Genomic DNA, 113159 nt, shown 5'->3' on the forward strand with positions numbered 1-113159 from the left:
CGTTCTTCGAAGGCCGGTTTCGCTCGGGTGTCGCCGGTGATGGGGTGGCTTGGCGCGCCGGGGCGGGCGGTCTCCCACACAACCTTCACAGCGGCGCCTCGGAACGTCACCGGCGCGGAACTTAGTCTTCCCGCGTCATGGACTTCTGTCACGCCTGCCACCGCCACCTCAACGGTGCCCTCGTCTGCCCGGGATGCGGCACCCCGGTCGAAGAGATCCGCGCTCGGGCGGAGGCGGCGCACGGCGGGCGAGGGGCCTACGGCGTCCCGGCCCGCGACCCGCACGGGGCGGTGCGCGGCGGCCCCGCCGGCGCACCGCACCACCACCCCGTCGCCGGTGCGGTCGGTGGCGGCCCGGGCGACGCGCCGATCGGCGGCCGCGGTGCCCGGCCCGGTGGTGTCACCGACGACGGTTCCGGTGGGGCGGGCGACGGTCCCGCCGCTGCGGTCGGCACCGCCGTCGCGGGCCGCGCGGGCGAAGGGCGCGGGGCCGGCGAGGGGGCGCCGCGGGAGGGGCGGGCCGCACGCCGCCGCGCGGGCGGGAGCCGCCGCGGGCGAGGGCCGTCCGCCGCGGAGGAGCCGGGGGTGGGCGCCCTGGCCGTCAGCCGTCGCGACCGCAAGGCGGCGGCCCACCGCAGGCGCCGCCGCCGCGTCGCTCTCGCCGCCGCGGGCGTCGTCCTGGCGGCGGGCGGCCTGAGCCTTGCGGAACTCGGCATCGACGCGCCCGGCGTGACGCCCTCCGAGCCGGCCGTCACCGACGGCGGCACCGCGCCGGACGGGGTGTCCACGCAGACGGGTTCCACGGAGCGGGAGTCCGCCCGTCCCCTCGACGGCGTCGCCGGTGCGGGCGCCTCCGCGTCGGCCGGCGCGTATCCGTCGCCGTCGGTCTCGCCGTCCGCGTCCGCGACGGATGCGCCGAGCCCCGGCCCGGACGAGTCGGCCGGGCCGAAGTCCTCCGCCCCGGCGCCCACGCCTTCCTCCGCGACCCCGTCCGCCGGACCGCCCGCGCCCCCGACCCCGACGGTGGACCCGACGACGTCCGCTCCGTCGCCCGATCCGAAGCCGTCGGAGACCTGCAGCCGCTTCCTGTGGTGGTGCACCTGAGGGACGGGTCCGTGCGTCGGCGCCCGGTTCGGCGCCTCGGTGGCGCGGTCGGGGTGCGGACCGGTCTCGGTTCGCGGGGCGGCGAGGGCCGTCGCGCGCTCACCGCGGCGGACGGCGACCGGCGAGCCCGCGCCGGAACGCCCTGCTCGCGCACGGCGCCGTCCGGCGCCGCGCCGACCGGCCGGGACGGCGACGGGTCAGGCGGCCGTTCCCCCGGGGGTGGACTCCGCCCCCAGCATCCGCCGCAGCAGATCGCGCAGGGACAGCTGCTCCTCCTCCGACAGGGCCGCCAGCGGTTCGCGGGCGAAGCCGAGCGAGTCGCGCAGCGCGCGGGCGAGGTGGCGGCCCTCGTCGGTGGCGACGGCCACCTTCACGCGGCGGTCGGCCGGATCCGGTCGGCGCTCCACCAGGCCGCGTGATTCGAGCCGGTCGACGATGCCGGTGACGTTGGACGGCTCGCACTTGAGCTTCTGGGCCAGCTTGCGCATCGGCAGCGGCTCCAGGGTGAGCAGGCCCAGCAGCCTGGCCTGGGCGCCGGTCAGGGAGTGCTCGGCGGCGGCCTGCTCGTACTCCTCGTGGTAGCGAGCCACGACCGAGCCGATGAGCTCGACGACCTCCAGGGTCACTGCGTCGGGGCGGCGGGTCTTGTGCGGTGTGGCCATGGACACCAGGGTACCCGTTTACTTGACAACATGAAATATTCAGGCGCATGGTTGTTTCAGGTAGTGAAGTAAATGGAAAGGTCCTGGCATGATCAACCGTGAATGGCACCTCCTCTCCCGCCCGGTCGGCTGGCCCGAGGTCGAGGACTTCGCCCTGGTGGAGGCTCCGATGCCGACGCCCGGCGAGGGGCAGGTCCTGGTCCGCAACAGGTACCTCTCCGTCGACCCGTACATGCGCGGCCGGATGAGCGCCGCCAAGTCGTACGTCGCCCCCTTCGAACTCGGCAAGGTCATGCAGGGTGGCGCCGTCGGCGAGGTCGTCGAGTCCCGCGCCGAGGGGATCGAGGTGGGTGACCACGTCCTGCACTTCCTGGGCTGGCGGGAGTACGCCGCGGTGGACTCCGCCCAGGCCGTCAAGGTCGGCTCGGCCGGTTCGGGTGACGTACCCCTGTCGGCCTACCTCGGTGTCCTCGGCATGACCGGCCTCACCGCCTACGCCGGCCTGCTGCGCACCGCCTCCTTCAAGGAGGGCGACGCCGTGTTCGTCTCCGGCGCCGCGGGTGCCGTGGGCAGCCAGGTGGGCCAGATCGCCAAGCTCAAGGGCGCCTCCCGCGTCATCGGTTCGGCGGGTTCGGACGAGAAGGTCAAGCTCCTGGTCGAGGAGTACGGCTTCGACGCCGCCTTCAACTACCGCAACGGCCCCGTCGCCGAGCAGCTGCGCGCCGCCGCCCCCGACGGCATCGACGTCTACTTCGACAACGTCGGCGGCGACCACCTGGAGGCCGCCATCGGCTCCCTCAACCGGGACGGCCGGATCGCGGTCTGCGGCATGATCTCCGTCTACAACAACACCGAGCCCGCGCCCGGCCCGAAGAACCTGGCCCGTCTGATCCAGACCCGCGGCCGCATCGAGGGCTTCCTGGTCGGCGACCACTACGACCTCCAGCCCCAGTTCGTCCAGGAGGTCGGCCCCTGGGTCGCCTCGGGCGCGCTGAAGCACCGTGAGACGGTCGTCGAGGGCGTCGAGAACACCCTGGAGGCGTTCCTGGGCGTCCTGCGCGGCGACAACATCGGGAAGATGGTCGTCAAGCTCTGAGGCGGCCCGGCGGTCCGCGGGCCTGGTGGCTCCGAGCGGTGCCGGCTCCGGGCGGCGTCGACCCCGCACGGTGACCGCCCCGAACCGGGCGAGCCCCGAGTCCCCGAGTTCCGGTGGCTCGGGGGCTCGACGGTCCTCGCGCCGTGCGACCTGTCGCCGACGGCGGCTCCCGGGTCCACCCGGACACCCTTCCCGTCGATTCCGACATGCGGTAACTTCTTTCCGAAATCTGTCGACGGCCCTGGGCGCGAGCCGCGGCGGACCGAGGAGGAAGACAACCGCATGTCGATTCAGCAGTCCGACGTCCTGTACACAGCCGTCGCCGTCGCCGAGAACGGCCGCGACGGCCGGGTCGCCACCGACGACGGCAAGCTCGACGTCGTCGTGAACCCGCCGAAGGAGATGGGCGGCAGCGGCGCGGGCACCAACCCGGAGCAGCTGTTCGCCGCCGGTTACAGCGCCTGCTTCCAGGGCGCCCTCGGCGTCGTGGCCCGCCAGGAGGGCGCGGACGTCTCCGATTCGACCGTCACCGCCAAGGTCGGCATCGGCAGGAACAGCGACGGCTTCGGCATCATCGTGGAGATCTCGGCGGACATCCCGAAGGTCGACGCCGGCACCGCGCGGTCCCTGGTCGAGAAGGCCCACCAGGTCTGCCCGTACTCCAAGGCCACCCGCGGCAACATCACCGTCGTGCTGGTCTGACGGGCGGCGCCCGCGGACGACGAGGGCCGCGCCCGGACGCCGGGCGCGGCCCTGCTCCGTCACCTCACCCGCGCAGGGCGGCGGTGTGCACGGCCCGCACCAGCCGGGCGTTCTCCGGCGCCGCCCCGCCCGGGAAGGCCACCCGGCGCCGCGTGTAGCCGTAGGCGAGGCCGCTGCGGGGGTCGGCGAAGGCCTGCGACCCGCCCGCGCCGCTGTGGCCGACGGCCCCCGCGCCCAGGAACGGGTACCACATGTCCGCGGTCGCCTGGAAACCCAGCGCGAACGACTTGTGGGTCCGCTGCACCAGGTCGTACCCCGTCGAGTGGATCTGCCCGAACTCGGCCAGCGTGTCCGGCTTCAGCAGCGGCGGCCGGCCGTCCAGCTCGCTCGTCATCGCCGCGTACATCCCGGCCAACCCGCGCGCCGAGGCCACCCCGCCCACCGACGCCGGGCCCCTGGCGCGCACCGCGCGGGAGTTGGCGAGGTCCTCCAGTGTCCCCGGGTCCGGCACATGCGTGTTGAACGCGATCGAGGCCAGCGTGTGCGGCCCGTCCGGGCGGGCGTCCAGCGCCGCCTGCTGCTCCGGCGTCGGCCTCATCGGCTGCACGGAACGGAAGCGGGGCTCCTCGGCCTCGGGCAGCCCCAGGTGGAAGTCCAGGGCGTACGGAGCCCGCACCCGGTCCTCCCAGACGTCCTGGAGTGTCCGCCCCGTCGCCCGTCTCACGACCTCGCCGGTCAGCGCGCCGACCACCAGCGCGTGGTAGCCGAAAGCCGTGCCCGGGCGCCAGAACGGCTTCTGGTCGGCGAGGCGTTCGGCGACGGCGCGGTCGTCGGCCAGCTCCTCCCGGGAGAAGCCGGCGTCGAGCCCGATCAGTCCGGCCCGGTGCGCGAGCAGGTCCCGCAGGGTCAGCGAGCCCTTGCCCTCACCGCCGAACTCCGGCCAGTAGTAGGTCACCTTGCGGTCCAGCTCCAGCGTGCCGTCCTGCACGAGCAGCGCGACCACGAGGTGCGCGGCGCCCTTGGTGGAGGAGTACACGCCGTAGAGGGAACCGGCGTCCGCGCCCACCCACAGGTCGACCACCCTGCGCCCGTGCACATGGGCGCACAACTGCCCCTCGTAGTCGGGCCGCTCCTGTGCGACGAACGCGGCGAACTGCTCGCGTGCCGCCTCGAACCCGGCCGCCACCGTGCCGTGGATCTCCTGCGTCATCCGCTCTCCCTCCTTCGCTCTCCGAGATCGGTACGGCGAGATGTACCTGTTCGACTCAACCGCAACACGGGGGTGCCGGTGTCACCGATGCCCGTGCCAATGCCCCGGATGGCGCACGGCCCGGACACCGGAGGGGCATGCTGGGGGCGGGAACGGCACGGGCACCGCACAGCACGGCGAGGACATCGTACGGGCACGGCACGGGCGCGCAGGGCGCGCGAGGCGAGGAGGGCCCATGGCAACGATCCCGTCGCTCCCCGGCAGGGACGACATGCAGCGCATGGCACGCTCCACCACCGACATCACCGGGCAACTCCTGCACACCGCCGCGAACATCACCAGGATCGCGGTCAACACGTTGGATCCGCGCGAGGGTTCCGGCACGGAGCTGCTGCGGGTCCTTCGCCGGACCACGGCCGAACTGGCCGAGGCCAGCGGCTCGCCGCAGGCACAGGAGGCCTTCTCCCGTATCGTCGACACCCTGACCCGGCTCGGCACGAGCGGCGCCCCGCTCGCCGTGCACCCGGTCAGCGAGCCCGCCCAGGCCCTGCTCACCGCGCTCGGGGACAGCCTCCTTCCGGTGCTGGACGCGGTGGAACCGGCCGTGGAGGACTTCGCGGAGGCCCTCGGCGACCTGGTCGACTCCCTCTCCCCGCTGCTGCCCGCCGGCGCCGGCCTGGCGGCGGGCGTCCTGCTCGCCCTCACCCCCGTCCTGCAGTCGGCCGCGGAGGTCCTGCACGACGTGTCCCCCGAGCTGCACCGCATCGCCGACGCGCTGACGGCCGCGGCGGCGCCGCTGATGCCCCTGCACGCCGCCCTCGCGGAACGGGCGGCGGTGGCCGGGGCCGAAGTGGTCCGCTCCGCCCTGCCCCCGATGGCCGACCTGGCGGAGGCGGCTGCCGCCTCCGCCGACGCCGTCCGGCCGGTCCTGGCCGCCGGTGAGGAACTGGTCGTGGCCGGCCTCGAACAGCTCCAGCCCCTGCTGCTCGCCGGCGCGGCCCGCACCGGTCGCGTCGCCCGCGCGGCGGCGGTCCGGGTGTCGGCGGCGATCTCGCCGGCGGCGGAGCACGGGGTCGTGGTGACGGTGACGTCCGGTTGACCCCCGGGGCCCGACGACCGTGGCAGGGGCACCACGCCCCCGGGGCCCCGCCGCCGAGGGCACCGCCACGGGGCCGGCGGGCGGACGCACCGCTGCCGCACGGCCGCCGTGGCACCTCCGGTCCCGGCCGCGCCCGTCCGCCGCTGCCGTCCCGGGACCCGACAGAGCTCCCGCGGAGACGCCGGTTCGCCTCCCGGAGGGCGCCTCCCGGCCGCCGGTTCCGCCCCTTGACGGCCGGCGGGACCGCCGCGGCCCCTGATCCGGCGCCCGGCGCCCGGCGCCAGGCCCCCGCACGGCCCTCCCACCACGGCCCCGCCGCATGCCCCAGCTGCCCCGCCGTCCCCCGCACGGCCCCGCGGTGCCCGGGCCGGGGGCCCCGGGCGCGTCGGCACGCGGCCGATAGAGTGCGCCCATGCGTGATCTCGGGGTGGGTTTCGGTCATCTCCTCAAGGGCCAGCGGTGGGTGGCCCGGCACGGCAGGCAGTTCGGGTTCGGACTCGTTCCCGGCCTGATCACCCTGGTGCTCTATGCCGCGGCCCTCGTCTCCCTCGCCCTGTGGGGTCAGGACTTCGTCACCTGGGCCACCCCCTTCGCGGACGACTGGTCCAGCCCGTGGCCGGGACTGTTCCGCGGACTCCTGACGGCCCTGCTGTTCGCGCTCGGCCTGCTCCTCGCCGTCGTCACCTTCACCGCCGTCACGCTGCTGGTGGGGCAGCCCTTCTACGAGAGCCTTTCGGAGACCGTCGACCGCGACGTGTCCCCGGACGGCACCGCACCCGAGTCGGAGCTGCCGCTCTGGCGCGACCTGTGGATCTCCGGCCGGGACAGCCTGCGGATCGTGGTCCGCGCGGGTCTGTGGGGTGTGCTCCTGTTCGCCCTCGGCTTCCTGCCCGTCGTCGGGCAGACCGCCGTCCCGGTGCTGGGCTTCTTCGTCACCGGTTTCTTCCTCACCGAGGAACTGACCGCCGTCGCCCTCCAGCGCCGCGGCGTCCAGCTGCGCGAGCGTCTGGTGCTGCTGCGCTCCCGCAAGCTCCTGGTGTGGGGCTTCGGCACGCCCCTCGGCCTGGCGTTCCTCGTCCCCTTCGTCGCCGTGTTCCTGATGCCCGGCGCGGTCGCCGGAGCGACGCTGCTGGCGCGGGAGCTGCTGGGCGAGGAGATCCGCGACGGCGACGGCCGCACCGACCCCGAGGGCGCCCCGGACGCCCCGCGGGACGAGCACGCCCATCGATGACGCGGCCGGAGGCCGGCCGGGGCGGCCCCGACCGTTTCCACGGCCCGGATGTACGCCCCCTGCCCCTGCCCCTGCCCCTGACCTGTCCGCGGGCCGACCGGCGCGAACGCGGAGCCCGCTCAGGCGGGCAGCGTCGCGGCCGACTCCCGCAACGCCGCGACGAACGCCCGCGCCACGGGTGTGAGCGACCGGCCGCGTGCCGCCGCCGCGTACACCGCGCGGGCCGGCGCCCCCGCGTCGCGCACCCGCAGCAGCGCCACGTCCGTCCGTACGGACGCGGCGGCGAGCGCCGGGACCAGCGCCACGCCGAGCCCCGCGGCGACGTAGCCCTGCTTGGCGGTCCACTCGGCCACCACATGCGCGATCCGCGGCCGGAATCCGGCACGGAGCGCGGCGTCGAGGAGGGTGCCCTCCGGGCGGCGGCTGCCGGAGACCCACTCGGCGTCCGCGAACCGCGCCAGTTCCACCGGCCCCGTCGTACCGGTCAGGGGATGGCCGGCGGGGACGGCGACGTACAGCGGTTCGTCGAGGAGATGGTGCAGCTCGTAGGGGTCCAGCCGGGCACCGCCCGTCGTGGAGACGACCGCCAGGTCCAGCCGCCCCACGGCCAGCCGGTCCAGCAGCTCGGGCGAGAGACCCTCCTCGCGGTGGACGCGGACACGGGAGTGGCGGGCGCGGAAGGCGGCCAGGGCCTGCGGTACGAGGGCGGCGTCGGCGGTGGCGAAGGCGCCGAAGCGCAGCCGCCCGCCGGACGCCTCACGCAGGTCCGCCAGTTCGCGGGCGGCGGTGTGCAGTGAGCCGGTGACGGCCTCGGCGTGCGGGAGGAGCACCCGCCCGGCGTCGGTGAGCCGTACGCCGCGCGGCAGCCGGTCGAAGAGAGGGGAGCCGCCCAGCGCCGACTCCAGGGAGGAGATCTGCCGGGAGACCGCGGACTGGGTCCAGCCCAGCACGCGCGCCGCCACCGTGAACGACCCGTGCCGGGCGACCTCCAGGAAGACCCGCAGCCAGACCGTGGACAGGCCGGGTACGCCCGCCTGCCCGTCATCATGCTCATCACGCATGGCAGCCATGCTGGACATTCGCTTGTCGCGGGGCAAGGGGCGGCCTAGCGTCGTGACCGGGGAGGAGACGCGGCGCCGCCGACCCCGCCGGGAGGAACCCGGCGAGTGCGGTCGGCGTGAGTGAACGTGCGCCCGCCGCAGTGGTGTCGGACCGGCCCCGTACGGTCGTCCGGCCCTCGCCCGCCACATCGCCCATGCCGACATCGGCCTGCCCGCCGCCCGGATCCGTACCGCCCGAGGAGCACGCTATGAAGATCACCCTCGACAGTCCCGCCCGCGCCCCCCAGCCGCTGAGCCCCTACTACTCCCAGGTCGCCCGGGTCGAACAGGCCGACGGCAGCGCCCTGTTGTTCGTCTCCGGACAAACAGCCGAGGGCGCCACGCTCGCCGAGCAGAGCCGCGGTGTCTTCGAGGCGCTGGAGGCGCTGCTCGGGGCCCACGGCGCTGGCCTGGGCGACGTGATCAACATCCGCACCTACCTCACCGACATCTCGGGACTCGCCGAATACGCCGCCGTTCGGGGGGAGTTCCTCACCGGTACTCCGCCCACGAGCTTGACCGTCGAGGTGCCGCGGCTGTTCCGGTCGGAGGCACAGATCGAGATCGAGGTGGTCGCGGCACCGGCCGGCGGGTGATACTGCGGATCATGAAGGCAGTCAGAGCAGTCAACCTGGGGGTCCTGTTCCTCGTCGAGCTCGGCGCCGTCGCAGCCGCCGCCTACTGGGGTGTGACCCTCGACGTCCCCGCCGGGCTCGCCTGGCTGCTCGGGCTCGCCGCCCCTGCCGCACTGATCGTGCTGTGGGGGTTGTTCGGCTCGCCCAAGGCGCCGTACCGCACCCGGGGAGCGGCCCGCACCGGCTTCGAGGTGCTGTGGTTCGGGGCGGGCGCGGTCGCGCTGGCCGCCGCCGGAGCCGTCGGCTGGGCGGTCGCCTTCGCCCTCGTCTGCCTCGCGACCAAGACGCTGGCGGCCGCCTGGCGCCAGTGACCTCCGCCCGCCGTCCCACCCTGCTCGGTCGACCGGAAACGCGGCTGACCGCAAAGCGGCTGACCGGAAGACGCGGCTGACCGCGAACGCGGTTGCTCGGCCGCTCAGCAACCCCGCTGGTCGACGTGCTCGCCCAGCAGCAGCAGGAAGTCCCGGAACGCTGCCGGCATGTCCACCGACTCCGGGTCCAGCAGCCACTGGTACTGGAGCCCGTCCATCACCGCCACCAGCAGCGGAGCCGTGCGCTCGGGGGACAGCCCGTTGGGCAGCCGGTCGCCGTACGCGGAACGCAGGACGCCCGCCATGGTGTCCCGCACCCTGCGGTAGCGATCGGTGAAGTACTCGCGGGCCGGGTGTCCCTCCGTGACACTCTCGCCGAGCAGCGCCGAGAACGTCTGGATGATGGCGGGCCGCATCGCGTTGTACTCGACGAGGGAGGTCAGCAGGTCGACCCGCCACCGGCTGTCCGGCACCGCGTCCCACTGGTCGCGCTCCTTGAGCACGGCGACCAGCAGCGCCTCCTTGGTCGGGAAGTGGTGCAGCAGCCCCTGCTGGGTCAGTCCCACCCGTTCGGCCACCGCGGCCAGGCTCGCACCCCGGTAGCCGCGCTCGGCGATCACCTCCAGGGCGGCCCGGACGATCTCCGCGCGTCGCTCCGCGCTCCTGACCCGTGCGCTCATGCGGTCACCGTACGCCATACGACCCCTCGTCATATAACGGGAAGATGACAAAACCTACCGAGTCACAGGCGACGGGTGCACGATGGGGGACCGCACGGACGTCACCGAGGAGGCACCGCCATGCCGGAGACCCGGCCCACCCCTGCCGACGGGGACCGCGAGGCAGCCGTCGCATCCGCCCTGGGCGCGCTCGACCTGGACACCAAGACCCGGCTCCTGGCCGGGCAGGACGTCTGGTCCCTGCCCGCCCTGCCGGAGATCGGCCTGCGGTCCCTCGTGATGTCCGACGGCCCGATCGGCGTCCGGGGCGCGCGCTGGTCCGCCGACGACCCCTCCATCGCCCTGCCCTCCCCGACCGCGCTCGCCGCGACCTGGGATCCCGCGCTCGCCCACCGCGCCGGTGTCCTGCTCGCCCAGGAGGCCCGGCGCAAGGGCGTCCACGTGCTCCTCGCCCCCACCGTCAACCTCCACCGCTCCCCGCTCGGCGGACGTCACTTCGAGGCCTACAGCGAGGACCCGTACCTGACCGGTGCCATCGGCGCCGGCTACGTGCGGGGTGTGCAGTCCGGCGGCATCGGCGCCACCATGAAGCACTTCGTCGCCAACGACGCCGAGACCGACCGATTCACGGTCGACAACCGGGTGGGCGAACGTGCGCTGCGCGAGATCTACCTGGCTCCCTTCGAGGCCATCGTCGAGCACGCCCGCCCGTGGGGTGTCATGACCGCCTACAACACCGTCAACGGCACGACCATGACCGAGCACCACCATCTGGTGAACGAGGTGCTGCGCGGAGAATGGGGCTTCGACGGCTGCAACGTCTCCGACTGGACGGCCGCCCGCTCCACCGTCGGTGCCGTCGAGGGCGGCCTCGACATCGCCATGCCGGGGCCGCGGACCGTCTACGGTGAGGCGCTCGCCCGGGCCGTCCGGGACGGCCTCGTCCAGGAGAGCACCGTCGACGAGGCCGTGCGCAACGTCCTGCGGCTCGCCGCCCGCGTCGGCGTCCTGGAAGGCGCCGCACCGGCCGTCGCCGAGCCGCCCGCACTCGTCGACGGCCCCGCGCTCGCCCGCGAGATCGCCCGCCGCTCCTTCGTCCTGCTGCGCAACGAAAGCGGCGCCCTCCCGCTCAGGCCCGGCACGGTCGCGCTGATCGGAGCCGCCGCCCGTGACGCCCGCGTCCTCGGCGGCGGCTCCGCCACCGTCTTCCCCTCCCGTGTCGTCTCCCCGCTCGACGGCCTCACCGCGGCCCTGCCCGAGGGCAGCCTCAGCTACTGCGTCGGCGCCGACCCCGCCCCCGAACTCGCCGTCGCCCAGTACGGTTTCGAGCTGCGCGCGGTCTGCCGGGACGCCGGCGGCGACGTCGTCGGTGCCCGCTCCGCCCCGAGCGGGCAGATCCAGTGGACGGGCACCGACCTGCCCGAGGGCGTCACCGGCGCCGCCCTCCACACCGTCGAGCTGACCGGCACCTTCACGCCCCGCGCGACCGGTTTGCACACCTTCGGCATCAAGGGCGCCGGAGCCTTCACCCTGACCGTCGCCGGCACGACGCACTACGACGGTGTCCAGCTCCCCGCCGACGACGGCGACCCCTTCGAGGCGTTCTTCGGTGCCCCGGTCGCCCGCGCCCGGGTCGAACTGGCCGCCGGCGAACCGGTCGAGGTCTCCCTCGCCCACGTCCACGACCTCCCGGCGGAGGTCCCCATCGAGGTCGTCGCCTTCGCCCTCGCCCACCAGGAACCGCAGCGCGACGCTGACGAGTTGATCGCCGAGGCGGTCGAGGCCGCCCGCGCCGCCGACACCGCCGTCGTCGTGGTCGCCACCACCGAGCGTGTCGAGTCCGAGGGATTCGACCGCACCGACCTGCGCCTGCCCGGCCGTCAGGACGACCTGGTGCGCGCGGTCGCCGTCGCCAACCCCCGAACCGTCGTGGTCGTCAACTCCGGCTCCCCGGTCGAACTGCCCTGGCGGGACGACGCCGCCGCCGTGCTGCTCACCTGGTTCCCCGGCCAGGAGGCCGGCGCGGCCCTCGCCGACGTCCTGACCGGGGCCTGCGAACCGGGCGGCCGGCTCCCCACCACCTGGGGCTCACTGGCCGACGCCCCCGTCACCCGGGTCGCCCCGGCGGACGGCCGGCTCCACTACGACGAAGGCGTCTTCATCGGCTACCGCGCCTGGGAGCGGCAGGGCCGCACCCCGTCCTACCCCTTCGGCCACGGACTCGGCTACACCGACTGGACGTACGAGTCCGTCGAGGCGCGGGGCACCACGGTGAGGATCCGCCTGCGCAACTCCGGCACGCGCACCGGACGCGAGGTCGTGCAGGTGTACCTCGCGCCCACCGCGCCCGACGACACCCGTCCGGTACGCCGGCTGGCCGGGTTCGCGGGCGTCGAGGCGGCGCCGGGAGAGAGCGCCGAGGTCGTCGTGGAACTCCCGCGCCGCGCCTTCGAGATCTGGGACGAGACGGCCGGCGCCTGGACGTTTGTGAAGGGTTCGTACGAGATCCAGGTGGGGCGCTCGATCGCCGACCGCAGGCTCACCGCGGCCGTTAACGTCTGATCCGGGACAGGTTCCCCCCTCGGGCAGCCCCGGTCCGGAACCTGACCTCCGGACCGGGGCTCGTGAGCGCACGCCCGCTCTCCGCTGCCGCGACCGGAGAAGGGCACCGACCTCCGACGGCGGAGCGTCCGGAGCCCGGGGGCCGTGCCAGGCCTCAGCGCGCCCCGAACCGGTAGACCGTCTCCGAACGGTACGTCCCGCCCGGCCGGAGCACCGTGCTCGGGAAACCGGGCCGGTTCGGGGAGTCGGGGAAGTGCTGCGTCTCCAGCGCGACGCCCTGCCCCGGCGCGAACGGCTCGCCCAAGTGGTCGGCGGTGTACAGCTGGAGACCCGGCTCGGTCGTCGCCACCGTCAGCACCCGCCCGGAGACGGGGTCGTGCAGTTCGGCCACCTCGACGGGGGCCGCGGTGACGCCCTTGTCCAGCACGAAGTTGTGGTCGTAGCCGGAGTCCGCACGGCGGGTCGTACGGAAGTCGAAGCGGGTGCCGGACACGTCCGCGAGTTCCCCCGTGGGGATCAGGTCCGGGCCGACCGGCGTGTAGCGGGAGGCCGCCAGACGCAACTCGTGCCCGGTGGCGGCGCGGCCGGAGCCGGACAGGTCGAAATAGCTGTGGTTCGTCAGATTCACCACGGTCGGCGCATCCGTGACCGCCTCGTACGCGACGTGCAGCGCACCTTCCTCGTCCAGGGTGTACGTGGCCGTGACCTCCAGGCGGCCCGGGAAGCCCTCCTCGCCGTGCGGGGAGATCCGGGTCAGGCGCAGGCCGTGGCCCACCGGCTCGACGTCCCACACGCGCTTGTCGAAGCCTCCCACGCCTCCGTGCAGCGAGTGGGCGCCCTCGTTGGGAGTGAGCGCGTACGTCCGCCCGTCCAGGGTGAAGCGGGCGCCCGCGATCCGGTTGGCGTACCGGCCGACCAGCGCGCCGAGATACGGCTCGGGACGGGCCAGGTAGCCGGCGAGGCCGGGGAATCCCAGCACGACCTCCCCGGCACGCCCCTCCCGGTCCGGGACCTGGACCGACTGCACGATCCCGCCGTACGACAGGACCCGCACACGGACGCCCGCGCGCTCCAGCGTCCAGCGGTGCACCGGACTTCCGTCGGAAAGCGTGCCGAACAGTTCGCTCATGCGGAAAACACTAGGTCACGGGCTTCTCGGCGGTGACGGTGCGGTAGGCGATCTCCGCCAGCCGGGCCTGCCCCTCCCTGCTGGGATGGAACCAGTCCCAGTGGCTCAACTGGTCCGCGCCGAAACGGTAGTCGTGGACGGCGCCGCCGTCGTAGCGGCAGTGGCGGTCCTCGGCGCACACCTCCTTCAGCACCTCGTTGTACGCCTCCACCCGTTCGTGCACCGCGTTGCGCCGCTGGTCGGCCGCTGTGTCCAGGGCGTCCGCGTCGCCCAGCATGGACGGGCAGATGCCGAGCTTCCACACCTGCTTGCCCAGCGGGTCGGTACGGCCCAGCGACCACAGCCGCTTCAGGTCCGGCACACTCGCGACGTACACCTGCGCCTCGGGCGCCCGGGCCCGCAGGGTGCGCAGTGCCTCCTCGAACTGGCTGCGGAAGTCCGCCACGGACGTCATCCGCGACGTCGTCCGCCGGCACGCGTCGTTGGCGCCCGCCAGCACCGTCACCAACTCCGGCTTCCGGGCCGCCGCCTGCGCCATCTGATCCGGCAGATCCGCCATCCGGGCACCCGTCACCGCGTAGTTCCAGCTGTGGCTGGCCGCCCGCGCTCGACCCAGCAGCCGCACGGCGAGGGAGTCGACGGCCGTGCTGCTGCCGGTCGCCCAGGACACCTCCGGGCAGTCCGACAGCACCGAGCAGGCGTCGAAGCCGCGTGTGATGGAGTCGCCGACGGCCGCGAGCGAGTCCGGGCTGCGGTTCCAGGACGGCGTCGGCGAAGGCGTGGCTCTCCTCTGCCCGCCGGAGGCGCCCGGAGAGTCGCCACCGATCCCGTCGCACCCGGCGGCACCCAGCACGACGGCCGCCACGACGGCCGCCACGGCACGCCCGCGCTGGCTTCGCTTCCGCATCCCCGGCTGATCCCCTCGGTCCCGACGGCAGAGCTTCCCCCAGCATGACAACGCCCGGGCGTTCCCGGTCGGTGCCGTGCAACGGCTCACACCCGTACAAGCGTCCCCCCGGGTGAATGGCGGGTGTTTCCGGGCCCCGGGACCGACGGTACGTCACACTCCTTGCGCCGCCGCACGGTAGCCTCGCCCTCAACGTGGCAGCCCTGCCGCCGCCGCTGTGCCCGCCCTGCAAGACGACCCGCCTGCCCGGAGGTCCCGGTGACGACACGTGGAGTTCTGTACGTGCACTCCGCGCCGCGCGCGCTGTGCCCGCACGTCGAGTGGGCCGTCGCCGGGGTGCTCGGCACGCGCGTCAACCTCGACTGGATCCGGCAGCCCGCCGCGCCCGGCACCTGGCGCTCGGAGTTCTCCTGGCAGGGCGAGCCCGGCACGGCGTCCAAACTGGCCTCCGCGCTGCGCGGCTGGCACCTGCTGCGCTTCGAGGTCACTGCCGAGCCGTGCGCCACCGCCGAGGGCGAGCGCTACAGCTGCACCCCCGACCTCGGGATCTTCCACGCCGTCACCGGCATCCACGGCGACATTCTCATCCCGGAGGACCGGCTGCGTGCGGCCCTGCTGCGCAGCCGGCGCGGGGAGACCGACCTGGAGGCCGAGATCTCCAAGCTGCTCGGCAAGCCCTGGGACGACGAACTGGAGCCCTTCCGGTACGCCGGGGAGGGCGCGCCCGTGCGCTGGTTGCACCAGGTGGTCTGACTCCCGCCGGGGCGAGGCGCGGGGCACCCGCGTGACCACCCCGCAGGCGGCACCGGCACCTGCGCGCCGCGGACGGCTGTTCCGCCTGCCCGCCGCCTGCCCGGGCGGGCGGCGCCCTCACCTCCCCACGCGGTGTCCCGCACCCCTCGCAGCCCCCGCCCCTCCTCCACGGGCCCCGCGCCGTACACCGCCGAGGCCCGTACACGCCGCACCGCGTGCGCAGGCCCGACACACCGAACGGCGCCGCGCACGACACGCCGAAGGCCCGGTCTCCTCTCGGAGGCCGGGCCTTCGCGCACGCTGCGGAGCGTCAGACCGTCCGGAACGCGAGCACCACGTTGTGGCCGCCGAACCCGAAGGAGTCGTTGAGCGCGGCGATGCGGCCCTCGACGGGCAGCTTCCGCGCCTCGCCCCGGACGATGTCCGCGTTGACCTCGGGGTCGAGGTTGTCGACGTTGATGGTCGGCGGAGCCACCCGGTGGTACAGGGCCAGCACCGAGGCGACCGTCTCCACGCCGCCCGCGCCACCCAGCAGGTGACCGGTCATCGACTTGGTCGCGGAGATCGCCATGTGGTCGACGTCGTCGCCGAAGGCCTTCCGCAGCGCCTTGATCTCACCGATGTCGCCCTGCGGGGTCGACGTCGCGTGCGCGTTGACGTGCACGACCTCGGCCGGGTCCAGGTCGGTGGCCTCGAGCAGGTTCTGCAGGGCCGCCGCGATGCCCGTGCCCGAGGGCTCGGGCTGGGTGATGTGGTGGGCGTCGGCGGAGATGCCCTGGCCGACGGCCTCCACGTAGATGCGGGCGCCGCGGGCCCGGGCGTGCTCCTCCGACTCCAGGACGATCACGCCGGCGCCCTCGCCGAGGACGAAGCCGTTGCGGTCGACGTCGAAGGGGCGTGAGGCGCCCTGCGGGTCGTCGTTGCTCTTGGACATCGCCATCATGTTGCCGAACGCGGCGATGGGCAGCGGGTGGATCGCCGCCTCGGTGCCGCCGGCGACGACGACGTCGGCGCGGCCGGTGCGGATCATCTCGATCGCGTAGCCGATGGCCTCGGCGCCGGATGCGCACGCCGAGACGGGGGTGTGCACGCCGGCCTGGGCACCCAGCTCGATACCGACGTTGGCCGCCGGGGAGTTGGGCATCAGCATCGGCACGGTGTGCGGGGAGACCCGGCGGACACCCTTGTCGCGCAGGATGTCGTACTGGTCGAGGAGGGTGGTCACGCCGCCGATACCGGAGGCGACGACCGCGCCGAGGCGGTGCGGGTCGACCTGCGGGTCCTCGCCGGCCCTGGCGGTGAAACCGGCGTCCTTCCAGGCCTCCTGAGCCGCGATCAGCGCGAACTGCGCCGAGCGGTCCAGCTTGCGGGCCTGCGGGCGAGGAATGATCTCACTCGGGTCGACGGCGATCTGCGCGGCGATGCGGACCGGCAGCTCGGCCGCCCACTCCTGTTCGAGCGGGCCGACGCCGGAACGACCGGCGACCAGGCCTTCCCAGGTCGAGGCTGCGTCGCCACCCAGCGGTGTGGTTGCGCCGATACCGGTGACGACCACGGTGCGATTGGTCGGGCTCACGGGAAATCTTTCTCCAACGGATCAGAGGATCGAGCGGCGCCACCGCCGGGTGGCGGGGCCGGGGCTACCCGGCCGGAGCAGTGACTCAGGCCTGGTGCTTGAGGATGTAGTCGGTCGCGTCACCGACGGTCTTGAGGTTCTTGACGTCGTCGTCCGGGATCTTGACGTCGAAGCGCTCTTCGGCGGCGACGACGACCTCGACCATGGACAGCGAGTCGACGTCCAGGTCGTCGGTGAAGGACTTGTCCAGCTGGACGTCCTCAACCGGGATCCCGGCGATCTCGTTCACGATCTCGGCGAGACCGGCGACGATCTCTTCCTGAGTGGCGGCCATGTCGGCGCTCCTTCGTTGGTGTTCCTAGAGGGTGTGGCGCCCGCCGCCGCGGCGGCGGGAGGGCGTTGCCCGTATCGGACCGAATGATCCGGCACGGGGTGCCTAGGGGAGGGTAACGACCGTCGCGGCGTACACGAGACCCGCCCCGAATCCGATGACGAGTGCGGTGTCGCCGCTCTTCGCCTCGCCGGTCGCCAGGAGCCGCTCCATCGCGAGCGGAATCGAGGCGGCCGAGGTGTTGCCGGTGGTGCGTACGTCGCGGGCGACCGTGACGGACTCCGGCAGCTTGAGAGTCTTCACCATCGAGTCGATGATCCGCTCGTTGGCCTGGTGCGGAATGAAGACGTCGAGCTCGCTCGCGCTGATCCCGGCCGCGTCCAGCGCCTGCTGGGCGACCTTCGCCATCTCGAACACGGCCCAGCGGAAGACCGCCTGGCCCTCCTGGGTGATGGCGGGGAAGCGCTCGATCGCGCCGTCGCGGAAGTCCGTCCACGGCACGGTCTGCTTGATGGTCTCCGACTTGTCGCCCTCGGAACCCCACACGGTCGGGCCGATGGCCGGCTCCGGGGAGGGACCGATCACGACCGCGCCGGCGCCGTCACCGAACAGGAAGGCCGTCGCGCGGTCCTCCAGGTCGGTCAGGTCGCTCAGCCGCTCCACGCCGATGACCAGGACGTACTCCGCCGACCCCTCGACGATCATGCCCTTGGCGAGGGTGACGCCGTAGCCGAAGCCGGCGCAGCCCGCCGAGATGTCGAAGGCCGCGGCCCTGTCCGTGCCCAGCTTGTCGGCGATCTCGGTGGCGACCGCCGGGGTCTGCTTGAAGTGCGTGACCGTCGAGACGATCACGGCGCCGATCTGCTCGGCGGAGATCCCGGCGTCGGCGATCGCCTTGCCGGACGCCTCGACCGACATCGCGGCGACGGTCTCGTCCTCGCCGGCCCAGTGCCGGGTCTGGATGCCGGAGCGCGAACGGATCCACTCGTCGGACGAGTCGATCTTCTCCAGGATCACCTCGTTCGGCACCACCCGGGTGGGGCGGTAGCCGCCCACACCGAGGATGCGCGCGTACGGGGCGCCCTTACTGGCCTTGATCTTCGCCATGTTCGAATCGGCTCCTTGGGGCTCTCAGGCGTGCTCTGCGATGAGCTCGCGGGCCGCGTCGAGGTCGTCGGGTGTCTTCAGGGCCAGCGTCTTGACGCCGGGCAGGGCACGCTTGGCGATCCCGGTGAGGGTGCCGCCCGGGCACACCTCGACCAGGGCGGTGACGCCGAGCTCCTGGAAGGTCTCCATGCACAGGTCCCAGCGGACCGGGTTGGCGACCTGGCCGACCAGGCGGGCGACGACCTCGTCGCCCGTGGCGACGGTCCGGCCGTCCTTGTTCGAGACGTAGGCGACGGCGGGGTCGGCCGGTGCGAACTCCTCGGCCGCCTTCGCCAGCTTGTCGACCGCGGGCGCCATGTGGTGGGTGTGGAAGGCGCCGGCCACCTTCAGCGCGACCACCCGGCGCACGCCCTCGGGCTTGTCCGCCTCCAGCGCGGCCAGCTGCTCCAGGGTGCCCGCCGCGACGATCTGGCCCGCGCCGTTGACGTTCGCCGGGGTCAGGCCCAGCTTCTCCAGGTGCGGGACGGTCGTGTCCGGGTCGCCGCCGAGCAGCGCCGACATGCCGGTCGCGGTGATCGCGGCGGCCTCGGCCATCGCCAGGCCCCGCTTGCGGACCAGGGTCAGCGCGGTGGTGTCGTCGAGGACGCCCGCGAAGGCGGCGGCGGTGAACTCGCCGACGCTGTGTCCGGCGACGGCGCCCGGGGTGATGTCACCGAGTGCCGCGGCCGACAGGAGCCCGGCGGCGACCAGCAGCGGCTGCGCGACGGCGGTGTCGCGGATCTCCTCGGCGTCGGCCTGCGTGCCGTAGTGGGCAAGGTCCAGCCCGATGGCGTCCGACCACGCGGCGACGCGGTCGGCGGCACCGGGGAGGTCGAGCCAAGGGGTCAGGAAGCCGGGCGTCTGAGCGCCCTGGCCGGGAGCGACGAGTACGAGCACTCTCACACTCTCTCTTGGGTACGGGCACGGCCGCCCGTGGGGACAAGGACGAAGAACACGAGGGGGTTTTGTGGGCCCCCGACAAAGACTAGGTCTGGGGATCTCCATCCACCAGACGCCCGAGGATCAGCGCGATGCGCAGGGTGAACGCGGAGCGTACATCGGACGGCGACCATCCGGTGACGTCGGTCACACGTCTGAGCCGGTAGCGGACGGTGTTGGGGTGGACGAACAGCATCCGGGCCGCCCCCTCCAGGCTGCTCGCCTGCTCCAGGTAGACGCTGAGGGTCTCCAGCAGCGCCGAACCGGCCTCCTCCAGCGGTCTGTAGATCTCCTCCACCAACTGCTCGCGTGCGCTCGGATCCCCGGCGATGGCGCGCTCCGGCAGGAGATCGTCCGCCAGAACCGGCCGCGGGGCGTCCTGCCACGCCGAGCACGCCTTCAGCCCCGCCGCGGCGGCCTGCGCGGACCGCGTCGCGGCCAGCAGGTCGGGCACCACGGGCCCGGCGACGACCGGCCCGGCCGCGTACGGCCCGATCAGGGACCGGGCCACGGCGAGCGGATTGTCGCTGCCGCCCGCGATGACGACGAGCCGGCTGCCGAGCACCCCGGTGAGGACCTGGAGCTTGGCGTGCCGGGCGGCCCGCCGGATCGCCTCGACGGTCAGCTCGCTGTCCCCGTCCGGAGCGGTGCCCAGCACCACGCACACGTGCTCGGGCGTGTTCCAGCCGAGCGCGGCGGCCCGGCTGACGGCGCCCTCGTCGGCCTCCCCGGACAGCACCGCGTTGACCACCAGCGACTCCAGCCGCGCGTCCCAGGCACCGCGTGCCTCGGCGGCCTGCGCGTAGACCTGGGCGGTGGCGAAGGCGATCTCGCGGGCGTACACCAGCAGCGCCTCGCGCAGCACGCTCTCGTCGCCGGGCGCGGCGACCTCGTCGATCGCCGACTCCATGACCTCGATGGTGGTGCGCACCATCTCCACGGTCTGCCGGAGCGTGATCGCGCGGGTCAGCTCGCGCGGCGCGGTGCCGAAGACGTCGGTGGAGATCGCCTGCGGGGCGTCCGGGTGCCGGAACCACTCGGTGAAGGCCGCGATACCGGCCTGTGCCACCAGCCCGATCCAGGAGCGGTTCTCCGGGGGCATGGCCCGGTACCACGGCAGCGTCTCGTCCATCCGCGCGATCGCCTGCGCGGCGAGGCTTCCGGAGGACCTCTCCAGCCGTTTCAGCGTCGCGGCGTGCGGGTGGACGGCGTGCGCTGCGGCGCCGGTCTGGCGTGTTTCGGGTTCGGGCACGGGACAAGACTAGTTTGGATGGTTCGGCGGCCTTTGCTGGGTCGGCCGCCTCGCCGGTGCGCCGGCCCCGGGACACCCCGGCCGGCGCCGCGCGGACGGCCCGGGGCCACGGGCCCCGACCGGCGGGGAGCCCGTAGGGTGGGGGCCGTGACGGTGGACGTGCGGCGCGCCGAGGAGCGCTATCCGGGCGGGGATCCGGCGGCCGGGATCGAGACGCGGCACGCCTTCTCCTTCGGCCCGCACTACGACCCCGACAATCTCGGCTTCGGCGCGCTGATCGCCTGCAACGAGGAGCGCCTGGCGCCCGGTGCCGGGTTCGACGAGCACCCGCACAGTCACACCGAGATCGTCACCTGGGTGGTCGAGGGCGAGCTGACCCACCGCGACTCCACCGGCCGCGCGAGCACGGTGCGGGCCGGGGACGTGCAGCGGCTGAGCGCGGCGTCGGGTGTGCGGCACGTGGAGCGCAACGACGGCGGCGCGCCCCTGGTCTTCGTGCAGATGTGGCTGGCGCCCGCGGAACCGGGCGGAGATCCGTTCCACGAGGTGGTGCACGGCATCGCCGACTCCACCCCCTACGACGTACCGGAGGCGGGTGCCGTGCTGCACGTGCGCCGGCCGGCCGCGGGGGAGCGGGTGGCGGTGCCGGACGCGGCGTACGTCTACGTCCACGTGGTGCGCGGCGCGGTGCTGCTCGCGCAACGGGAGCTGGGGCCGGGCGACGCGGCGCGGATCACCGACGCCCGGGACGCGGAGCTGGTCGCGGGCGCGGGCGGTGCGGAGGTGCTGCTGTGGGAGATGGCGGCCGGGCCCGGCGGGAGGCCGGCTTCCCGACGCGGGTGACGTGCCCGGACCGGCCCGGCGTGTCGCGCCCTCGGCAGGCCGGGCGACCGCGGTGCGGCGGCGCCCCCGAAGGCGCGCGGGGAACCGCGCGCCCGGCCACGAGGGGGCTGTGGTCGAAAGACGTCCTGCCGCTGCACTTCCGGCGGAGGCTCAGCGGTGGAGCTCCGCCAGCACCGCTTCCGTGAACACCGGCCACGCCTCGATCGCCCACGGCCCGAAGGGGCGGTCGGTCAGTGCCACGCAGGCCGCGCCCGCGTCGGGGTCGATCCACAGGAAGGTGCCCGCCTGGCCGAAGTGCCCGAAGGTGCGGGGCGAGGACGAGGCACCCGTCCAGTGCGGTGCCTTGGAGTCCCGGATCTCGAAGCCGAGCCCCCAGTCGTTGGGGTTCTGGTGGCCGTAGCCCGGCAGGACCCCCTTCGTCCCGGGGTACTGCACGGTCATCGCCTCGGCCACGGTCCGCGGGTCCAGCAGCCGGGGCGCCTGCACCTCCGCGGCGAACCGCAGCAGGTCCTCGGCCGTCGACACCCCGTCCTTGGCGGGGGAGCCGTCCAGGGACGTGTGCACCATCCCCAGCGGCTCCAGCACCGCCTGCCGCAGGTACTCGGCGAAGGGGATGTCGGTGGCCTTGGTGACGTGGTCGCCGAGCTGCTCGAACCCGGCGTTGGAGTACAGCCGCCGCTCGCCGGGGGCGGACATCACCCGGTGTTCGTCGAAGGCGAGCCCGGAGGTGTGCGCCAGCAGATGGCGCACCGTCGCCCCGGGGGGCCCGGCCGGCTCGTCCAGGTCGATCGCACCCTCCTCGTACGCCACGAGGACGGCGTAGGCCGCGAGCGGCTTGGTGACCGAGGCCAGGGCGAACCGCTGTCCGACGGGACCGCGCACGCCCCGGACCGTCCCGTCGGCCCCTACGACACCCGCCGCGGCGGAGGTAACCGGCCAGTTCTCGATCGACGCGAGGCTCTTGAGCGACATGGTTCGAGCCTAAGCGCTCCCGGCGCTGGGCCTCCCCGAGGGGCCCGCGGACGATCGGGTACGGCAGGTGTCCGCCCGCCGAATTCCGATCGAACCCGCTTGCTTCGAGTGCGCTCCAAGGCCATAGCGTGGAGGTCATGACGGTGACGCAGCCCACGGCCACGGCCCCGCAGCAGACCGAGGAGACAGCCACCGGGAGCGACGTCTGCGCCGCTCCGCCGCCGGGCCACCCCCGGCCCGACGGCCAGGACCGCTACACGATCAGCGAGGTCGCCGCCTTCACGGGACTGACGGCGCACACCCTGCGCTGGTACGAGCGGATCGGCCTGATGGACCACATCGACCGCTCGCACACCGGCCAGCGCCGCTACACCAACCGCGATCTGGACTGGCTCGACCTCGTCGGCAAGCTACGGCTCACCGGCATGCCCGTCGCGGACATGGTGCGCTACGCGCAGCTGGTGCGCGAGGGCGACACGACCTACGCCGAGCGGCGGGAACTGCTGGAGGCGACCCGGCGGGACGTCGTGGCCCGGATCGCCGAACTCCGGGACACCCTGGCGGTGCTCGACCGGAAGATCGGCTTCTACACGGACGCCGACCGCTCCCGCACGGCGGAGGGGACGGGCTGACGGCACCGCGCCCCGGGCGTGCGAGTGCTCCTCAGAGCTCGGCCAGCAGCTCGGCCTTCTTCGCCAGGAACTCCTCGTCCGTCACCAGGCCCGCCCGGTGCAGTTCCCCGAGATGGCGGATCCGCTCCGCGATCTCGGCCGGGTCCCGCCGCGGCGCGGTCACCGCGGGTACCGGCCCGCACGCGCGCACGGCCGCCAGCACGGCCGCGGCGAACGGCAGCGACTCGTGCACCGGCCCGTACCCCAGCCCGAAGACGACGGCGGCCGGGTCCTGGTCCGGCTGCGCCGGTCGCGCGGACTGCTCGGTGGTGTCGCGCGGCCGCAGCCGCAGGTGCCCCTCGAAGGCCTCGGGCGAACGCCATTCCACCCCGCTGAGCCCGGTCACCGGGAAACTCTGGTCGCCCGCCTTCCACTTCGCCGAGGAGGCGCCCGTCCAGGACCAGCGGAAGCGGACGGTCGTGCCGTCGAAGGACGCCTTCCCGTCGTACGCCTTGAACGACTGCGGTGCCTCGGGCGGGTCCACCAGGAACCTCTCCGCCGGACCGGCCTCGCCCAGCCGGCCGCGCAACTCGTCGGCGTAGTACTCGGCGAGGGTCTCCCGCTCGGCGGGCAGGACCAGCCGGTAGGGGTCGCAGCCCTCCTTCAGCTGGCCGTCGGCCGCCTCCATCAGCGGGTCGGCCCCCGGCCGCGGACGGGCATGCAGCACGACGGTGCCGCGCCTGCCCGCAGCGAGCGTCACCGCTTCGAGGGCGGCCAGCGGCACCCGCCGCTCGCCCAGCGCCTGGAACAGTCTGGGTGTTCGAATCCCCCGTTCGTAGCGGATGAGCACGGAGTCGGACTCGAACTCCCAGGCGGCATGAAATCCGGCCAGTACGTCACCCATGCGGCTCATCGTATGCGGCACCCCCTTCCGAGTCGCCACCCCGTGCAGGCCGCAGTTCCTGCTGTCTCTACGCGCGTTCGGCCGTCGAGGTGCCGGTCAGATCCGCTCGGCACCTGTCATCGTCGTGTGCGCACCGCACCGCGTCGTAGGCGCCCACCCCGATGTCGGCCAGGTTGCGCAGGCTGTCCGTGCCCGGTTCGAAGTAGCCGCTGTGCCCCTCGGCGTCCCGCGCCGACAGCACCCGCGCGCCGAACGCCGCCGACACCGGGTCCTCGCCGTGGCCGAGCCCGCCGAACTCCAGATGCGGCACGTCCTGCACCCAGTCGGTGGCGTCCCGCATCGCCCACACGCGAGCGTCGGTGCCCAGGTGGGCGGCCGTCGCGGCCCGCATGCCGGGGCTGGCGGCCACCGCTATGTCGGCGACCCGGGCGGGCATGCCCCGGGCGGCGACCCCGCAGAGCACCGACCCGTAGCTGTGGCAGAACATCGACAGCGGCGCGCTGCCGGGCAGCGCGCGCAGCAGGGCGTTGAGCCGGACGGCGCCGTCCTCGGCGCGCTTCGCGGTGGCCGAGTCGATGCCGAGCCCGGCCGGTGCGGTGTAGTCGGCCCAGGCGATCACGGCCGTGCGCGCCACCGGGTTCGCCGCGTGCTCGGCGGCGTACAGCGACTCGGCCATGCCGACCGGTGCCGAGTAACGGCGGTTGGTGCGCTGGAAGGTGAGCAGGTCGGTGTCGACGCCGGGGACGATCACCGAGATCCGCTCGGCCGCGTCGAGGTCGCCGAAGACCTCGGCGACGCGGCCGGAGCCCTCCGGGTCGAAGGCGAGGATCTGGCGGCCGGAGTCGCGCAGCGACTCGAAGCGGTGCATCCGGCGGCCCGCCTCGCGCTGCCCGGTCGGGGTGAGCCGGGAGTCGTGCGTCCGTACGCGCTCCGCGTCCCGCGCCCGGCCCAGCGCGATCCGGTTGGCGCGGTAGCGCAGTTCGACGGGGGCGCCGTTCATGTTGCCCACCGCGAGGGGGTAGTGCCGGGCGAGTCCGCTGCGCTCCTCGGTGGTGAGCGAGGCGAAGAAGCGTGCCAGGCGGGACGGGCCGGAGTGCGGGTCCGGCAGCGGCCGTCCGTGCATGCTGCCGTGCTGCCAGGCGGTGAGCGAGGCCTTGAGCGCGGAGGGTTCCCGGTGGTGGCGCACGGCCGTCCACCCGGAGGTCGCCAGCATCACGAACACCACGGCCAGCGCGAGCAGAGCGCGCCCGACGCCGAGTTGCGGGGAGGTGTCGAAGGAAGTCACTGGGAGGACACACTAGGAGAACGGGAGGGTCTCGCGTTAACCGAGTGACAGGTATCACGTTTCGGTCTGCGCGGTCGCCGTGCGGGACGACCTCAGGGGGCGCGCCAGTCGCCGGCGAGCGCCGGTCCCACCTGATCGAGGTACCGGGCGGTGAGCTCGCGGATCGCCTCCAGGCTGAAGTCCTCGCCCGTGCTCCACTGCCGCTCGGTCACCCGGATCACCCCGGCGAAGACGGCGACCACCAGCCGGGGACGGGGGTCGGTGTCCACGTCGACCCCCTCGCGCTCGGCGAGGATGCGCGCGATCTTCTCCTCCACCTCCATCGAGCGCCGCAGGTGCGCCGCGAGCAGCACGGGCGTGGACTCGATCAGCTGGTACATGCGCAGGTACAGCTCGACGGGCACGACGGCAGAGACCGCTTCGTGCAGCCGGTCCCACCCGTCCACGACGGCCTGCCGCAGCGCCTCCATCGGCGCCTCGTGCGCCGGGCGCGCCCGCACGCCCTCCACGAAGGCCGCCTCGGTCATGTGCTGCACGACGAAGGCGACCTCCTCCTTGCTGGCGAAGTAGCGGAAGAAGGTGCGCTGGGAGACATCGACGGCGGCGGCGACGTCGTCGACGGTCGTCGCCTCGTAGCCGCGGGTGGTGAACAGCTCCAGGGCGGCGTGCAGCAGTGCGTCCCGGGTTCGCTGCTTCTTGCGTTCGCGCAGTGTTTCCATGTGTGTCAGTTACTGACTTGAGAATTGCTTTGTCAATTGTCAGCCACTGTCACTAATCTCGAACACATGACTAGTCAGACCACCGTCGGCACGACGGGCCCGGGCGGCAAGGCGCCCTCGGCCTCCTCGGAGCAGCCGCCGGCCTCCGGCCTGCGCGGGCACCCCTGGTTCACCCTCATCACGGTCGCTGTCGGGGTCATGATGGTGGCCCTCGACGGCACCATCGTCGCCATCGCCAACCCCGCCATCGCCAAGGACCTCGGGGCGAGCTGGGCCCAGGTGCAGTGGATCACCAACGCCTACTTCCTCGCCCTCGCCGTCTCCCTGATCACCGCGGGCAAGCTCGGTGACCGCTTCGGCCACCGCCAGACCTTCCTCGTCGGCGTGGTCGGCTTCGCCGCCTCCTCCGGCGCCATAGGCCTGTCCCACAGCATCGGGGCGGTCATCACCTTCCGCGTCTTCCAGGGCCTGTTCGGCGCGCTGCTGATGCCGGCCGCGCTCGGGCTGCTGCGGGCCACCTTCCCCGCCGAGAAGCTCAACATGGCCATCGGCATCTGGGGCATGGTCATCGGCGCCTCCACCGCCGGCGGTCCGATCCTCGGCGGCGTCCTGGTCGAGCACGTCAACTGGCAGTCGGTGTTCTTCATCAACGTGCCGGTCGGTGTCCTCGCCCTGCTCCTCGGCGTCGTCATCCTGCTCGACCACCGCGCCGAGAACGCTCCGCGCTCCTTCGACCTGCTCGGCATCGCCCTGCTCTCGGCGGCGATGTTCTGCCTGGTCTGGGCGCTGATCAAGGCTCCCGACTGGGGCTGGGGGGCCGGCCGGACCTGGCTGTTCGTCGCGGCCTCGGTGGTGGGCTTCGGCCTGTTCGCCCTGTGGGAGACGAAGGTCGCGGAACCCCTCGTCCCGCTGACCCTCTTCCGCTCGGTCCCGCTCTCGGCGGGCGTCGTCCTGATGGTGCTCATGGCCATCGCCTTCATGGGCGGCCTGTTCTTCGTGACGTTCTACCTGCAGAACGTGCACGGCATGAGCCCGATCGACGCCGGCCTGCACCTGCTGCCGCTCACCGGCATGATGATCGTCGGTTCCCCGCTCGCGGGTGCGCTGATCACCAAGCTGGGCCCGCGTATCCCGCTCGCGAGCGGCATGGCCGCCACCGCGATCGCCATGTACGGCATGTCCACGCTGGAGACGGACACCGGCAGCGGCGTGATGTCGCTCTGGTTCGCCCTGCTGGGCCTCGGCCTCGCGCCGGTCATGGTCGGGGCCACGGAGGTCATCGTCGGCAACGCGCCCATGGAGCTCTCCGGTGTCGCCGGCGGCCTGCAGCAGGCCGCGATGCAGATCGGCGGCAGTCTCGGCACGGCCGTGCTGGGCGCCGTGATGGCCTCCAAGGTCGACAGCGACCTGCCGGGCAACTGGGCCGGCGCGGGTCTGCCCACGCTCACCCCGACCCAGCTGGACCAGGCCGCCCAGTTCGTGCAGCAGGGCGCCGCTCCGGTGGCCCCGGGCACGCCACCGGAGATCGCCGCGAAGATCGCGGACGTGGCGCACGGCACGTTCATCTCCGGCATGAGCCTGGCGTCGCTGGTCGCCGCGGGCGTGGCGGCCGTCGCGGTGCTGGTCGCCTTCCTGACGAAGCGGGGCGAGAACGCGGAGGCGGGCTCGGGCGCGGCGCACATCTGACGAGCGGTCCGCGTCACGCACGGCTGACGCGCCGTCAACGCAATTCCCCCATCAGGGTGACAACGCTCAAGATCCCTCCCCTCCGGAACGGCGCGCGCGTCACAGTGGGTCAAGTCCTCCGGTACGGAATGTTCCTCGGGCACATTCCGTACAGCGCGTTCCGTACGGCAGGTTCCGTGCGGCTCGTGGCCCTGCGGCCGCCGTGCGTCGCGGAGGGCGCCCGGGCCTCGGCGCGCTGCCGGAGGGGGACAGCGCGCCGAGGCCCCCGGGCCGTGTCACGGGTGGGCGCGATCCGCGCCCACCGGGCACCCGCCGTCGGGTACCGGTCGCAGGACCGGGGGAGCCGGCGGCGGCCTGCGGGCGGGGAGCGCGCGGGCGCCCCTCAGAGGACCCGGTCCTCCCCGGCCGGCTCCGGCACGGCCACCGCACCGGACAGTGCCGCGACCTCGGCCCGCAGGGCCCGCACCTCCTCCGTCAGCGCCTCGATCGCCTGTGTCTGGCGCCGCTCCTCCACGTCGTCCTTCTCGAACCGCGCGATGAACCACGCCGCGATGTTCGCCGTCACCACACCCAGCAGGGCGATCCCGGACAGCATCAGCCCCACGGCCAGCACCCGCCCCAGCCCGGTCGTCGGCGCGTGATCCCCGTAGCCGACGGTCGTCATCGTCGTGAACGACCACCACACGGCGTCACCCAGTGTCCGGATGTTCCCGTTCGGCGAGTCCCGCTCCACCGACAGCACGGCCAGCGACCCGAACATCAGCAGGCCGACGACCGATCCGGCGACATACGTGGTCAGCCGGATCTGCGAGGCCATCCGTGCCCGCCGCCCCACCAGCATCAGCGTCGCCACCAGCCTCAGCAGCCGCAGCGGCTGGAGGAGAGGCAGCACCACCGCGCACAGGTCCATCCAGTGCGTCCGCACGAACGCCCCTCGCCGCCGGGTCAGCGACAGCCGCACCACGTAGTCCGCGGCGAACGCCCCCCACACCACCCACTCCGTCGCCGTGCAGGCGACGGTCAGCAACCTGCTCGCCGCGCTGTCCACGATCGGCACGGCGTACGCCAGGGCGAACAGCACGGCCAGCACCAGCAGCGGCCGCTGGGTGCGCGTCTCCCAGCGGGCCTGTGCCGAAAGTTCCTTCATGCCCGCATCGTAAAGAACGGGTAAGGGCGGTGGGCCCGCGAGCCCACCGCCCTCACCCCGGCGCATCGCCGCGCACGTGGCGCGCGGTCAGGGCGTCACGCCCGGATCCGCACACGCCGGGCCCGCTCCAGCGGGCCGCGGCCGTGCCCCGCAGGGGTGCGCGATCCGCCGCGGCAGGCCACCACCGCGTCGCTGCGGACGGCCCGCGGCCCGGCGCGGTGTCCCCCGCTCCGGACTCAGGCGTCGCCGCCCGCCGCGCCCGGGTCCGCCGCCGTCACGTCGAGGAGCTGGTAGCGGTCGACGGCCTGCTTCAGCACCGACCGGTCCACCTTGCCCTCCCGGGCCAGTTCGGTGAGGACGGCGACCACGATCGACTGGGCGTCGATGTGGAAGAAGCGCCGGGCCGCGCCCCGGGTGTCCGCGAAGCCGAACCCGTCGGCGCCCAGGGACTGGTAGGTGCCGGGCACCCACCGGGCGATCTGGTCGGGAACCGATCGCATCCAGTCGGACACGGCCACGAACGGGCCCTGCGCCCCCGAGAGCTTCTGCGTCACGTACGGCACCCGCTGCTCCTCCTCGGGGTGCAGCAGGTTGTGCCGCTCCACCTCGACGGCCTCGCGGCGCAGCTCGTTCCAGGAGGTCGCCGACCAGACGGCGGCGCGCACGTCCCACTCCTCGGCGAGCATCCGCTGCGCCTCGACCGCCCACGGCACCGCGACACCGGAGGCGATGATCTGCGCCGGGATCGAGCCGCCCGGCCCCTCGCCGAGCCGGTGGACGCCCTTGAGGATGCCCTCGACGTCCACGTCCTCCGGCTCGGCCGGATGCTGGATGGGCTCGTTGTAGACCGTGAGGTAGTAGAAGACGTCCTCGCCGTGCGGGTGCTCGTCGTCGCCGCCGTACATCCGGCGCAGGCCGTCCTGCACGATGTGCGCGATCTCGTAGGCGTACGCGGGGTCGTAGGCGACGCACGCCGGGTTGGTCGACGCCAGCAGCTGCGAGTGGCCGTCGGCGTGCTGGAGGCCCTCGCCGGTCAGCGTCGTACGGCCGGCGGTCGCGCCCAGGATGAAACCGCGCGCCAGCTGGTCGGCCATCTGCCAGAACTGGTCGCCGGTGCGCTGGAAACCGAACATCGAGTAGAAGACGTAGACCGGGATCAGCGGCTCGCCGTGCGTGGCGTAGGCCGACCCGGCGGCGATCAGCGACGCCGTGCAGCCCGCCTCGGAGATGCCGTCGTGCAGCATCTGGCCGGTCGGCGACTCCTTGTAGGCGAGCAGCAGCTCGCGGTCCACCGCCTCGTACTGCTGGCCGAGCGGATTGTAGATCTTCGCACTCGGGAAGAACGAGTCCATGCCGAACGTGCGGTACTCGTCCGGCGCGATCAGCACGAACCTCCTGCCGATCTCCTTGTCCCGCATGAGGTCCTTCAGGAGCCGGACGAAGGCCATCGTGGTGGCGATGGACTGCTGACCCGACCCCTTCTTCACCGTCGCGTACGTCTTGTCGTCGGGCAGTGCGAGCGGCCGGGAGCGCACGACGCGGGTCGGGACGTAGCCGCCCAGGCCCATGCGCCGGTCGTGCATGTACTGCATCTCCTCGGTGTCCCGGCCCGGGTGGTAGTACGGCGGCGGGCCGCTCTCCAGCTCCTTGTCCGAGATCGGCAGGTGCAGCCGGTCGCGGAAGTGCTTCAGGTCGTCGACCGTCAGCTTCTTCATCTGGTGCGTGGCGTTGCGGCCCTCGAAGTTCGGGCCGAGCGTCCAGCCCTTGACCGTCTTGGCCAGGATGACCGTCGGCTGCCCCTCGTGCTCCTTGGCCGCCTTGAACGCGGCGTAGATCTTGCGGTGGTCGTGACCGCCGCGGCCCAGGTGCAGGATCTGGTCGTCGGTCATGTTCTCGACCATCGCGCGCAGCCGGTGGTCGTCGCCGAAGAAGTGCTCGCGGATGTAGCCGCCGGACTCGGTCGCGTACGTCTGGAACTGCCCGTCCGGCGTCGTGTTCATCCGGTTGACCAGGATGCCGTCCCGGTCCTGGGCGAGCAGCGGGTCCCAGGTGCGGTCCCAGATCAGCTTGATCACGTTCCAGCCGGCGCCGCGGAAGACCGACTCCAGCTCCTGGATGATCTTGCCGTTGCCGCGCACCGGGCCGTCGAGCCGCTGCAGGTTGCAGTTGACGACGAAGGTCAGGTTGTCCAGACCCTCGCGCGCGGCGATGGTCAGCTGGCCCAGCGACTCCGGCTCGTCCATCTCGCCGTCGCCGAGGAAGGCCCACACGTGCGAGCCGGAGGTGTCGGCGATCCCGCGCGCGTGCATGTACCGGTTCATCCGCGCCTGGTAGATCGCGCCGATCGGGCCCAGGCCCATCGACACCGTCGGGAACTCCCAGAAGTCCGGCATCGACCGCGGGTGCGGGTACGACGACAGCCCGTCGGGGGCCTTCGAGTGCTCCTGGCGGAAGCCGTCCAGGTGCTGCTCGGAGAGCCGGTCCAGCAGGTACGCGCGCGCGTAGATGCCCGGGGAGGCGTGGCCCTGGAAGAAGACCTGGTCGCCGCCGCGGCCGTCGTCCTTGCCCCGGAAGAAGTGGTTGAAACCCACGTCGTAGAGCGAGGCGGAGGAGGCGAACGTCGCGATGTGGCCGCCGACGCCGATGCCCGGACGCTGGGCGCGGGAGACCATCACCGCGGCGTTCCAGCGGGTCGCGTTGAGGATCCGGCGCTCGATCTCCTCGTTGCCCGGGAAGAACGGCTCGCTCTTCGTCGCGATCGTGTTGACGTAGTCCGTGCTGCGCATCTCGGGCACGGCCACGCGCCGGGCCCGGGCCCGCTCGATCAGCCGCAGCATCAGGTAGCGGGCACGCTCCCGGCCGCGCTCGTCGATGGCGGCGTCGAGTGAGTCGAGCCACTCCTGGGTTTCCTCGGGATCGAAGTCAGGAACCTGACTCGGAAGGCCGCCAATGATGATCGGGGTGCGATCGGGTCCGGAAGCCACGCTGTTCCTTACCTGTCGGAGGGCGAATGTGGGCAGGGGCGGTCGCAGAGGGCTTTGCCGCTGCTCCCCATCGTGTACCTCGGGGCCGCAATCGTCATCTCTACCGCCAGGTATCCGCGGAAGGTTCCCTGTCCCGCAAACGGGGCAGAAAGGTGTGGTGTACGTCACTATGTCCGGGGGTGGCATGGCTGAGGTTGCGGCGACACGGCCGGGATCGTCACCGTTTCGGCGGTCTGAACCGCCGGGTACTTGCGCGATCCGTCCCGCCCGTGTGGACTACGCCCAATGCTTCGCGCACGCGCGTGGCTGAGAATCCCCCGAGCTCCCGAGCGGGCAGGGGGTGCACCCGACCGAAAACATGATCAGGAGGCAACCCGTGAGCGCGACCGCGGACCACGCGGAGGAGCGGACGAACCCTGCCGGCAGGCTGGGGTTCCAGCCCGGGCAGGTGGTCCAGGAGATCGGCTACGACGACGACGTCGACCAGGAGCTCCGCCAGACCATCGAGGAAGCCGTCGAGGGCGACCTGATGGACGAGGACTACGACGACGTGGCCGACGCCGTGGTGCTGTGGTTCCGTGACGACGACGGTGACCTGACGGATGCGCTGGTGGATGCCACCACGTACATCGAAGAGGGCGGCGCGATCCTGCTCCTCACGCCGAAGACCGGCCGTTCGGGGTACGTGGAGCCGAGTGACATCTCGGAAGCCGCGACGACCGCCGGGCTGACCGCGTCCAAGAGCGTCAGTGTCGGCAAGGACTGGAGCGGCAGCAGGCTGGCGACCCCCAAGGCGGCCAAGTCCAAGCGCTGACGCTCCGCCCCGGGCGGGCGCGACCGGCGGGGGCCCCGCCCCTCGGACGGCGTCCGGACGGGCCGGCCCGCGCCGGCCCGTCCGCCGGTGCCGCTCGCCGCTGCGTAGGCTGTTCCCCGGTTTCCCACCCGAACAGCCCACGAAGGGACATCCACCACGATGGCCATCCAGGTCGGCGACAAGGCCCCCGAATTCGAGCTCAAGGACAACCACGGCGCGACCGTCAGGCTGTCCGACTTCCGCGGCAGCAAGAACGTCGTCCTGCTCTTCTATCCTTTCGCCTTCACCGGCGTCTGCACCGGCGAGCTGTGCGAGGTGCGGGACCACCTCCCGCAGTTCTCCGACCGCGACACGCAGGTCCTCGCCGTCTCCAACGACTCCATCCACACCCTGCGCGTCTTCGCCGAGCAGGAGGGGCTGGACTACCCGTTGCTCAGCGACTTCTGGCCGCACGGTGAGGTCTCCCGCGCCTACGGTGTCTTCGCCGAGGACAAGGGCTGCGCCGTGCGCGGCACCTTCGTGATCGACAAGGAGGGCGTGGTCCGCTGGACCGTTGTCAACGAGCTGCCCGACGCCCGGGACCTGAACGAGTACGTCAAGGCACTCGACACCCTGTGATTCTTCGGCCCCGGGGCCTGCGGGGTCCGGGAACCCGTCACTAGGATCGTTTCGTTGATCCGATGTCACAGCACGACGGGGCTCCCCGCCCCAGGACACCAATGGAGGACTCGTGGGAGTCAGCCTCAGCAAGGGCGGCAACGTATCGCTGACGAAGGAGGCCCCCGGCCTGACCGCGGTCAACGTCGGTCTGGGGTGGGACGTGCGCACCACGACCGGCACGGACTTCGACCTCGACGCCAGCGCGCTGCTGTTGAACACCACCGGCAAGGTCGCCACCGACCAGCACTTCGTCTTCTTCAACAACCTCAAGAGCCCGGACGGCTCGGTCGAGCACACCGGTGACAACCTCACCGGTGAGGGCGAGGGCGACGACGAGTTGATCAAGGTCAACCTCGCGGGCGTCCCGGCCGACATCGACAAGATCGTCTTCCCGGTCTCGATCTACGACGCCGAGAACCGCCAGCAGTCCTTCGGCCAGGTGCGCAACGCGTTCATCCGCGTGGTCAACCAGGCCAACCAGCAGGAGATCGCCCGCTACGACCTGAGCGAGGACGCCTCCACCGAGACCGCCATGGTCTTCGGCGAGCTGTACCGGCACGGCGCGGAGTGGAAGTTCCGCGCCATCGGCCAGGGCTACGCCTCGGGCCTGCGCGGCATCGCGCAGGACTTCGGCGTGAACGTCTGAGCCACGCCGCAGCGTCTCACCGTCCGGCGCCGCACGGTCCGCGTGCGGCGCCGGACGCGCAGGGCCAGCACCAGAACACCGTTTCGGGGAGGGACAGCAGTATGGGTGTCACGCTCGCCAAGGGAGGAAACGTCTCCCTGTCCAAGGCCGCGCCGAATCTCACCCAGGTGATGATCGGGCTCGGCTGGGACGCACGCTCCACCACCGGGGCCGCGTTCGACCTCGACGCCAGCGCGCTGCTCCTCGGCAGCGGCAACCGCGTCCTGGGCGACGAGTGGTTCGTCTTCTACAACCAGCTCAAGAGCCCCGACGGCTCGGTGGAGCACACGGGTGACAACCTCACCGGCGAGGGCGAGGGCGACGACGAGTCGATCCTCATCGACCTGGCCAAGGTGCCGCCCCAGTGCGAGAAGATCGTCTTCCCGGTCTCGATCCACATGGCCGACGAGCGTGGCCAGACCTTCGGGCAGGTCAGCAATGCCTTCATCCGCGTGGTCAACCAGGCCGACGGCCAGGAGCTCGCGCGCTACGACCTCAGCGAGGACGCCTCCGGTGAGACGGCCATGATCTTCGGCGAGGTCTACCGCTACCAGGGCGAGTGGAAGTTCCGTGCGGTGGGGCAGGGATACGCGTCCGGGCTGCGGGGCATCGCCCTGGACTTCGGGGTAAACGTCTCGTAAAGGGCGCCTCCGCCGCCGCCCCGCACTGATCGCCCGTGTCGCACCGGCAACGGGCCGCCGGACCGGCCTCCCGGTCCGGCGAGCCTCACCGTAGACTCTCCTCGCAACGTCAACATCGAGTAAAGCCGAGTGCGGCGCGGGGGAGACCCTCCCCCAGACTCCGTCTGGGAGGGACCCCCGACACAGGATTGGGTAGCCAGTGCTTCTGAAAACCTTCGGCTGGTCGTTCGCGGTCACCGCGCTCGGCCTGGTCGCAGCGGTCTTCTACGGGGGGTGGGAAGCCTTCGGCATCGTGGCGATCCTCTCCGTCCTCGAGATCTCGCTGTCGTTCGACAACGCGGTCGTCAACGCCGGAATCCTGAAGAAGATGAATGCCTTCTGGCAGAAGATCTTCCTCACGGTGGGCGTCCTCATCGCGGTCTTCGGCATGCGACTGGTCTTCCCCGTCGTCATCGTCGCGATCAGCGCCAAGATGGGCCCCGTCGAGGCCGTCGACCTAGCGCTCAACAACAAGGACCGCTACCAGGAACTGGTCACCGACGCGCACCCGGCGATCGCGGCCTTCGGCGGCATGTTCTTGCTCATGATCTTCCTCGACTTCATCTTCGAGGACCGGGACATCCAGTGGCTGCGCTGGATCGAGCGGCCCCTGGCCAAGCTCGGCAAGGTCGACATGCTGTCGGTCTGCATCGCGCTGATCGTCCTGCTGATCACCTCCTTCACCTTCGCCACCCAGGCCCACCAGCACGGCGGCGCACACGTCGACAAGGCCCAGACGGTACTCATCGCCGGCATCGCCGGCCTGATCACCTACATGGTCGTCGGCGGGCTCTCCGGCTACTTCGAGGACAGACTGGAGGAGGACGAGGAACGGGAGCACGAGGAGGAGGAAGAGGCCGCCCGCACCGGCAGACCACGCTCCGCGGTCAAGCTGGCCGGCCAGGCCGCGTTCTTCATGTTCCTCTACCTGGAGGTCCTGGACGCGTCCTTCTCCTTCGACGGGGTCATCGGCGCCTTCGCCATCACCAACGACATCGTCCTGATGGCGCTCGGCCTCGGTATCGGCGCGATGTACGTCCGGTCGCTCACGGTCTACCTGGTCCGCCAGGGCACCCTCGACGACTACGTCTACCTGGAGCACGGCGCCCACTACGCCATCGGCGCCCTGGCGGCCATCCTCATGGTCACCATCCAGTACGAGATCAACGAGGTCATCACCGGACTCGTCGGCGTGGTCCTGATCGCCTGGTCCTTCTGGTCCTCCGTCCGCCGCAACCGCGCGCTGGAGGCCGAGGAGGGAAAAGCGGAGGGCTCGGACGAGAAGGCTGAGGTCTCGTCCGGGGTGTGACCGCAGCCCGGCTGAGGGAACGCTTCGTTGCGGGGCGGCCATGAGGGACGGACGTGTCCTTCCGGTCGCCCCGCCGGTCTTTTCGACAACTGCACCTGGGGGCGGGAATGGGCATCTTCGACGGGCTGCTGGGCGGGCGCGCAGCCGACTTCGACTCCGGCAGCGCGGCCACCAACGCCATCGAGCTCACCAAACGGCACCGCACGGTCTCCCTCACCAAGCAGGGTGCCGCCACGGGCAACCTGCGCATCAACCTGACCTGGCGGATGCGCACCTCCGACATGGGCGGCATGCAGCGCGAGAGCCTGCTGCGCCACCCCTTCAAGGCGCTCAAGCCGCCGGAGGTCGTCGGCCACAGCCAGAGCATGGTCAACGTCGACCTGGACCTGGGCTGCCTGTACGAGCTGGCCGACGGCACCAAGGGCGTCGTGCAGCCGCTGGGCAACCTCCTCGGCGACGTCAACGCGCCGCCCTACGTCAAGCTCAGCGGCGACGACCGGTTCGGCTCCGCGTCCGGCGAGACGATCTACGTCAACCTCGACCACCGCGAGAAGATCAAACGGCTGCTCGTCTTCGTGTACATCTACGACCAGACACCGGCCTTCGACCGCACGCACGCCATCGTCACCCTCTACCCCAGCAACGGGCCCCGCATCGAGATCGGCTTGGACGAGCGTCACCCGCAGGCTCGCTCCTGCGCCGTCGTACTGATCGAGAACGTCAAGGACGAGCTGATCGTGCGCCGCGAGGTGACGTTCGTCTACGGCTTCCAGGCCGAACTGGACCGGCTCTACGGGTGGGGTCTGCAGTGGGGCCGGGGCTACAAGAACCAGACCGCTAGCGCCCCATGAACTGCGGCCCCTGCGGCGGCAGCCGGAACTCCGCGTCCGGCCCCTGGGCTGCCGCCGCCGGCGGGTACCCGTACCCGGACGCGCCGCCCACCGCCGGCTGCGGATAGCCGTAGGCGGGCTGGGGAGCCGGATGGCCGTGCACGGGCTGCACCGGCGCCGTCGGCACCGCGGAGGACGGCGCGACGTCCGCCGCAGCCTGCGGATAGCCGTAGGCCGGCAGGCCCGCCTGCGCCGGCACCCCGGCGGGCTCCTCCGGCGGCAGCGGCCGGGAGGTCTCCGGCGCCGACGGCTCGCCCACCGCCTCGGGCCCCTCCTCCGCCTCCGACTCGTCCACCGAGATCCCGAAGTCGGTCGCCAGCCCCTTCAGCCCGTTGGAGTAGCCCTCGCCCAGCGCGCGGAACTTCCAGCCCTCGCCGCGCCGGTACAGCTCCCCGCAGATCAGCGCCGTCTCGCGGCCCGTCTCCGGCCTGATGTCGAAGTACGCCAGCGGCTCGTCACCGGCGGCGCCGGCGTCGTACAGCAGGATGCACAGCTCCCGGACCCGTTCGAAGGCGACTCCGTCCGCCGAGGCGACCAACAGGATCCGGCCGACCTCGGACTCGACACCCGCGAGATCCGCCTGGACGGTGTCGGTGAGCCCCTCCGCCAGCCGCTTCTTGCCCAGCCGCCACACCTTCCCCGACGGATGCCGGGGCTGGTTGTAGAAGACGAAGTCCTCGTCGGAGCGCACACGACCGTCGGGGCCCAGAAGCAGCGCGGAGGCGTCCACATCCGGAACCTCCTGCTCTGCCGCCCAGCGCAGCACGGCGCGCACCGTGCCCGCTTCCAGCGGGACGTTCGACCCTTTCAGCATCGCGTGCGTCATGCGGTCATCCTGCCCTCTCGGTCCTGGTCACGACAACGCGGGGGTACGGTGCGGGCACAGCTCCGGCACAGCCCGTGCCCGGCCGCGTAACCGGAAATTCATGCCCACCGGGAACTCAGGACACAGCTCCCTACGTACTATTACCGGCCACCCATCGACACGTCATCGGCCGGTCCTCCGGCCCCGCTCAGCACCACGGGGGAGAGTTTCATGCGTCATTTCGGGCACATCGCCCCTGAGGTGCGCCGCCGCCTCTTCCACCAGGAGCCCTGCTCCTTCACGGCCGACTCCCCGACCCGGCTGCTCTCCGCCGCCCTCGGCGCCACGCTGTACAGCCCGGCCACCCGGCCCCGGCTCGCCGACGACATCGTCAGGCAGGCCGCGAACGGCGTCGTCTCGATGGTGCTGTGCCTGGAGGACTCCATCGACGACGCGGACGTCGTGCACGGCGAGGAGAACCTCGTCCGCCAGTTCGCCGACCTCGACGGCGCCGGCACCGCACTGCCACTGCTCTTCATCCGCGTCCGCACGCCCGAGCAGATCCCCGACCTCGTCGACCGCCTGGGCGCCGGGGTCCGGCACCTGTCCGGATTCGTGCTGCCGAAGTTCACCGAGGAGCGCGGCATCCCCTTCCTGGAGGCCCTCGCCACCGCCGAGGCCGCCTGCGGACGGCGCCTGTTCGCCATGCCGGTCCTGGAGTCGCCGGAGCTGCTGTACCGCGAGTCCCGCTTCGACACCCTGGAGGGTGTCTTCCGCGCCGTCGACAAGTACCGCGACCGGGTCCTCGCGCTCCGCCTCGGCGTCACCGACTTCTGCTCCTCCTACGGCCTGCGCAGAGCCCCCGACATGACGGCCTACGACGTCCAGATCGTCGCCTCCGTCATCGCCGACGTCGTCAACATGCTGGGCCGCGCCGACGGCACCGGCTTCACCGTGACCGGCCCGGTGTGGGAGTACTTCCGCGTCCCCGAGCGCCTGTTCAAGCCGATGCTGCGCACCAGCCCCTTCCTGGAGGGGCAGGCCGTCGAGCTCCGCGAGGCACTGATCGAGCACGCCATGGACGGACTGCTGCGGGAGATCTCCCTCGACCATGCCAACGGCCTGCTCGGCAAGACCTGCATCCACCCCTCGCACGTCCCCGCGGTGCACGCGCTGTCCGTCGTCAGCCACGAGGAGTACAGCGACGCCGCCGACATCCTGCACCCCGAGCGCGGCGGCGGGGGAGTGCTCAGGTCGCAGTACACGAACAAGATGAACGAGGTGAAGCCGCACCGCGCCTGGGCGGAGCGGACCATGCTGCGTGCGGAGGTCTTCGGTGTCGCGCACGAGGACATCAGTTTCGTGGACCTGCTCGCCGCCGGGATACCCGACTGAACACGACAAGGGATCATGAACAAAGCAGAGAACAACGGGGTCTGGTCCGGCAGCTGGGTCGCCGAGCGGCTCGGGGTCGAGCTCGTCGGCGACGCCCGGCTGACCGGACTGCTGGGCCTCGCACTGCGCCGCAACCCCAAGCGGGCCCATCTGCTCGTGTCGAACGTCCTCGGCAAGCACGTCCCGCAGTCCCCCTCCGTCGTCTACGGCCACGGCCTCGCCCTCGGCCGCCGGGTGCGTGACCTGCTCGGCGCGGACGAATCGGACCGCGCCGTCGTCCTCGGCTACGCGGAGACCGCCACCGGCCTCGGCCACGCCGTCGCCGACGGCCTCGCCACCGCCCCCTACCTGCACTCCACCCGCCGTCCCGTCCCCGGTGTCGATCCGGCCGGCGGCTTCGAGGAGTCCCACTCGCACGCCACCTCCCACCTGCTGCTGCCCGAGGACGCGGCCCTGCTCGCCGGCGACGGACCGCTCGTCCTCGTCGACGACGAGTTCTCCACCGGCAACACGGTCCTCAACACCGTCCGCGACCTGCACGCCCGCTACCCGCGCGGCCGGTACGTGGTCGTCGCCCTCGTCGACATGCGCTCGGCCGCCGACGCGGCCCGCCTGGAGGACTTCGCCCGGGAGCTCGGCGCCCGCGTCGACCTGGTGGCGGCGGCCTCGGGCACCGTACGACTGCCGGAGGGGGTGCTGGAGCAGGGACGACGGCTGGTCGCCGCCCACGAGAGCGGCCCCGCGGGGCCGCAGGCCTTCGACGGCCCCGAGGACCCGCACCCGGCCGGCGGGGACGCGTCGGGGCGGCCCCGCGGCCACGTGGCACGGGTGGACCTGCACTGGCCGCACGGCCTGCCCGACGGAGGCCGGCACGGCTTCACCCCGCGCCACCGGGCACGCCTGGAGAGCGCGCTGCCCGCGATGGCCGCGCGCCTGGCCGAGGCGCTGCCGAAGGGCGCACGCCGGGTCCACGTCCTCGGCTGCGAGGAGCTGATGTACGCGCCGCTCAGGCTCGCGCGCGAGCTGGAGCAGATCACCTGCACCGAGGTCCGCTACTCCACCACCACCCGCTCACCCGTCCTCGCCGTCGACGACCCCGGCTACGCGATCCGCAGCCGCCTGGTCTTCCCCGCCCACGACACCCCCGCCGACGGCCCCGGAGACCGCTACGCCTACAACGTGGCCGGCGCCGGCTTCGACGCGGTGGTCGCCGTCGTCGACTCCGCCGCGGACACCCCGCACCTGCACGCCCCCGGCGGCCTCCTCGACCGGCTCGCCGCCCACATCCCGCACGTCGTGCTCGCGGTCGTGCCGTCGTACGTCCCGGGGCCGCCGCGCCCCGCCGCACCTTCCGGAACAGGAACCACCATGCTGCCCGAGCCCCTGCGCGGCCCCGCCTTCTCCTCGTACGCGCCCGAGGAGGTCGGCTGGCTGCTCCAGGACCTCTCGGACGTGACGCTGGAGGCGCCGACCGAGGAGCGCGAGGAGGCCATCCAGAGCGGCGGCGCCCACTACGCCGAGTCGCTGCCGGTGGAGTACCAGCCGAGCGAGCAGTACCAGGAGCTGTTCCGCACCGCCCTGGAGGCCTCCGCGAGCCGCCTCGCCCACGCCGTCGGCGTCGTCACCGACACCGTCGTCGCCGAACGCTCCCCCCGGCCGGTCCTGGTCTCCCTGGCCCGCGCCGGCACCCCCGTCGGCGTCCTGATGCGCCGGTGGGCACGGCACCGCCACGGCCTCGACCTGCCGCACTACGCCGTCTCCATCGTGCGCGGCAGGGGCATCGACGCCAACGCGCTGCGCTGGCTGGCCGCCCACCACGACCCCGCCGACGTCGTCTTCGTCGACGGCTGGACCGGCAAGGGCGCCATCACCCGCGAACTCGCCGACGCCCTTGCCGAGTTCGCGGCCGGCGACGGCACCACCGGCTTCGATCCGGAGATCGCGGTCCTCGCCGACCCGGGCTCCTGCGTGCGCACCTACGGCACCCGGGAGGACTTCCTCATCCCCTCCGCCTGCCTCAACTCCACCGTCTCCGGCCTGATCTCCCGCACCGTGCTCCGCACCGACCTGGTCGGCCCGCACGACTTCCACGGCGCCAAGTTCTACCGCGAACTCGCCGACGCCGACGTCTCCGCGGCCTTCCTCGACGCCGTCTGCGCCCGCTTCCCCGAGGTCGCCGACAGCGTGGACGCCGCGGTCAAGGAACTCCGGGCCGGTGACCGCACCCCCACCTGGGAGGGCTGGGCCGCCGTCGAGCGGATCAGCGAGGAGTACGGCATCCACGACGTCAACCTCATCAAGCCCGGAGTCGGTGAGACCACCCGCGTCCTGCTGCGCCGCGTGCCATGGAAGATCCTGGCCCGTGCCGGGGCGGGCGCCGACCTGGACCACGTCCGGCTGCTCGCCGAGCAGCGCGGCGTCCCCGTCGAGGAGGTCGCCGGCCTGCCGTACACCTGCGTCGGCCTGATCCACCCCCGGTTCACGCGCGGCGCGACCGGTGCGGACGGCAGGGCGGTGAACGTCTGATGCCGGTGCTGGTGGCGAGCGACCTCGACCGTACGCTGATCTACTCCGCGGCGGCCCTGGCCCTGACCATGCCGGACGCGCGGGCCCCGCGGCTGCTGTGCGTCGAGGTCCACGAGAGCAGACCGCTGTCGTTCATGACGGAGACGTCGGCACAGCTGCTGACGGATCTCATCGACACCGCGGTGTTCGTCCCGACCACGACCCGTACCCGCAAGCAGTACCTGCGCATCAACCTGCCGGGCCCGGCGCCCACGTACGCGATCTGCGCCAACGGCGGCCATCTGCTGGTCGACGGGGTCTCGGACGGCGACTGGCACGCGACGGTCACCGCCCGGCTGGCCGCCGAGTGCGCGCCGCTGGCCGAGGTGCGGCACCACCTGACGACCACGGCCGACCCGGCGTGGGTGCGCAAGCACCGCGTCGCCGAGGACCTCTTCGCCTACCTGGTCGTCGAGCGCGAACTGCTGCCCGAGGAATGGGTGAAGGAACTCGGCGCCTGGGCGGAGCCCCGCGGCTGGACCGTGTCCCTCCAGGGCCGCAAGATCTACGCCGTACCGAAGCCGCTGACGAAGAGCGCCGCCGTGCGCGAGGTCGCCCGCCGCACGGGCGCCGACCTGACACTGGCGGCCGGCGACTCCCTCCTCGACGCCGACCTGCTCCTGGCCGCCGACCGGGGCTGGCGCCCCGGCCACGGCGAACTCGCCGACGCGGGCTGGACGGCACCGCGGATCACCACCCTGCCGGAGCGGGGCGTACTGGCGGGGGAGCGCATCCTCAGGGAGTTCCTGAGGGCCTCCCGCCCGCAGGGGTAGACCGCCCCCGGGCCGGGGGGCGGGCGGCAGGCGCCCGGCCCCCGCGGGCCGTCCCGGCGTCAGCCGCAGCAGCCGCCTCCGCAGCAGCCGCCCCCGCCGCCGGTCCCGGGCGCCGGGGCGGCGGACGCGGCCGCCGTGCCGCCGACGGCCACCGTCGACAGCAGCTTCACCGTGTCGTCGTGCCCGGCGGGGCAGCTCGCGGGGGCGGAGGACTCCGCCATCGGACGGCTCATCTCGAAGGTGTCGCCGCAGGTACGGCAGCGGTACTCATAGCGAGGCATGCGCACAGGTTAACCGGGTGCGGCCCGCGCGCGGCAGCTCAGTGGGCGGCGCCCGTGCCCCGGTCCTGGCGGATCTGCCCGACCACCCGCGCCACCGTCTCCCTCACCGCCTCCGTCTCGGTGAGGAAGTGCCAGTAGTCGGGATGCCGCCCGCTCTCCAGTGTGGCGACGGCACGGTCCAGCCGGGCCACCGACTCGTCCAGTGGACGCGCATGCCGCGGATCCGGCGTCGTCCGCCCCGCCATGGCCAGCCGCTGTGCGTCCCGGATCGCGAACCGGGTCCGCTCGATCTCCTGCTGCGGATCCCGCTGCACCGCGTTGAGCCTGTTCAGCCGGTCTCCGGCGGCGGACACGGCCTCGTCGGTGGTGTTCAGCAGGGCCCGCACCGTGGACAGCAGCGCCGTCGCGTCCGGCCACCGCTGCTCCTCGCGGGCGGCCCGCGCCTCCGCCAGCTTCCGCTCGGCCTGCCGCACATTCTCCGCGGCCAGCTCGGGCACCCGCTGCAGATCCTGCCAGCACGCGGCCGCGAACCGCCGCCGCAGCTCGCTGAGGACGGGCTCGACCTGCCCGGCGCGGGTCGTCAGCGCCTGCGCGCGGGTGCGCAGCGACACCAGCCGGTGGTCGATCTCGGCGGCCTGCTCCGGCAGCCGCCCGGCCTCCACCCGGATGGCCTCGGCCTCCCGCGCCACCCGTTCGGCCCGCTCCAGCGTCGGTGTGACGCCGTGCTGCCCCGCGCCCTGGTTGAGCCGGGTCAGCTCGGGCGACAGCGCGGCGAGCCGGGCCGCGAGGTCGTCGGCCCGCAGCCCCGACTGCCGTGCGGCGTCGAGGGCGTCGGACGCGGCGAGCAGCCCCTGCCGGGCCCGCTCCACGGCGGGGGCCACGCGGGCGAGCTGCGTCTCGGCCTTCCCGAGCAGCGGGCCGAGCCCGCCGGCGAAACGGTCCAGCTCCCCCTTGACCCGCTCCAGTTCGTCCTTGGCCCGGGTCAGGTCGGTCCGCGCCCGGGCGGCGGCCGAGGCTTCCAGGTCGTCCCGGTCGAGGTCGTGCGCGTCCACGGCGGAGATGTACTGGTGGCTGACCTCGTCGATACGCCGCCCGAGCGCCTCGAAATCGGCGACGGCGCGGCGGGCGGGGGGCGAGTTGTCGACGGCGGTGATCGTCTCCACCGAGATCCGCAGATCCCGCTGGGCGGTGTCCAGCTCGTAGAAGGCGGCCGCCGCGGCGTCCTTCGCGGCCTGCGCCTCCGCCCGCTGGCTCTCCGCGCGTCCGCCGAACCAGCGCCGGGTGCCGCCGCCCGCGAACGCGGCGGGAAGCGCGAGGGCGGCCACGAGCGGCAGCCCCATCAGGACGAGCGCGTCCCGCGCGGCGCGCGCGTACGGCATCGACGGCGACGAGTACGGCTGCGATGGTGTCGCCGTCACATCCCTCTCCCGTGCAGTGTTCGGCCCGGCCAGGTGTCATTCTCCCACCGGTTGAAGACGAACACACGGGCCGTTCAGTTCGCCGTGCGCACGGTGATTCCGCCGTCGCCGGTGCGCACGGACACCCGGTGCGGGCTGGAGTCGTCCCGCGGCACGGACACCCGCACGCGGCCGTCGCCGCTCGACGCGGACACCCGGTAGGTGGCGCGGGGCACGGAGAGCGTCACCGACCCGTCCCCGCTGACGGCCTCCACCCGGTCCGGTACGGCACTCAGCTCCACCCGTACCGAACCGTCCCCGGTGTGCGTGCTGACGTCCCGCGAGGCGACCTCGGCGTGCACCGATCCGTCGCCGGTGCGCAGCGTCAGCGGACCACTGGTGTCGGTGACGTGCACGGAACCGTCGCCGGTGCGGATGCTGAGCGCGTCCCGGAACCCGCGCGCCCGCACGCTGCCGTCCCCGTCCTCCACGGTGACGGCGACGCCGCGGGGCACCTCGATCCGGTGCCGGGCGGCGCAGTCGGCGACGAACCCGGAGCAGTGCACCCGCAGCACCAGCCGGTCGTCCTTCAGGGACCAGGACACCTTCGGCCCCGACCCGACCAGCACCGACCCCGCGAACCAGCGGGTCACGCGCACCTGCCCCGCCGCGTTCCCGCCCGCGGCGACGATCTCCAGCGCCGAGTCGTCGGAGTCGACGGTGAGGGTGCTGCCCTGCAGGGCGAAGGTCCGGTGGTCGGGGTCCTTGTCGTCGCCGGGGGAGGCCCCGCAGCCGGTGGCCCCTGCGGCGAGCACGGCGGCCAGGGCGGCGACGGCGACGGCGCGGGCGGAAAAGGAACGGGCCATGACGATGATCTCCCCCTGGGCTGCGCACTCCTGCGGTGGTGCGTCTCCCCTCGACGTTAGGGACCGCGGCACGGTCCCGGGATCCGACGGACCACCTGATCCGCCCGGGGGTTATCCCCCCTGCCGTCTGCCGTCCGGGGTTTGCGGAGGACCGCCCCCGGCAATGTAGGCTGTCGACTCGTTCTCGGGTGCGTAGCTCAGGGGTAGAGCGCCTGCCTTACAAGCAGGATGTCGGCGGTTCGAAACCGTCCGCGCCCACCCAGGACAGAGGCCCCCCGCGTTTTCCGCGGGGGGCCTCCGCAGATCATTCGGGGAATGCTCGGGAGCCGACTCCCGGCCGCCCTCACCTCGCCTCCGCGGCGCGGCAACTCCCCGTTCCCGGAACCCGGCCTCCTGCGTGAACCGGGCGACGCCCTTCACGGAGTACGCGCGGCCGAGGAGCGTGCCGTCGGTACAAGAGCGCCGACCGCCGTGGCGCGAGGCGGTGGGAACCTGGAGCCGGCTCCGCGAACGGACCTGCTGAGGGCGTTCGTGCCTCCGGTCGCCGGGCGGGCCTGACGTCTCCCTCTCGCCTTCGGCCGTCAGGGGTGTCTTCGCCGTGCCCGGATGCCCTGCCCGCGGGATGTGGAACCGAACACCCATGAGCAACATCAGCAGCACCCGTACCCTCGCCCGCCGTGCGGGCCTCGCCGCGGTCGCCGTGACCGCCGCCGCCCTGCTCGCCGCCTGCGGCAGCGGGCAGGAGGAGCGTGTCGCGGCGGCTCCCTCCGCGTCGGCCGCGCCCGCCGAGGCGGCGCACAACGCCCAGGACGTCGCCTTCGCGCAGGGCATGATCCCGCACCACCGCCAGGCGCTGCGGATGGCCGAGCTCGCCGCCGGGCGGGCCTCCTCCGCGCAGGTCCAGGACCTCGCGTCGCGCATCCGCGCGGGCCAGGACCCGGAGATCACGACCATGAGCGGCTGGTTGACCGTGTGGGGCGAGGACGTGCCGCAGGGCGCCTCGGCCATGCCGGGCATGCCCGGCATGATGGGCGGTCAGGACATGGCGAAGCTGGAGAAGGCTTCCGGCGAGGACTTCGACACCCAGTTCCTGAGCCTGATGATCGAGCACCACAAGGGTGCGGTGGACATGGCCAGGTCCGAGCAGGACCAGGGCCGTTACGGGCCCGCCAAGGTGCTGGCCGGAGCCGTCGTCAGCGCGCAGAACGCCGAGATCAAGGAGATGACGGGGCTCCTGGGCCGCCGTTCGTAGGCCGCTGGTCCGTGTCGTCGTCGCCGGGCGGGGTCCCGTGTGCGTGCTTGAGGCGCATGCGGGCTTCCACCCGGCTGTCGGCGGCGACCTCCGACCAGAAGCGGTGGGTGCTGACGAAGACCGCGAGTTCGTGTTCGCGGCGCCGGAGCTTCTCGACCTCGGCCTGCTCGTCCGGCGTCCAGCCGGGGGAGGCGGGACGTTCCACCTTGCGCCAGCCGTCGGTGTCGCTGAAGCCGTCCAGCGGCTCCACCGACCAGGGGAGCCGCTTCAGCAGGGCCGACAGCTCGGCCCGGACCTGATGCAGCTCCTCCTGGCCGGCCCGGAGATCACTGGGGAAGTCGTAGGTCGCAGCCACGCGCCAATGCTACGCCTGTTCGATTTTGCAAGGCGAGTCCGTTCCTCCGGTTCATGCGAACGAGTGAGCGAGCCGGGTCGTCCCCCTCTCCGGCGGCTCCCTGTGGCGGGTCCGCTCCGGAACGCCGGGACAGGGGTCGGCGCCGCCGCGAAGAACCGCGGTACGGCGCGAGCGGCGGGTACTGCGGCAGCCCGGCGGTACAGCGGGGCGGGGCGGCGTCGGCCACCGGACGCCTGCACCTCTCGGACGGGCGGCCCCGGCGCGCGCCACAGGCGCGGCCCGCTCCGGCGGCATGCGGGGGATGCCGCCGGAACGCGGGGATGCCGGAACGCGGCCAGGGCGCCTCGGTTCGCGCCGCCGCACGCCACCCCACGGCGCGTCGCCCCGGCGCACCCCGCGGCGCCCCAGGTCGCCGACGCCCCCCGCTGCGCCGTCCGGCGGGAGCGGTCGCGGTCGGCGCCCTCAGCCGGGGAGCCGTGCGGGACGTCCCCGGCCGAGGGGCGTGCGGGATGTCAGCGGGTGAGGTCCCGCACCAGCCGTGCGGTCACCGGCACGGCCACCCCGTGCCGCTGCGCCGCGCGGAGCAACGCCCCGCCGATCGCGTCGAGTTCCAGCGGGCGGCCCGCCTCGGCGTCGCGCTGCATGGAGGACTTCGTCCCCGGCGGGAAGGCGTCGTAGCGGGCGAGGGCCCCGGCCGGGTCCGCGGGTCCGCCGCAGGCGCCGCTGACCGCCGCGGTCTCCTCCACCAGGGCGGTCAGCTCGTCGCGGTACCGGGTGCGGATGTCGCCGATCGGGACGCCGTGGCGGGTGGTGAGCAGGGCGAACGGTGCGAGGAACGACATCTTCGCCCACAGGGCCGCCGTCTCGTCGTCGAGCACACGGGTCGTCGGGCCCGCCTCCGACAGGGCCCGAGCGAGCCTCTCCAGCCGGTCGCGCGGCACGGTGTCGCCGGCCAGGTCGATCTCGGCGAACGGGCTGCCGTGGTCGATGACGCCGGGCGCGACGCGGGTCGACTCCGCCCGGATGACGGCCGGGGCGACCCGGTCGGCCGGGTAGCGGGTGCGCAGTACGTCCGGGTGCTCGACGCCGTTCAGGAACGGTACGACGAGGGCGTCGCCGAGTGCCGCGGCGGGCAGGCGGTCGAGGGCGGTGTCGAGGGTGGTGTGCTTGACGGTGACGAGGGCGGCGTCGACCGGTTCGCGCAGTGTGGTGGCGGCCTGCGTGCGTACCGTGAAGTCGCCGAACCGGCCGCTGCGGACGCGGATTCCGTGCGCGTCCAGGGCCGCCGCGGTCTCGTCTCCGGCCAGGCAGACCACGCGGTGGCCGGCACGGGCGAGGAGGGCGGCGAGCAGGCCGCCGATGCCTCCGGGGCCGAGGACGGCGATGGTGAGTTTGTCGTGCGCCATGCTGGGTGGCTCCTTGTTCGTCGGTCGGCCCCGTGGTCGGTGGCCGCCTCGGCAGTGATCATCGCAGGTGTTCGGTCGGCTGGGGAGGGCGGCTGTCGGTGGTGCGCGCGAGACTGGGGGCATGTGCCGGAGCATCAAGACTCTTCGTCCGCCTGCGTTGCCCGAGGAGGCGACGGAGGAGGAGATTCGGGCAGCGGCCCTGCAGTACGTGCGGAAGGTGTCCGGTTTCCGGGCGCCGGCCGCCCACAACCGGGAGGTGTTCGAACGGGCGGTGGACGCGATCGCCGAGGCCACGGCGGAGTTGCTGGACGGGCTGGAGATACGGGGCGCCGGCGTCCGGTCGTGACGGGAACCCGGCGGGTCGTTCGTGTCGCCGGACCCGCCGGACCCGCCGGACCCGCCGGACCCGCCGGACCCGCCGGACCCGCCGGGCCGCGCGGCCGGCGTGCACGGGCGACGGTCCCGGTCCGGCGGATTGCCGTCACAGGGATACGTCGCAGGGATCCGTCACCAGCCCGGTCCGGTCGCCCCGGTCCGGGGTCGGCCCACTCGGCGGTGTGCACGGGGGCGACGCCCGCCGCTGTTCGGCAGGGCGGTGAAATGGCGCGGGGAAGCTCGCGCGGCCGTCCGCGTCGGTGCGCCCCGGACGGCGGACGGCCCGGCCCGGCGGGTCCGGGGGAGTGCTCAGCCCGCGACCGCGGGCCTGCGGCGCATCAGGTACGTCGCGCCCGCCCCGGCCGCGAAGAGCGCGCCCAGGGACACCGCCGTCGCCAGCCATCTGGTCCCCAGCCATTGGGCGCCGAAGTAGCCGAGGGCGGTGCTGTAGGCGGCCCAGGACAGGCCCGCCAGAGCGGACCAGGGGAGGAAGTCGCGGGCCCGGCGGCGGGCCGCGCCCGCGGTCAGGGAGACGACGGAGCGGCCGGCAGGGGCGAACCGGGCCAGGACGACCAGCGCGCCGCCGCCTCTGGTCAGTGCCGTGCCGAGACGTTCCTGTGCGGCGCGCAGCCGGCGGGAGCGGGCGAGGGCGCGGTCCAGGCGGGGGCCGCCGCGCCAGGCGAGGCGGTAGACCGCGAGGTCGCCCAGCACCGACGCGGTCGCGGCGGACAGGATCAGGAACAGGGCGGAGGGGACCTGGTCCCGGGCCGCATCCGTGCCCGCCGCCGCCCCGGTGCCTGCTGCCGCGGCGGTCGCCGCCGCGATGACGAGGACGCCGCTCGGCAGGATCGGTACGAAGACGTCCAGCAGCACCGAGGCGGCCACCACCGCGTAGATCCATGGACTGCCGGTCAGTGCGCCGACCTGTCCGAGACTCTCCAGCACCGCTGACTCCCCGTATCCCCCGTGGGCCGTACCGAGCCGCGGTGTCGCGGGGAGCGGCAGGAGCGGCCTGTGACAGCCACCCAGGGTACGCGGGAGGTGGGGCGGAGGGGCCCCGGGGGCTGGTGGGATCCGGAGAAGCCGTCGGGCGGCCCCGCCGGAGCGGTCGCCCGCGGTGCCCTGGAGGGGGTGGGCGGCCGTGCATCGGGCCCTCGCGCGGGCCGGGCGGCGGGGCATGGGGTTCCGGCATGGGGCGGGCGGCAGGGCATGGGGTTCCGGCTCGGAGCCGGGCGGCCGTCCGCGGGGCTCGACGCCCGGCGGAGCGTCAGACGGCCACCGGCGTCCGCTCCGAGGCCGGATCCGCGGCCCGTCCGGCGCGCCGGGCCGGCAGGCGGTCCAGGCCGAAGGCTCCCGAGCCGGTGAACATCAGCAGGAAGAAGGCCCAGCAGAACAGAGCGGAGGCCTCGCCTCCGTTCTGGAGCGGCCACAGCGCCGTCGGCTGGTGCACGTCGAAGTAGGCGTACGCCATGGAGCCCGAGGCGAGCAGTGCCGCCGCGCGGGTGCCCAGGCCGAGCAGCACCAGGCCGCCGCCGAGCAGCTGGATCACGGCGGCGTACCAGCCCGGCCAGGCGCCGGCCGTGATCGTGCCTCCGTCGGTGCCCGCGGCGCCGCCGAGGACGCCGAAGAGCGAGGCGGCGCCGTGGCAGGCGAAGAGCAGTCCGACGACGATGCGGAAGAGGGCGAGGACATAGGGGAGGGCGCGGTCGAGGCGTCCGGTCATGCGGGGGTGACTCCTTCGGTTCTGATCGCTACCGAATGAGTGCTCAGGTTAGGCATGCCTTACTGTTACTTGCAACTTCAAGCTCCATCACCGAGGGTGGACTCCGCCACCGTGCGCAGCGTGCCGTTCGGCTGCGCCTGTTCCAGCGTCAGCACGGCCGAACGCCCGCGCAGCGTCAGCGTCATCAGCTGGTTGCCGAACCAGGGGCCGCCGGTCCTGCGCCAGTTCACCGGCGGACGCGGGCCGCCGCCGTGCCGCGCGAGCCGGCGACCCAGCGCCCGCGCCGCCGCGCTCCACCCGAAGCGGAAGCCCAGCCGCATCGCCGCGGGGGCCGCGTTGTGCACGGGTGAGCAGGTCAGCTGCACCACGCGGGCGTCGGGGGCCCGGCCGTCCGGCCAGGCCGGCTCGGCCGTGTACGCGTGGTGCACGTCCCCCGACAGCACGCACACCGTCGCCGGGGCGTCCGGCCCCGAACCGGCCTCGGCGAGCAGTTCCGCCAGCGCCGCGAAGGACGCCGGGAACGCCGCCCAGTGCTCCAGATCGGCCCGCCGCCGCAGCCGCTCCCCGAAGCGCGCCCAGCGGGCCCCCTTCCCGCCCAGGCACAGCGCCGCGCTCCAGGTCTCGACGTCGTGCACGAGGTGCGGCAGCAGCCACGGCAGCGAGGTGCCGACCAGCAGGTGATCGCAGGAGTCCGGCCGGTCCAGCGCCTGCTCGCGCAGCCATGCCGCCTCGCCGGGGGTGAGCATCGCGCGCCGTTGCTCCTCCAGCACCCGCGCCGCCCGTGTGTCCACCATGAGCAGCCGGAGGCGGCCGATGTCGCGCCGGTGGCTCCAGCGCGCCGTGGACGGGTCGGCGTCCGCGGCGGCGGCGAAGGCGCGCAGGGTCTCGGTGGCGTCGGGGGTGCCGCGCACGGCGGCGAAGAGCGGGTCGGCGTCCAGCTCGGCCGGGGAGAGGTTGCCGAGGTGCTGGTGCACCCAGTACGACATCAGCCCGCTCAGCAGCCGCTCCCGCCACCAGTCGGTGGCCCGCATGTCCGCGAGCCAGGCGGCGGAGGTGTTCCAGTCGTCGATGACGTCGTGGTCATCGAAGATCATCACGGACGGCACGGTGGACAGCAGCCAGCGCACCTCCGGGTCGAGCCAGGACTCGTGGTAGAGCCAGGTGTACTCCTCGTAGTCCGCGACCTCGCCGCCCGGCGGGTCGGACGGGTCGCGGCGGGCGGCCAGCCGCCGGCGGATCGCCGGGGAGGTCTCGTCGGCGTACACCTGGTCGCCCAGCAGCACCAGGAGGTCGGGGTGTTCGCCCTCGGGCGCGGCGGCGAGCCGCGAGGCCAGCGCGCCCAGTGCGTCGGGCCCGGCCGGGTCCTTCTCGGTCGCCGGCCGGGCGGCCCAGCGGCAGGAACCGAAGGAGACGCGGAGCGGACCGTCCCCGCCCGGCGTCCGGATGACGGAGGGCGGGAAGCGGGAGTCCGGTGGCGGCCAGACCCGGGCGCCGTCGAGGAGGACCTCGTACGCCGTCGCCGTGCCGGCCGTCAGGCCGGTCACGGTCACCAGTGCGTAGTGGTGGCCCGCCACCTGGAAGGTGCGGGCCGTGCCGCCGGCGCCGCCGGCGCCGCGCACCTCGGCGGTGCAGGGACGGCTCGTCTCGACCCACACGGTCGCGGACGAGCCGTCGGTGTACCTCAGCAGTGGTCCCAGGCGCAGTCCGGCCATGCGATCCCCTCCTCCGTCGCCCGTACGGTACGGAACGATGACGGAGGAAGGGGAGATCCCGGACGTCCGCGGCCCGTCAGCAGTTCGCGAGGTGGTTCTGCAGGGCCGTCTTCTCGGCGGAGTCGACCGACAGGTCGTAGGAGTACTTCACCTGCACCCAGGCGCGCGCGTAGGTGCAGCGGTAGGCGGTGCGCGACGGCATCCACTGGGCCGGGTCCTTGTCGCCCTTTGCCTGGTTGACGTTGTCGGTCACGGCGATGAGCTGGGGCCGGGTCAGGTCGTTGGCGAAGGCCTTCCGCTGCGCCGTGGTCCACCCGTCGGCGCCGGAGTCCCAGGCCTCGGCGAGCGGGACCAGGTGGTCGATGTCGAGGTCGGAGGCGGCGGTCCAGGTGGCGCCGTCGTAGGGGGAGTACCAGCGGCCGCTGGTGGGGTAGCAGGAGGAGTTGGTCACGACGTTCGCGCCGTCGCGCGCGAGGACCGTCTCGCGGGTGTTGCAGCTGCCGCTGATGGTGATCCAGTGCGGGAACAGGTCGCGGTCGTAGCCCGTGCGGTCCTCGGCGGCCACGGTGAGTCGGGCGAGATAGGTGCGGGCGGTGGAGGCGCTGATCGGGGTCGGGAGGGCGGCGGAGGCGCTCGGGGAGTTGAAGAGGGCGGCGGAGGCGATGAGCCCGGTGAGGGCGGCGAGTATGCCCGACCGTCGACGCGCGTAGAACTTCGGCATGTGCGAACTCCCTTGGGCAGTGGGGGTGTTGGAGCACGAGCGAGGGGAATGCTCGCGGCGCCGTATTGCGGGGAGATGTGCGCCGGGTGAGAAAGTAATGTCGCGTTCATGACATGACAAGGTTGAGGCTCGAACTTTTTGTCGCGTACGATGGGCGGCGTTGAAGGGGAGTAGCTCTTCGCCGGACCGTCGACACACTGCTCAGCTCGCGCTGAGCCGGCGCCCGGGGGCGGAATCGCGGATTCCGTCAGCGAGACCTTCGGCCAGCAGTGCACGCCCGCGCCCCTCGGTGCGGGCGCCCGAGTGTGCTGCCGTGCCGAGGCGTCCGCGCGTGGTGTGCAGCACTCTCGGTGGGGCGGCCCCGACCGATCGAGGAACCTTGGTCAGCATCACCGTCTCGGCGCTCGTCTTCGGCGTCGTCTTCCTTGCCGAACTGCCCGACAAGACCGCGCTCGCCGGCCTCGTGCTCGGCACCCGCTACCGGGCCTCCTATGTCTTCGCCGGCGTCGCCGCCGCGTTCGCGCTGCACGTCACGCTGGCGGTGGCCGCCGGCAGTGTGCTGACGTTGCTGCCGCGGCAGGTCGTGCACGCGCTCACCGGCGTGCTGTTCCTGGGTGGGGCCGTGGTGCTCCTGAGGGGGAAGGGCGAGGGTGACGAGGAGATCCGCAGGCCGGAGAACCAGACCTTCGCCAAGGTCGCCGGGGCCGGCTTCATGCTCATCCTCGTCGCCGAGTTCGGCGACCTCACGCAGATCATGACGGCCAACCTCGCGGCGCGCTACGACGATCCGCTCTCCGTCGGCCTCGGTGCGGTGCTGGCCCTGTGGGCGGTGGCCGGCCTGGGCATCGTCGGTGGGAAGGCGCTGATGAGGCGGGTCCCGCTGCCGCTGATCACCAGGATCGCGGCGCTGCTGATGCTGGGCCTCGGCGCGTGGAGCCTGTGGGAGGCGGTCGCGGGGTGAGGGTGCTCCCGGTGCCGTCGAGCCGAACGGTGGGTGAACGATCCGCGGCGGCGGTGGCGGGATGCCGGAATTGTTTTGTACCGTAGGGGAACAAAGTGGTCCCCGTTCGTTCTCCCTGACCGGCGGGCGGGGCCGCCTTGTCCCCGCGGGGCCCGGCCGGCCCGACCCGCTGATCCCCGTCACGAGATTCCCGGAGCTGCCGATGACGGCCACCGCCGCGTCCACCGTTCTCACCGCCCGTGCCCTGTTGCTCGACATGGACGGCACGCTGGTCGACTCCGACGCCGTCGTGGAGCGCATCTGGCGCCGTTGGGCGGAGCGGAACGGACTCGACGGCGACGAGGTGCTCAAGGTCGTCCACGGACGGCAGGGGTACGCCACCATGGCGGTGCTGCTGCCCCATCGGCCCATGCAGCAGAACCTCGCCGAGAACGCACGCATGCTGGCCGAGGAGACCGCCGACATGGACGGCGTCGTGCCGGTGCCGGGGGCACCGGAGTTCCTGGCCTCGCTGACCTCCTCGGTGGTGCCGCACGCGCTGGTGACCTCCGCCGACGTGGCGCTGTCGACGGCGCGCATGGCCGCGGCGGGGCTGCCGCTGCCGGACGTGCGGGTGACCGCCGAGTCCGTCGGGGCCAGCAAGCCGGACCCCGAGGGCTTCCTGAAGGGGGCGGCGGAGCTGGGGGCCGCCGCGGAGGACTGCGTGGTGTTCGAGGACTCCGGAGCGGGGATCGCCGCGGGACGGGCCGCCGGGATGCGCGTCGTGGGCGTGGGGCCGCGGGCACGGGCCTACCGGCCCGACGCGTGGGTGGCGGACCTGACCCACGTGCGCGTCGAGGCCGACACGGACGGCGCCGCCCTGCGGCTGCACGTGGCCTGACCAGGCGCCCGGCACGGGCCCACGGACGGAGCCCCGGACGGGACGCGCCGGGCGCCCGCGGACCGGGTTCCGCGACCGGCCGGCCGAAGCACCGGCGTCCGCACCGCGCGACGCCCCGCGGATCACCGCGTCCTCGCCCGCGCGGCGATGCGCCGCCGCGTCAGGGCTCCCGCGTCTCCGCCTCCAGCATCGACCGCGTCTCCGGCCCGTACACGCCCAGGGGGTCCGAGCGGATCCCACGGGCCCGCTGGTAGCGGCCCACGGCGTCCTCCACCTTGCCGTTGAAGCGGCCGTTGACGTCGCCCCCGTACAGGCGGAGCTCACGCAGGCGCAGTTGCAGCTCGGTGACCTCCGGGCCCTTGTCGCCGCGACGCAGCACCGGGGCCTCGGTCGACGGCCCCAGGGCTGGAGCGGGCTCGCTCGCCGTCGCGGTCGACGTCGACGCCGTCACCGCCGGGTCCGGACTGGACGGCGCCGACCGGGACGGGGCCGGTGACCCGTTCGACTCCGACGCCGACTCCGACGGGGACGCCGAGGGCGACGCGCTGGACGAGGACGGCGACGGGGACGCCGAGGAGGCACTCGCCGACGCGGTCGATGCCGTCGGCGACGCCGGCTCCTGCGCCGCGCTCGTCGTGGTGTCCGGCACGGCCGCCCGCACGTCCTTCGACGCGGCGTCGTCCCGGGACGGCGACTCGTACGAGAACAGCCCGCTCGCCAGGCCCGCCACCGCCACGACCCCCGCGACCGCCCCGCTCACGCCCAGCACGACGCCGCGGCGGCGCGCACGGTCCTTCCGGCCGCGCCGGCCCCGGGTCCGCCCGTCGAGGCCGTACAGGTCCGCACCGCGGCCGGGAGCCGCTCCCGCTCCCTCGAACAGGCTCAGGTCCGTCGCGTTCGGCGGGCTCACCGGCGGCGCAAGCGGGGCCGGGAGCACGGCAGTCGCGTCCGGGACATCCGCGGCGGCAGTCGGACCCGGCTGCCGCGGAGACGGGGACGGGGGCACGGCGCGCAGAGCCATCGTCTCCTCGACGGCTCCGGCCGGCCCGGCGGCATCGGGGGTTCGGGCGGGCGCCGTCGTTCCGGCCGCCTCGGCCGCCGTTCCCGCGGGTGCGGCACCGGAGGCGTCCAGGGCGCCCGGCGGCTGGGGGGCCGGCGTCCGCGGGGACGGCGCCACCGCGCGCAGTGCCATCGTCTCGTCGACCGCGTCTGCGGACCCGGCCGCCGCGCGCGCACCCGCGCCGCCGGCGGCCCCGGCGCCGGGCGTGTCGCCCTGCGGGCGCCGCGCGTGCCGCCCGCTCCCGGTGGGTCGCGCGGCGGGTGCGTTCGCGGTGTCCTCCAGTTCCACGTAGGGCCGGATGCGCAGCGGGTCGAAGTCCTCCACCGCGGCCTGCTCCGCCGACCGGGCGTCGCGCAGAGCGTCGGACGCCCGCTGCCCGCAGGCGCACGAGGGGGTGTTGTCCGCCCCCCTCGGCGCGCCGCATTCCGGGCACTGACGTGCCTGTGGCCCGGTCCCGCGTTCGTCCACGTGTTCGCCCCTCCCCATCCGAATTCCAGAGATTATGCCGATCTCCTTCACGCCGGATGGCCCAACCCCCGTAAGACCGGGCCGTCGAGAGGACTCAACAGGCCATAAACGGTCACACCCCTCACGATGGAAGTCGCAGTGGACGGTTCACACACGGTTTCCGACCCCGGGAGGTCGTCATGACGGTGGCGGGTCACGCCGACACGGCCGACCGGCGGCGGGAGCAGGTCACCGGAAACGTGCTGGTCTCCATCGGCGCCCTGCTCCTGGGCATGCTGCTGGCCGCTCTCGACCAGACCATCGTGTCGACGGCGCTGCCGACCATCGTCAGCGACCTCGGCGGCCTCGACCATCTCTCCTGGGTGGTCACCGCGTACATGCTCGCCTCGACCGCGGCGACGCCGCTGTGGGGCAAGCTCGGTGACCAGTACGGCCGCAAGAGGCTGTTCCAGATCGCCATCGTCATCTTCCTGGCGGGTTCCGCGCTGTGCGGAATGGCGCAGAACATGCCCCAGCTCATCGCCTTCCGCGCCGTGCAGGGCCTGGGCGGGGGCGGGTTGATGGTGCTGTCGATGGCGATCGTCGGCGACCTCGTCCCACCCCGCGAACGCGGCCGGTACCAGGGCCTGTTCGGTGCCGTGTTCGGCGCGACCAGTGTGCTCGGGCCGCTGCTCGGCGGGCTGTTCACCCAGCACCTGAGCTGGCGCTGGGTCTTCTACGTCAACCTGCCCGTCGGCGTCGTCGCCCTCGCCGTCATCGCCGCCGTCCTGCACATCCCGCGCAAGGCCAGCCGGCACGTCATCGACTACCTCGGCACCTTCCTCATCGCCTCGGTCGCCACCTGCCTGGTGCTGGTCGCCTCGCTCGGCGGCACCACCTGGAGCTGGGGCTCCCCGCAGATCGTCGGACTCGCCGTCCTGGGCGTCGTGCTGGCCGTCGCCCTCACGGCCGTGGAGCGGCGGGCCGCCGAACCCGTCCTGCCGCTCTCGCTGTTCCGCATCCGCACCTTCACCCTCGCCGCGGCCATCAGCTTCATCATCGGCTTCGCCATGTTCGGCGCGATGACCTACCTGCCCACCTTCCTGCAGATCGTGCAGGGCGTGTCGCCGACCATGTCCGGCGTCCACATGCTGCCGATGGTGTTCGGGCTGCTGCTGTCGTCGACGCTGTCCGGGCAGATCGTCAGCCGTACCGGCCGCTGGAAGGTGTTCCCCGTCACCGGCACGGCCGTCACCACGCTGGGCCTGCTCCTGCTGCACCAGTTGGACGAGAACAGTTCGACCGCGGAGATGAGCGGCTACTTCTTCGTCTTCGGGCTCGGCCTCGGCCTGGTGATGCAGGTCCTCGTCCTGATCGTGCAGAACGCCGTCTCCTACGAGGACCTCGGCGTCGCCACCTCGGGAGCGACCTTCTTCCGCTCCATCGGCGCCTCCTTCGGCGTCGCCGTCTTCGGCACGATCTTCGCGAACCGTCTCGGCGACCAGCTCACCGACGCCTTCCGCGGCGTCACCCTGCCGCCCGGCACCTCGGTGGACGCGCTGGAGGCCGACCCGCGCGGCATCGCCGCCCTGCCGCCCGACCTGCGCCCGCCGGCCCTGCACGCCTACGCCACCTCCATCACCGACGTCTTCCTGTACGCCGCGCCGGTCGCCGCCGCGGGCTTCGTCCTCGCCTGGTTCCTCAAGGAGGACCGGTTGCGCGCCTCGGTCACCGCCCCCGACGTCACCGAGACCCTCGCCAGCAACCCGGTCGAGCGCTCCTCGTACGACGAGGTGTGCCGGGCGCTGTCCGTGCTCGGCACCCGCGAGGGCCGCCGTGAGATCTACCGGACCATCACCGAGCGGGCCGGCTACGACCTGCTGCCCGGGGCGAGCTGGCTGCTGCTGCGGATCAACAGGTACGGCGCAGTCGAACCCGCCCCGCTCGCCGAGCGCGGCCCCGTGCCGCTGCACATCGTCCTGGAGGCCGCCCGCCAACTGGAGGAGCGCCGGCTCGCCCGCCGGTACGGCGTCGAGCTGGTCCTCACCGACACCGGCCGCGAGGTGGCCGCACGGCTGGCGCGGGCCCGTGAGGCCTCCCTCGCCGAGCTGCTGGGCGACTGGTGGGGGCCGGACCGGCCGACCGACCTGGCGCAGCTGGTACGGGAGCTCAACGAGGAGCTGTGCGGCTCGGAGCGGGAACGGCCGGGGGAACCGCGGCCGGCGACGCCGTTCGGCTGAGGGACCTGCCGTACCAGTGCTCGGCGTACACGTCGTCGTTGTGCGGCTCGGTCTCGGCGTAGCCGAGGCGCGCGTACAGGGCCCGCGCCTCGACCAGATCACCGCGGGTGTCCAGGACCATCCGCCTCGCGCCGAGTTCCCGTGCGGCCTGCTCGGCGGCGCCCACCAGCAGCGCCGCGCCGCCCCTGCCGCGCATCGCCGGCAGCAGGAACACCCGCTTCAGCTCGGCCGTCGCCGCGTCCAGCAGCCGTACGCCCGCGGTGCCGGCGGGCTCGCCGTCGCACCGCGCCACCAGCAACCGGCCGCGCGGCGCGGCGAGGTCCGCGCCGCGCTCGGCGGCGATCTCGCGTTCCAGCTCCGCGGGGTCGGTGCGGCGCCCCTCGTGCAGCAGGTACCAGCGGTCGCTGACCTCCGTGTAGTACGCCCGCCAGAGCGCGGCTGCGGCGGGGGAGTCGGGGGCTTCCGGAGCTACGGTCCAAGCGGGCACGGTCCATTGTCGGGGGAAGCCCGGCCCGGGACGCAAACGCTTTGGCGGCATGTGTCCGCACCGCGGGGCCGGGACCGCGGCCTCCGGGCCGCCCCGCCGCGCCTCCCACCCCGGGCCTGTTCGCCCGGCGTTCGGCGGGCAACCCCACGAGGACTCCGAGCGGCTGGAGCAGCGGCTCGCCCACGCGGTCTCCCGGTTCGTCGACGGCCCCCGCGACGCCGTGGCGGACGCCGACCAGGTGCTGGAGGACATCGCCGCCCGCTGCACGGAGGCGTTGACCCGACGGCGGCGCACCCTGCGCACGTCCTGGCAGACCGCGGACGCCGGCGACGGCGGGCCCGCCGCGGGCACCGGCACCGCCGCCCCCGCGGACACCGAGCAACTCCGGCTCGCTCTGCGGGACTACCGCGAGCCGGCGCAACGCCTGCTGCATCTGTGAGCGCGGCCGGCCCTCACCGCTCCCGGCGCTCCCGCCACCGCCGCGCGACCTCCTCGACGTCGTACGGCTTCATCCCGAGCGGGGGCCCGGGCGGCGGCTTGTACATCATGTCGCGGATCTTCACGTTCACGTCCGTGACGATCTTCCGGGCGATCCGCTCGGAGGGCGCCGCGATCGCCGCGACGAGCGCGTCCTCGGCCTCCTTGCGCAGCGCCAGCGCCGGTGGCAGGACCGAGATGCCCTCACGGGCCAGCTTCCGCTTGATCCACCACTGCTCGTCGTAGGCCGCCTCGACATCGCGCGGAAGCGGTTTGCCGGCGCCCGGCAGGTTCTCGAACTCGCCGCGTGCCTCGGCGTCGCGGATCTGCTTGTCCGTCCAGGAGTCGAAGCTCACCCCCGGTGGCTTTCGCTCGCTCATGGGGCCATTGTGCCGGACGCGGCCCGACCTGGCGTCCTATCATGCCGCCGGGAGCCGATCCGGCCACCGGGCGAAGGGCGTCGGACGACGTCGCGCCAGGTCACCTCACGAAGGAGCGCACGTGCTCGAACTCACCATGGCCACTGTCTCCGGGGCGGACGCGGGTGCCACGGCCGGCATGCTCATGGCCGACGCGCCGAGCGAACCCGGCGCCGTGCTGCGTGTGGGCCGGGACGCGTCCGCGTGCCGCCTCGTGACGCCGGAGGACTGGCTGTTCGTCTCGCGCGTCCACCTGGAGTTCGTGTGCGGGCCCGACGGGGGCTGGCGGCTGACGTGGCTGCGCGGGTCCCAGTCCGACCCGTCCTCCGAAGTCCGGCTGGTGGTCGGCGAGTACGCCCAGCCCCTCACCTACGGCGGCAGCGTGGGCCTGCCGCGCGGCGCCGCGGGCGAGGTCGTCGTCGTGGACCGCACCGGCCCGCGCAGCGTCAACGTGGGTTTCTACCACGAGGCCTGACGGACGGCTCGCGGCCCGGACGAGGGCACCCCGCACGCTCCGCCCCGCGCCCGGCACGGTGGCGCCCCGGCCCCGTTCGGGCGCGGGTGGTGCCCGGCCTCAGGCCAGGACCCGGGCCAGCGCGAAACCGTCGTACCCCTTGCTGCCGACCGTCTGGATCGCCGTCCCCGACAGCCTCGGGTGGGCGGCGATCAGCTCGATGGCCGCGCGGGTTCCCTGCACGTCGGGCGCGGTGCTGCCGCTGTCGGCGACCCGGCCTTCGCGGACCACGTTGTCGACGACGATGACACTGCCGGCCCGCGTGAGGCGCAGCGCCCACTCCAGGTAGTGGGCGTTGTTCGCCTTGTCCGCGTCGATGAAGACCAGGTCGAAGGGGGGCGGGTTCTCGTCGGCGAGTTTGGGCAGCGACTCCAGGGCCGGGCCGATCCGCACCTCGACGATTCCGTCGAGACCCGCACGGGCGATGTTGCGGGTGGCGATCTCGGCGTGCCTGGCGCTGTACTCCAGGGAGACCAGGCGCCCGTCGGCGGGCAGGGCGCGGCCCAGCCAGATGGTGCTGTAGCCGCCGAGCGTGCCGATCTCCAGGATGGCGTGCGCGCCCTGGATCTGGGCGAGGAGCTGCAGCAGCTTGCCCTGCGGCGCGGTGACGTTGACGTGCGGCAGTTCGGCGGCCTCGCTGTCCCGCAGGGCCGCCTGCAGCACCTCGTCGTCCGGCGCGAGGTGGCTGGAGAAGTAGAAGTCGACGTCGTCCCACAGCTGTGAACCGCTCATGCGCACTGCCCGCCCTTCGTCCTCGACCGATGCCCGCCCCAGGATTTCAGAGAACCGGGGGCGGCTGGGGGAGGGCGGGGCGGGCGAGGCGTGCGGGGCCTGTGTGGCGTCACACGCGCCCCCGGCCGCTCGCCACCGAATCCGCCGACCCGCCGCCCCGTGCACTCCCCGCGCCGCATCGGGCCCTCCCGACCGTCACGGACGGTATGCTGCTCGCTGCACAGTGCACGCATGCCGGGAGGTGCGGGCCCGTTCCGGCACGGGCGGGCGTCGTCGCCCGCCACCGTCCCGGTTCCGCCTCCGCGCCGTCCCGGTCCCGCGCGGAGGCGACCGGGCCGCCGTCGGACTATCGTCGTGCGGGCGAAAGGAACGCGGCCGCCAGGTGAAGCGGCGGTTGCGTGCGTCTCTGTCCGTGGGCGGTGCGCGCCTCGTAAGGTGCGCGAAGGCGATCCCTCGTGCCGGACGCGGGGGACGGATGGGGCGGGAGGACGACGAGCTTGGCGCGAGCGGAGCGGAGCGGGCGACCGGCAAAGGCGTTCGGAGCGACGGCCGTGAACGCGGCCGGGGCGCGGCTGCACGCACTGCGGCTGACCCTGTGGCTGGTCGCGGCCGTGCTCGCCGCCCGTCAGGTGGCCGTCGTCCTCAACAGCCCGCGCGGTGAACGCCTGATCGACCTGGAGACCTGGGTCGGCCCGGCGGGCGTCCTGCACGTCAGCGGCTCGCTCTACGACTCCACCCGGTTCACCGGCACCCCCTTCGGCGGGCTCGTCCTCAAGCCCCTCACCCGGGCGGCCGAACAGGCGCTCGGCTGGGGCTGGACCTTCGGCACCCTGCTCCTGGTCGTCGCCCTCGGCCTGGTCGCCGCCCGGGCCCTGCCCCAGCCGGTCGGCAGACGCACCTCGCAGCTCGCCGCCCCCGTCGCGGTCAGTCTGCTGGTGCTGTCGCTGCCGGTGCGCAACGCCCTGTGGCTCGGCCAGACCAGCATCATCCCGGTGCTGCTCGTCCTGGCCGGCTGCTTCGTCGTCCGCGGGGAGCGGGCCGGCGGGCTGTGCGTGGGCCTCGCCGCCGCGCTCCAGCCGACGGTGCTGCTGTTCGCGCCGCTGCTGTGGCTCACCGGCCGCCGCACCGCGGCCCGGTCGGCCGGCGCCGCCTTCGCCACCTGCACCCTGCTGGCGTGGGTCGCCATGCCGGACGACTCCCACACCTACTGGGTCCACCACATGGCCGGCGTCGGCCTCGGCGGCGAGGCGGACGCCCTCGCCAACCAGTCCCTGCACGGCGCCCTGCTCCGCGCCGGCCTCAACGGCCCCGCGGAGATCGCCCTCTTCCTGCTCACGGGCGCGGTCGTCGCCGTCCTCGGTGTGCGCCGCGGTGTGCGGTACGCGCGTGACGGCCAGCTGCTCCTCGCGGTCGCGGTCACCGGCTGCGCGGTCGTCGCGATCTCTCCGACGGCCTGGCAGCACCAACTGCTGTGGGTGCTGCTCGCGGTCGTCGGCCGGGTCGGCAGACGGGCCTCCGACCGGTACGTCTGGCCGGTCGCCGTGCTGCTGGTGATGACGCTTCCGGCGAGGATGCTGCTGCCGAACAAGCCGCTGTTCGAGCCGCTCATCGACAACCTGGTGCTGCTGACCGCTCTCGCCGCGGCCACCGCCGTCCCCTTCCTGCTGCGCAGCTCCCCCTTCTTCCTGAACCCGGTACCCACCGAGTACGCCGCACCCGTGTCCGCCCGTCGGCCGCGCCGGTCCGCGGTGCCGGTCCTGCGCCGTGTGCTCACCCGACCGAACCTGCTGTTCGAGCTGCTGCTGATCCGCATCACGTACTCCGTGTACGCCAAGATCCGCCTCGCCGCGGCCGGGGACTCGGGCAGCGGCGGCCGGGCCCGCGCCGAGGACCACGGCCACCTGATCCTCGGCCTCGAACGCTTCCTGCACCTGGACGTCGAACGCGGCGCCAACCGCTTCGTCGCCGGAACGGGCTGGCTGGAGGACTTCCTCAGCTTCTACTACGAGTCCTTCCACTTCGGGGTGCCGCTGACCATCCTCGCGGTGCTGTACTGGCGGCGCCCCGTCGACTACCGCTGGGCCCGCTCGGCGATCGGCTTCGCCACCGTGCTCGCCCTCGTCGGGTTCTGGCTCTTCCCGCTCGCCCCGCCCCGCCTGATGCCCGGCCTCGGCATCGTCGACACGGTCAACGGCCCGCAGGACTTCTCCAAGCCCGACTACGGCACCCTCACCGAGCTGACCAACCAGTACGCGGCGATGCCGTCGCTGCACTTCGGCTGGTCCCTGTGGTGCGGGCTGGTGATCGTGATCCTCGCCCCGAGGTGGTGGATGAAGGCGCTCGGCCTGCTGCACCCCTTCTTCACCGTGTCCGCGATCATCGGCACCGGCAACCACTGGGTGCTCGACGCGGTGGGCGGTGCCGTCGTGGTCGGCGCCGGATTCGGGCTGACGTACCTGCTCCAGGGGCCGCGGGCGAGGGCGGCCGGGCCGGTGGCCGCGGCCGTCGGGCCCGCGCGCCGCGAGCTGGTCCGCGACGGAGCTCCGGGCTGATCCCGGGACGTCTCCCGCGCGTCCACGACCGGCCGTGCGGGCGTGCTCCGGCCCTTGCGGGCGGCCCCCGTCCGCAGTCGAACGGCGGCCGGCGGGGCGGGGACCCTGCGGCGGAGCCCGGAAGCCCCCGGGTGTGTACGGCCCGCTCCTCGCACCCCGCGGTGCGCCGGTGCCGCGGCAGGTGACGTTCGCCCGTCGAGGTGCGGCGTCCGTGCGTGCTGCTCTCGGTGCGCCGGCCAAAAGCCCTCGTACGGGATGTACCCGGGCTTCTCCTCCGGTGCAGCGAGAGTGCGTGCCGGGCATCGCGACGGGGCGAACGTCGCCTGGTGCGGTACGAGCTAGTCCTCCTGCCCCGACACCGTCACCGCAAGTGCCGCCACGAGGAGCGCGGCGACCAGGAGCGGGAGCCCCGGCCCCCGATGGAGGGCGAGCCAGGCGCCGGCGGAGGCGCCCGTGAACAGGGCGACCACCAGGGCGGCCCGGCGCCGGATCCTCCCGCCCGACCCGCTGCCCAGCGGGGACTCGGCCGCCAGCCCGGTCAGGGTCATGGTCACCACGGTCGTGGTCGCCAGGCCCGGTACCGCCAGCTTGCGCACGGTCGCGTTGCGCAGGCCCATCGCGAAGGCGGTCAGGCCGATCAGCGCGTACGTGACCCCGCCGGTGGCGGGGACGGCCAGGGCCACGACCGCCGCCGTCCCGACCGGTGCCGCCTCGGCGGCCAGGGCGGCCCGGGCCCGGGTCCGGCGCGGCCGGCCGCCCATTCGCTTCAGCATTCGGCCGCCGGACACCGCGCCCACCAGGAAGCAGGCGAGCGAGGTCGTGGTGTGCGGCACGGAGAACTCCTGCGCTCCGGCGGCGGCGAAGCCCAGGACGATCACGTTGCCGGTCATGTTGGCGGTGAAGACGTGGTGGAGTTCCAGGAAGCTGACCGCGTCGATCATCCCGCTGACCAGTGCCAGCACGATCAGGACGGCGACCAGGGGGACGCCCCTTGCGCCGGGGCCGCGGGTGCCGGACTGGGTGATCACCGACCCAGTGGACCATGCCCGGGCCGGGAAACGCCGAAGGCGGCGGCCCTGGCTGCGCGGGGCCGCCGCCTTTCAGGTGGCGCGGGGTGCGGCTCAGTACCAGCCGTTCGCCTGCCAGAAGTTCCAGGCGCCGACCGGGCTGCCGTAGCGGGCGTCCATGTAGTTCAGGCCCCACTTGATCTGGGTGGCGGGGTTGGTCTTCCAGTCGGAGCCGGCGGAGGCCATCTTGGAGCCGGGCAGGGCCTGGACCAGGCCGTAGGCGCCGGACGAGGAGTTGGTGGCGTGGACGTTCCAGCCGCTCTCGTGCTGGACGATCTCGGAGAAGGCGTTGTACTGCGCGGCGTCCGGGATCATCTTGCGCGCGATCGCCTTGGCCTGGGAGGCCGAGTCCGCGGAGGCCGTCGCGGCGTGGGCGGGGGCCGCGGTCAGGGCCAGGCCGGCGGTGGCGGCGGCCACGGCGGCGGTGGTGAGGGCCTTCTTCGGGGCGGCGATGTTGCGAAGGATGCGGGAGACGGACACGAAGAACCTTTTGGTCGGGGGCGGTGGTGTCGCGTACGGGTCGTGGGGCACCGTGGGGCGCGGGTCCGACATGCCTCGGCGCCGAGGCCCCGGGGGGCTCGGCGGCGCCGTGCGACGTCATCCAGAGAAACAGCCCCGAAGCACGTCCGCAATGACCGCTCTTACTAGTTGTGGTCGCATCCGGGTGGAACGGCGGCCGTGTGAGCCGGCTCTCATCGTGCAGGTCAGAGGCCATGATGGCGGGGGCATGACATCGATGTTCGGCTACGAGGCCGCCTCGTACGTGACCTGGGTCATGTGGGGTGGTTCACCGCGGGAACCGCCCCGAGTCACGGTCGGCGCACGGCGCCTCACCCAGCGGTCCCCGTCCCGGGCCCCTCGAACGTGACCGGCGTCTCGAAAGCCGCCCGCCGCGTCGCCCGGCGCAGCGCCCGCAGCACCGCGGGGCCCAGAGCGACGGTGAGCACGACCGTGACGACCGCCCGCCCCAGGTCCCATCCCATGGACGTGGCCAGGCAGTAGGCGACGAACCGGGCGAGGTTCTGCGGCACCGCCGCGTGGGCGTCGAAGGCGATCCCCGACGCCAGGCTGTCCATGAAGGGCCAGCCCGCCATGTTCATCACCGTGCCGTAGGCGAAGGCGGCCAGGAAGCCGTAGCACGCCAGCATCGCCACCTCACCGCGGCCGCGCAGCCGATCCGGGCCCGGCAGCAGGCCCGCTCCCAGGGTGAACCAGCCCATCGCCAGCATCTGGAACGGCATCCAGGGCCCCACCCCGCCGGTGAGCAGGGCGGACGCGAACATCGTCACCGAGCCCAGCACGAACCCGAAGCCCGGCCCGAGAACCCGCCCGCTGAGCACCATCAGGAAGAACATCGGCTCCAGGCCCGCCGTACCCGCGCCGATCGGGCGCAGCGCCGCGCCCGACGCGGCCAGCACGCCCACCATCGCCACCGCCTTCGGGCCCAGCCCCGACTCCGAGATCGTCGCCGCGACGACGGCGACCAGCAGCACCAGCAGCCCCGCGAAGAGCCACGGCGCGTCCTGCGCGTGCGCGTTCACCTGCGAGGCGGGCGGGGCGAGGAACGGCCAGCCGAAGCCCGCCACCCCCACCGCGCTCACCAGGGCGAGCGCCGCCACGGAACGCGGGCCCAGCCGGATCGCCCGAGCACGGCGGGCCGGGTGAGCCGGGGGCTTCGGGGTCCCTGCGGTCACCTCAGTGCCTCCTTCACCTGCGCCACCGTGAGCCACCGCTGCGGTGCCAGGACCTTCGTCACCTGAGGGGCGAAGGACGGGGACGACACCACCACCTCGGCCGTCGGGCCGTCCGCGATCACCTCGCCCTCGGCGAGCAGGACGACCCGGTGGGCCAGCTCGGCCGCCAGCTCCACATCGTGGGTGGCGAGCACGATCGCGTGGCCGTCCGCGGCGAGCGCGCGCAGGTGGGCGATCAGGCGGGACTTCGCCGCGTAGTCCAGACCACGGGTCGGCTCGTCCAGCAGGATCAGGGGCGGCCGGGCGGTGAGTACCACCGCCAGGGCCAGGGCCAGACGCTGGCCCTCCGACAGATCACGGGGGTGGGTGCCGTCCACCACGCCCGGCAGCAGCTCGCCCACCAGGGCCCGGCACGTGCCGCGCGCCGCCTCGGCGTCCCGGTCGGCGGCCGCGCACTCGGCCGCCACCGTGTCGGCGTAGAGCAGGTCGCGCGGCTCCTGCGGCACCAGGCCCACCCGGCGCACCAGCTCCCGCGGCGGCGTGCGGTGCGGCACCGCGCCGCCGATCCGCACCGATCCGGACGACGGCTGCACCAGGCCCACCAGCGAGCCGAGCAGCGTGGACTTGCCCGCGCCGTTGCGGCCCATCAGGGCGACGGTCTCACCGGGCCCGACCGTCAGGTCGACCCGGCGCAGTGCCTGCACCCGGCCGCGGCGTACGGCGAGCCCCCGCACCTCGGCCACCTGCGCCGCCGCGGCCGGCAGCGGCGGGGCGGCGGGTCCGCTGCCGCGCCGGAACAGCGGCCGGCGCCCCGCCCGCCGCGGGGCGGCGGACGCGGGCAGCGGCGGGGAGGGGGAGGAGAGGGCCGTCGGCAACGAGGCGGAGGACGGCGCCGCTGCCGGGGTGCCCCGCCCGGAACGGTTGCCGTCCCGGCCGTCCAGGCACTCGCGCAGACGGCCCGCCCGGCGCCGGGCGTCGCGCACCGTCAGCGGCAGCGGGGACCAGCCGGCCAGCCGTCCGAGGCCGACGACCGGCGGGTACACCGGCGACACGGCCATCACCTCGGCCGGGGTGCCGACCACCACAGCCGCGCCCGGACCGGGCAGCAGGGCGACCCGGTCGGCGTACTGCACCACCCGCTCCAGCCGGTGCTCCGCCATCAGCACCGTCGTGCCCAGGTCGTGGACGAGCCGCTGGATCACGGCGAGGACCTCCTCCGCCGCCGCCGGGTCGAGCGCGGACGTCGGCTCGTCGAGGACGAGCACCCGCGGGTGCGGGGTGAGCACGGAGCCGATGGCGACCCGCTGCTGCTGCCCGCCGGAGAGGCCGGCCAGCGGCCGTCCGCGCAGACCGGCCAGACCCAGCAGGTCCAGCGTCTCCTCCACCCGGCGCCGCATCACCTCCGGCGGCAGGCCCAGCGACTCCATGCCGTAGGCGAGTTCGTCCTCGACGGTGTCGGTGACGAAGTGGGACAGCGGGTCCTGGCCCACCGTGCCCACGACGTCGGCGAGTTCACGCGGTTTGTGGGTGCGGGTGTCGCGCCCGGCGACCGTGACCCGGCCGGACAGGGTGCCGCCCGTGAAGTGCGGGACCAGGCCGCCGACCGCGCCGAGCACCGTCGACTTGCCGACGCCGGACGGGCCGACGAGCAGCACGAGTTCGCCCTCCGGGATTTCCAGGTCCACACCGCGCACGGCGGGCCCGGCGGCACCTTCGTACGTGACCGACACCTTCTCGAAACGGATCACGACGGCTCCTCGGGGGCGTCCGGCTCGCGGGGTGCGACGAAAGCGGGCAGCAGCCCGACGAGGACCGCCGCCGCGGGCCACAGGGGAAGGACCGGCGCGGTGAGCGGCACCACGCCGGGATGCAGGGCCGCCGGATCGGCGGACGCGGCGAGGGTCAGCAGCGCTGCGACGCCGGCACCCGAGGCGGCGACCAGGCAGGCGCGCCCGTTCCAGCGGTCCGGGCGGTAGCGGGTGCGCGGGGTCCGCCGCCCGCCGAGCCACAGGCCCGTCAGTGCGGCGGCGAGCCCGGCCAGCAGCACCGGCAGGCCGTACACCTCGCCCTCCGCGGTGAGCAGGCCGTACGTGCCCGCGCACACGCCGAGCAGCCCGCCGAGGGTGAGCGCGGCCGTCGTGCGGCGGATCCCGGCGGGCACGTCCGCGGTACGGCCGTACCCGCGCGCGTCCATCGCCGCCGCCAGCGCGACGGAACGCTCCAGCGCGCCCTCCAGAACCGGCAGCCCGACCTGCAGCAGCCCCCGCACCCCCCGGTCCGGGCGGCCCCGCAGCCGGCGCGCGGCGCGCAGCCGCTGCACGTCGGCGACGAGGTTCGGGGCGAAGGTGAGGGCGACGACGACCGCCACGCCCATCTCGTACAGGGCACCGGGCAGCGACTTCAGCAGCCGGGTCGGGCTCGCGAGGGCGTTCGCGGCACCCACGCACACCAGCAGCGCGGCGAGTTTCAGACCGTCGTAGAACGCGAAGAGAAGGCCTTCGGCGGTCACCCGGCCGCCCAGCCGGATGCCCTGCGCCCAGTGCGGCAGCGGCACTTCGGGAAGCGTGGCGATCACGTGTGCGCCCGGCACGGGCGAGCCGAGGACCACGGCGAACACCAGCCGGACGACGAGGACGGCGAGGGCCAGCTTCAGGAAGGCGGAGTAGGAGCGCGACCACGGGGCGTCGGGCCGGCAGGTCGTCACGACGTACGCCGAGACCGCGAGGAGGAGGCCGAGCAGCAGGGGGTTGGTCGTCCGCGTCGCGGCCGTACCGAGCCCGAGCGCCCACAACCACCAGGCGCCCGGGTGCACCCCGGCGTCACGCATTCCGGCGCCGCTGCGCCTGCCACACCGCCGCGCCCGCGAGCACGACGACGACCGCCCCGCCGGCGACCAGCCCCAGTGACGGGCCCCCGTCCGAGGAGTCCTCGCCGGCCTGTGCCGTGCCCTCGGCCGCCCCCGGGCTCTTCGAGGCGGCCGTGCCGCCGCCCGAGACCTGTTCCCCGCAGCCGCGCCGCGGATATCCGGAGATGGCACACAGCAGGGCGTTGCTGTCGTAGCGCAGCGGCCCCGCGACGGCGGCCAGCGCCTCGGCGGTCGTGGCGTCGGGCGCGATGCGGGCGCAGGCCGTGCGCGCGGCGGGCGGGGTCTCCCCGGACGGCGCGTCGGCCGCCGTGCCGAAGTCGAGGACGAGCGCGACCCGCTTGGCGCCCTCCCGGGCCGGGGTCGCCGCGCAGATGGCGGCGAAGTCCGCCGTGCCGCCGGGCTGCGCGGCGTCGGAGGAGTCCTCGCTGACGGCGAAGCGGAAGCCCTGGACGGCGCCGTCGGCGGGGCGTGCGGTGGACGGACCCTGCGTGGCGTACGTCCACCGGCCGCCGTCCCGCTCCCAGAACGACCAGTAGCGGTAGCCGGCGGCCTGCGCCTGCGCCGCGCTTCCCAGCAGCAGGAGCGCGGTCACCACGAGCGCGGCGGCGCGCCGGATCACTGCTGCCGCCTCTTGGCGCGTCCGCTCAGCAGGAAGCCGATGCCGATGCCGGCGACCAGGCAGACGCCGACGAACCACCAGACGCCGAAGGGGGAGCCGCTGTCGTCGGCGTCCTTGGTGTCCTTCGCGTCCGTGGCGTTCTTGGTGTCGCCGGCGGCCTCGGCCGCCTTCGGGGCCGGGCCCGTCGCGTTGAGGGCGCTCACCAGGTCCCGGCCGCCGAAGGCGCGCGGGTCGGTGCCGGTGGCGTGGGCGGCGAGGATCAGCTGGGCGTAGGCGGCCGGGCCGCTCTGCTCGGCCCAGGACGCGGCGTTCTTCTCCAGCCACTGGAGCGGCTGTCGGGCCTGCGCGGCGCCGCCCTGCGCGGCGAGGGCGACCACCGCGTCGGCGGTGTTGCCGTAGTCGGGCTGGTCGTCGGCGCCGGGGAGGGCCGAGGTGAGGTGACCGTCCTTCTGCACGGCGTGCGCGAGGTAGGCGGCGCCGTTGGCGGCGGCCTGCACCGGGGTGAGGTCGCCGGAGGCGGAGCAGGTCGGGGTCGCGGCCTGCCCGGCCTCGGCCACCAGCCCCTTGCCCAGGATGCCGAGGACCGCCGCGGCGGTCGCGTCGGCGTTGGCGGCGAGCTTGCCGTCCTTGTCGGGCTGGTAGGCGAAGGCGCCGCCGTCGGAGCACGGCAGGGCCAGCTTCACCAGCGCGTCGTAGGGCGACTTGCCGTCCTTCAGGGTGCCGGCGGGCTTCTGGCCGGCCGCGGCGAGCGCGCCGACGACGACGGAGGTGGAGTTGGCGTCGCTGGCGCCGCCGGGGGTGTAGCCCCAGCCGCCGTCCTTGTTCTGTACGGACTTCAGCCAGGCGACCGCCTTCCCGGTCTGCGCGTCGTGGCCGCCGATCGCGGCGAGGGCCTGGACGGCGGCGGCCGTGCTGTTGGTGTCGACCATCAGCTCGGCGTCACAGGCCGCGGCGGGGTCGGGGCGGAAGGCGGCGAACGCACCGTCGGCGCACTGCTGACCGGTCAGCCAGTCCACGGCCTTGTCGGCGGGCTGCACTCCCACGGTGTGCTGCGCGAGGAGAGCCAGCGACTGGCGCCACACGCCGTCGTAGGTCGGGTCGGTGCTGCCGTACAGCCCTGAGGGCAGTGCCGCGGAAGGCGACGGCGACGGGGACGCGGCGACGGCGGGCGCGGCGGCGGCACCGAGAACGGCGATACCGGCCAGGGCCGCGGCACTGCGGCGTATGTTCATGATCGGCGGCTGCCTCTCCCTGTTGACGCAGAGGAGGGCAGCACGGGACGGACGACCCGGGCGGCTCTGCTCCGCAGACCTCGACGGTGCCGTGCGGCGGCGGGCTGCCGCGCACGTGAGCCGGTCACGCACGCACAGGGAGATCCGGCTCGCCACGGCGACGCGGCTCACGGTTGCGGGTCAGCGCCGGAATTGCACCGGCTTTCCCCTGTACAGGTGTGATGACGACGCGGCCACTGTACCGGCCCCCGGAACAGCGGCCGAGGGGAGCCCGGACCGAGCGGGACGAGCCTCCGCCCGGTGGCCTGCGCCGGTGGCGGCCGGCCGCCGCGCCCCGGTCGCGTCGCCGGCGGGCGCGCCCGGGCGGGCCGGACGCCCGGCGGGGCATCACGGACGGACGCCCGCCTTTGGGGGGGCCGTGCCGCGACGGGCGTGGTCGGGGCGTCCCGCCGGTGGGAGGGCCGGGACGTCGGGCGGTGGGCGGTGATGGATGATACGGGGCGTCAGAGGGGTGTCGAGGGACGGCCGTTCGGGCACGGTGGCGGGCGGGGCGGACGTCTGTGAGACTCCGCTCGACACTGATGATCTTCCGTTGAGGGGCGAGGGGTATGCGTGGGGTGGGGACGGCCGCGGTCGCGATCGTGGCACTGACGGTGCTGGCGGGATGCGGTGGCACGGGCGGGGGATCCGGAGCACCCGGCACGCCGTCGCCCGAGGTGACGGCGTCCGCGTCGCCGGCGGCGTCGAGGGCCACGGTGCCGGGCAACGCCGCCGTCCGCAGGGACATCCGGGCGGCGCTGGCGGCCGGGGGGATCACGGGGGTCCGGTTCCCGGCGGTCCGACCCGAGTTGCTGCGTGCCCACCCTTGCCAGGTGGTGGCCCAGGTCGACACCCACGTGTTGCCGGACCGCAAGGCCGTGGCCCAGGCCGTGGCTGTCCTGGAGCAGCGCGGCTGGGAGGCGGACGGGCCGTTCGACGGCGAGGACGGACTGGGCTACGGCTATTCGCTCAGCAAGGAGCACTGGATTCTGTCCCTCGCGGCCGCATCGCTGACGGAGGAGCAGCTGGCCGCCATGTTGAGCGCCGATCGGAAGCAGTCGGCCCGGAAGTTCACGGGGCTCCTGCTCTACGGGGGCACCATGGCCTGCGACACGGCTACCCCGTCCCCCTGACCTCGTCGGCCGGGGGCGGCTCGATCAGCCGGCAGACCGTGTCGATGTCCGCTTTCACCTGCGCGATCGACGCCCGCCCCGACAGCCATGTGATCAGGGCGGAGAGCCAGGTGTGCTCGATGACGCGGACCACGGAGAGCTGCTCGGGGGTCGGGCGCTGAAGGCCCATCGCGTCCAGGATGATCGCGGTGGTCTGCCGCGAGACCTGGTCGACCTCGGCGGAGACGCTGCGGTCGGCGAAGGTCAGGGCGCGGACCATGGCGTCGGCCAGGTGCGGCTCCCTCTGGAGGGCGCGGAAGGCCCGCATCAGTGTCTCGGCGACCCGCTCCGCGGCCGAGTCACCGGTCGGCGGACGGCGGCGCAGCGTGCCGTGCAGGTGCTCCAGCTGGTCCTGCATGGTGGCGACCAGGAGATGGATCTTGGAGGGGAAGTAGCGGTAGAGCGTGCCGAGCGCCACCTGCGAGGCCTCCGCGACCTCACGCATCTGCACCGCGTCGAACCCGCCCCGGCCGGCCAGTTGCGCGCTCGCCTGCAGGATGCGGCGGCGCCGGGCCTCCTGCCGCTCGGTGAGGGGCGGGGTGGCAGGGCGCCCGGTGGCGCCGCGCTTGGCTTCCGCAGGCATGGGTCCCGTTCCGTGACAGTCGGTGAGGAGGCGGTGGGGCAGGGGTGACCGGAGAGATCATGGCAGGCTCCGGCCGTGGCGTGAATCACCTGATCCACTGGTCACACGACGGCTACCTGCCGGTAGATTCGGAGCCTCCTCGACGATCAAGTCTGTAACTTGTTCTAGGTTAGCGTCCCGGCGTAATCTCGCGGGACCATGCAGGGAGAGAGGGGCTCCGGAGTGACCGCTGAGGCCAGTCGGACGGGGTCCCCCGCGGATCGCGCCGCGGACGGCGAGCGACCGCTCGACATCGCGCTCCTGACCTACAAAGGGAACCCGTTCTGCGGCGGCCAGGGCGTCTACGTACGCCACCTGTCCCGCGAGCTGGCCCGCCTCGGCCACCGCGTCGAGGTGATCGGCTCCCAGCCGTACCCCGTCCTCGACGAGGACGACGACCACGCCGGCCGCCTGCGGCTCACCGAGCTGCCGAGTCTGGACCTCTACCGCCAGCCGGACCCCTTCCGCACCCCCGGGCGCGAGGAGTACCGGGACTGGATCGACGGCCTGGAGGTCGCCACCATGTGGACCGGCGGCTTTCCCGAGCCGCTGACGTTCTCGCTGCGGGCCCGCCGTCTTCTGCGCGCGCGGCGCGGCGAGTTCGACGTCGTCCACGACAACCAGACCCTCGGCTACGGACTGCTCGGCGACGTCGGCGCGCCGCTGGTGACGACCGTCCACCACCCCATCACCGTCGACCGGCAGCTGGAACTGGACGCCGCCGGGACCTGGGGGCGCCGCTGGTCGGTGCGCCGCTGGTACGCCTTCACCCGCATGCAGAAGCGCGTCGCCCGCCGCCTGCCGTCCGTCCTCACCGTCTCCGGGACCTCCCGTCAGGAGATCGTCGACCATCTCGGCGTACGGCCCGACCGCATCCACGTCGTCCACATCGGTGCCGACACCGACCTGTTCGCGCCCGACCCCTCCGTACCGGTCGTGCCCGGCCGGATCGTGACCACGTCCAGCGCGGACGTGCCCCTCAAGGGCCTGGTGTTCCTCGTCGAGGCGCTGGCGAAGGTCCGCACCGAGCAGCCCGCCGCCCACCTCGTCGTCGTCGGCAAGCGGCCCACGCAGGGCCCGGTGGCCCAGGCGATCGAACGCTACGGCCTCGAAGGCGCTGTCGAGTTCGTCAAGGGCATCTCCGACCCCGAACTCGTCGACCTGGTGCGGTCCGCCGAGGTCGCCTGCGTGCCGTCGCTCTACGAGGGCTTCTCACTTCCGGCCGCGGAGGCCATGGCCACCGGCACGCCCCTGGTGGCCACCACCGGCGGAGCGATCCCCGAGGTGGCCGGCCGGGACGGCGAGACCTGCCTGGCGGTCCCGCCCGGCGACCCGGGCGCGCTCGCCGCCGCCCTGACCCGGCTGTTGTCGGACGCCGCACTGCGGGCCCGCCTGGGCGCGGCCGGGCGCGAGCGGGTGCTGCGGCACTTCACCTGGGCCCGGGCCGCCGAGGGAACCGTGGCCCGCTACCGCGAGGCCGTCGACCGGGCCGCCGGGCGCCCCGCGGCACCGGGAGCCGCAGCCCCCGACCCCTCCCCAAGTGACACCGGCGTCTACTCCGAAAGCAGGGCCACGTGCTGACCGTCGACTTCACCCGGTTCCCGCTCGCCCCGGGCGACCGCGTCCTGGACCTCGGCTGCGGAGCCGGAAGGCACGCCTTCGAGTGCTACCGGCGCGGCGCGCAGGTCGTGGCGCTGGACCGCAACGGTGAGGAGATCCGCGAGGTCGCCAAGTGGTTCGCGGCGATGGAGGAGGCCGGCGAGGCACCGGCGGGCGCCACCGCGACCGCCATGGAGGGCGACGCCCTCGCCCTGCCCTTCCCCGACGCGTCCTTCGACGTCGTCATCATCTCCGAGGTGATGGAGCACATCCCCGACGACAAGGGCGTCCTCGCCGAGATGGTCCGGGTGCTCAAGCCCGGCGGCCGGATCGCCGTGACCGTCCCGCGCTACGGCCCGGAGAAGGTCTGCTGGGCGCTGTCCGACGCCTACCACGAGGTCGAGGGCGGCCACATCCGCATCTACAAGGCGGACCACCTGCTGGGGAAGATGCGGGAGGCGGGGCTGAGGCCGTACGGCAGCCACCACGCGCACGCCCTGCACTCGCCGTACTGGTGGCTGAAGTGCGCGTTCGGCGTCGACAACGACAAGGCGCTGCCGGTGCGCGCCTACCACAAGCTGCTGGTCTGGGACATCATGAAGAAGCCGCTGGCCACCCGCGTCGCCGAGCAGGCACTGAACCCCCTGATCGGCAAGAGCTTCGTGGCCTACGCGACCAAGCCGCACCTGCCCCGGGCGGCCGCCAAGTGACCACTCCCCGGACGGAGCACCTGGTCCTGCCCGGGGTCCTCACCGCCGAGCAGGCCGCCGCGACCGTCGCCGGCATCCTCCGCGTGCAGCGCGAGGACGGCGCGATCCCCTGGTTCCGCGGCCACCACCTGGACCCCTGGGACCACGTCGAGGCCGCGATGGCCCTGGACACCGCGGGCGAACACGCCGCGGCCGAGCGGGCGTACGACTGGCTGGCACGCCACCAGAACGACGACGGCTCCTGGTACGCGGCGTACGCGGACGGGGCCCACGACGACGTCACCGACCGCGGCCGGGAGACCAACTTCGTCGCCTACATAGCCGTGGGCGTGTGGCACCACCACCTGGCCACCGGCGACGACGGCTTCCTCGACCGCATGTGGCCCAGCGTCTGCGCGGCCGTCGAGTTCGTGCTGCGGCTCCAGCAGCCCGGAGGCCAGATCGGCTGGCGCCGCGACGACGACGGCACCCCGGCCACGGACGCCCTGCTCACCGGCAGTTCCTCGATCCACCATGCGCTGCGCTGCGCGCTCGCGATCGCCGCGCAGCGCGAAGAGCCGCAGCCGGACTGGGAGCTGGCGGCGGGCGCGCTGCGGCACGCGATCCGGCGGCACCCGGAGCGCTTCCTCGACAAGGACCGCTACTCGATGGACTGGTACTACCCGGTCCTCGGCGGCGCCCTGACCGGCGCGGAGGCGGCGGCCCGCGTGGAGGCGGGCTGGGACCGCTTCGTCGTGCCCGGCCTCGGCGTGCGCTGCGTCGTCCCCAACCCGTGGGTGACGGGCGGTGAGTCGGCCGAACTCGCCCTGGCCCTGTGGGCGATGGGCGAGTCCGACCGCGCGCTGGAGGTGCTGCAGTCGATCCAGCACCTGCGCGACGACGCCTCCGGCCTGTACTGGACGGGCTACGTCTTCGACGACGACGCCGTCTGGCCGCGTGAGCTGACCACCTGGACCGCCGGTTCCCTCCTCCTCGCGGTCGCCGCCCTCGGCGGTCACGAGGCGACCTGCGCGGTCTTCGGGGGCGAGCACCTGCCGCGGGGCCTGGACCCCGACTGCTGCGGCTGAGCCCGCCGGCCCGCCGCCGGTGTCAGTGCCGGTGCACCCGGTGGGCGAGGGCGTGGCCGACGAACAGGTACACCACGGCGGCCAGGCCGTATTCGGCGACCACGCGGGCCCAGGCCGCGTCGAAGGTGAACAGGTCGTAGGACCAGCCGGCCAGCCAGCGGGCGGCGTCGTGCACGAACCGGACGAAGTCGTTCGCCCGGTTGGCGTCCAGCAGGTACATCAGGATCCACAGGCCCAGGACGAGGGCCATGATGTCGGCGACGACCGCGATGACCGTGCCGGCTGAAGTTCGTACCGTTGCGACATCGAGGGGAGGTGGAAGTCGGGTCGCCGCCCGGCCGCGGACGAAACCCGCGACGGTGCGGCCCACCGGCCGGTACCGGTCCCCGGTGACGCTGCGGCCCCCGGGACACGTGCGGCCGCGCGGGAACTCCCGCGCCGCTGCCGCCGATCCGCCCGTGCCGTCCTGCCGCGGCGTGCGCCCCCGCCGTTCGCCCGGTGCCGCCCCCGCCCACCGGCACCCCGCACCGGCACCGGCATCACCGCAGGCGCAGGGGTTCCGGCCGCGCTCCGTGCCGCCGCCCCGCCCCGGCTGCTGCCGACGTCCCGTGGGTCCGACCGCGGGCCGCGCCCACGGCAACGGCCCCTCGCCCGCAGGGGCGAGGGGCCGTTGCCGTGGCGTGGAGCGTGGTTCAGCCGCGCTGGATGCCGGAGGTGTCCTGCAGGACACCGCGGCGGCCGTCCTGGGTCTGGGCGATCAGGTTCGGGCCGCGCTGCTCGACCGCCAGGTACCAGGTGCCGGGCGCCAGTTCGGCGATCGGCGTGGGCGAGCCGTCCTCCGCGAACAGCGGACGAGCCACCGGGACCGCGAACCAGAACGGGGAGAAGTCCCCGGCCGGCTGCGGTGCCTGTCCCTGCGGCTGCGGTGCCTGGGGCTGCTGTGCCTGCGGCTGACCCGGCTGCCCGGCGTACGGCTGCTGCGGCCCGCCCGGCTGCGGCTGGCCGCCGAAGGACGCCTGCGGGGCACCCGGGTAGCCGTAACCGGCGGGCGGCTGGGCGCCGTAGGGCTGCGGGGCCGCAGGCTGAGGAGCTGCGATCAGCGGGGCCTGGAGCGCGGGCACGAGCGGCGTGGCCACGGCCGCGGCGGCCAGGATCAGCGTGGCGATGAACGCGAGGATCAGGCCGGTTCCGGCGTCGGGGCCGCTGCTGCCGTTGCCTGCGTTGTCCGCCCCGCCGGCCGGGTCGAAGACGTTGCCCAGCGCGCTCCACGCGGCGAACACCGCGAAGGCGACACCGAACTGGCCGAGGTCCAGGCCGACGACCTTCAGCGGCTGCGGACGGGTGCGCGTGAGGACGATCAGGGCGGCGCCGATGATTCCGGCCAGGACGACGCCGAGCACCACCGGACCGCTGCCCCACAGGCTCGGCAGGTCGTAGCTGTCGGGGATCCCGTCGATCGAGTAGAGATCGAAGAACGACGCGATGAACAGCAATACCGCTGCTCCGATCACCACGCCGTCGCCTCGAGTGAGGGAGCGGATATTCACTTCAGGTCCTTCGTAGGTCGTCTCGTCGGAAGAGGCGTCGCAGTCACCCTGTCGCCGTCAGGCCCCGGTGTGAAGCGCGGGGGTGACCTCTCATCGTGAGGACGACATTATCGTCCGTCCGACGAGGCTGTCCGCCGGGATCCGTGTGCTGATCCCTACCCGCGCAGGAAACCCACGATTCCCTCGGAGATCCCCTGCGCCGCCTTCTGCCGCCAGGCGCCGCTGGTGAGCAGCGCCGCGTCCTTGCCGTCGCGCATGTTGCCGCACTCGATGAACACCTTGGGAACCGTTGACAGATTGAGACCGCCCAGGTCGTTCCGCGTCACGAGCCCGGTGCCGTCACCGACGTAGTTGGACGGCGCGCTGCCGGTGACCCGTACGAAGTTCCCGGCGATGCGTTCGCCGAGCTCGCGGGACGGAGCCACGACGGGGCGGGTGTCGGCGGCGCCCGCGTGCACGCTCGCGGGCAGGATGACGTGGAAGCCGCGGTTGCCGGAGGCGGATCCGTCCGCGTGGACGGAGACGACGGCGTCGGCGTGCGCGGCGTTGCCGATGCGGGCCCGCTCGTCGATGCACGGTCCGAAGGGCCGGTCCCCGTCCTGGGTCAGCTTCACCGTGGCACCCTGCCGTTGCAGCAGATCGCGCAGCCGGTGGGCGACGTCGAGGGTGAAAGCGGCCTCGGTGTAACCGGAGTTGGTGGACGTGCCGGTGGTGTCGCACTCCTTGAGGCCGGTACCGATGTCCACCTTGCGGTTGATGTCGGCGGAATGCCGGAAGTTGCCGGGGTTGTGGCCGGGGTCGATGACGACGACCTTGCCCGCGAGCGGTCCCGTCGCGGTGCCGGGGGAGGTGGCGGTGGTGGAGGGCGTGGCGGCCGGCTTCTTGCCGTCGTCCGTGCCGGAGGCCGCCGGTGCCGCACTCGCGGGCATCTCTGCGGCCGCGTCGGTCGAGGGGCTCGTGCCGGCCGCGCCGCCCGGCCCTGTCGTGCTGCCGGAGCCACCGGGGGAGCCCACCGCCTCGTAGACCACCCAGCCCAGCAGGGCGCCCGGCACGAGCGCGGCGAGGGCCACGATCGTCGGGGTGCGTCGGGAGCGGTGGGGCGGCGGCGGATCGAATTCCGGACCTACGTAGGACACGACAGTCACCTTAGCGGCAGGTCAGCGCTCCGGCAGGGCAGTCCGGCACGGGTCGTTCCGTCCGAACGGCACACCGACCTCGCCCGATCACGGGTCGTATGACCGGAATATCGGCAACTCCCCGTTTCATCCCCTCGTTGATCAGGAGCAGAGGAGCACCACCATGGGGATCGTCGCGTGAATCCTGACCACCGCGGCTGTCACCGGAGCGGCCGTGTTCGGCACGTCGGCGGCCAGGGCCGCACCGTCCGTGCCCTGCGGGCCGGGCGACGCCTGCGCCGTCGGCCTGGTGGCGTACTCGCCCGGCGTCGCCTCGGGCCACCTCGTCCAGATCCCGATCGACCTCGACCTCAACGCCTGCGGCAACACCGCGGACGTCCCCGCCCTGCTCGACCCCGCGGCCGGCACCCGCTGCGTCAGCCGCTGACCCGGCGGGCCCGCACCGTCAGACCCCCGCCCCGGTGCGCCGCAGCACCCGCAGCGACCCCGCCGCCGACACCTCGGTGAAGGCGCCGGACGCCAGCGCCCGCAGGTAGATCCGGTAGGGCGCCTGGCCGGTGAACTCGTCGGCCGGGTCGGGGAAGACGTCGTGGATGACGAGCAGGCCCCCCTCGGCGAGATGCGGGGCCCAGCCCTCGTAGTCGGCGGTGGCGTGCTCGTCGGTGTGGCCGCCGTCGACGAAGACGAGCCCGAGCGGCGTGCCCCAGATCCCCGCCACCTGCGGTGAGCGACCGACGACCGCGACCACGTGCTCCTCCAGGCCCGCCCGGTACAAGGTCCGGCGGAAGGCGGGCAGCGTGTCCATCAGACCGACCTCGGGGTCGACCGTCTCCGGGTCGTGGTAGTCCCAGCCCGGCTGCTGCTCCTCACTGCCGCGATGGTGGTCGACGGTCACCGCCGTGACTCCGCTCGCGCGGGCCGCGTCGGCCAGCAGGACCGTGGAACGGCCGCAGTACGTGCCGACCTCCAGCAGCGGCAGCCCGAGCCGTCCGGCGGTCAGGGCCGCGCCGTGGAGGGCCAGCCCCTCGTCGAGGGGCATGAAGCCCTTCGCCTCCTCGAAGGCGGCGAGGACGTCGGGCGCGGGTGCCGCGGTCATGGGCGGGCCTTTCCGGTCGTGCGGGCGTCTCGGCACCCCATCGTGTCGCACCCCCGGCCGACCGGGCGACCGGGGGGACGGTGAGGCCCCCCACGTCGTCGGCCGTGTCGGCCGGCACCATGCCGATGACGGCGCTCGACACGGAGGTGCCGACGGACCGCATCAGGGTGTCGAGCCCGTTGGCCGCGCCCGTCTCCGACGCGGGGACCGCGCCGACGATCAGCGCGGGCAGCGAGGAGTGGGCGAGGCCGATGCCGGCGCCGGAGAACGGCCGTGTGTGCCGCGACCCGCACGGTCGGCGGCGGAGAGGTCCTCCATCACTTCTCCGCGCTGGTGAGGGTCCGCCCGCGATGGCGGCTGAGAAAATCGCTGTCCGATTGTCGGAACGCAGTGATAGGGATTCCGGGTGACACCGACACCCGAGTTCCCCGTTCTGCTGCGACTGATCGACGAGCGGTCGACTGCCTTCCGCGCCGCGGTCGCCTCCGCGCCCAGTCTCGACGTACAGGTGCCGACCTGCCCCGAGTGGACGCTGTTCGATCTGGCGCAGCACATCGGCGAGGGGCGCCGCGACTGGGCCGCCACCGTCGCCGCAGGGCCTGCTCCGGCCAAGTCCGCAGCGGAGGGTGCCCCGGCTGCGCCTCGGGAGCGCGAGGCCCTGCTGGCCTGGTTGGCGGAGTCCACGGAGCAACTGCTGGACGCATTGCGGAGGGCCGGCCCGGATCGCGGTTGCTGGACGTGGTGGGGGACGTCGCAGTCGCCGCAGACCTCCGGCGCCGTGGCTCGGCACCAGCTCCAGCAGATGGCGGTGCACACGTACGACGCCCAGATCACCGTAGGTGCCCCGCAGCCGCTGCCGGACGAGGTGGCGCTCGACGGTGTCGACGAGTTCCTGTCCACCTGCGTCGCAACGACAAGTGCCTGGCCGCACAAGCCCGCTGCCGTCGACCTCCACGCCTCCGAGGGCCGCTCCTGGCGCCTCTCGCTCTCCGCCGACGGCGCACGGACCGTCCGCCTCCCCGGGCCCGGCACCCTGCTGGCCACCGCTCCCGGCCAGGACCATGACGCGGCCGCCGCCTTCTTCTCCGCTCGGGGCACGGCCAGCGAGCTGGTCCTCATCCTGTACGACCGGATCCCGATCGACTCCCTGGAGCTCGACGGCGACCGGCGTCTCTTCGAGCAGCTCAGCGCCTGGGACCCGGATGAGTAGGACGTGACGACGCGCCACCTCGTACGCCCCCGGGGCATGCCTCCCGCCAACGGCTACAGCCACGCCGTGGTGGCCTCGGGGCCGCGGGGGAGCAGACCGTCACGGCTGCGAAGCGGCTGACCAGGGCGGCGGCTCACAAGCTGACGGTGCGCCTGGTCGGCACCTGACGCGGCCCCCTCCCGAGGCGACGAAGCCTTCCTCGGTGGCCATGAGGGTCCCGCGGGGCTGCGACGGCACCGGGATCTCCTGGTCGTCCTGCACGACGAAAGGGGCTCCCCGGGGCTCCGTCTCCCTCGCGTAGCAGCTGTTCGGAACGGTCGGCGGGGCCTGCCGTGCTCCCTTGGGCCGGAAGTCTTCGAGTCCCGGGACGGTGGGGACGGCAGGCAAGGCGGTCAGGTCCGGGGTGACGCACGGACGGTGCCTGCGTCACCCGGATCATGCTGCCCGGCATCCTGATGATGCTCGGGGCGGGCCTGGCGGCCACCCCGCTCGCCGTCCTCGCCACCTCCGGGGCGGCCCCCCGGGAGGCCGGCCTGGTCTCCGGCCTCGTCAACACCTCCCGCACGATGGGGGGCTCCCTGGGCCTCGCGGTCAGGTCGACGACCGCGGCGACGCGTACGGCGGGCAGAGGGGCGCCCGAGGCACTGACCGAGGGCTACGCGCCGGCGTTCCGCGTCTCCGCGGCCGTGCTGGTGGGCGGCGCGCTGCTGGTGCTGCTGTGGCTGCCGCGCCCGGCGCGGACGGCTGTCTCCTCCGGTACGGAGGAGAAAATCACCGGGTGAGGCAACGGTCCGGGCGGTCCATGGACTCCTCTGTACATCTAGGAGGTGCCCATGGGGGATCGGAAGCAGGCCGGGGACGAGGAGTTCCGGGCCTTCGTGGTGGGCCGCTGGCCGCGGCTGATGCGTACGGCATTTCTCCTCGCGGGGGAGCAGCACGCCGCCGAGGACCTGGTCCAGTCGACGCTGGAGCGGGTCTACGTCGCCTGGCGCAAGGTCGCGGCGGCCGACGACCCGGAGGCCTACGTACGGCGCGTGATGATCAACGCGCATGCCCGCAGACACCGCAGACGCCTGCGGGAGTTCCTCGCACCCCGGGACGACTCGGGCATCGTGCGCGAGGTGGCGGACACCGGTGACCGCATCTCCCAGGCCGAGGACCGGGGCGTGCTGCTGAAGGCGCTCGCGCAACTGCCCCCGCGCCAGCGGCAGGCGGTGGTGCTGCGCTACTGGGAGGACCTGACCGAGACTCAGGCGGCCGAGGCGATGGGCTGCTCCGTGGGCGCGGTGAAGAGCAACGCGGCGAAGGGGATCGCGAAGCTCCGCGCCATACCGGAACTGTCGGGCACCGTGATGGTCGGAGGGCGGAAGTGATGGGTGCGGGCCGGGAGTTCGACCACGGTATGACGGACAGGGGCATCGCTCTCCTGCTGGCCGACGCGGCGGAGGGCGTCGAGATCGGCGCAGCCCCCACGCAGGCGGTGATCCGCGGCGGTCGCCGGCGCAGGGCCCGCCGGTGGGCGGTCGCGGCAGCCACGGCCCTGGTCGTGGTGGGGTCCAGCGGGGCCCTGGCGGTGACCGCGCTGCCGGGCGGGGGCGGGCAGCGGGTGGCACCGGCGACGCAGGTACCGGCGAGCCGGACACCGGGCGTGGCCGAACCGGTCGCGCGCCATCTGCTCGCCGTCGGCGTCGACCAGGGCAGGACCTGGCAGGTCGACATCGACGTGTGGCCCGCGCCGCGGGACGCCACCGAGGCCCGCGCCCTGCTGGCCGCGATGGCGGCGTACGGGGAGTACCCCGCCGACGCCGACGAGCCCTCCGCCCTGGTGGGCAGAAGCGCGTACTTCGTCCGTCACGGCATCGGGGAGGCCGAAGCCGACGGCACCCTCACGACCGAGGCCACCACGACCGGGGCGGACCGCATGACGGGCACCGACATCGAGACCGTGGCGGTCCCCCTGGACCCGACCACCCAGGGGCCCCAGCGCCTGGTGATCGGCCATGTGGCCACGACTGCACGGCAGGTGACCTGCACCTGGAAGGACGGGACCACGACCGAGGTCCCCAGGGCCACCGGCAGCGACGTCGACTCCGACGACCAGGTGATCCGCACCGTCGAGGGCTCCCCCTACGCATGGTTCGTATGCCTGGCCCCGCAGGGCACGGCCTTCGAGTCGGCCCGGGTCACGCAGTAGCCGGAGCGAGCCCGATCGCCGACCGGCGGCCCTGGTCGTGGGCCGCAGGGCCGCGGGGCCCGACCCACGGCCCGGAAGGTGTCCCTCGGCGTGACGCGGGGGCCCTGCACGGCACCCCGGACCATGCCTTGTCCGCGGTCACGACATCCTGGCCTGACGTATCGGCAGGACTTTCCCAGGCGTCCCGCGCTCGGCTATACAGGGGCGCCGGATCGGAACGCGTTCCGGCTCCGCCCCCTACCGGCTCCCGCGGCGTCCGACGGCGCCGGCCGGACACCTCGGGGCGGAGGCCCCCGATTTCGCAAGGAGCCCCGTGCCCGTCGACGCAGCCAAGGCGCTCGCCGCCGCCCCCCGCTCCACCGCGATCTCGTGGACCGCCAAGGACGTCCAGCTCTACCACCTCGGCATCGGCGCCGGCCGCCCCGCCACCGACCCCGGAGAACTGCGCTACACCCTGGAGACCCGGCTGCACGTACTGCCGAGCTTCGCCACCGTCGCCGGTGCCGGTTCACCCGGCGTGATCCGCGCACTGTCCGTGCCCGGCATCGACGTCGACCTCGCGCACGTCCTGCACGCCGGGCAGTCGCTCACCCTGCACCGGCCCGTCCCCGCCCAGGGCACCGCGACGGCCGTCTCCCGCATCACCGCCGTCCACGACAAAGGCGGCGCGGCCGTTCTCACCCTGCGCACCGACGTCGCCGACGCCGAAGGCCCGCTGTGGACCGACGACGCGCGGATCCACGTGCGGGGCGAAGGAGGCTGGGGCGGCGACCGCGGGCCCTCCGCCCGCCCGGACGCCCCCAGGGGTGCGCCCGACCGGATCGTGGAGCGGGCCGTCGCCGACGACCAAGCCCTGCTCTACCGGCTCTCCGGCGACCTCAACCCGCTGCACGCCGACCCCGGGTTCGCCGCACGGGCCGGATTCGACCGGCCGGTCCTCCACGGGCTGTGCACCTACGGCATCACACTCAAGGCGGTCGTCGACACGCTGCTCGGAGGCGGCGTCACGCGGGTGCGGAGCTACCGCACCCGGTTCGCCGGGATCGTGTATCCGGGCGAGACCCTGCGGATCCGCATGTGGCGGGGCGACGGCCGGGTGCGGGTGACCGTGGTCGCCGTGGAGCGCGGCGAGGCGCCCGTCCTCGACGGCACGACCGTCGAGCACACCTGAGCCCCCGGGCATCCGGGGGATGGCGCGTCCCGAGAGTTCCGCGAGCCGAGGGGCGCGTCCCGGCGAAGGCGCCCCGGGCCGGGCCGTCGGGGCCCTGCGGGCGCTGGCGCGGCCTCCGGCGCGGAGGCCCGCCCGCACCGCCGGACAGCACAGCGGCCCCGCCCGTCACGGGCAGGGCCGCTGTGATGACGTACCGTCAGGCCGCCGCGGTGCCGGCATGCTGCTCCGCCGGCTTGCGGTGCCGGCCGCGCGGAGTTGCCTCCGTTTCCTGCGTGGAGACCGGACCTCGGTGCCTGCCGTGCCCTTCGGCCGCCTCACGGACCTCGGTGTCCTGCGGCTGGGTCGTGCTGGCGCTGCTCATCGGATGAACTCACCCCGTCAACATGATCTTTCTTACAGCCGGGCGAGTGTAACCGGCACACCTCGGGCTGAATCCAGCCGCACACGCCAACCGGCACTACTTCGTTACAAGCCGCCCGAGCGGCGCCTCCTGAAGGGGTACCGGGCGGGGCGCCGCGGGCTCGGCCGCCCCGTCCGGTACCGCCGCCGGCACCGCCCCCGGTTCCCTGGGCCCGGCCACCGGAGCCGGCACCTCCACCCGCGCCACCCCGCACGGCTCCGCCGGTGTGGCGCACGGCAACAGCAGCACCCCCTGCGGTGTCCACCGGCCCGCACCCGCCAACCAGCCTGGGGGTGCGGGGAGTTGGTGCATCTGGCGCTCGGCCGGCCGCCAGACGCCCACCCAGCTGCCCAGCGGCCCGTCCAGTCGGAGCGCCACCGCACAGCCCTCCGGCGTCAGCACCTGCGCGGGCTGGATCGCGAACGGCGTCACCGTGCAGCCGGACAGCCGCAGACACTCCGGGAACCGCACCGGCAGCGTGCTGCCCACCACACCCCAGCCCAGCCGCGGTTCGCCCGGTGAGGGGGCGTCCGAGGTGATCAGCAGCAACCCGCTGTCGGGGTCGGCCAGCAGCACCCGGTCGTCGCTGGCCTCCGCGATCTGCAGCAGCGGGGACACCTCGCCGCCGCGCTCCAGGTCCACCACGACCGCCTTGGTGCGGCCCTCCGACTCCCGGTCCAGGGCCAGCATCCGCCCGGCGCGGTCCAGCCACACCCCGCCCGAGCAGCGCCCCGGGATCTCCGCCACCCGCTCCGGCCCGAAGGCGCCGCCCGCGACCAGCCACACCGTGCTGGAACCGCGACCCGACGCCAACGCGTAAGCCCGTTCGCCGCACGGCGCCGGGGGCAGCAGCCGCAGCCGGGCTCCTTCGGGGCACTCCACGGCCCCGAGCGGCAGTTCGCCGGTGCCGGGGCCGGTCGGGTACAGGAGGAAGAAGGAGTGCCGGCCGGCGGCCGACCGCCGGATCAGCACCCGCCCGTCGCCCAGCGGGTGCACCTCCGTGCCGCGCTCCTCGGGCTGGTGGGCCGGCAGCGGCACCGCGTAGGGCGCGGGGCCGTCCAGGGTCCAGCGCTCCGGGAACAGGGCCTCGCCCTGTCCGGCGAGGCGGGCCGCGTAGCCGCCGTCCACCGTGATCACGCACCCGGCGGGGGGTGGGAAACTGTCCTCGTCCGCCGCGGCCGGTTCGATCGCACAGGCCGTCATCGTTCGGTCACCTCCGGCGACGAAGCTAGTTTTCGTACGCGCGGATGTGGCGTCGCTGCGCGGGCCCTTCACACATAAGGGTGGCGCAGAAGCGATTCTGCTGAGGGGATCACGACGCACGTGCTGACCGCGGCCGGGGACGGCCGTCGCGTCGGCGACGGCTGTACAGCGGGGCAGATCAGCCAGGTAGCCTTGCACCCGTGCCCCGTCTGTCTGAAGTCATCGCCGCGCTGGAGAACCTGTGGCCCGCCGAACGGGCCGAGTCCTGGGACGCGGTCGGCACCGTCGTGGGCGAGCCCGACCAGGAGGTCGCTCGGGTCCTGTTCGCGGTCGACCCCGTGCAGGAGATCGTCGACGAGGCGGTGAAGCTCGACGCCGACCTGCTGGTCACCCACCACCCGCTCTATCTGCGTGGTACGACGACCGTGGCGGCGTCCACCTTCAAGGGCCGGGTCGTGCACGACCTGATCAAGCACGACATCGCCCTGCACGTCGCCCACACCAACGCCGACACCGCCGACCCGGGCGTCTCCGACGCCCTCGCCGGTGCCCTCGACCTGCGGGTCACCGGGCCGCTCGTGCCGGACCCGGCCGACCCCGAGGGCCGCCGCGGCCTCGGCCGCGTCTGCGCGGTGGACCCCCCGCTGCCGTTGAGCGAGTTCGCCGCCCGTGCCGCCGAGCGGCTGCCCGCCACCGCGCAGGGCCTTCGGGTCGCCGGCGACCCGGACGCGATCATCAGCACCGTCGCGGTCAGCGGCGGCTCCGGCGACAGCCTCTTCGACCATGTCCGCGCGGCCGGCGTCGACGCCTTCCTCACGGCGGACCTGCGCCACCACCCCGCGTCCGAGTTCATGGCGGCCACGGCCTTCACGACGCCCGACGCCCGCCGTCCTCCCGCGCTGCTCGACGCGGCGCACTGGGCCACCGAGTGGCCCTGGTGCGAGCTGGCCGCCGCCCAGCTCGACGAGATCTCCGACCGCCACGGCTGGGACCTGCGCGTCCACGTCTCGAGGACGGTCACCGACCCCTGGACCAGCCACTCCCCTTCACCTGGAGCCCCCAACTGAACGCCGCGCCCGCCGACCAGATCCGACTCCTCGACGTCCAGGCCCTCGACGTCCGTCTGCAGCAGCTCGCCCACAAGCGGAAGTCGCTGCCCGAGCACGCCGAGATCGACTCGCTGACCCGGGACCTCACCCAGCTGCGCGACCTTCTCGTCGCCGCCCAGACCGAGGAGAGCGACACCGCCCGCGAGCAGACCAAGGCCGAGCAGGACGTGGACCAGGTGCGTCAGCGGGCCGCCCGCGACCAGCAGCGCCTGGACTCCGGCGCGGTCTCCTCGCCCAAGGACCTGTCCAACCTCCAGCACGAGATCGCCTCCCTCGCCAAGCGGCAGGCCGACCTGGAGGACGTCGTCCTGGAGGTGATGGAGCGCCGCGAGTCCGCGCAGGCGCGGGTGGCCGAGCTGACCGAGCGTGTCGCCTCCGTGCAGGCGAAGATCGACGACGCAACCGGGCGCCGCGACGCCGCCTTCGAGGAGATCGACGGCGAGGCCGCCTCGGTCACCAAGGAGCGCGAGGTCGTCGCCGGGTCCGTCCCCGCGGACCTGATGAAGCTCTACGACAAGCTGCGTGAGCAGCAGGGCGGCATCGGCGCGGCCAAGCTGCAGGCGCGCACCTGCCAGGGCTGCCGGCAGGAGCTGGCGATCACCGAGCTGAACGAGATCCGCACGGCGGCCCCCGACACGGTGGTGCGCTGCGAGAACTGCCGCCGCATCCTGGTGCGTACGGCCGAGTCCGGTCTGTAGGGGTCTGCGGGGTTCACGCGGTGCGGGAGTTCATCGTCGAGGCCGACGGCGGCTCGCGGGGCAACCCGGGGCCCGCGGGCCACGGCTCCGTGGTCCGGGACGCGGCGACGGGGGAGACCCTGGTCGAGCACGCCGAGTACATCGGCGTCGCCACCAACAACGTCGCCGAGTACCGCGGGCTGGTCGCCGGGCTGCGCGCCGCGTACAGCCTGGATCCGGAGGCCTCGGTGCACGTCCGGATGGACTCCAAGCTCGTCGTCGAGCAGATGTCGGGCCGCTGGAGGATCAAGCACCCCGACATGAAGCCGCTCGCGGCGGAGGCGGCGCGGGTCTTCCCGCCCGGCCGGGTCGACTACGAGTGGATCCCGCGGGAGCAGAACAAGCACGCCGACCGACTCGCCAACGAGGCCATGGACGCGGGCCGGCGCGGGGAGCAGTGGGACCCCTCCACATCCCGTGCGGCCCTGGCCGCGCCGGCCGACCGGCCCTCCGAGCCGACCGCCCCGCCCGGCGACGCGGCGGCCGGCGCGGCGCGTGCACGAGCCGCCCTGGCGCAGGGGCGGACGGGCCGGGCCGCGCAGCCGGAGGGCCCCGGCGGCACGGCGCAGGCCGACCTGCGTGCCGCACGGTCCGTCGCTGCGGGCGCGGGTCTCGCGGACGCCGCCCGGGCGGCGGCCCCGGGGGAGACGGCGCCGGGCGAGACGGCCACGGACACGGCCGCCACGGACACGACCGTCACGGGCACGACTCCCGCCGAGACGACTCCCGCTCTCCTGCCGGCCGAGGGCACGACGGTCCCTGCCCCGTCGTCCGGTGCCTCGTCGTCCGGCGCGCCCGCCACTGCCGAGGCCGCCCCGGTCCCCGACACCTCCCCGCGCGGCTGGAGCGCGGCCCCCGACCTCGGCGCCCCCGCCACGTTCGTCCTGCTCCGGCACGGCGAGACCCCGCTGACCCCCCAGAAGCGGTTCTCCGGCAGCGGCGGCACCGACCCCTCCCTGTCCGACGTGGGCCGGGAGCAGGCCGATCGGGTCGCCGCGGCACTCGCCCGGCGCGGCACGATCGAGCACATCGTCACCTCCCCGCTGGCCCGCACCCGGGAGACCGCCGGGATCGTCGCCGCCCGCCTCGGCCTGGAGACGGTGGTCGACGACGGGCTGCGGGAGACGGACTTCGGCGCCTGGGAGGGGCTGACGTTCGCGGAGGTGCGCGAGCGCCACCCCGAGGACCTGAACGCCTGGCTTGCCTCGGCGGACGCCGCACCCACCGGCGGCGGCGAGAGCTTCGCCGCGACCGCCACGCGCGTCGCCGCCGCCCGCGACCGGCTCGTCGCCGCGTACGCCGGGCGCACCGTGCTGCTGGTCACCCACGTCACCCCGATCAAGACCCTGGTGCGGCTCGCCCTCGGCGCGCCCCCCGAGTCCCTGTTCCGCATGGAGCTGTCGGCGGCCTCGCTGTCCGCGGTGGCCTACTACGCCGACGGCAACGCCAGCGTCCGGCTGCTCAACGACACCGCCCACCTGCGCTGAGCCCGGCTGCCTCCCGGGCCAGCCGCTCCACCCGGGCCCAGTCCCGCCCGGCCACCGCGTCGGCGGGAACCATCCAACTGCCGCCCACGCAGCCGACGTTGGGCAGCGCCAGATAGTCCGGGGCGGAGGCGGCGGTGATGCCGCCGGTCGGGCAGAACCGGGCCTGCGGCAGCGGACCGGCCAGCGAGCGCAGATACGCTGTGCCGCCCGCCGCGTGCGCCGGGAAGAACTTCATCTCCCGCACCCCGCGTTCCAGCAGCGCCACGACCTCCGACGCCGTCGACACCCCCGGCAGGAACGGCACCCCGGACACCCGCATCGCCTCCAGCAGGACGTCCGTCCAGCCCGGGCTGACCAGGAAGCGGGCCCCGGCCGCGACCGAGTCGGCCACCTGCCCCGGGGTGAGGACCGTGCCGGCGCCGACCACGGCGCCCGGCACCGCTTCGGCGACGGCCCGGATCGCCGCCGTCGCGGGCGGCGTCCGCAACGCCACCTCGATCGCCGGAAGCCCCCCGGCGACCAGCGCCCGCGCCAGTGGAACGGCGTCACCGGCGTCCCGGAGGACGACGACGGGCACCACGGGGGCGAGGTCCAGCACGGAAGAGGGCGCCGGGGTGGGCCGGGCGGCGGGCGGAGGCGCGGGCATGGCGTCATCCTGCCGACGGCGTGCAGGCTGCGCAAAGGATGTTGCGCATGCTGCAACGCTCGTGCCCGGCCCTGCCATGGGCTCAGTGGATCTCCTCCACGAGCACGTCCAGCGACCACGGCCTCCCCGCCCGGCCCGGTGGCTGCGTCTCCACCGCGTACCCGAGGTCGCGCAGCGCCGTCACCAGCTCGGAGGGCCCCTGCGGCACGGCCCCGTCGGTCAGCAGGCTGCGCACGATCCGCCCCTTCGTCGCCTTGTTGAAGTGGCTGACCACCTTCCGGGTCGGCGCGTGCAGCACCCGCACGCTCGCCGTCCGCCCCGCGACCTCGCCCTTCGGCCGCCAGGCCGCCGCGTACGCCGACGAACGCAGGTCCAGCACCAGCCCGCCCCCGGCCGCCTCGGGCAGCACCCCGGCCATCGGCGCCCGCCAGTGCCCCGCCAGCGCGCCGAGCCCGGGCAGTTTCACGCCCATCGAGCACCGGTAGGAGGGGATGCGGTCCGTGACCCGGACGGCACCCCACAGCCCCGAGAAGACCAGCAGCGACCCGGCGGCGCGCCGCTGTGCGGCCGGATCCAGCGAGGCCAGCCCGAGGGCGTCGTAGAGCACGCCGGTGTAGATCTCCCCGGCGGGACGCGCCCCGGCCGTCCGCAGCCCGGCGTTCTTGGCGACCTCACCGCGCAGGCCCTCGCTCAGCCCCAGCACCTCACGTGCTTTGCCCTCGTCCGCCGAGCACAGCTCGACCAGTTCGGCCAGCACCGTCTGGCGCGCGTCGTGCAGCCCCGGCAGCGACAGCGAGCCGAGGTCCAGCGGTGCGCCGCGGTCGGCGGAGGCCTTGCCTTCGGAGGGCGGGAGCAGGACGAGCACGGGATCTCCTTCGGTAGCGCTCCGAGAAGACTACGGGGCACGTCCTCCCACCCCGGCCGTGGTCACGTCCTCCGCCTCCGGCAGTGGTCACCTCCCGCGGACCCGGCATCCCACGCCCACCGCCCGCAGGGCCCGCCCGCCCTGCCGGCCCCGCCCGCGTCCTCTCGCACCCACCGCCGCCCGAGTACCACCACGAGAGCTCCGGCGCCGAATGCGCGGAACCGCACGGTCTCGCCGGACACCGCCGCCTTCGACGCGGTGCGGCGACGCGGTATGGAAGCGGGAGGAGAAGACGTTGCACCCCTGAGAAGGGGGTGCGCGGCGATGAACGAAGGCAGACCGGCGCCGAGCGACGGGGGCGAGCAGACGCCGGCCGGACGCGAGCAGGCCCGATGGACCAGGGCCCGCCTGGGGCGCTGCGGGCCTCCGCTCGACCTGCTGACCGCCCGCTTCGACCGGCACGTCTACGCCCCGCACGCTCACGACGAGTACACCGTCGGCGTCTGCGTCGGCGGCTCGGAGGTGATCGCCTATCGCGGTGGGCGCCTGCACGCGGGTCCCGGCTCCATCGTCGTCCTGTCACCGGGCGAGATGCACACCGGTGGCCCCGCCACGCCCACCGACGGCTACGCCTACCGCGCCCTGTACGCGGCGCCGGGCCTCGTCGGGGACGGCGTCCTCGGCGAGCTGCCGCACTTCCGCGAAGCCGTCCTCGACGATCCCGAGCTGGCCGCGGCCCTCCTCGCCGCGCACGCCGACATCGCGCGCTGTCCCGACCCGCTGGAGGCGGAGTCCCGCCTGCCCTGGCTGCTCACGGCCCTCGCCCGCCGACACTCCACCGCCCGCCCGGCGGGCGACACCGTCGCGGGCGCCGACCGCATCGCCCGGCAGATCCGCGACCGCCTCGCCGACGACCTCACCGCCCCGCCCTCCCTGGCCGGCCTCGCCGCCGAACTCGGCCTCTCCCGCTACCAGCTCCTGCGCGCCTTCCGGACGACGGTCGGCATACCCCCGTACGCCTGGCTCGCCCAGCACCGGGTCACCCGCGCCCGCGCCCTGCTGGAGACCGGGCTGCGCCCGGCCGAGGTGGCGGGCCTCGTGGGGTTCGCCGACCAGGCCCATCTGACCCGGTGGTTCAGGCGGGTGCTCGGGGTGACCCCGGCGGCGTACCGCAACAGCGTTCAAGACGGCCGCTGAACGGGTGGCCGAAACTCACCGCATGACTGCACGTGGCTGGTTCCTGTTCTCCCTGATGGGAGTGATCTGGGGCATCCCCTATCTGATGATCAAGGTGGCGGTGGACGCGGTGTCCCCGTCGACGGTGGTGTTCGTCCGCTGCGCGATCGGCGCCGTGCTGCTCCTCCCCTTCGCACTCAGGCAGGGCGGCCTGCCGCGGACCCTGCGCGCGTACTGGCGCCCCATGCTGGCCTTCGCGTGCATCGAGATCATCGGCCCCTGGTTCACCCTGACCGACGCCGAACGCCACCTGTCCAGCTCGACGGCGGGCCTGCTGATCGCGGGAGTCCCCATCGTCGGAGTCGTCCTGGCCCGCTTCTTCGGCGCCACCGAACACCTGGGCGCACGCCGGGCGGCCGGCCTGGCCCTGGGTCTCGCCGGCGTCGCGGTCCTCACGATCCCGCACCTGACCGGCGGCGACGCCCGCTCCCTCGGCGAGGTCATGCTGACGGTCCTGGGCTACGCCACGGCTCCGCTGATCGCCGCACGTCACCTGAGGGACGTGCCGTCCCTGCACCTCACGGCCCCCTGCCTGGCGCTGGCCGCCCTGGTCTACGCCCCCGCCGCGGCGGCCACCTGGCCGGCCCACACCCCCTCGGTGTCCGTGCTGGCCGCGCTGGCCGGCCTCGGTGTGATCTGCACGGCGGTGGCGTTCGTCGCCTTCCTGGAGCTGATCAAGGAGGCGGGGCCCACCCGGGCCACGGTGATCACGTATGTCAACCCCGCGGTGGCGGTGGCCGCGGGCGCCCTCTTCCTCGGCGAGGACCTGACGGCGTCGATCGCCGTCGCGTTCGCGCTGATCCTGGCGGGCTCGGTCCTGGCCACGGCCGCGGGTCCGCGCGGCACCTCCCGCCGGGTACCATGGTCGGCACGGCAGACGAGCCGGGCGGACGGCCGCGTGGAGTCCCCCTAGGGGACTTCCCGAGGAACGTCCGGGCTCCACAGGGCAGGGTGGTGGCTAACGGCCACCCGGGGTGACCCGCGGGACAGTGCCACAGAAAGCAGACCGCCGGGGATCTCGGTCCTCGGTAAGGGTGAAACGGTGGTGTAAGAGACCACCAGTGCCCAGGGCGACCTGGGCAGCTCGGTAAACCCCACCCGGAGCAAGGTCAAGAGGGGCCGCCTCTCCGCAAGGAGGGTGTCCCTGCGCGGACGTTCGAGGGCTGCCCGCCCGAGTCCGCGGGTAGACCGCACGAGGCCGGCGGCAACGCCGGCCCTAGATGGATGGCCGTCACCCCGGTCTCCGCGAGGACCCGGGGAACAGAACCCGGCGTACAGCCCGACTCGTCTGCCGCTCTGGGCCCATGATCAGCGAACATGTTGGTCATGGCCTCTTATCGCCCGGCTGAGGGCTTGGGCAGACCTCGTTCCGCACTGGTTCGAACCGGGTCTCACGGCCGAGTGCGTAGCCGTGAGAGTGGCCACGGCATTGCGGGGCCTGAGTTTGACGAGGACAGCGCACCCAGTGGGGGGTCGGTCAGGGGAGGCGTCCGGCAGGACGTCTGTCTGAAGCTGTCCCTCCATCTGTTCAGGCTCTTCGAGCTGCTGGCCATACCGAGCCGCAGCGCCCGCCGCCGCTTCGTCGCGCAGGAGGAGCGCAAGCACCGCGCTGGCGTTGACCTGGGTGGCCGGGTCTCGTACGACGGGATGAGGTCATTCATGGTTGGAGAGATGGGCTGGCCATTGCCAGCGCCCGGGGAGGAGCCGGGCCTGTTGCTCGTGCACCCTCACTGTCGATATCGCGCAGTACCGCGGTGACGCAGCCGGCTATGCGACCTGGGCGTCCATGCTGCTTCGGCCGAACCCCAAGTAGCCCTGTGCGGCACGGAATTTGCCCCGTGAGCGTTTACCGGAGGTCGGAACGCAATTGACTCGCCTTCGTCCAGCCGGTCGACGTGGGCCGATGTCCGGTGACGATTCGTCCGGGATGGACTGTGGCCTTGTGCAGCTTGGGGCTCTGCATCCGGCGGGCCCGCCGCCCGGGAAATGCCCTACCCGCGACGCCGGCCCCAACGGGCACGTGGGCACGTCGTGGAAGGTTCCACATGCCGGAAACTTCGAGGTGGGGTGAGGCGTCTGTGCCCGGGGCCTCTTCCCCGTTCCTCGGGAGGGCGACGGACCCGGTTGCCCAGCCGGTGGCTACCGCGCCCGGGACCGGGTCGCCACGGGGTTCGGCGCGACAACACCGAGCAGTCGGCACAGCATGGAAGGGGAGGTCCTCGGCCGCATGACGGCGCGGAAGTGAGGAACCATGGTGAAACATTCCCTTTCCGCACGGTACCCACGCCTGCCCGATCACGTCTCGGGAGTGCCATGAGTGGCGATGAAGAGCGGCTGCTGGCCAGCCGCTATCTCCTCCTCGATCAGCTCGGCCACGGCGGGATGGGCACCGTGTGGCGGGCACGGGACCAGGTGCTGGGCCGTGAGGTGGCGGTGAAGGAGTTGACGGTCAGCGGCCTGCCGCGCGAAGAGCTTGAGGTCTTGAACGCCCGCATGGAGCAGGAGGCACGGGCCGCGGCGCGGGTCAAACACCCGGGGGTCGTCACCGTGTTCGATGTGCTGGAAGAGGACGGTCGACCGTGGATCGTGATGGAGCTGGTCGACGGCCAGTCACTCGCCGACGTCATCGCCACGGAGGGGACACTGCTGCCACGAGACGCCGCCCGACTAGGAACACAGTTGCTGTCGGCGCTGGCCCGAGCGCACCAGCTGGGGGTCCTGCACCGGGACGTCAAACCCGCCAATGTGCTGCTTGAACGCGGCGGACGGGTGGTCCTCACCGATTTCGGCATCGCTGTCATGGGGGGCTCAAGCGGTCTGACCCGCACCGGCGACGTCATCGGTTCGCCGGACTACCTCGCCCCAGAGCGCGCGATGGGCCACCGGCCGGGCCCGGAGTCCGATCTGTGGTCCCTCGGCGTGACGCTGTACGCCGCGGTGGAGGGGCAGTCACCGTTCCGCCGCACCACGACGATGAGCACCTTGCATGCGGTGGTCGCCGAGGAACTGCCGGAACCCCGGCACGCGGGCCCGCTCGCCCCTGTCATAGAAGCCCTGCTTCGTAAGGACCCGAACGAGCGGGCGACGGCTGAGCAGGCTCAGCGGATGCTGGGCGATGTGGCGGCTGGGCTGCCGGTGAGCGCTCCCGCGCCCGAAGCGGCGGAGCACCCGCCCACGGAGGTGGCGCCACCGACGGACAGCGCCGACAAGGAGCGCCTCACCCGGGGACCGACCCAGACGACACCGCCCGCACCGGTGCCGTCACACGGGAGGGGCAACCGAGCCGAACTCGGCTCGGCGGCAAACGAGGAGCATCGGGCGACCACCCCGCCGACCGTACCGGTGCCCCCCGCCGGCCCCCATGCCCATCCGGGTGGAGCGGGCGACGGTCGGCCCAGGCGGCGCAAGTCGCTGCTGATCGCCGGAGGGGCGCTGGCAGTGGCACTGGTGGGTGGCAGCGCCGCAGCTGTGGTGATGACCATCGACTCCCGAGACACCCCGCAGTCCGCACCCGCTACCTCGCAGAGCACGGTCACTTCGCAGTCCACTGTCACCCGGACGGCTACGCAGAGTCCTCCCAGCAAGCCCGCCGAGCCCCCGCCACCGACGCAGTCCAGCCCCGCATCGACATCAGCCTCTCGGACCACCGCCGTCGCCACTCCTGCCCAGCAGGTCGTCGAGGACTACTTCGCCGCCATCAATGCCGGGGACTACGCGCGCGCATGGGACCTTGGAGGGAAGAACCTGGGCGGGTCCTACGATTCCTTCGTCAAGGGCTTCTCCGACACCGTCTCCGACAAGGTCACCATCGAGTCCGTCTCCGGGGACACCGTGACCATGCGGCTCGACGCGTTGCAGACGGACGGAACGCATCTGTTGTTCGCCGGCACGTACACCGTTCGCGATGGCGCCATCGTCGCGGCCGACGTTCAAGAGCAATGACACGTCGCTGAGCGCATCGCAGAAGGCTGAGTTCGTTCCCTTCTGACAGACATCCCAGGCGTGGAGCAGGGTGGAAGAGCAAGGAGCCGCCGACACAGCCGTCGAGTGGGCCGTCCTGCATGTTTACGCAGGTGTGAGCGTCGTGGTCGTTCTCCCCGGCGTACAGCTCGACTCGTCTGCCGCCCCTTCGGGGCAGGCTCCGGACCGAGCCCCCCGCCTGGCCGGGAGCTTCCCGACGAACCTTCCCGGTCGCAGCACCAGGTCGCCGTGGCCGATGTCCGCCACCACATCGAGGTCGACCACCATCCGGCTCGGCAGGCACAGAGAAGATGCGGTTCGTTGGCTCAGGGGGGACTCGATGCGGCCCTCAACTCGTCACACCAGCGGGCCAGGGCCGATGACCCGGACTACCTTGCCTCCTGCCTGATCAACAGGTTCGACACCGGCCGGCACGGCGGCGCCCTGACGATCCGGCTCCGCTGGAGCAACCAGTCGGCCACCCTTGCGACGCTCGCCCCGCTCGCCCCGCTCGGCCGGAACGCCAACGGCGTCGAGGGCCAGGCGGCACCGCTCGGCAGCGGCTGGCCCGGCGTCATCCGCTACGACGGACCCGCACAGGTCGTGGTCGCGCTCGAGTGTCAGAACGCCAAGGAGACAAGGCCCTGCTGGCATACGGCGACCTCATCCGCCGGCCCGAGGACGCCAAGGAGACCGCCCCCGTCCTCACCGGACTCGGCCGAGTGACCACCGAGACCGCTCAGAAATCGGTTCGCTGTTCCTGCACCTCACCGACACGTTCGTTCACATGCACGGCTATCGGCCCGGCCCCTCTGAGGTGCGTTCCTGGGAGCGCAGCATTCCTGTCCTGGCCGCCGCGCTCAACGACGCCGGCCTGGGCGATGTGGAGGTCATGCTGGAGTACGCGCTCCCGCTGAACAGCAAGCGCGCCGACGTCGTCCTCGCCGGAGTGCACCCGGTCACGGGAGAGCCGTCCTACGTCGTGGTGGAGCTGAAGCAGTGGAGCCAGGCGCTGCCCCACGACGACGACCCGACCCTGTGCCATGTCGACGCCTATGCCCAGCCGGTCCTCAACCCCGTGGAGCAGGTGCGCCGCTACTGCGAGTACCTCGTCAACTTCAACGGCGCGGTGGCCGAGCACAGGCACCGAGTGGCCGGAGTGGCGTTTCTGCACAACGCCACCGAGTTCGGCGTGACCGGGCTGCGGGAGATCGAGCGTGACGGTCACGGACTGCTCTTCACCGCGGAACGCCGGGGCGCCTTCCTCGACCACCTTCGTACCAGGCTGAGCGACAAGCTCCCAGGAGCCCGGGCGGCCGACGAACTCGACGCGGGCGCCACCGTGCCGTCGAAACAGCTCATGTCCGTGGCCGCTGAAGACGTGCGCGAGCGCGCACAGTTCGTCCTCCTCGACGAGCAGCAGGTCGCCTATCGCATGGTGCTCAACGCCGTGGAGAAGGCGAAGCACGCCGATCGCAAGGAAGTCGTCATCGTCACGGGCGGCCCCGGCACGGGGAAGAGCGTGATCGCTCTCCGACTGCTCGGCGAGCTCTACCGGCGCGGGGTTCCGGCACTGCACGCCACCGGCTCGCAGTCGTTCACCAAGACGATGAGAAGGTCGCCGGAGCGCGCAAGCGCGAAGTCCAGGATCTGTTCAAGTACTTCAACAGCTTCATGACCGCCGAGAAGAACAGCCTGGGTGCCCTGATCTGCGACGAGGCACATCGCATTCGGGAGACCTCGGCCAACCGCTACACGCGTGCCGAGTACCGTACCGGCAGGGCACAGATCGATGAACTCATCGACGTCGCCCATGTGCCGGTCTTCTTCCTCGACGAGCACCAGGTCGTCCGCCCCGGCGAGATGGGCACCGTTGCCGAGATCGAGGCGGCAGCGGCGAAGCGGGACATCCCCTGCCATGTCGTCCCGCTGGACAGCCAGTTCCGCTGCGGTGGGAGCGACGCCTACCCGCGCTGGGTGGTCCGCCTCCTCGGCCTGGAGCCGGGCGGCCCGCCGTGACGGCCGCCGCGAACAGGTCGGCGCGCGGCATCATCGAGCACAACAAAGGCGAGGCGATATCCGCCTTCGACGACCCGTTCTGGCGCCGCTACTACCACGACGGTGACGGCTGGTTCCAGGACATGACCGATGGCGCCCGCGACATGGCCAAGGCGCTCGACCAGTACGCCGACGTCGTCCACAAGGCCGTCAAGCATCTGGAACACGAGCTGGAGATCGTCGGCGCCACCATCGTGGCCGGCACAGCCCTCGCGGTCTTCACGCTCGGCATCTCCGAAGGCGCCGCGGCAGCCGCCACCGCCTCGATCCTGGAGCTGTCCGCCACGCTCGGCGTGACCGTGTCCACCGAGATCGCCACCATCGCCGGCACCACCCTGGCCACGGCCGCCATCGGTGGACTTGAGTCGATCACCGTCGACCTCGCCGTCACCCAGCCCGTCGCCATGGCCACCGGCGAGAGCAAGGGCCTCAGCCTCGACGAGGTGAGCGACGCGGCCCGCTACGGCATGGAGTTCGGCGGTGCCTTCGGAGCAGGTGGGAGCACAGCCCGAATCGTCGCCGAGAACGGCGGAGTGGAGAGCCTGTTCAACGGCTTCCGGCTGAACGGCGCGGCCCTCGACGAGATGGGCAAGTCCCGTGTGTGGAAGCTGATCCAGTCCCCCGACTCGAAGATTCCCGCCGCACCGGCGCGGGCCGGCGACTACGCGTTGGTCTCGGGCGACCCGGTCTACTTCGGCAAGACCACCACCACGGTGGGCTACGACGAACGCACCCTGAGCAACCTGCAACGGGTCGCCCGTGTCCCCGGCGTACACGACGTGGTCGTCCACGGCACGGACGAGGGGGTTTTCGTCCCCGGCCGCATCAACGCCGCGGGGAAGACCCTGACGGACTTCGAAGTGCACCCCAACCACATCGCGGACGCGATCCGCAGCAATCCCCACTACCACGGTGAACCGGTGCGCCTCATCTCCTGCTACTCCGGCGCCGACGCGAGACCGCCCGAGCTGCCCCTCGCGCAGTCCGTCGCCAACGAGCTCGGCGTGCCCGTGACGGCACCCACGAGCAAGGTGGGAACGTCCCCCCAGCTCGGCCTCAACCAGACCCCCACCATCGGCAACAATGGCTACTGGCGCACCTACCTGCCCATGGCCCACTAGGGCAGGCTCACAGGAGTGGAAATGATCAAGCGAGCGGGCTTCTATCGGGAGATCGGCGGCCGGGCCACCACGGCAGACGGTTCGCCGTCGCTGCGAGATGCCGTACAGGACAGTGGGCCCTGGGACGAGGACCGTATCCTCGCCTACCTGGGATCGGCCCTGGAGATCTACACCACGATGGGCGCCGAGCGCGACGTCCTCACGGGCGAGGAGTGGATCGCCGGCTCCGGATCCCTGATGACAGACGGCACCTGGCTCTGGCCCGTCGATCTCACGCACTACGTACGTCGTCACCACGCTGCACTGCCGCAGGAGTTCCTGGACCACATCCGCACCAACAACTACACGGTGCCTGTCGTGCCCGACGAACAGGCCAGGCACATTTTCCAGGAGGAGTTCCCGGACCACGCCCCCGCTGCGGCCCCGTCCAAGACTGCGGGCTTCTTCACCTGGTACGTGCCGAAGCTGGACAGCGCGCGTGCCCGTCAGCTCCTCACACATCTGGAGAACGCCGGGCTCTCCGCCGTACATCCGCTGACCCGTGCTCTCTTCGGGGTCTGTGAGACGCCGGTCGGAAACCGTGAGCCGCTGACGGGTGACGGCGCAGCCCTGGCCGCCGCCTTGGCCGACGATCGATACGCGAAGGCCGAATTCACCTGCTGGAAGGGCTACGACCAGTCCCTGACCGGCATCGTGCGACGCACGGACGAGACGACGCAGAGCATCACGCTGCGCCTCACCGACGTCCCCGTGTCCGACCGCGAGGAGGCGGTCGCGGCACTGGTGCGCACGCTCGATCAGGATGCGGCCGACTGTCGCGGGTTCGTCATCGACCGAGCCGGCGTTTCGGCCTCCCAGGACTGGGACCGCATCCTCGTCGGCGACGGAGGGCACTTCACCGTGTGGCCCGACACCGTCGGCATCCTCCGGGACCGCGTGGGCAGCCACCCGGAGCTGGCCGGCAGCAAGCCGACCGCCTACGGCCCGCTCGACGTCTTCCACCGGGCGTGAACCTTCGCCTGCCCTACCGGCCCCGGCACCGGTCCGACGGTCCTGATCGGGGTTCCGGCCGTTCAGGGTGGGGACGCTGTCGGTTGATCGATCGTTACCAGGGCGGTATACAGCGCAAGGGACAGCGGGCGCCCGTCCGGCGGACGGGCGTTCCCGGCACGGAAGGCGGCCTGTCGTCGCCGTCCGGAGGCGGTGAGCAGGGCAGACAGTGAGAGGGGGCGGGCCGTGTCCGGCCTCCGGCCAGTCGACGCGTTCCCCCGGACGATCGGCTCGGCCGACAACGACGGCAAGACCCCGGTCGGCCAACTCCCCAGGCCCGCAGGCGAGGTGGAGCTCGACTACGTGGGCTCCCCGGACAACGCCGCCAAACGCATCGCGGCCCTGCACCGGGGAGAGAAACGGCTCGTCTTCTGCGACTCGCGGGCCCGGGTCGAACAACTGGGCGCCGCGCTCAGGGCCCGCGAGGTGACCGTCTTCCTGTCCCACGCCTCCCTCTCCGTCGACGAACGCACCCGCTCCGAGCAAGCCTTCGCCGAGGCCCGCGACTGCGTCATCGTCTCCACCTCCACCCTCGAACTCGGCATCGACGTCGGTGACCTGGACCGCGTCATCCAGATCGACTCACCGGCCTCCGTCGCCTCGTTCCTGCAACGCATCGGCCGCACGGGCCGACGCTCCGGCACCGTGCGCAACTGCCTGTTCCTCACGACCCGCAAGGACACACTGCTGCAGGCCGCCGGACTCCTGCTGCTGTGGTCGCGCGGCTGGGTCGAAACCGGTCCTCCCGCCGCCCGAGCCGCGCCACCTCGTCGCCCAGCAACTCCTTGTCGTCACCCTCCAACAGCACAAGCTCGGCGACCAGTTGTGGGACCGGCTGTGGAACCGACTCGCCCCCTTCGACCGGTCCGCCGCCCCCATCCTGCGCCACCTCACCGAGGAGGGCTTCCTCGACAACGACGGCGGTCTGCTGTTCGTGGGGCCCGAGGCGGAACGCCGCTTCGGCAGACGGCACTTCATCGAGCTCACCGCGTCCTTCACGGCGCCGCCCCAGTTCACCGTGCTGTCCGGACGCACGGAGATCGGCCGCACCGACCCCAGCGTGCTCACCGAGGAACGGCCCGGGCCCCGGCGCCTGCTGCTCGGCGTACGCAGCTGGCAGGTCACCTACATCGACTGGCTGCGCAAACGGGTCTTCGTCGAACCCGCGGACGGCGGCGGCATCGCCAAGTGGATGAACGGCGGCATCGCCGGACTGTCCCACGCCCCCACGCGCGCCATGCGCGAGGTGCTGCTCGGTGCGGACCCTCCCGTGTCGCTACCGCGTCAACGCCACTCTCGGGGCAACCCTGTAGTCGGTCACGGACCCTCTGCAGCGCCCCACCGACTGCTGGCTGCGCCTGCGCGAAGACCTCACCCCGGCCGACTGGCGTGCGGCTCGCGAGAGTGTCGGCGAGAATCTGGTCCTCCCCGATGTGGACCACCGGGCCGTACGCGGCCTGAAGTTCTCCGCTGCCCTCCCGGAACGGCTCGCGGCCGCCACGGTCGCGGCACGGCTGGCCGACTTCGAGGGCGCCCGCGTGGTGCTCGGCGAACCGGCGCGCTTCCAGCGCGATGGCCGGAACGGATGAGCGGCCAAGGCTGCTTCACCCACGCACGCTTGCTCGCCACGCCAGCCGCAACCGCCGGAGCCACGGTCGCAACCCCCACCCCGGTCCCCTGCCAGGGCGGCCGTGGGAGCCGCGACCTCAGTTCTCACACCCCTGGATGTCGTCGTCGCACCCGTCCACGTCGTCGGCGGCAACCGTGTCGAGCCGCCACAGGACGAGGCCGTCGGCGTTCTGAGCCGTCGGGGCGATCCCGGCGGTGAAGCGGCCGCCGGCGGGGATGTCGAACCGGTCCGCCTCGCGGTCGCCGCACGTCACCTCCCACTCGCTGTTCGCAGTGCCCCGGGAGAGGGTCAGTGTCACCGTACGGTCGGTGGGTGCCTGGCAGGCGATGCCGAAGGTGTACGGCGCGGTTCCCTTCACCTCGAAGGTCTTGGCCAGGCCCTGCGTCAGGTTCTCCATTCCCTCGTCGACGCGTGAGGCGCCGTCGGGCTCGACTGCGTTGAGAGCGCGCGTGGCGCGCTGCATCGCCTCCTCCTGGTCCTCCTTTCCCTCCCAGGAGGCAGTCGACCCGGGCATGGGGGAAGCCGTAGGGCCCGAGGGGTCGTTGCGCCCGGGGGCGGGCGGCGTTCCCTCGATGTCCCGCTGCTCCGCGCAAGCGCCTGCCAGGGCCGTGACCGAGGCGACGACGGCCAGAGCGAGACCTGGGCGCATACGCATGGGGGGCTCCAGTCTGTCGGGTGGCGCCGCATCTGAGGCTGATCCTCTGGAGTGGACGCCCCGACCAAGGCTCGTGGTGGACCGGGGAGGTGCGTCCGGCTGGGTCGCACATTCACGTACGTGGAGGAGTTCAGGAAGGACGCGGTTGCACTCCGGCATGCCGCGGGCGGCGAGGGGTTCGGGCGGAAGCGAGGGAGTCGGTGGCGCTCGGCGGCGTCACCGCCGCCGTCGTCCCCGATGTGGCGGGCACGGTGACGCTCGTTGTTCGTGACGCGGCTCGTCGAAACGGGGTGACGCTCGGCCCGGTCGGCCCGCTCACCGGCTGCTCGACGGCCGGACCGAAAAGCTCCGCCTGCGCGTGAAGTGCGTCGGTAGGGTGGGGCGTTGTGGATACGGGGGCGGGAAGCGCGATGGTGGCCGTTCCGCCGGGGCGGGTGATGCTGTCGGACCGGCGGACGCGGAGGACCTGGCCGGTCGAGGTCGGGCCGTTCCTGATGTCGGCGCTGCCCGTCACGCAGGCGTGGTACGCCCGGGTCACCGGTGGGCGGCCGAGCGCTTCCCGGGGCGACCGGCTGCCCGTCGAGAGCGTGTCGTGGTGGGACGCGGTCCGGTTCTGCAACGCGTTGTCCCGGCAGGAGGGGCTGACGCCCGTGTATCTCCTCGCCGACGCCGACGCCGACGCCGACGCCGATACCGGCCCCCTCTCCGTGGCCGCCTCCGACGCCGGGACCGTCGTAGGGGACGCCTCCGCGGACGGCTACCGGTTGCCGACCGAGGCCGAGTGGGAGCACGCCTGCCGGGCGGGTACCACGGGGCCGCGGTACGGGCCCCTCGACGAGGTCGCCTGGTACCAGGGCAACACGGAGGGACGCATCCGCCCCGCAGGCGGCAAGGAGCCCAACGCGTGGGGCCTGTACGACATGCTGGGCAACACGTGGGACTGGTGCTGGGACCTCTACGACGCCGAGGTGTACGGCACCTACCGGGTGCTCCGCGGCGGTGGATGGGCCGACGAGCACTGGAGTTGCCGGGCGTCGGTGCGGCGGCGCAGTCACCCGACCCTGCGGATCGACGACGTGGGGTTCCGCGTCGCGCGGTCCGCACCGCCCCCCGGCCCCTGACGGCCGCCTCGGCCCCGTACCCCGGAGCGTGGGGGCGTCCGAACCGGCGGAACGGCCTGAGCGCATCCGCGCCCAAGGGCGCGTCGGGGCGTTGCCCTCCCGGTCACGCAAGAGCCGCCACGGCCGCGGCGGGACCCCGCGGCGCCCGCGGCAACAGCCAAGGCCCCTTGATCGGCCGGGGGCTCCCACGACAATGGCCGTGGCGGCCCCCACACGGGCACCCGGCCGGTAGCCACTATGGCGCCCACGGTGGGAGTCAGGGGCGGCACTCGCGACAACGGCCCGGGAGGGGAGTACCCGGCGGGGGCGGCCGAGTCGGGGCCGCGGTGGGGGCCGGGGCGGCACCCGGAGCGGCCGAGGGCGGCGGTCTGTCGGCGCCCACGGTGGGAGTCAGGGCGGCACCCGCGACAACAACCCGGGGGGTGCCGACGGCGGCGGCCGAGAGGGCACTCGCGGCGGCGCCCCCAGGGACGGTCAGAGGGCTCAGGAAGGCAGTCCGTTGGCACCCGAGGCAGCAGCCGGGGTGCACAGCCAGGGTGGCCCCCGACGACGGCCGCGGCGGCGGTCCGGGCGACCCCGGCGGCGGTCCCGTGCCGCCTCCGCGGCTTTTCCCCCGGCATGTGCCCCCCACGTCGGCGTCGCCATTCACACCTGCCGCGAAACCCCTCTCCGTTCATCTCGAAGTGTGGAAGAGGACGCTCAACTTTTCTTTCCACCAAGCTGGTTGACGGTCGGTCACCTGTTCGTCCAGTGATACGATCACCGGACTTGCGGAGCGGGCGGACGCATGCGTTCCGGCGATCGATTCCTGCCGCTGCCGCCAGTCGTCTGAAGAGAGTCTTATGACGGAATACATACAGAACCCGGTGCTCTGGGCTCTTCTCGTCGTCGTTGTTGCCGCCGTCGCCGTCATCGTCCGCCAGCGCAGGGCGGGGCAGGGCCTGAGGCAGGAGATCGACGGGCTCAGGAGCCACTACTCCGATCTGGAGAACCATTACACGCAGTCCGTCACAGCGGCCCAGGAACAGGCCGAGGAAGCCACCAGGACCGTGCTGAAGTCCGCGATGCGGACGCTCCAGGGTCTGGCCGCCGAGCAGCAGCTCGTCGTGTCGCGGCTGCAGAGCAAGTACGGTGACTCGGCGATCCTCCAGGACCTGCTGGAGATCGACCACACCAACTCGCAGTTCGGGCGCCGGGCCCAGTCCATCGCCGTGCTCTGCGACGGGTGGCTCGGGCGGCACCGCGACGTCGCGTCCGTGTACGACGTGGTGCGCAGTGCTCAGGGACGCATCCGGCACTTCCGGCGGGTGGAGATCCTCTCCCAGGTCGACTTCGGCATCACCAGCCGTGCCGTGGAACCCGTCGCGCTCGCCCTCGCCGAGCTGCTCGACAACGCCACCAGCTATTCGAGCCCGGACACCGTTGTCGAGATCAACATCCGGACCGTTCCCAAGGGCATCTGCATCGTCGTCGACGACGCCGGTGTCGGCATGAACGACGAGGAGCGGGCCCGCGCCGAGAAGCTGCTGTCCAGCGACCGCGTCTCCGGCGTCTCCGGTCTCGGCAACCCGCCGCAGTTCGGCTTCGCGGTGATCGGCGTACTGGCCGAGCGGTTCGGCTTCGAGGCGTCCGTGGACTCCAGCTCTCCGTACGGGGGCGTGCGTGCGGTCGTCCTGCTGCCGCACGAGCTGCTCACCTCCATGCCGGAGCAGAAGTCGCCGGCCGCGGCGCCCACCGCCTCCGTCCCCCATGTGGGCGGGCCCGAACCCGCACTCGGCGGGGCCACCACCTCCGACGGGCTGCCGCGCCGCCGCCGCAAGCGGCCGATGGCCATCGTGCCCGGAAGCGCCTCCTCCACCCGCAGCTCCTCCCGTTCCGGCGCCGAGTCAGCGGCGATCATGGGCGCCTTCCAGCGGGGCACGCAGTCCGGGCGGTCGGCGCGCGGCGATGCCGCGGACCAGACGAGCAGCACACCTGGTGCAAGCAGTGAAGGACATGAGGTCTCGTGAACGACGATCTGTCATGGATGCTCGACAGCGCCCTGGAGATTCCCGGGGCCCTGCACGCGGTCCTGATCTCCGCGGACGGGCTGCTGATGGCCCGGACGAAGGACTTCCACAAGGACAACGCCGACCGGGTCGCCGCCGCGATGAGCGGGGTGCAGTCCCTCAGCCGCTCCCTCGGCTTCTTCTGCGAGGACCCGCGGCAGGCCTGGCGGCAGACCCTGGTGGAGTTCGACGGCGGCTGGGTGTTCCTGATCTCCGCCGGTGACGGCGCCTACCTCGGCGTCTCCGCCAGTCCCGACGTCGACATGCAGGACATCACCTTCCGGATGCAGCAGCTCGTCAGCCAGCTCGGCAAGGCGCTGACCACGCCGCCGCGCGAGAACCTCGGCGCGCACTCATGACCGGGGCGGGGGAATGGGAGGCCGAGGCCGCCGAGTTAGTACGCCCGTACGTCATCACCAAAGGGCGCGGCCTGCCCGACGAGGCGGACCTGTCCCTGATCACACTGGTCACGGCGGCGGCCGAGAACGGGCAGCGGCTGACCCGGCTGTCCCCCGAGGAACAGCGGCTGCTGGACATCTGCTCCGCCGGCTACCTCTCGGTCGCCGAGATCGCGGGGCACACCCGGCTCCCGCTGGGCGTGGTGAAGATCCTCCTCGCCGCACTCACCGAGGGCGGCCACCTCGTCACCCGCCCACCCGTCGCCCGCGCCGTCCTCGCCGACCGGGAGATCCTGGAGGAGGTACTGAATGGTCTCCGCGCCAAATTCGGTTGAGCCGCAGGTCGCCGGCGACCCGCACACCCGGGACGCCGCGCGGGCGCCCCTGGGCGAGCAGGCCTACGTCCGCGCCGGCGCCACCCAGACCGCCGTCAAGATCCTGGTCGTCGGTCACTTCGCGGTCGGCAAGACCACGTTCATCGGCTCGATCTCCGAGATCGAGCCGCTGTCCACCGAAGAGACCATGACCCGGGCCGCCGAGGACATCGACGACCTCAAGGGCGTCCAGGGCAAGACCACCACCACGGTCGCCATGGACTTCGGCCGCCTCACCATCAGCGACCGCGTCGTGCTCTACCTGTTCGGCACGCCCGGGCAGCAGCGGTTCGTGCAGATGTGGGAGGACATGGCCCGCGGCGCGCTCGGCGCCCTGGTGCTGGTCGACCCCGAGCGGCTGTCGGACTCCTTCGCCGTCATCGACCTGATCGAGCACTACGGCCTCGACTACGCCATCGCCGTCAACCACTTCGACGGCGTCCCGCCACGCAACGAGGCGGCGCTGCGCGAGGCGCTGGACCTGCTGGACGACACCCCGGTCGTCACCTGCGACGCCCGCGACGAGCATTCGTCGGCCGACGCGCTGACCACCCTCGTCCGCTACCTGCTGGAACGCGCCCGGTAGGGCGCTTTCCGGCGGATCCGCGCGGGAGGAGGGGCGGCGTCCGGTGCGTGCTCCCGACATGCGGTGCGCAGGGCCGTGCGGCGACGCCGCCCGGCTCCTCCCGCCGTGCGGCGAGCACGCCCGCCGGGCGCCGCGACGCCGCGGAGACGCGGCGGGAGCGTCCCGGTGCCCGGTCCGGCACCGCCCGCGCCCCCGCAAGCACCTCCACCACCCGCGCCCCGGCCGGCGGCCCCGCCCGCGGCCCGAGGGCGCCCCGCACTCCCGGCGGGCCGGACCCCCCGCACTCCCGGCGCACCGGGCACCCCACAGACCCACGGCCCGTCAGGGCTCCTCCCCTGAGAACTGAGAGCAGACATGGACGCTCACACCCCCGCCCCGGTTCCCCCGCCGGGGTGCCCGGCCCACGGCCGGGTGCCGCTGTACGGGCCGGAGTTCGCGGCCGACCCGCAGGCCTACTACGCCTATCTGCGCCGCTACGGCCCCACCGCGCCCGTGGAGCTCGCTCCCGGCGTGGAGGCGACGCTCGTCACCGACTACCAGACCGCGCTGCAGCTCCTGCACGACTCCGGCTCGTTCCGCAAGGACGCCCGCCGCTGGCGCGACTTCAACGAGGGCCGCATCCCCGCGGACAGCCCGGTCGGCCCCCTGCTGGCGTACCGGCCCAACTGCATGTTCGCCGACGGCGCCGAGCACCTGCGGCTGCGCCAGGCGATCACGGACAGCATGGCCCGCGTCGACACGCGCCGGGTCAGCCGCACCACCGCGCAGGTCTCCGACTACCTGATCGAGCAGTTCGGTGGGCGCGGTTCCGCCGACCTGCTCGGCGACTACGCCAAGCAGCTGCCGCTGTTCGTGTTCAACGAACTCTTCGGCTGCCCCGCCGACATCGGCGACCGCGTGCTGTTCGGCATCACCAACATGTTCGACGGCGTCAACGCCGAGCGGGCCATGGAGGTGATGTTCACCGCCATCGGCGAGCTCGTGGCGCTGAAGCGGTCCCGGCCCGGCGAGGACGTCACGTCCTGGCTGATGCAGCATCAGGCACGTCTCACCGACGAGGAGATGCTGCACCAGATGGCGTTGCTGATGATCGCCGGCAACGAGCCGCTGCGGAACCTGATCGGCAACACCCTGCACCGCCTGCTCACCCACGACGCGTACGCCCACAGCGGCGGCCTCATCGACGAGGCGCTCGACGACACGCTGTGGGAGAACCCGCCCATGCAGAACCTCGCCCCGCACTACCCGGCCGCCGACATGGAGTTCGCCGGGCAGAAGGTGCAGGCGGGAGATCTGATGCTGGTCGGCTTCGCCGCCGCCAACACCGGCCCGGCGCTGACCGAGGCCCGGCAGTCCGGCAGCAACCGGGCCCACCTGGCCTGGAGCGCGGGCCCGCACGCCTGCCCGTCCAAGGAGCCCGCCCGGCAGATCACCGTCACCGCCGTGGAGAACCTGCTCAACCGGCTCCCGGACGTCGAGCTCGCCGTCCCCGAGGACAGCCTGACCTGGCGCCCCGGCCCCTTCAACCGCGGCCTGACCACCCTGCCCGCCCGGTTCACGCCGGTGGAGTCCCGCCACCCGGCGCCGCAGGCGACCCGCCCCGAGACGCCCGCGCACCCCGGCCCGGCGCCGGCGGGCGGCCGCAGGGCGGAACGCGGGGGCCTGTGGAGCCAGTTCCTCACCTGGCTCAGCAAGTGATGTCCACCGTCCCGAGGTGATTCACACAACATCCCCCAACTCGGTCTGATCGCATGACACTTCAACCACAGGGGTAGTGAGGAGCGCGGTATTCCGTGTTGCTTACGAGGCAAAGGAGGTGTCGTGGACCAGATATCCACGGACGCCGCTTCCAGGTCCCACCCCACCGCATCGGACCCCCCGATACCCGCCCCTCCCGGCGGGTATCTTCTTGAGCGCCCGGGTACGCTCGGCGCGCTCACCGCCGGACAGCTCCGGCGGCTGTGCGCGGTCGCCGGGCTCGCCCCGGCCGACGGCGACTCCTACGGGCGCACCCTCGTCGACGCGCTGGGCCCGGTGGCCGACCGGCCGCTGGACCTGCCGCCGGTCACCCCGACCTTCCTGTCCGACGACCACACACCCGTGGAGTACTCCCTCTCCTTCACCCCCGGCACGGCTCCCACCCTGCGCGTGCTGCTGGAACCGGGCTGCGGCGCAGGCAGCCTGGCTCGCAGCGGCCGCGCGGGGCTGGCGGCGGTGCGGGAGATGGCCCGGCGCTGGAACTTCTCCACCGCCCCCCTCGACAGGCTCCAGGACCTGTTCCTGCCGTCGTCGGCCGAGGGGCCGCTCGCCCTGTGGTGCGCGCTGGAGCTGCGGCCCGGCGGGGTGCCGAAGGTGAAGGTGTACCTCAACCCGGCGGCCCGCGGGGCGGACCGCGCCGGCGAGACGGTGCGGGAGGCGCTGCGCCGGCTCGGCCACGAACGGGCGTTCGGCGCCCTGCCCGAGGCCGACCGGCACCTGTTCCTCGCCCTGGACCTCGGGGACTGGGAGGAACCCCGGCTCAAGATCTACCTCGCCCATCGGGGCCTGTCCGCCGCTGGTGCGGCCGGGCTGAGCCGGATGGACCCCGGTCCCGGCCCCGCGGAGATCCGTACGTTCTTCGAGCTGGCCACCGGTACCGACGGCGCCCGGCACGACGTGCGCCCGGGGCAGTCGTGCCACGCGTTCACGGAGACCGCGACCGGCCTGCCGAGCGGCTTCACGCTCTACATCCCCGTCCGGGACCACGCCCGCGACGACGCCGAGGCCTGCCGGCGGGCGGTGGCCGTCCTGGAGCGGTACGGCATCGACCCCGCACCCCTGCTGAACGCGCTGCCCGCCGTCACCGACCGGCGGCTGGAGGACGGTGTGGGCCTCGTCGCCTACCTCGGCCTGGCCCACCAGCACGGCCACCCGCCAAGGGTGACCGTGTACGTCTCGGCGGAGGCCTACGCGGTCCGCCCGCCGTCGACCGCGCAGCCCGCGCTGCCCGAGCCCGTGCGCTGACGCCCCGTCATCGCACGGCGAGGCTCCCGGCGGCGTGGCGGCCGCCGGGAGCCTCGCCGGGATCACGCGTCCTGCAGTTCCCTCAGGTAGGCGCCGACGTCGACCTGGACGGAGAAGCCCTCCGTACTGCCGTAGCGCTCCCTGATCGCCCCCAGGTAGGTGTCGATCTCCTTGCGCATGACCTCCGCGGACGGCAGCCCGGCCGTCCCGTCGACGAGCCGGGCCACCCAGCGCGCCTGGGCCTCGACGAGGCGGGTGATGGAGCCGTGCGGGCGGATCAGGCCGAGGAAGTACAGGCCGGGCCGGGCCGGGGCGGCGATACGGCGGTACAGCTCGACCGGACCGCCCTCGGCCACCGGACTGCCGGCGGGCAGGAAGGGGAAGGCCATGCGGAAGCCGGTGCAGTACACCACCGCGTCCGCCTCGACGGAGGTGCCGTCGGTGAAGACGACCCGGCCGCCGTCGAAGGAGTCGATCGCGGGCCTCGGGGTCACCGCTCCGTGCCGTATCCGGCTGAGGATCTCGTCGGAGATGGTCACCGCCGAGGAGAAGAGGGGATGGTCGGGCTCGGGCAGGCCGTAGTCGGACAGCCGGCCACGGGCCACCCGCAGGGCCTGCTCGACGAACTGGCGCTGCTCGGGGAAGGACAGGGCGGTGAACCACGGCGCGTCCGCGATCAGGTCCACGGACATGCCGAAGAGCTGCTTGGGGATGATGTGCAGCCCGCGGCGTACCGACAGCCACGTCCGTGCGGCGTGCCGGGACAGGTCCGCGGCGATGTCCACCGCTGACGCGCCGAGCCCCACGACGACCACGCGCTGACCGGCGAAGTCGCCGCCGTCCTGGTAGTCCATCGAGTGCAGGATCGTTCCGGCGAAGGTGTCGGCCCCCGGGGGCAGCGGATCCGGCATCGCCGCCTCGCTGTGGTGCCCGGACGCGACGACGACGTGCGCGAAGCCGCGCACCCGTTCGGCTCCCGAGGCGTCCCGGCTGACGACCGTCCACGTCCCGTCGGCCTCCTGCCGCACCGAGAGCACCTCGGTGCGCAGTTCCACGCAGGGCAGCAGCCCCGCCCACTCGGCGAACGACCGCAGATACGCGGCCACATCGCTGTGCCGGGGGTAGAGGGGCAACGATTCCGGCATGGGGAAGTCCGCGTATCCGGTCAGCTGCCGGGCGCTGTTGAGATGCAGTGCCCGGTAGGCCGGGCCACGCTCACCGGCCCCCGGCTGTCGCCAGATGCCGCCGACGTCGGGCGCCTTCTCCAGACAGACGACGTCGACGCCCCTCGCCCTGAGCGCGTGTGCGGCCGCCAGTCCCGACAGGCCCGCACCGATCACGCACACGCTCACGCGTCCCCCCAGATTTCGCACACCATTCGATTTCGCACGCGCTTTGACTGCCCATCGCTCCCAACTCTCACACCGGCAACACTCGTTGCTCACTGAGGCGTAGGCCACTTCGAGCGGGGCTGCCGCCCTCACGGTGCCTGGGGCGCCCGCATCCACGTGCCTCGGGCGCCGTCACGGGGCGTCGGGTGCCTCGGGTGCCGCCGGGGGCAGCGAGCGGCGCGCCACCGCCTCCGGACGCCGGGTGAAGACCGCGCGGGCGTCGGGGGTGAGGGTGCGCAGTGCTACTAGGGCCGTGACGGCCACGTCGCACAGCTCGGACTCCACGTCGCTCCAGGTGTGCGTGGTGCCCTTGCGCGGGTTCTGGCCGGTCGCGCCGATCACGGCCTGCGCCACCTCGCCGACCTCCTCCGACAGTTTCAGGATGCGCAGGAGCAGGCCGTCCCGGCCGCCGTGCGGCTGTCCGGCCTCCAGCCAGGCCCACAGGTCGTCGATGGTGTCCCAGAGGGCGGCGGGGCCGTTGGCCGCGGGGGCGCTGTCGTTCTCGCTCATGCCCAGGAGCCTGCCAGGTGTGCCCGCCCTCCGGGCAGCGGGCGCCGGGGGAGCGACGAGTCGTCGGCGCGAGACGGCCGGCCCTCGGGTCCGGGGCCCGGCGCGCCGCCCTGCCCCGGAACGCGCCGTGCCCCTCACTCCCCACCGTGCGGCCGCGCCGCCTCACTCCCGGTCGCGGGGCGACCGACCCTCCGGGCCCTCCGCCGGAAGTGCCGCGGTACGACGTCCTGCGACGGCGGCGCCGTCGCGGCCCTTCGCTCGGTTCCCCGCGTCCCTTCGGGGCGCTGTCTCACCGCAGGGGACTTCGTCCGACCCGCTCCGGGCTCCGGCGCCTGGGGCCCGAACGTCCCGGTCCCGCCGGCGGCGACCGCCTCAGTTCGCCCGGACGGGTCGGGCGAACTCCTCCTCGAACAGCGCCTCCTGCTCCCCCTGCTCCCGCCGCCGCAGCCGCCGGATGCGCGTTCCCACGATCACGGCGGTCGCCAGACCGGTCGCGCCGAAGGCGAAGGGGGCCATCCAGCCCCGGTCGGCCGTGTGGCCCAGGGCGTGGTCCAGGGAGAGCCGGCCGGGACCGGTGACGGCGAGGCCCGCGGCGGTCAGGCCCAGGGAGGCGGCGTACTCGTACCCGCCCTCCTGGTTGAAGAAGCCGTTCGGGGTGTGCACCGAGGCCGCGCCCGCCATCGCGCCGGCCGCCGCGGCGCCGGCCGCCGGGGTGGCCAGGCCCAGTGCCAGCAGCGCGCCGCCGCCCGCCTCCGCCAGGCCGGCCGCCGTCGCGCTGACCTTGCCCGGGCTGTAGCCCACGGACTCCATGAACCGCCCGGTGCCCTCGATGCCGTGCCCGCCGAACCAGCCGAACAGCTTCTGCGCGCCGTGCGCGGCCAGTACCCCGCCGGTGCCCAGTCGGAGCAGCAGCAGGCCCAGGTCGCGTCGGTGGAAGAAGGTCATGGTTCCCAGTCCTCTCGCGGATCCCCCTCCGTGCGTCCACCGTCGCACCTGCGGCGTCCGGCCACCCCGCCCGGGGGACCGTTCGGGTGGCGGGGCCGCGGGGCCCGGTGGCAGGGCCGCCGCACCGGTGCGAGGGTGACCGGCATGGCGATTTTGACCTCCAGACTCAGCGACCCGGCCGTCCGCGCGTTCGTCGGTGCCGTCAACGCCCGCGACCGCGAGGGCTTCCTGGCGCTGCTCACCCCCGACGCGACCATGTCCGACGACGGTTCGGACCGCGACCTCACCGACTGGATCGACCGGGAGATCTTCTCCACCCACGGTCATCTGGAGGTCGACAACGAGTCCGACGGGGGCCGTGCTCTGACGGCCCGCTACAGCAACGACACCTGGGGGGAGATGCGCACCCGCTGGCGCTTCACCGTGGCGGACGACGGCAGGATCTCCCGCTTCGAGACGGGGCAGGCCTGAGCGCTCCGCCAAGAGTGCCGCGGTGTGACGTCGCCGACCGCGGCCCCGTCGCGGCGGGTCGCGCGGTTCCCACGCCCTCTCGGGGTGCCGCGATCCGCGGTGGACA

Annotated in this window: 105 protein-coding genes, 1 tRNA gene, 1 other RNA gene and 6 pseudogenes; 61 read left to right on the forward strand and 52 right to left on the reverse strand. The window is 73.3% G+C overall.

Annotation, left to right across the window (positions count from 1 at the left end; translation table 11 throughout):
• Positions 1 to 137: 137 nt before the first annotated feature.
• Positions 138 to 1103, forward strand: a complete 966-nt coding sequence (locus JS756_RS11755; RefSeq protein WP_205382987.1) for an SCO2400 family protein — start codon at positions 138 to 140, stop codon at positions 1101 to 1103.
• A gap of 197 nt (positions 1104 to 1300) precedes the next feature.
• Here JS756_RS11755 and JS756_RS11760 read toward each other — a convergent pair whose 3' ends face one another.
• Positions 1301 to 1765 carry a MarR family winged helix-turn-helix transcriptional regulator gene (locus JS756_RS11760; RefSeq protein ID WP_205382988.1) on the reverse strand — a complete coding sequence of 155 codons (465 nt, stop codon included), beginning with the start codon at positions 1763 to 1765 and terminating at the stop codon, positions 1301 to 1303.
• Positions 1766 to 1853: 88 nt separating this feature from the next.
• Here JS756_RS11760 and JS756_RS11765 point away from each other — a divergent pair, with 88 nt between their 5' ends.
• Together JS756_RS11765 and JS756_RS11770 are read left to right on the forward strand one after the other, a co-directional pair.
• Entirely contained in the window at positions 1854 to 2861 is a 1008-nt protein-coding gene (locus JS756_RS11765) for an NADP-dependent oxidoreductase (RefSeq protein ID WP_205382989.1), read from the forward strand.
• A 282-nt stretch (positions 2862 to 3143) separates the two neighbouring features.
• Entirely contained in the window at positions 3144 to 3563 is a 420-nt protein-coding gene (locus JS756_RS11770; protein ID WP_205382990.1) for an organic hydroperoxide resistance protein, read from the forward strand.
• Between the two features lie 64 nt (positions 3564 to 3627).
• Here JS756_RS11770 and JS756_RS11775 read toward each other — a convergent pair whose 3' ends face one another.
• Entirely contained in the window at positions 3628 to 4773 is a 1146-nt protein-coding gene (locus JS756_RS11775) for a serine hydrolase domain-containing protein (protein ID WP_205382991.1), read from the reverse strand.
• A 235-nt stretch (positions 4774 to 5008) separates the two neighbouring features.
• Between JS756_RS11775 and JS756_RS11780 the strand changes: the two genes are divergently transcribed.
• The gene (locus tag JS756_RS11780; protein ID WP_205382992.1) at positions 5009 to 5872 is read left to right on the forward strand and encodes a hypothetical protein; all 864 of its coding nucleotides are present in this window, start codon (positions 5009 to 5011) and stop codon (positions 5870 to 5872) included.
• A gap of 412 nt (positions 5873 to 6284) precedes the next feature.
• Positions 6285 to 7103, forward strand: coding sequence for an EI24 domain-containing protein (locus tag JS756_RS11785; RefSeq protein WP_205382993.1), 819 nt, complete (start codon positions 6285 to 6287; stop codon positions 7101 to 7103).
• 119 nt (positions 7104 to 7222) lie between these two features.
• On the opposite strand, the gene JS756_RS11790 is transcribed toward JS756_RS11785, so the two are convergent.
• Positions 7223 to 8173 carry a LysR family transcriptional regulator gene (locus JS756_RS11790; RefSeq protein ID WP_438817302.1) on the reverse strand — a complete coding sequence of 317 codons (951 nt, stop codon included), beginning with the start codon at positions 8171 to 8173 and terminating at the stop codon, positions 7223 to 7225.
• 239 nt (positions 8174 to 8412) lie between these two features.
• Here JS756_RS11790 and JS756_RS11795 point away from each other — a divergent pair, with 239 nt between their 5' ends.
• The gene (locus tag JS756_RS11795) at positions 8413 to 8799 is read left to right on the forward strand and encodes a RidA family protein (RefSeq protein ID WP_205382995.1); all 387 of its coding nucleotides are present in this window, start codon (positions 8413 to 8415) and stop codon (positions 8797 to 8799) included.
• Positions 8800 to 8810: 11 nt separating this feature from the next.
• The gene (locus JS756_RS11800) at positions 8811 to 9149 is read left to right on the forward strand and encodes a YrdB family protein (RefSeq protein ID WP_205382996.1); all 339 of its coding nucleotides are present in this window, start codon (positions 8811 to 8813) and stop codon (positions 9147 to 9149) included.
• A 104-nt stretch (positions 9150 to 9253) separates the two neighbouring features.
• Here JS756_RS11800 and JS756_RS11805 read toward each other — a convergent pair whose 3' ends face one another.
• On the reverse strand, positions 9254 to 9847 hold the full coding sequence (locus JS756_RS11805) for a TetR/AcrR family transcriptional regulator (RefSeq protein WP_205382997.1): 594 nt from the start codon (positions 9845 to 9847) through the stop codon (positions 9254 to 9256).
• A 102-nt stretch (positions 9848 to 9949) separates the two neighbouring features.
• Between JS756_RS11805 and JS756_RS11810 the strand changes: the two genes are divergently transcribed.
• Positions 9950 to 12391, forward strand: coding sequence for a beta-glucosidase family protein (locus tag JS756_RS11810; protein ID WP_205382998.1), 2442 nt, complete (start codon positions 9950 to 9952; stop codon positions 12389 to 12391).
• A gap of 154 nt (positions 12392 to 12545) precedes the next feature.
• Here JS756_RS11810 and JS756_RS11815 read toward each other — a convergent pair whose 3' ends face one another.
• Both JS756_RS11815 and JS756_RS11820 read right to left on the reverse strand, forming a co-directional pair.
• Positions 12546 to 13520, reverse strand: a complete 975-nt coding sequence (locus JS756_RS11815; protein WP_205382999.1) for an aldose epimerase family protein — start codon at positions 13518 to 13520, stop codon at positions 12546 to 12548.
• 10 nt (positions 13521 to 13530) lie between these two features.
• The gene (locus tag JS756_RS11820) at positions 13531 to 14427 is read right to left on the reverse strand and encodes an SGNH/GDSL hydrolase family protein (RefSeq protein ID WP_205383000.1); all 897 of its coding nucleotides are present in this window, start codon (positions 14425 to 14427) and stop codon (positions 13531 to 13533) included.
• A 258-nt stretch (positions 14428 to 14685) separates the two neighbouring features.
• On the opposite strand from JS756_RS11820, the gene JS756_RS11825 reads away from it, so the two are divergent.
• A complete protein-coding gene (locus JS756_RS11825; protein WP_205383001.1) occupies positions 14686 to 15180 on the forward strand; it encodes a DUF3145 domain-containing protein in 495 nt (164 codons plus the stop codon).
• Between the two features lie 310 nt (positions 15181 to 15490).
• Here JS756_RS11825 and fabF read toward each other — a convergent pair whose 3' ends face one another.
• The 5 genes from fabF to fasR form a co-directional block, all read right to left on the reverse strand.
• Positions 15491 to 16756, reverse strand: coding sequence for a beta-ketoacyl-ACP synthase II (fabF, locus tag JS756_RS11830; protein ID WP_205383002.1), 1266 nt, complete (start codon positions 16754 to 16756; stop codon positions 15491 to 15493).
• Positions 16757 to 16841: 85 nt separating this feature from the next.
• Positions 16842 to 17090, reverse strand: coding sequence for an acyl carrier protein (locus tag JS756_RS11835; RefSeq protein ID WP_004931691.1), 249 nt, complete (start codon positions 17088 to 17090; stop codon positions 16842 to 16844).
• A gap of 102 nt (positions 17091 to 17192) precedes the next feature.
• Positions 17193 to 18194 (reverse strand): ketoacyl-ACP synthase III, encoded by a 1002-nt coding sequence (locus tag JS756_RS11840; RefSeq protein ID WP_205383003.1) that lies wholly within the window; start codon positions 18192 to 18194, stop codon positions 17193 to 17195.
• 24 nt (positions 18195 to 18218) lie between these two features.
• Complete coding sequence (locus tag JS756_RS11845; protein ID WP_205383004.1) at positions 18219 to 19130, reverse strand: ACP S-malonyltransferase; 912 nt, start codon at positions 19128 to 19130, stop codon at positions 18219 to 18221.
• Positions 19131 to 19218: 88 nt separating this feature from the next.
• Positions 19219 to 20424: a fatty acid biosynthesis transcriptional regulator FasR gene (fasR, locus tag JS756_RS11850; protein ID WP_205383005.1), complete on the reverse strand. Its 1206-nt coding sequence runs from the start codon at positions 20422 to 20424 to the stop codon at positions 19219 to 19221.
• A gap of 153 nt (positions 20425 to 20577) precedes the next feature.
• Here fasR and JS756_RS11855 point away from each other — a divergent pair, with 153 nt between their 5' ends.
• A complete protein-coding gene (locus JS756_RS11855) occupies positions 20578 to 21267 on the forward strand; it encodes a pirin family protein (protein ID WP_307790541.1) in 690 nt (229 codons plus the stop codon).
• A gap of 150 nt (positions 21268 to 21417) precedes the next feature.
• Here the strand turns inward: JS756_RS11855 and JS756_RS11860 are convergent, their stop codons facing one another.
• Complete coding sequence (locus JS756_RS11860; protein WP_205383007.1) at positions 21418 to 22239, reverse strand: serine hydrolase domain-containing protein; 822 nt, start codon at positions 22237 to 22239, stop codon at positions 21418 to 21420.
• Between the two features lie 137 nt (positions 22240 to 22376).
• On the opposite strand from JS756_RS11860, the gene JS756_RS11865 reads away from it, so the two are divergent.
• Entirely contained in the window at positions 22377 to 22871 is a 495-nt protein-coding gene (locus tag JS756_RS11865; protein WP_205383008.1) for a MerR family transcriptional regulator, read from the forward strand.
• 31 nt (positions 22872 to 22902) lie between these two features.
• Here the strand turns inward: JS756_RS11865 and JS756_RS11870 are convergent, their stop codons facing one another.
• The 3 genes from JS756_RS11870 to JS756_RS11880 form a co-directional block, all read right to left on the reverse strand.
• Positions 22903 to 23754: a DUF4429 domain-containing protein gene (locus tag JS756_RS11870; RefSeq protein ID WP_205383009.1), complete on the reverse strand. Its 852-nt coding sequence runs from the start codon at positions 23752 to 23754 to the stop codon at positions 22903 to 22905.
• 67 nt (positions 23755 to 23821) lie between these two features.
• Entirely contained in the window at positions 23822 to 25039 is a 1218-nt protein-coding gene (locus tag JS756_RS11875; RefSeq protein ID WP_205383010.1) for an alpha/beta hydrolase, read from the reverse strand.
• A 92-nt stretch (positions 25040 to 25131) separates the two neighbouring features.
• Positions 25132 to 25758 (reverse strand): TetR family transcriptional regulator, encoded by a 627-nt coding sequence (locus JS756_RS11880; RefSeq protein ID WP_205383011.1) that lies wholly within the window; start codon positions 25756 to 25758, stop codon positions 25132 to 25134.
• Positions 25759 to 25824: 66 nt separating this feature from the next.
• Here JS756_RS11880 and JS756_RS11885 point away from each other — a divergent pair, with 66 nt between their 5' ends.
• Positions 25825 to 27444, forward strand: a complete 1620-nt coding sequence (locus tag JS756_RS11885) for an MFS transporter (RefSeq protein ID WP_205383012.1) — start codon at positions 25825 to 25827, stop codon at positions 27442 to 27444.
• A 382-nt stretch (positions 27445 to 27826) separates the two neighbouring features.
• On the opposite strand, the gene JS756_RS11890 is transcribed toward JS756_RS11885, so the two are convergent.
• Both JS756_RS11890 and aceE read right to left on the reverse strand, forming a co-directional pair.
• Positions 27827 to 28591: a potassium channel family protein gene (locus JS756_RS11890; RefSeq protein WP_205383013.1), complete on the reverse strand. Its 765-nt coding sequence runs from the start codon at positions 28589 to 28591 to the stop codon at positions 27827 to 27829.
• A gap of 236 nt (positions 28592 to 28827) precedes the next feature.
• The gene (gene aceE, locus JS756_RS11895) at positions 28828 to 31575 is read right to left on the reverse strand and encodes a pyruvate dehydrogenase (acetyl-transferring), homodimeric type (protein ID WP_205383014.1); all 2748 of its coding nucleotides are present in this window, start codon (positions 31573 to 31575) and stop codon (positions 28828 to 28830) included.
• Positions 31576 to 31951: 376 nt separating this feature from the next.
• Between aceE and JS756_RS11900 the strand changes: the two genes are divergently transcribed.
• The 6 genes from JS756_RS11900 (at position 31952) to JS756_RS11925 (ending at position 36574) form a co-directional block, all read left to right on the forward strand.
• Entirely contained in the window at positions 31952 to 32389 is a 438-nt protein-coding gene (locus tag JS756_RS11900) for a DUF3052 domain-containing protein (RefSeq protein ID WP_205383015.1), read from the forward strand.
• A 159-nt stretch (positions 32390 to 32548) separates the two neighbouring features.
• Positions 32549 to 33007 (forward strand): peroxiredoxin, encoded by a 459-nt coding sequence (locus tag JS756_RS11905; RefSeq protein WP_205383016.1) that lies wholly within the window; start codon positions 32549 to 32551, stop codon positions 33005 to 33007.
• A gap of 112 nt (positions 33008 to 33119) precedes the next feature.
• Positions 33120 to 33695 (forward strand): TerD family protein, encoded by a 576-nt coding sequence (locus JS756_RS11910; protein WP_205383017.1) that lies wholly within the window; start codon positions 33120 to 33122, stop codon positions 33693 to 33695.
• 101 nt (positions 33696 to 33796) lie between these two features.
• Positions 33797 to 34375, forward strand: a complete 579-nt coding sequence (locus JS756_RS11915) for a TerD family protein (protein WP_205383018.1) — start codon at positions 33797 to 33799, stop codon at positions 34373 to 34375.
• A gap of 199 nt (positions 34376 to 34574) precedes the next feature.
• The gene (locus JS756_RS11920; protein WP_205383019.1) at positions 34575 to 35723 is read left to right on the forward strand and encodes a DUF475 domain-containing protein; all 1149 of its coding nucleotides are present in this window, start codon (positions 34575 to 34577) and stop codon (positions 35721 to 35723) included.
• A gap of 107 nt (positions 35724 to 35830) precedes the next feature.
• Positions 35831 to 36574 (forward strand): TerD family protein, encoded by a 744-nt coding sequence (locus JS756_RS11925; protein ID WP_205383020.1) that lies wholly within the window; start codon positions 35831 to 35833, stop codon positions 36572 to 36574.
• On the opposite strand, the gene JS756_RS11930 is transcribed toward JS756_RS11925, so the two are convergent.
• A complete protein-coding gene (locus JS756_RS11930; RefSeq protein ID WP_205383021.1) occupies positions 36561 to 37439 on the reverse strand; it encodes a TerD family protein in 879 nt (292 codons plus the stop codon). The genes JS756_RS11925 and JS756_RS11930 overlap by 14 nt on opposite strands.
• Positions 37440 to 37649: 210 nt before the next feature.
• On the opposite strand from JS756_RS11930, the gene JS756_RS11935 reads away from it, so the two are divergent.
• From JS756_RS11935 to JS756_RS11945, 3 genes are read left to right on the forward strand one after another with little or no spacing between them, the layout of a single operon-like run.
• On the forward strand, positions 37650 to 38813 hold the full coding sequence (locus JS756_RS11935; protein WP_205383022.1) for an HpcH/HpaI aldolase/citrate lyase family protein: 1164 nt from the start codon (positions 37650 to 37652) through the stop codon (positions 38811 to 38813).
• Positions 38814 to 38828: 15 nt separating this feature from the next.
• Complete coding sequence (locus JS756_RS11940; protein ID WP_205383023.1) at positions 38829 to 41339, forward strand: phosphoribosyltransferase; 2511 nt, start codon at positions 38829 to 38831, stop codon at positions 41337 to 41339.
• Complete coding sequence (locus JS756_RS11945) at positions 41339 to 42151, forward strand: HAD family hydrolase (protein WP_205383024.1); 813 nt, start codon at positions 41339 to 41341, stop codon at positions 42149 to 42151. The genes JS756_RS11940 and JS756_RS11945 overlap by 1 nt, the downstream gene beginning before the upstream one ends.
• A 59-nt stretch (positions 42152 to 42210) precedes the next feature.
• On the opposite strand, the gene JS756_RS11950 is transcribed toward JS756_RS11945, so the two are convergent.
• The 3 genes from JS756_RS11950 to JS756_RS11960 all read right to left on the reverse strand — a co-directional run bounded on the left by JS756_RS11950 (position 42211) and on the right by JS756_RS11960 (position 44695).
• A complete protein-coding gene (locus JS756_RS11950; protein ID WP_205383025.1) occupies positions 42211 to 42432 on the reverse strand; it encodes an FmdB family zinc ribbon protein in 222 nt (73 codons plus the stop codon).
• 38 nt (positions 42433 to 42470) lie between these two features.
• Entirely contained in the window at positions 42471 to 43811 is a 1341-nt protein-coding gene (locus JS756_RS11955) for a hypothetical protein (protein ID WP_240203651.1), read from the reverse strand.
• A 113-nt stretch (positions 43812 to 43924) separates the two neighbouring features.
• Entirely contained in the window at positions 43925 to 44695 is a 771-nt protein-coding gene (locus JS756_RS11960) for a DUF4097 family beta strand repeat-containing protein (protein ID WP_205383027.1), read from the reverse strand.
• A gap of 186 nt (positions 44696 to 44881) precedes the next feature.
• Here JS756_RS11960 and JS756_RS11965 point away from each other — a divergent pair.
• A tRNA-Val gene (locus tag JS756_RS11965) sits at positions 44882 to 44953 on the forward strand.
• Positions 44954 to 45344: 391 nt separating this feature from the next.
• Positions 45345 to 45947, forward strand: coding sequence for a DUF305 domain-containing protein (locus JS756_RS11970; RefSeq protein WP_438817306.1), 603 nt, complete (start codon positions 45345 to 45347; stop codon positions 45945 to 45947).
• On the opposite strand, the gene JS756_RS11975 is transcribed toward JS756_RS11970, so the two are convergent.
• Positions 45910 to 46302 carry a DUF8825 domain-containing protein gene (locus JS756_RS11975; RefSeq protein ID WP_205383029.1) on the reverse strand — a complete coding sequence of 131 codons (393 nt, stop codon included), beginning with the start codon at positions 46300 to 46302 and terminating at the stop codon, positions 45910 to 45912. The two genes, JS756_RS11970 and JS756_RS11975, sit on opposite strands and share 38 nt — an antisense overlap.
• Before the next feature lie 512 nt (positions 46303 to 46814).
• The gene (locus JS756_RS11980; protein ID WP_205383030.1) at positions 46815 to 47708 is read right to left on the reverse strand and encodes a ketopantoate reductase family protein; all 894 of its coding nucleotides are present in this window, start codon (positions 47706 to 47708) and stop codon (positions 46815 to 46817) included.
• Between the two features lie 121 nt (positions 47709 to 47829).
• Between JS756_RS11980 and JS756_RS11985 the strand changes: the two genes are divergently transcribed.
• Positions 47830 to 48054, forward strand: a complete 225-nt coding sequence (locus JS756_RS11985) for a DUF2277 domain-containing protein (RefSeq protein WP_205383031.1) — start codon at positions 47830 to 47832, stop codon at positions 48052 to 48054.
• 338 nt (positions 48055 to 48392) lie between these two features.
• Here the strand turns inward: JS756_RS11985 and JS756_RS11990 are convergent, their stop codons facing one another.
• From JS756_RS11990 to JS756_RS12005, 4 genes are all read right to left on the reverse strand, one after another.
• Positions 48393 to 49028 (reverse strand): DedA family protein, encoded by a 636-nt coding sequence (locus tag JS756_RS11990; RefSeq protein WP_205383032.1) that lies wholly within the window; start codon positions 49026 to 49028, stop codon positions 48393 to 48395.
• Between the two features lie 322 nt (positions 49029 to 49350).
• Positions 49351 to 49806, reverse strand: a complete 456-nt coding sequence (locus JS756_RS11995) for a DoxX family protein (RefSeq protein ID WP_205383033.1) — start codon at positions 49804 to 49806, stop codon at positions 49351 to 49353.
• 77 nt (positions 49807 to 49883) lie between these two features.
• Positions 49884 to 51518, reverse strand: a complete 1635-nt coding sequence (locus JS756_RS12000) for an alkaline phosphatase D family protein (RefSeq protein ID WP_205383034.1) — start codon at positions 51516 to 51518, stop codon at positions 49884 to 49886.
• Between the two features lie 76 nt (positions 51519 to 51594).
• Complete coding sequence (locus JS756_RS12005) at positions 51595 to 52239, reverse strand: HNH endonuclease family protein (RefSeq protein ID WP_205383035.1); 645 nt, start codon at positions 52237 to 52239, stop codon at positions 51595 to 51597.
• A 379-nt stretch (positions 52240 to 52618) separates the two neighbouring features.
• Here JS756_RS12005 and JS756_RS12010 point away from each other — a divergent pair, with 379 nt between their 5' ends.
• Positions 52619 to 53200, forward strand: a complete 582-nt coding sequence (locus tag JS756_RS12010; protein ID WP_205383036.1) for a TMEM165/GDT1 family protein — start codon at positions 52619 to 52621, stop codon at positions 53198 to 53200.
• 202 nt (positions 53201 to 53402) lie between these two features.
• Positions 53403 to 54080, forward strand: a complete 678-nt coding sequence (locus JS756_RS12015) for an HAD-IA family hydrolase (RefSeq protein WP_205383037.1) — start codon at positions 53403 to 53405, stop codon at positions 54078 to 54080.
• Positions 54081 to 54240: 160 nt separating this feature from the next.
• On the opposite strand, the gene JS756_RS12020 is transcribed toward JS756_RS12015, so the two are convergent.
• Positions 54241 to 55608 (reverse strand): peptidoglycan-binding domain-containing protein, encoded by a 1368-nt coding sequence (locus tag JS756_RS12020; RefSeq protein ID WP_307790525.1) that lies wholly within the window; start codon positions 55606 to 55608, stop codon positions 54241 to 54243.
• A 179-nt stretch (positions 55609 to 55787) separates the two neighbouring features.
• Here JS756_RS12020 and JS756_RS12025 point away from each other — a divergent pair, with 179 nt between their 5' ends.
• Positions 55788 to 57827 carry an MDR family MFS transporter gene (locus JS756_RS12025; protein ID WP_205383039.1) on the forward strand — a complete coding sequence of 680 codons (2040 nt, stop codon included), beginning with the start codon at positions 55788 to 55790 and terminating at the stop codon, positions 57825 to 57827.
• On the opposite strand, the gene JS756_RS12030 is transcribed toward JS756_RS12025, so the two are convergent.
• Positions 57757 to 58365 carry a GNAT family N-acetyltransferase gene (locus JS756_RS12030; RefSeq protein ID WP_205383040.1) on the reverse strand — a complete coding sequence of 203 codons (609 nt, stop codon included), beginning with the start codon at positions 58363 to 58365 and terminating at the stop codon, positions 57757 to 57759. The genes JS756_RS12025 and JS756_RS12030 overlap by 71 nt on opposite strands.
• Between JS756_RS12030 and JS756_RS12035 the strand changes: the two genes are divergently transcribed.
• On the forward strand, positions 58364 to 58753 hold the full coding sequence (locus JS756_RS12035) for a hypothetical protein (RefSeq protein ID WP_205383041.1): 390 nt from the start codon (positions 58364 to 58366) through the stop codon (positions 58751 to 58753). The genes JS756_RS12030 and JS756_RS12035 overlap by 2 nt on opposite strands.
• Before the next feature lie 13 nt (positions 58754 to 58766).
• Here the strand turns inward: JS756_RS12035 and JS756_RS12040 are convergent, their stop codons facing one another.
• Positions 58767 to 59171 carry a DnaJ family domain-containing protein gene (locus tag JS756_RS12040; RefSeq protein WP_205383042.1) on the reverse strand — a complete coding sequence of 135 codons (405 nt, stop codon included), beginning with the start codon at positions 59169 to 59171 and terminating at the stop codon, positions 58767 to 58769.
• Positions 59172 to 59292: 121 nt separating this feature from the next.
• On the opposite strand from JS756_RS12040, the gene JS756_RS12045 reads away from it, so the two are divergent.
• Complete coding sequence (locus JS756_RS12045; protein WP_205383043.1) at positions 59293 to 59685, forward strand: FHA domain-containing protein; 393 nt, start codon at positions 59293 to 59295, stop codon at positions 59683 to 59685.
• A gap of 99 nt (positions 59686 to 59784) precedes the next feature.
• On the opposite strand, the gene JS756_RS12050 is transcribed toward JS756_RS12045, so the two are convergent.
• On the reverse strand, positions 59785 to 60456 hold the full coding sequence (locus tag JS756_RS12050; RefSeq protein WP_205383044.1) for an O-methyltransferase: 672 nt from the start codon (positions 60454 to 60456) through the stop codon (positions 59785 to 59787).
• Positions 60457 to 60953: 497 nt separating this feature from the next.
• On the opposite strand from JS756_RS12050, the gene JS756_RS12055 reads away from it, so the two are divergent.
• On the forward strand, positions 60954 to 63008 hold the full coding sequence (locus JS756_RS12055; RefSeq protein ID WP_205383045.1) for a bifunctional glycosyltransferase 87/phosphatase PAP2 family protein: 2055 nt from the start codon (positions 60954 to 60956) through the stop codon (positions 63006 to 63008).
• Between the two features lie 338 nt (positions 63009 to 63346).
• On the opposite strand, the gene JS756_RS12060 is transcribed toward JS756_RS12055, so the two are convergent.
• The 7 genes from JS756_RS12060 to JS756_RS12090 form a co-directional block, all read right to left on the reverse strand.
• Positions 63347 to 64036, reverse strand: coding sequence for a YoaK family protein (locus JS756_RS12060; protein WP_307790527.1), 690 nt, complete (start codon positions 64034 to 64036; stop codon positions 63347 to 63349).
• Positions 64037 to 64129: 93 nt separating this feature from the next.
• Entirely contained in the window at positions 64130 to 64555 is a 426-nt protein-coding gene (locus JS756_RS12065) for an aggregation-promoting factor C-terminal-like domain-containing protein (RefSeq protein WP_205383046.1), read from the reverse strand.
• A 350-nt stretch (positions 64556 to 64905) separates the two neighbouring features.
• The gene (locus tag JS756_RS12070) at positions 64906 to 65769 is read right to left on the reverse strand and encodes an ECF transporter S component (protein ID WP_205383047.1); all 864 of its coding nucleotides are present in this window, start codon (positions 65767 to 65769) and stop codon (positions 64906 to 64908) included.
• On the reverse strand, positions 65766 to 67517 hold the full coding sequence (locus JS756_RS12075; RefSeq protein WP_205383048.1) for an ABC transporter ATP-binding protein: 1752 nt from the start codon (positions 67515 to 67517) through the stop codon (positions 65766 to 65768). The genes JS756_RS12070 and JS756_RS12075 overlap by 4 nt, the downstream gene beginning before the upstream one ends.
• A complete protein-coding gene (locus JS756_RS12080) occupies positions 67514 to 68596 on the reverse strand; it encodes an energy-coupling factor transporter transmembrane component T (protein ID WP_205383049.1) in 1083 nt (360 codons plus the stop codon). Before JS756_RS12080 ends, JS756_RS12075 begins: the two co-directional genes overlap by 4 nt.
• The gene (locus JS756_RS12085; protein WP_205383050.1) at positions 68589 to 69254 is read right to left on the reverse strand and encodes an SCO2322 family protein; all 666 of its coding nucleotides are present in this window, start codon (positions 69252 to 69254) and stop codon (positions 68589 to 68591) included. The genes JS756_RS12080 and JS756_RS12085 overlap by 8 nt, the downstream gene beginning before the upstream one ends.
• Positions 69251 to 70486 (reverse strand): SCO2321 family membrane protein, encoded by a 1236-nt coding sequence (locus JS756_RS12090; RefSeq protein WP_205383051.1) that lies wholly within the window; start codon positions 70484 to 70486, stop codon positions 69251 to 69253. Before JS756_RS12090 ends, JS756_RS12085 begins: the two co-directional genes overlap by 4 nt.
• 608 nt (positions 70487 to 71094) lie before the next feature.
• Here JS756_RS12090 and JS756_RS12095 point away from each other — a divergent pair.
• Positions 71095 to 71658 (forward strand): hypothetical protein, encoded by a 564-nt coding sequence (locus JS756_RS12095; protein WP_205383052.1) that lies wholly within the window; start codon positions 71095 to 71097, stop codon positions 71656 to 71658.
• Here the strand turns inward: JS756_RS12095 and JS756_RS12100 are convergent.
• Positions 71642 to 72280 (reverse strand): TetR family transcriptional regulator, encoded by a 639-nt coding sequence (locus JS756_RS12100; RefSeq protein WP_205383053.1) that lies wholly within the window; start codon positions 72278 to 72280, stop codon positions 71642 to 71644. The two genes, JS756_RS12095 and JS756_RS12100, sit on opposite strands and share 17 nt — an antisense overlap.
• 222 nt (positions 72281 to 72502) lie before the next feature.
• On the opposite strand from JS756_RS12100, the gene JS756_RS12105 reads away from it, so the two are divergent.
• From JS756_RS12105 to JS756_RS12115, 3 genes are read left to right on the forward strand one after another with little or no spacing between them, the layout of a single operon-like run.
• Positions 72503 to 73900, forward strand: a complete 1398-nt coding sequence (locus JS756_RS12105; RefSeq protein WP_205383054.1) for a glycosyltransferase family 4 protein — start codon at positions 72503 to 72505, stop codon at positions 73898 to 73900.
• The gene (locus tag JS756_RS12110) at positions 73894 to 74628 is read left to right on the forward strand and encodes a class I SAM-dependent methyltransferase (protein ID WP_205383055.1); all 735 of its coding nucleotides are present in this window, start codon (positions 73894 to 73896) and stop codon (positions 74626 to 74628) included. The genes JS756_RS12105 and JS756_RS12110 overlap by 7 nt, the downstream gene beginning before the upstream one ends.
• Positions 74625 to 75695 (forward strand): prenyltransferase/squalene oxidase repeat-containing protein, encoded by a 1071-nt coding sequence (locus JS756_RS12115; RefSeq protein ID WP_205383056.1) that lies wholly within the window; start codon positions 74625 to 74627, stop codon positions 75693 to 75695. Before JS756_RS12110 ends, JS756_RS12115 begins: the two co-directional genes overlap by 4 nt.
• Before the next feature lie 22 nt (positions 75696 to 75717).
• Here the strand turns inward: JS756_RS12115 and JS756_RS12120 are convergent.
• The 3 genes and pseudogenes from JS756_RS12120 to JS756_RS12130 all read right to left on the reverse strand — a co-directional run.
• Positions 75718 to 76009, reverse strand: a pseudogene (locus tag JS756_RS12120) (hypothetical protein); the annotation flags it as partial.
• Positions 76010 to 76387: 378 nt separating this feature from the next.
• A complete protein-coding gene (locus JS756_RS12125) occupies positions 76388 to 77242 on the reverse strand; it encodes a hypothetical protein (RefSeq protein WP_205383057.1) in 855 nt (284 codons plus the stop codon).
• A gap of 155 nt (positions 77243 to 77397) precedes the next feature.
• Positions 77398 to 78378, reverse strand: a complete 981-nt coding sequence (locus tag JS756_RS12130) for an N-acetylmuramoyl-L-alanine amidase (RefSeq protein WP_205383058.1) — start codon at positions 78376 to 78378, stop codon at positions 77398 to 77400.
• A gap of 214 nt (positions 78379 to 78592) precedes the next feature.
• On the opposite strand from JS756_RS12130, the gene JS756_RS37550 reads away from it, so the two are divergent.
• Positions 78593 to 78805, forward strand: a complete 213-nt coding sequence (locus tag JS756_RS37550; protein ID WP_307790530.1) for a chaplin — start codon at positions 78593 to 78595, stop codon at positions 78803 to 78805.
• Positions 78806 to 78823: 18 nt separating this feature from the next.
• Here the strand turns inward: JS756_RS37550 and JS756_RS12140 are convergent, their stop codons facing one another.
• Together JS756_RS12140 and JS756_RS36700 are read right to left on the reverse strand one after the other, a co-directional pair.
• Positions 78824 to 79474 carry a class I SAM-dependent methyltransferase gene (locus JS756_RS12140; protein ID WP_205383059.1) on the reverse strand — a complete coding sequence of 217 codons (651 nt, stop codon included), beginning with the start codon at positions 79472 to 79474 and terminating at the stop codon, positions 78824 to 78826.
• Between the two features lie 73 nt (positions 79475 to 79547).
• A pseudogene (locus tag JS756_RS36700) lies at positions 79548 to 79736 on the reverse strand (MFS transporter); the annotation flags it as partial.
• A gap of 144 nt (positions 79737 to 79880) precedes the next feature.
• On the opposite strand from JS756_RS36700, the gene JS756_RS12145 reads away from it, so the two are divergent.
• The 5 genes and pseudogenes from JS756_RS12145 to JS756_RS12165 all read left to right on the forward strand — a co-directional run bounded on the left by JS756_RS12145 (position 79881) and on the right by JS756_RS12165 (position 84049).
• Positions 79881 to 80684: a maleylpyruvate isomerase family mycothiol-dependent enzyme gene (locus JS756_RS12145; protein ID WP_205383060.1), complete on the forward strand. Its 804-nt coding sequence runs from the start codon at positions 79881 to 79883 to the stop codon at positions 80682 to 80684.
• A gap of 413 nt (positions 80685 to 81097) precedes the next feature.
• Positions 81098 to 81466, forward strand: a pseudogene (locus JS756_RS12150) (MFS transporter); the annotation flags it as partial.
• Positions 81467 to 81517: 51 nt separating this feature from the next.
• Complete coding sequence (locus JS756_RS12155) at positions 81518 to 82057, forward strand: SigE family RNA polymerase sigma factor (RefSeq protein WP_205383061.1); 540 nt, start codon at positions 81518 to 81520, stop codon at positions 82055 to 82057.
• A 29-nt stretch (positions 82058 to 82086) separates the two neighbouring features.
• The gene (locus JS756_RS12160; RefSeq protein WP_240203617.1) at positions 82087 to 82878 is read left to right on the forward strand and encodes a hypothetical protein; all 792 of its coding nucleotides are present in this window, start codon (positions 82087 to 82089) and stop codon (positions 82876 to 82878) included.
• Between the two features lie 313 nt (positions 82879 to 83191).
• Positions 83192 to 84049, forward strand: a complete 858-nt coding sequence (locus JS756_RS12165; RefSeq protein WP_205383063.1) for a MaoC/PaaZ C-terminal domain-containing protein — start codon at positions 83192 to 83194, stop codon at positions 84047 to 84049.
• A gap of 196 nt (positions 84050 to 84245) precedes the next feature.
• Here JS756_RS12165 and JS756_RS12170 read toward each other — a convergent pair whose 3' ends face one another.
• Entirely contained in the window at positions 84246 to 84410 is a 165-nt protein-coding gene (locus JS756_RS12170; protein WP_205383064.1) for a hypothetical protein, read from the reverse strand.
• A 96-nt stretch (positions 84411 to 84506) separates the two neighbouring features.
• Positions 84507 to 85652 carry a hypothetical protein gene (locus JS756_RS12175; RefSeq protein WP_205383065.1) on the reverse strand — a complete coding sequence of 382 codons (1146 nt, stop codon included), beginning with the start codon at positions 85650 to 85652 and terminating at the stop codon, positions 84507 to 84509.
• A 200-nt stretch (positions 85653 to 85852) separates the two neighbouring features.
• On the opposite strand from JS756_RS12175, the gene JS756_RS12180 reads away from it, so the two are divergent.
• From JS756_RS12180 to JS756_RS12190, 3 genes are read left to right on the forward strand one after another with little or no spacing between them, the layout of a single operon-like run.
• Entirely contained in the window at positions 85853 to 86719 is an 867-nt protein-coding gene (locus tag JS756_RS12180) for a Nif3-like dinuclear metal center hexameric protein (RefSeq protein ID WP_205383066.1), read from the forward strand.
• Positions 86716 to 87459 carry a zinc ribbon domain-containing protein gene (locus JS756_RS12185; RefSeq protein WP_205383141.1) on the forward strand — a complete coding sequence of 248 codons (744 nt, stop codon included), beginning with the start codon at positions 86716 to 86718 and terminating at the stop codon, positions 87457 to 87459. Before JS756_RS12180 ends, JS756_RS12185 begins: the two co-directional genes overlap by 4 nt.
• A gap of 20 nt (positions 87460 to 87479) precedes the next feature.
• Complete coding sequence (locus JS756_RS12190) at positions 87480 to 88985, forward strand: bifunctional RNase H/acid phosphatase (RefSeq protein WP_205383067.1); 1506 nt, start codon at positions 87480 to 87482, stop codon at positions 88983 to 88985.
• Here JS756_RS12190 and eda read toward each other — a convergent pair.
• Entirely contained in the window at positions 88960 to 89631 is a 672-nt protein-coding gene (gene eda, locus JS756_RS12195) for a bifunctional 4-hydroxy-2-oxoglutarate aldolase/2-dehydro-3-deoxy-phosphogluconate aldolase (RefSeq protein ID WP_205383068.1), read from the reverse strand. The genes JS756_RS12190 and eda overlap by 26 nt on opposite strands.
• A gap of 82 nt (positions 89632 to 89713) precedes the next feature.
• The gene (gene yaaA, locus JS756_RS12200; RefSeq protein ID WP_205383069.1) at positions 89714 to 90496 is read right to left on the reverse strand and encodes a peroxide stress protein YaaA; all 783 of its coding nucleotides are present in this window, start codon (positions 90494 to 90496) and stop codon (positions 89714 to 89716) included.
• 324 nt (positions 90497 to 90820) lie between these two features.
• Here yaaA and JS756_RS12205 point away from each other — a divergent pair, with 324 nt between their 5' ends.
• From JS756_RS12205 to JS756_RS12250, 9 genes and pseudogenes are all read left to right on the forward strand, one after another.
• On the forward strand, positions 90821 to 91693 hold the full coding sequence (locus JS756_RS12205; protein WP_205383070.1) for a helix-turn-helix domain-containing protein: 873 nt from the start codon (positions 90821 to 90823) through the stop codon (positions 91691 to 91693).
• An 85-nt stretch (positions 91694 to 91778) separates the two neighbouring features.
• Positions 91779 to 92495, forward strand: a pseudogene (locus JS756_RS38045) (DMT family transporter); the annotation flags it as partial.
• A 115-nt stretch (positions 92496 to 92610) separates the two neighbouring features.
• Positions 92611 to 93023, forward strand: an RNA gene (gene rnpB, locus JS756_RS12220) — RNase P RNA component class A.
• 1022 nt (positions 93024 to 94045) lie between these two features.
• Positions 94046 to 95674 carry a serine/threonine-protein kinase gene (locus JS756_RS12225; RefSeq protein ID WP_205383071.1) on the forward strand — a complete coding sequence of 543 codons (1629 nt, stop codon included), beginning with the start codon at positions 94046 to 94048 and terminating at the stop codon, positions 95672 to 95674.
• 339 nt (positions 95675 to 96013) lie between these two features.
• A complete protein-coding gene (locus JS756_RS12230) occupies positions 96014 to 96418 on the forward strand; it encodes a hypothetical protein (RefSeq protein WP_205383152.1) in 405 nt (134 codons plus the stop codon).
• 19 nt (positions 96419 to 96437) lie between these two features.
• Positions 96438 to 97705, forward strand: a pseudogene (locus JS756_RS12235) (DNA/RNA helicase domain-containing protein); the annotation flags it as partial.
• Positions 97706 to 97707: 2 nt separating this feature from the next.
• Entirely contained in the window at positions 97708 to 98871 is a 1164-nt protein-coding gene (locus JS756_RS36715; protein WP_240203620.1) for a DUF8616 domain-containing protein, read from the forward strand.
• A gap of 21 nt (positions 98872 to 98892) precedes the next feature.
• Positions 98893 to 99882, forward strand: coding sequence for a hypothetical protein (locus JS756_RS12245; protein WP_205383072.1), 990 nt, complete (start codon positions 98893 to 98895; stop codon positions 99880 to 99882).
• A 255-nt stretch (positions 99883 to 100137) separates the two neighbouring features.
• Positions 100138 to 101510, forward strand: a pseudogene (locus tag JS756_RS12250) (helicase-related protein); the annotation flags it as partial.
• A 117-nt stretch (positions 101511 to 101627) separates the two neighbouring features.
• Here JS756_RS12250 and JS756_RS12255 read toward each other — a convergent pair.
• On the reverse strand, positions 101628 to 102206 hold the full coding sequence (locus JS756_RS12255; protein ID WP_205383073.1) for a hypothetical protein: 579 nt from the start codon (positions 102204 to 102206) through the stop codon (positions 101628 to 101630).
• Between the two features lie 200 nt (positions 102207 to 102406).
• Here JS756_RS12255 and JS756_RS12260 point away from each other — a divergent pair, with 200 nt between their 5' ends.
• The 8 genes from JS756_RS12260 (at position 102407) to JS756_RS12295 (ending at position 109736) form a co-directional block, all read left to right on the forward strand.
• Positions 102407 to 102568: a hypothetical protein gene (locus JS756_RS12260; protein ID WP_205383074.1), complete on the forward strand. Its 162-nt coding sequence runs from the start codon at positions 102407 to 102409 to the stop codon at positions 102566 to 102568.
• A gap of 48 nt (positions 102569 to 102616) precedes the next feature.
• Positions 102617 to 103327, forward strand: coding sequence for a formylglycine-generating enzyme family protein (locus tag JS756_RS12265; RefSeq protein WP_205383075.1), 711 nt, complete (start codon positions 102617 to 102619; stop codon positions 103325 to 103327).
• Positions 103328 to 104169: 842 nt separating this feature from the next.
• Positions 104170 to 105336, forward strand: coding sequence for an ATP-binding protein (locus JS756_RS12270; protein ID WP_205383076.1), 1167 nt, complete (start codon positions 104170 to 104172; stop codon positions 105334 to 105336).
• Positions 105333 to 105734: a roadblock/LC7 domain-containing protein gene (locus JS756_RS12275; protein ID WP_205383077.1), complete on the forward strand. Its 402-nt coding sequence runs from the start codon at positions 105333 to 105335 to the stop codon at positions 105732 to 105734. Before JS756_RS12270 ends, JS756_RS12275 begins: the two co-directional genes overlap by 4 nt.
• Positions 105731 to 106108, forward strand: a complete 378-nt coding sequence (locus JS756_RS12280) for a DUF742 domain-containing protein (RefSeq protein WP_205383078.1) — start codon at positions 105731 to 105733, stop codon at positions 106106 to 106108. The genes JS756_RS12275 and JS756_RS12280 overlap by 4 nt, the downstream gene beginning before the upstream one ends.
• 49 nt (positions 106109 to 106157) lie before the next feature.
• Complete coding sequence (locus tag JS756_RS12285) at positions 106158 to 106733, forward strand: GTP-binding protein (RefSeq protein ID WP_205383143.1); 576 nt, start codon at positions 106158 to 106160, stop codon at positions 106731 to 106733.
• Between the two features lie 354 nt (positions 106734 to 107087).
• Positions 107088 to 108431, forward strand: coding sequence for a cytochrome P450 (locus JS756_RS12290; protein ID WP_205383079.1), 1344 nt, complete (start codon positions 107088 to 107090; stop codon positions 108429 to 108431).
• Between the two features lie 123 nt (positions 108432 to 108554).
• Positions 108555 to 109736 carry a tryptophan dimethylallyltransferase family protein gene (locus JS756_RS12295; protein WP_307790532.1) on the forward strand — a complete coding sequence of 394 codons (1182 nt, stop codon included), beginning with the start codon at positions 108555 to 108557 and terminating at the stop codon, positions 109734 to 109736.
• 62 nt (positions 109737 to 109798) lie between these two features.
• Here the strand turns inward: JS756_RS12295 and JS756_RS12300 are convergent, their stop codons facing one another.
• The 3 genes from JS756_RS12300 to JS756_RS12310 all read right to left on the reverse strand — a co-directional run bounded on the left by JS756_RS12300 (position 109799) and on the right by JS756_RS12310 (position 112582).
• Positions 109799 to 111088: a flavin-containing monooxygenase gene (locus JS756_RS12300; RefSeq protein ID WP_205383080.1), complete on the reverse strand. Its 1290-nt coding sequence runs from the start codon at positions 111086 to 111088 to the stop codon at positions 109799 to 109801.
• Between the two features lie 171 nt (positions 111089 to 111259).
• The gene (locus JS756_RS12305; protein WP_205383081.1) at positions 111260 to 111637 is read right to left on the reverse strand and encodes a MazG-like family protein; all 378 of its coding nucleotides are present in this window, start codon (positions 111635 to 111637) and stop codon (positions 111260 to 111262) included.
• Between the two features lie 372 nt (positions 111638 to 112009).
• Positions 112010 to 112582 carry a DoxX family membrane protein gene (locus JS756_RS12310; protein ID WP_205383082.1) on the reverse strand — a complete coding sequence of 191 codons (573 nt, stop codon included), beginning with the start codon at positions 112580 to 112582 and terminating at the stop codon, positions 112010 to 112012.
• A gap of 144 nt (positions 112583 to 112726) precedes the next feature.
• On the opposite strand from JS756_RS12310, the gene JS756_RS12315 reads away from it, so the two are divergent.
• Entirely contained in the window at positions 112727 to 113053 is a 327-nt protein-coding gene (locus JS756_RS12315) for a nuclear transport factor 2-like protein (protein ID WP_205383083.1), read from the forward strand.
• Positions 113054 to 113159 lie beyond the last annotated feature (106 nt).

This window comes from Streptomyces actuosus (assembly GCF_016921115.1).
GTDB classification, from domain to species: Bacteria; Actinomycetota; Actinomycetes; order Streptomycetales; family Streptomycetaceae; genus Streptomyces; species Streptomyces actuosus_A.

Bases quoted from the DNA above. Each gene is read 5' to 3' on its own strand.
- JS756_RS12255 (WP_205383073.1), bottom strand. From the start codon at position 102,206: ATGCGTATGCGCCCAGGTCTCGCTCTGGCCGTCGTCGCCTCGGTCACG.
- JS756_RS11870 (WP_205383009.1), bottom strand. From the start codon at position 23,754: ATGGGTGACGTACTGGCCGGATTTCATGCCGCCTGGGAGTTCGAGTCC.
- JS756_RS11810 (WP_205382998.1), top strand. From the start codon at position 9,950: ATGCCGGAGACCCGGCCCACCCCTGCCGACGGGGACCGCGAGGCAGCC.
- JS756_RS12305 (WP_205383081.1), bottom strand. From the start codon at position 111,637: ATGAGCGAGAACGACAGCGCCCCCGCGGCCAACGGCCCCGCCGCCCTC.
- JS756_RS11930 (WP_205383021.1), bottom strand. From the start codon at position 37,439: ATGACGCACGCGATGCTGAAAGGGTCGAACGTCCCGCTGGAAGCGGGC.
- JS756_RS12290 (WP_205383079.1), top strand. From the start codon at position 107,088: ATGGACGCTCACACCCCCGCCCCGGTTCCCCCGCCGGGGTGCCCGGCC.
- JS756_RS11955 (WP_240203651.1), bottom strand. From the start codon at position 43,811: ATGCCGTACGCGCGCGCCGCGCGGGACGCGCTCGTCCTGATGGGGCTG.
- JS756_RS11925 (WP_205383020.1), top strand. From the start codon at position 35,831: ATGGGCATCTTCGACGGGCTGCTGGGCGGGCGCGCAGCCGACTTCGAC.
- JS756_RS12100 (WP_205383053.1), bottom strand. From the start codon at position 72,280: ATGCCTGCGGAAGCCAAGCGCGGCGCCACCGGGCGCCCTGCCACCCCG.
- JS756_RS11800 (WP_205382996.1), top strand. From the start codon at position 8,811: ATGAAGGCAGTCAGAGCAGTCAACCTGGGGGTCCTGTTCCTCGTCGAG.
- JS756_RS11905 (WP_205383016.1), top strand. From the start codon at position 32,549: ATGGCCATCCAGGTCGGCGACAAGGCCCCCGAATTCGAGCTCAAGGAC.
- JS756_RS11880 (WP_205383011.1), bottom strand. From the start codon at position 25,758: ATGGAAACACTGCGCGAACGCAAGAAGCAGCGAACCCGGGACGCACTG.
- JS756_RS12225 (WP_205383071.1), top strand. From the start codon at position 94,046: ATGAGTGGCGATGAAGAGCGGCTGCTGGCCAGCCGCTATCTCCTCCTC.
- JS756_RS12040 (WP_205383042.1), bottom strand. From the start codon at position 59,171: ATGAGCGAGCGAAAGCCACCGGGGGTGAGCTTCGACTCCTGGACGGAC.
- JS756_RS11760 (WP_205382988.1), bottom strand. From the start codon at position 1,765: ATGGCCACACCGCACAAGACCCGCCGCCCCGACGCAGTGACCCTGGAG.
- JS756_RS12315 (WP_205383083.1), top strand. From the start codon at position 112,727: ATGGCGATTTTGACCTCCAGACTCAGCGACCCGGCCGTCCGCGCGTTC.
- JS756_RS12050 (WP_205383044.1), bottom strand. From the start codon at position 60,456: ATGAGCGGTTCACAGCTGTGGGACGACGTCGACTTCTACTTCTCCAGC.
- JS756_RS11890 (WP_205383013.1), bottom strand. From the start codon at position 28,591: ATGAAGGAACTTTCGGCACAGGCCCGCTGGGAGACGCGCACCCAGCGG.
- JS756_RS11790 (WP_438817302.1), bottom strand. From the start codon at position 8,173: ATGGCTGCCATGCGTGATGAGCATGATGACGGGCAGGCGGGCGTACCC.
- JS756_RS12175 (WP_205383065.1), bottom strand. From the start codon at position 85,652: ATGACGGCCTGTGCGATCGAACCGGCCGCGGCGGACGAGGACAGTTTC.
- JS756_RS11770 (WP_205382990.1), top strand. From the start codon at position 3,144: ATGTCGATTCAGCAGTCCGACGTCCTGTACACAGCCGTCGCCGTCGCC.
- JS756_RS11980 (WP_205383030.1), bottom strand. From the start codon at position 47,708: ATGGCGCACGACAAACTCACCATCGCCGTCCTCGGCCCCGGAGGCATC.
- JS756_RS11950 (WP_205383025.1), bottom strand. From the start codon at position 42,432: ATGCCTCGCTATGAGTACCGCTGCCGTACCTGCGGCGACACCTTCGAG.
- JS756_RS12160 (WP_240203617.1), top strand. From the start codon at position 82,087: ATGACGGACAGGGGCATCGCTCTCCTGCTGGCCGACGCGGCGGAGGGC.
- JS756_RS12080 (WP_205383049.1), bottom strand. From the start codon at position 68,596: ATGCGTGACGCCGGGGTGCACCCGGGCGCCTGGTGGTTGTGGGCGCTC.
- JS756_RS11960 (WP_205383027.1), bottom strand. From the start codon at position 44,695: ATGGCCCGTTCCTTTTCCGCCCGCGCCGTCGCCGTCGCCGCCCTGGCC.
- JS756_RS12025 (WP_205383039.1), top strand. From the start codon at position 55,788: ATGACGGTGGCGGGTCACGCCGACACGGCCGACCGGCGGCGGGAGCAG.
- JS756_RS11860 (WP_205383007.1), bottom strand. From the start codon at position 22,239: ATGTCGCTCAAGAGCCTCGCGTCGATCGAGAACTGGCCGGTTACCTCC.
- JS756_RS12095 (WP_205383052.1), top strand. From the start codon at position 71,095: ATGCGTGGGGTGGGGACGGCCGCGGTCGCGATCGTGGCACTGACGGTG.
- JS756_RS12270 (WP_205383076.1), top strand. From the start codon at position 104,170: ATGACGGAATACATACAGAACCCGGTGCTCTGGGCTCTTCTCGTCGTC.
- JS756_RS11985 (WP_205383031.1), top strand. From the start codon at position 47,830: ATGTGCCGGAGCATCAAGACTCTTCGTCCGCCTGCGTTGCCCGAGGAG.
- JS756_RS11815 (WP_205382999.1), bottom strand. From the start codon at position 13,520: ATGAGCGAACTGTTCGGCACGCTTTCCGACGGAAGTCCGGTGCACCGC.
- JS756_RS11885 (WP_205383012.1), top strand. From the start codon at position 25,825: ATGACTAGTCAGACCACCGTCGGCACGACGGGCCCGGGCGGCAAGGCG.
- JS756_RS12205 (WP_205383070.1), top strand. From the start codon at position 90,821: ATGAACGAAGGCAGACCGGCGCCGAGCGACGGGGGCGAGCAGACGCCG.
- JS756_RS12090 (WP_205383051.1), bottom strand. From the start codon at position 70,486: ATGAACATACGCCGCAGTGCCGCGGCCCTGGCCGGTATCGCCGTTCTC.
- JS756_RS11940 (WP_205383023.1), top strand. From the start codon at position 38,829: ATGAACAAAGCAGAGAACAACGGGGTCTGGTCCGGCAGCTGGGTCGCC.
- JS756_RS12015 (WP_205383037.1), top strand. From the start codon at position 53,403: ATGACGGCCACCGCCGCGTCCACCGTTCTCACCGCCCGTGCCCTGTTG.
- JS756_RS12000 (WP_205383034.1), bottom strand. From the start codon at position 51,518: ATGGCCGGACTGCGCCTGGGACCACTGCTGAGGTACACCGACGGCTCG.
- JS756_RS12155 (WP_205383061.1), top strand. From the start codon at position 81,518: ATGGGGGATCGGAAGCAGGCCGGGGACGAGGAGTTCCGGGCCTTCGTG.
- JS756_RS11775 (WP_205382991.1), bottom strand. From the start codon at position 4,773: ATGACGCAGGAGATCCACGGCACGGTGGCGGCCGGGTTCGAGGCGGCA.
- eda (WP_205383068.1), bottom strand. From the start codon at position 89,631: ATGCCCGCGCCTCCGCCCGCCGCCCGGCCCACCCCGGCGCCCTCTTCC.
- JS756_RS12265 (WP_205383075.1), top strand. From the start codon at position 102,617: ATGGTGGCCGTTCCGCCGGGGCGGGTGATGCTGTCGGACCGGCGGACG.
- JS756_RS12170 (WP_205383064.1), bottom strand. From the start codon at position 84,410: ATGAGCAGCGCCAGCACGACCCAGCCGCAGGACACCGAGGTCCGTGAG.
- JS756_RS11995 (WP_205383033.1), bottom strand. From the start codon at position 49,806: ATGACCGGACGCCTCGACCGCGCCCTCCCCTATGTCCTCGCCCTCTTC.
- JS756_RS12245 (WP_205383072.1), top strand. From the start codon at position 98,893: ATGATCAAGCGAGCGGGCTTCTATCGGGAGATCGGCGGCCGGGCCACC.
- JS756_RS12280 (WP_205383078.1), top strand. From the start codon at position 105,731: ATGACCGGGGCGGGGGAATGGGAGGCCGAGGCCGCCGAGTTAGTACGC.
- JS756_RS12030 (WP_205383040.1), bottom strand. From the start codon at position 58,365: ATGCCGCCAAAGCGTTTGCGTCCCGGGCCGGGCTTCCCCCGACAATGG.
- JS756_RS11945 (WP_205383024.1), top strand. From the start codon at position 41,339: ATGCCGGTGCTGGTGGCGAGCGACCTCGACCGTACGCTGATCTACTCC.
- JS756_RS12310 (WP_205383082.1), bottom strand. From the start codon at position 112,582: ATGACCTTCTTCCACCGACGCGACCTGGGCCTGCTGCTGCTCCGACTG.
- JS756_RS11785 (WP_205382993.1), top strand. From the start codon at position 6,285: ATGCGTGATCTCGGGGTGGGTTTCGGTCATCTCCTCAAGGGCCAGCGG.
- JS756_RS11780 (WP_205382992.1), top strand. From the start codon at position 5,009: ATGGCAACGATCCCGTCGCTCCCCGGCAGGGACGACATGCAGCGCATG.
- JS756_RS12005 (WP_205383035.1), bottom strand. From the start codon at position 52,239: ATGCCGAAGTTCTACGCGCGTCGACGGTCGGGCATACTCGCCGCCCTC.
- JS756_RS11840 (WP_205383003.1), bottom strand. From the start codon at position 18,194: ATGGCGAAGATCAAGGCCAGTAAGGGCGCCCCGTACGCGCGCATCCTC.
- JS756_RS11835 (WP_004931691.1), bottom strand. From the start codon at position 17,090: ATGGCCGCCACTCAGGAAGAGATCGTCGCCGGTCTCGCCGAGATCGTG.
- JS756_RS12140 (WP_205383059.1), bottom strand. From the start codon at position 79,474: ATGACCGCGGCACCCGCGCCCGACGTCCTCGCCGCCTTCGAGGAGGCG.
- JS756_RS11805 (WP_205382997.1), bottom strand. From the start codon at position 9,847: ATGGCGTACGGTGACCGCATGAGCGCACGGGTCAGGAGCGCGGAGCGA.
- JS756_RS11820 (WP_205383000.1), bottom strand. From the start codon at position 14,427: ATGCGGAAGCGAAGCCAGCGCGGGCGTGCCGTGGCGGCCGTCGTGGCG.
- JS756_RS11765 (WP_205382989.1), top strand. From the start codon at position 1,854: ATGATCAACCGTGAATGGCACCTCCTCTCCCGCCCGGTCGGCTGGCCC.
- JS756_RS11755 (WP_205382987.1), top strand. From the start codon at position 138: ATGGACTTCTGTCACGCCTGCCACCGCCACCTCAACGGTGCCCTCGTC.
- JS756_RS11935 (WP_205383022.1), top strand. From the start codon at position 37,650: ATGCGTCATTTCGGGCACATCGCCCCTGAGGTGCGCCGCCGCCTCTTC.
- JS756_RS11795 (WP_205382995.1), top strand. From the start codon at position 8,413: ATGAAGATCACCCTCGACAGTCCCGCCCGCGCCCCCCAGCCGCTGAGC.
- JS756_RS11915 (WP_205383018.1), top strand. From the start codon at position 33,797: ATGGGTGTCACGCTCGCCAAGGGAGGAAACGTCTCCCTGTCCAAGGCC.
- JS756_RS11865 (WP_205383008.1), top strand. From the start codon at position 22,377: ATGACGGTGACGCAGCCCACGGCCACGGCCCCGCAGCAGACCGAGGAG.
- JS756_RS12035 (WP_205383041.1), top strand. From the start codon at position 58,364: ATGTGTCCGCACCGCGGGGCCGGGACCGCGGCCTCCGGGCCGCCCCGC.